The sequence below is a fragment of the Pandoraea cepalis genome (assembly GCF_902459665.1).
Classification (GTDB): Bacteria; Pseudomonadota; Gammaproteobacteria; order Burkholderiales; family Burkholderiaceae; genus Pandoraea; species Pandoraea cepalis.
In genome coordinates, this window is sequence record NZ_CABPSL010000018.1 from 1 (window position 1) to 114,917 (window position 114,917).

The following is a 114,917-nucleotide window of genomic DNA, read 5'->3' on the forward strand; positions in this document are numbered from 1 at the left end:
GGCGATGGTTGTCCTGGGGCAATGGATTGGCGGAGATTGCCGGTGCCCTGACGGAGCGACTTTCAAGTGGAGCGCAGTCGGGGTGCCGGTGATCTCCGCTGCCCGGAGGCAGGTGAGGGTGGGGGCGGAATTCAAGGGTGGGGTGTTGCAGTGTTGCGTTCACGTCGCGGTAAAGTTAAAGCAACCGCCGAATCCACTCAAGGACGTTTCACGTGAAACATCGAGTGAAGATCTGGCGATGGTTGTCGTGGGGCAATGGATTGGCGGAGATTGCCGGTGCCCTGACGGAGCGACTTTCAAGTGGAGCGCAGTCGGGGTGCCGGCGATCTCCGCTGCCCGGAGGCAGGTGAGGGTGGGGGCGGAATTCAAGGGTGGGGTGTTGCAGTGGTGCCTTCACGTCGCGGTAAAGTTAAAGCAACCGCCGAATCCGCTCAACGACGTTTCACGTGAAACATCGAGTGAAGATCTGGCGATGGTTGTCCTGGGGCAATGGATTGGCGGAGATTGCCGGTGCCCTGACGGAGCGACTTTCAAGTGGAGCGCAGTCGGGGTGCCGGTGATCTCCGCTGCCCGGAGGCGGGTGAGGGTGAAGGCGGAATTCAAGGGTGGGGTGTTGCAGTGGTGCCTTCACGTCGCGGTAAAGCCAGAGCATCCGTCGAATCCATCCAACCACGTTTCACGTGAAACCGTCCCCAATGCCGTCGTTTTGCCAACGTTCCACGTGAAACACCTCAGCCGTTACAAATGATGCACCGCAATACCGCTATAATTCCGCCATTACCGAATCCAGAGAGTTTGCCGTCCGCGGCAAGATGACGATGCTTTATCCGACCGAGTTCGACGTGATCGTAGTGGGTGGCGGCCATGCCGGCACAGAGGCTGCGCTCGCCTCAGCCCGCATGGGCTGTAAGACGCTTCTGCTCACCCACAACATCGAGACCCTCGGTCAGATGAGCTGCAATCCCTCCATCGGCGGGATCGGCAAAGGCCATCTCGTCAAAGAGGTCGATGCACTGGGCGGGGCCATGGCCGCCGCGACCGACGAGAGCGGTATCCAGTTTCGCATCCTGAATTCGTCCAAAGGGCCGGCCGTGCGCGCCACCCGTGCCCAAGCCGACCGAATTCTCTACAAGCAGGCTATCCGCCATCGCCTCGAGAATCAGCCTAACCTTTGGCTCTTCCAGCAAGCCGTCGAAGACCTCATCGTCGAAGGCGAACGTGTCGTAGGCGCCATCACCCAAGTGGGGCTGCGTTTCCGCGCCCGCGCCGTGGTTCTCACCGCCGGCACCTTCCTCGACGGCAAAATCCACGTCGGGCTGAACAACTACGTTGGCGGGCGCGCCGGAGACCCGGCCGCCATCAGCCTGTCCGCTCGCCTCAAAGAGTTGAAACTACCGCAAGGTCGGTTGAAAACCGGTACGCCGCCGCGCATCGACGGCCGTTCCATCGACTTCTCCGTTCTCGAAGAACAGCCCGGTGACCTCGATCCCGTTCCCGTGTTCTCGTTTCTCGGCCGCCCCGAACAGCATCCGCGCCAAGTGCCGTGCTGGGTCACCCACACCAACGAGCACACCCACGATATCATCCGCGGCGGACTCGATCGGTCGCCCATGTACACCGGCGTCATCGAAGGCGTCGGCCCGCGCTATTGTCCGTCCATCGAAGACAAGATTCACCGCTTCGCCGACAAGACGTCGCACCAGATCTACCTCGAACCCGAAGGCCTCACGACCAACGAGTTCTACCCCAACGGCATCTCCACCAGCCTGCCGTTCGACGTACAACTCGAACTCGTCCGCTCGATGAAGGGCATGGAGAATGCCTACATCCTGCGCCCAGGCTATGCCATCGAATACGACTACTTCGATCCCCGTGGGCTGCGCAGCTCGCTCGAAACCCGCGTCATCTCCGGGCTCTTCTTCGCGGGGCAGATCAACGGAACGACGGGCTACGAAGAGGCCGCCGCCCAAGGGCTGCTCGCCGGCATCAACGCCGCGTTGCAAGTACAAGGCCGCGATGCCTGGTGCCCGCGCCGCGATCAGGCGTACCTTGGGGTGCTCGTCGACGACCTGATTACGCGTGGCGTCTCCGAACCCTATCGCATGTTCACCAGCCGCGCCGAGTATCGCCTGTCGCTGCGTGAAGACAATGCCGACATGCGTCTGACCGAAGTCGGCCGCGAACTCGGTGTCGTCGACGATACGCGCTGGGAATCGTTCTGCCGCAAACGCGACGCTGTTTCACGTGAAACAGAACGTCTCAAATCGACGTGGGTGACACCGAAAACCTTCCCGGCCGAAGATGCCGTGCCGCTGCTCGGCAAAGCCATCGACCATGAATACTCGCTGGCCGATTTGCTGCGTCGCCCGGAAGTTGGCTACGACGCCCTCATGGCCGTGCAAGGTGGTCGTCTTGCCGCCGAAACACCGCTCTCCGACGATACGCTGCAAGCGAACCAGATTCGTGAGCAGATCGAGATCGCCGTGAAGTATCAGGGCTACATCGACCGTCAGGCCGACGAGATCGTGCGCAAGGAAGCCAACGAAAACACCGTGCTGCCGGCCAACATCGACTACAACGAGGTGCGCGGGCTATCGATCGAAGTGCGCCAGAAGCTGGGGGCGCAGCGGCCTGAGACATTGGGCCAGGCATCGCGTATCTCCGGCGTGACGCCCGCCGCCATCTCGCTGCTGATGATCCATCTCAAGAAAGGGCTCGGACGCCGTCGCGCGTCAGGGGAAGCGACCGCTGCCGCCGATGACGGCGACGCACACGCAGCCTGACGCGGAGCCCTTATGACCGATCCGCGACGTTCCGCCGCCAACGGCGGCTATGACCTGGCTGTGCTCCTGGCCGACGGCATCCGGCAACTCGGCCTGTCCATCAGCGAAGAACAACAGCGGTGCCTGCTCGACTATCAGGCGTTGCTGGCGAAATGGAATGCCTCGTTGCAGATGACCTCCATCCGCGAACCCCGCCAAATGGTCGTCAAGCACCTGCTCGATTCGCTCTCCATTCTGCCGCGCCTTGACCGTGAGCCGATTTCACGTGTGCTTGACGTGGGCTCAGGCGGTGGGTTGCCCGGCGTGGTGCTCGCGATTGTGCGTCCCGACTGGCAAGTGACGGTCAACGACATCGTGCACAAAAAAACAGCATTTCTCACCCAGGCCCGCGCGACATTCAAGTTGGCCAATCTGACGGTCGTGACCGGCCGGGTCGAGTCACTCGCTGTTGGCAAAGAAGTGAGCGCACCTTTCGACGCCATCGTGTCGCGCGCCTTTGCCGAGCTGACCGATTTCGTCACCCTCGCGGGAGCCTTGCTGGCTCCCGATGGCAGCTTCTGGGCCATGAAAGGCGTGGCGTCAGAAAGCGAACTCGCGCTGCCCACCGGCTACACACTAGTTGAGCGCCTGGCGCTGAACGTCCCATTTCTCGACGCCGAGCGTCATTTGCTTCGCGTGAAGGTAACAGCATGAATAAGATGACCCGCTGGGCAGGGGCCGTCATGGTCAGTTTTTCGGTGGTTGCCGCGGTCGCCTGGGGGCAATCCGGACAAGAATCGCTGACGACACGCGTGCGGCCGGTACAGAAGATCGACAAAGCGCGCTACGTCGGCACCTGGTACGAAATAGCACGCTATCCGAATTTCTTCGAGCGAAAATGTGTGTCGGACGTGACGGCGCAGTATGCCGCGCGACCGGACGGACGGATCGAAGTCACCAACCGATGCCGCAAGGACGATGGTACGTGGGTTAGCGATACCGGTCTGGCACGCACCGATGGGCAGGGCACCGGCACGGCCCGCTTCAAGGTGACGTTCGCGCCGCAATGGTTGCACTGGATTCCCTGGCTTTGGGCGAACTACTGGGTTATCGTGCTCGACGACGACTATCAGTTTGCCGCTGTCGGAGAGCCCAGTCGCGAGTACCTCTGGGTCCTCTCGCGAACGCCGACGATGGACGACAACGCACTGAATCAAATGCGTGCCCAGTTGCGCAAGCAGGGCTACGACACTGACAAACTGGTGTTGACGCCCCAAAAGGCGAGCGCCCCAGCAGTACCGCCCGCCGGCGCGTCTGACGCCGGTCAGCGAAAGTAATAACTGAGCTTTACTCAGGTAATCGAATTTGCGGGACGGAGCGAATCGCGCACGCCGGGCCTCAGCCAGTCGGCGGTCGCTGGCGGTGCGGCGCGTTGGCCCCGGTTTCATCCCGGCATGATCTGCACCCATCGCATCAACACGGCAGCATTCGGAGGACTACATCGGCATGGCGAAAATTTTCTGCGTGGCCAATCAGAAGGGCGGCGTCGGCAAGACGACCACCACGGTGAACCTCGCTGCCGGACTGGCGTCGCACGGGCAGCGTGTCCTGTTGGTCGACCTCGATCCGCAGGGCAATGCGACGATGGGCAGCGGCATCGACAAAGCCGCTCTCGAATCAAGCGTGTACGAAGTGCTGGTGGACGGTGCCGATGTGGTCGCGAGTTGCCAGCGCTCGGAGTCGGGGAGTTACGATGTGCTGCCTGCGAACCGTGAACTCGCGGGTGCGGACGTGGAACTCGTCTCGCTCGAAAATCGCGACACCCGATTGAAGCTGGCGCTCGCCAAAGTCGACGACGCGTACGATTTCGTCCTCATCGACTGCCCGCCCACGCTCTCGCTGCTTACCCTCAACGGGTTGTGCGCGGCGCACGGCGTGATCATTCCGATGCAGTGCGAATATTTCGCGCTCGAAGGGTTGTCGGATCTCGTCAATACGATCAAGCAAGTGCACGCGAATCTGAACCGCGACCTGCAGGTGATCGGCCTGCTGCGCGTGATGTTCGATCCGCGCATCACGCTGCAGCAACAAGTCTCGGACCAGCTCAAGGAGCACTTCGGAGACAAGGTATTCAACGCGATCATTCCGCGCAATGTGCGACTCGCTGAAGCGCCGAGCTACGGCATGCCAGGCGTCGTTTTCGATCCTGCATCGCGTGGCGCGAAGGCGTATCTGCAATTCGGCGCGGAAATGATCGCGCGTATTCAAACTATGTAAGGCGCATTCGCGCAGGAACGCATTCACATGGCGACCAAGACCACCGCACTGAAGAAAAAGGGCCTGGGCCGCGGCCTCGAAGCCCTGCTCGGCGCCCACGCCGATAATCACAACGGCGCGACCGACGCGCGCGCCGACGGCGCACCGTCGGTCATGGCGCTCGAGCGCCTTCAGGCCGGCAAGTATCAGCCTCGCACTCGCATGGATGAGGGCGCACTGCAGGAACTTGCCGCGAGCATTCGCGCGCAGGGCCTGATGCAGCCGATTCTGGTGCGTCCCGTCGATGGTGAGAAGTACGAAATTATTGCGGGCGAGCGACGTTTTCGTGCCGCACGTATCGCCGGACTGGCCGAAGTGCCGGTGCTCGTGCGCGACGTGCCCGACGAAGCCGCCGCCGCGATGGCGCTCATCGAGAATATTCAGCGCGAAGACTTGAATCCGCTTGAAGAAGCGCAAGGCATTCAGCGGCTGCTCGGTGAGTTCAACTACACGCACGAGCAAGCCGCCGAATCGCTTGGCCGCTCGCGCAGCGCGGTGTCGAACCTGTTGCGCCTGCTCAATCTCGCGCATCCCGTGCAGACGATGCTGCTCGCGGGCGATCTCGACATGGGGCACGCGCGTGCGCTGCTCTCCGTCGACGCCGCCACGCAGATCACGCTCGCCAATCAAGTGGTGAACAAGCGTCTTTCGGTGCGCGACACGGAGCGCATCGTCAATGCGTCGCTCAAGCCGCAGGGAGACGGGATTCGTCGTCGCTCGGCGGAAGAGGGCGGTCGCGACGTGACGCGTCTCGAAGAAGAGTTGTCGGATTTGCTCGCGTCGAACGTCAAGATCAAGGTCGGCCGCAAAGGCGCCGGACAACTCACGATTGAATTCGGCAGCCTCGACGCGCTCGACGGCATTCTCGCGCGCATTCGTGCCGAATGACGTCGGTGTGTTGAGCGTCCTCTCGTGAGCGATCCCGCAGGCAAGTCCGTGGAGCCGACGAAGGCGAGCCCGTCGCAGACGTCGGCCGTGCCAGCTTCATCGTCATCGGCAGCGCCATCGTCACAGCACGGCACCGCAGCGACGCGTGCATTGCGCGCCCTGCGCGCAACCTACGAGCGCGTGCGCGGCGATCGCGTGCTGGTCATCCTTCTCGTGGGATTCGTCGCCTTGCAGATAGCCAGGCCGGCGAGCCTTGGGGACCTGTTCGCACGCATCGATCAGCACACGATTCTCACGCTCGCCGGATTGCTGATGCTCACGCGCGCGATCGATCAGAGCGGCTTCCTCGATTGGCTTGCCCAGCGCTTGCTGCGGGCGTTTCGCACCGAGCGACGCCTCGCGCTGTTGATGGTGGCGTTCGCTGCCGCCCTCTCCACGCTGCTCACCAACGACGTCGCCCTCTTTGCCGTCGTGCCGCTCGCGCAGTCGCTCGCACGCATTGCGCCGGTGCGGATTGAACGGCTGATCATCTTCCTCGCGTTGGCGGTCAATGCCGGCTCGAGCCTCACGCCGCTCGGCAATCCGCAGAATCTCTTCCTGTGGCAACACAGTGGCATGGGCTTCGGGGCTTACGTCGTCATGATGACGCCTCTGACGTTGGCGCTCATGGCCGTGTTGCTCGTGACGTGTGCGATGGCGTTCGATTCCCGTGTGCTGCATTTTCAGCGGCGAGGCCCCGCGCATGACGTGCGCTGGCCGTTGCTGTGGGTCGCCCTGGCGCTGTTCGTGGCGTTCGTCGTGCTGGCGGATCACGGCGCTGCCACCTGGGCCTGCGCGGGGGTGGCGGCGGTCCTGCTGGTCGCGCGGCGCAATGCGGTGTTCGGTATCGACTGGTTGCTGCTCGCCATCTTCGTGCTGATGTTCGTGGTGCTGCGCGGTGTGGCCGGGTTACCCGAGGTGCACGCGACCCTCGGTCAGGTGGATTTGTCCGGATCCGGCATGGCCTATTTGGGGGCCGCGGTGCTGTCGCAGGTCATCAGCAACGTTCCCGCCGCGATCCTGCTCGCGGAGTACAGCCACAACTGGCCGGCGCTTGCGCATGGTGCGGCGGTCGGTGGCTTCGGCCTTGCAATCGGTTCGTTAGCCAACCTGATCGCATTGCGCATGGCGAAATCGGACAAGATCTGGTGGCGCTTTCATTGGCTCTCCCTCCCGTTTTATCTGGTGGCACTGTGTGTCGGATATGTTGCCCTCAAATGGGGATAATCGCGCATCGAATGACGTCAAGTCGCAGCGATTGCGCAGCGTTTGGGGCATTTGCCGCGTTGCACCATGAGGAAAATCGGGCTCCTTGAGAGTTGGCGCCAAATCGGAGCATGCACTGCACAATTTCGGCGAATTTGTTGTGTGTTTCGATTGACTGGGGTTCGTAATTTCCCGTAAAATCTCGCGGATTTATCTGCTTGAAGAGCCCATTCGTTTTGCACGAGTCGGGCGGGGAGGCTACGAGATGACCGACGAAAAACGGTCGAACTTGGAACCGAAACCGCAAGCGCCGGCACGTGCAGCATCAGAGGTCTGGGACGACGAGCAGGCGCAAGAAACCATCGTTCCGCTCACACGTGCGCAGGCTGAGCGCCTGTTCGGTCCCGATGTGGGGCGCGTGTCCCGTGTGACTCCATTCAGGGTGGTGGGAGCCCAGGTACTGCTGTCGCTGGTAGCGGCGCTGGCCTGGTGGTTACTCTCGGCATCGCCACGAGACGCGGCGGTGTCCGCATGGCTGGGTGGAATGGTCGGTTGGTTGCCGGGCGCATTGTTTGCGCTGCGGCTAAGAATGTCAGGTGATCGCCTCTCCGTCGGTTCGTTGATGGTGGGAGAGGCGGTCAAGGTAGCAACGACGATTGCGTTGTTTGTGGCCATAGCCTTCGGCTACCCAGGCGTGCACTGGATAGCGTTGCTGGTCACCTTCGTGCTCACGCTCAAAGTCTATTGGCTTGCGATGGCATTGAAGTAGCGGTGAAAACCCGCTCGCGCGTCGACACGCTACCGTGTGCGGATTTTCATAATTGGGTGTTTGATCGCTATGTCATTAGAAGCCGGCCACGCTCCGAGCCCGTCGGAGTACATTTCGCACCACCTGCAAAACCTTGCGAGTTCGACGCAAACCAAGATCGTCGATTTCTCGATCATCAACTGGGACACGATGTTCTGGTCGATCGCAATGGGCGTTCTGGGCTGTTTCGTGCTTTGGTTGGCTGCCCGTAAAGCGTCCTCGGGCGTACCGAGCCGTTTCCAGGGGGCGGTTGAAATGCTCGTCGAAATGGTGGAAGACCAGTCGAAGAGCATCGTGCACGGCAATCGTGCGTTCATCGCACCGCTGGCGTTGACCGTGTTCGTCTGGGTCGCCCTCATGAACTCGCTGGACTTGCTGCCCGTCGATCTGCCGTCAAAGGTGATCGGGTGGGTCGGCCTGGGCGACATCATTACCCATCACCGCATCGTGCCGACGGCCGATCTGAACGGTACGCTGGGTATTTCCGTCGGCGTGCTGATCCTGATGCTGTACTACAGCTTCAAGATCAAGGGCGCGGGTGGTTTCATGCACGAGTTGTTCACGGCACCGTTCGGTAACCACTTCCTGCTGTGGATCCCGAACCTGCTGCTCAACCTCATCGAATTCTGTGCCAAGACCGTGTCGCTCGGTATGCGACTGTTCGGCAATATGTACGCCGGCGAACTGTTGTTCCTGCTGATCGCTCTGTTGGGCGGCATCTGGAGCTTTGGCGCGGATGCGTCGGTGCTGGGTTTTGTCGGTCACATCATTGCCGGCACCGCATGGGCGATTTTCCACATCCTGATCGTGTTGCTCCAGGCGTTCATCATGATGATGCTCACGCTGGTGTATATCGGCCAGGCGCACGACCATCATTGATGGGTCGTTGCAGGCAGTGACGTGTTTCCCGGTTTCACAGTTTTTCAAATTTAAAGTTTCAAGTCTCTAACCAAAAGGAGTAATCATGCAAGCTTTCATCGCCAACATCCAGGGTCTGACCGCCATCGCTATCGGCATTATCATCGGTCTGGGTGCTATCGGCGCCTGCCTGGGTATCGCGCTGATGGGCGGTAAGTACATCGAAGCGTGCGCCCGTCAGCCCGAGCTGATGAACCCGCTGCAAACGAAGATGTTCCTGCTGGCCGGCCTGATCGATGCGGCATTCCTGATCGGCGTGGGCGTTGCCATGCTGTTCGCGTTCGCGAACCCGCTGCTGTCGAAGCTCGCTTAAGTTTCTTTCGGCCGGTCGCGCAATGATCCGCGCGGCCAACTGGACATGAACGGCGCGCCCAAGCCAGCTGGCACCATGGGGCGCGCTGTTTTGCCAATCGACTCGCATCACCGAAAGGAAACACCGTGAACATAAACGCAACTCTGTTCGCGCAAACCGTCGTGTTTCTGATCCTGGCATGGTTCACGATGAAGTTCGTGTGGCCGCCGCTGATCAAGGCTATCGACGAACGCGCGAAGAAAATCGCTGACGGTCTGGCTGCCGCCGACAAGGGCAAGGCCGAACTGGACGCCGCCAACAAGCGCTCCACGCAAGCCCTCGCGGAAGCCCGCGACGAAGGCGCGAAGCGTATTGCCGACGCCGAGAAGCGTGCTCAGGCCGTGGCCGACGAAATCAAGGCCCAGGCGCAAGCCGAAGCCGCCCGAATCATCGCCAACGCCAAGGCCGAAGCCGAGAATCAGGCCGTCAAGGTCCGTGAATCGCTGCGCGAAGACGTTGCCGGTCTGGCTGTCAAGGGCGCCGAGCAGATCCTGAAGCGTGAAGTTGACGCCAAGGCCCATGCCGACCTGCTGAACCAACTCAAGGCAGAGCTCTGATCATGGCCGAACTCGCAACCATCGCTCGTCCCTACGCCGAAGCGCTGTTCCGCGTGGCCAAGACCGGCGACCTGAATCGCTGGTCGGGGCTGGTGCGCGAACTGGCGCAAGTGGCAGCGCTGTCCGAAGTGGCCAATCTGGCCGACGATCCGAAAATCACGCCGGCGCAAGTGGTCGATGTGCTGACCGCGGCCGTGAAATCGACCGACGCCGAAGTGCGCAACTTCGTCGCCGCTGTGGTCGAGAACGGCCGTCTGGCCGCCATGCCGGAGATCGCCGAACAGTTTGAAGCGTTGAAGAACGCTGCCTCCGGTTCGGCGGATGCCACGATCGAAAGCGCCTTCCCGCTCGAAGGCGAGCAACTGACCTCTCTGGTCAAGGGCCTCGAGCACAAGTTCGGCTGCAAGCTCAACGCGAGCGTGACGGTAGACCCGTCGCTCATCGGTGGCGTGCGTGTGGTGGTTGGCGACGAGGTGCTGGACACTTCGGTGCGCGCCCGCCTGGCAGCTATGCGGACGTCGCTGACGGCCTGAGGCCGGCGCGATACGACTGCGACGGCAAGAATTGAATATCAGGAGCACATATGCAACTCAATCCCTCTGAAATCAGCGAACTGATCAAGAGCCGGATTCAAGGTCTCGAGAGCGGCGCCGAAGTCCGTAACGAAGGCACCGTGATCTCGGTGACTGACGGTATCTGCCGCATCCATGGCCTGTCGGACGTGATGCAGGGCGAAATGCTGGAATTCCCGGGCAATACGTTCGGTCTGGCACTGAACCTCGAGCGCGACTCCGTCGGCGCCGTGATTTTGGGCGAATACGAGCACATCTCGGAAGGCGACACCGTCAAGTGCACGGGCCGCATTCTGGAAGTGCCGGTCGGCCCGGAACTGAAGGGCCGCGTCGTTGACGCACTGGGCCAGCCGATCGACGGCAAGGGTCCGATCAACGCCAAGCTCACCGACGCCATTGAAAAAATCGCCCCGGGCGTGATCTGGCGTAAGTCGGTGTCGCAACCGGTGCAGACCGGTATCAAGGCAATCGACGCCATGGTGCCGATCGGCCGCGGCCAGCGTGAGCTGATCATTGGTGACCGTCAGACGGGTAAGACCGCTGTGGCCATCGACGCGATCATCTCGCAGAAGGGCAAGGGCATGACCTGCGTGTACGTCGCCATCGGTCAGAAGGCCTCGTCGATCATGAACGTGGTGCGCAAGCTCGAAGAGCACGGCGCGATGGAATACACGATCATCGTGACGGCAACGGCGTCGGACTCGGCTGCCATGCAGTTCATCGCACCGTACGCCGGCTGCACGATGGGCGAGTACTTCCGCGATCGCGGCGAAGACGCGCTGATCATTTATGACGACTTGACCAAGCAAGCCTGGGCCTATCGTCAGATTTCGCTGCTGCTGCGCCGTCCGCCGGGCCGTGAAGCCTACCCGGGCGACGTGTTCTATCTCCACTCGCGTCTGCTCGAGCGTGCGGCGCGTGTCTCGGAAGAGTACGTCGAGAAGTTCACCAACGGCCAAATCAAGGGCCAGAGCGGTTCGCTGACCGCCCTGCCGGTGATTGAAACGCAAGCCGGCGACGTGACCGCCTTCGTTCCGACGAACGTGATTTCGATTACCGACGGCCAGATCTTCCTGGAAACCGACCTCTTCAACGCGGGTATCCGTCCGGCAATCAACGCCGGTATCTCGGTGTCGCGTGTGGGTGGTGCGGCGCAGACCAAGGTCATCAAGAAGCTGTCGGGCGGTATCCGTACCGACCTCGCACAGTACCGTGAGCTGGCTGCGTTCGCGCAGTTCGCCTCCGACCTGGACGAAGCGACCCGCAAGCAGCTCGAGCGCGGCCGCCGCGTGACGGAACTGCTCAAGCAGCCGCAGTACCAGCCGCTGCAGGTCTGGGAACTGGCCACGTCGCTGTTTGCCGCCAACAACGGCTATCTGGACGACCTCGAAGTCTCCCAGGTCCTGTCGTTCGAAAAGGGTCTGCGCGAAGTTCTGAAGACCAGCCACGGCGCGCTCATCGGCCGTATCGAAGAGACCAAAGATCTCTCGAAGGACGACGAAGCCGCCCTGCACGCTGCGATCAAGGACTTCAAGCAGACCGGCGCTTACTAATCCGGTTGAATCGGTAACTATTCAACGGACCCGGGAAGGCGCGATGTTCAGCCAACAGCGAACGTCGCGCCGAGACAAGGAGTAAGCAATGGCTGGAATGAAGGAAATTCGCGGCAAGATCAAGAGCGTGCAAAACACGCGCAAGATCACCAAGGCCATGGAAATGGTGGCCGCGTCGAAGATGCGCCGCGCGCAGGAACGCATGCGTCATGCCCGGCCGTACGCTGACAAGGTGCGCCAGATCGCCGCGCATATGGGCCAGGCGAATCCGGAATACCACCACCCGTTCATGGTGAAGCATGCCGACGCGAAAGCGGCCGGCTTCATCGTGGTGACGACGGACAAGGGTCTGTGCGGCGGCTTGAACACCAACGTGCTGCGTGCCGTGGTGGCCAAGATGAAGGACATCGAAGCGCAAGGCCTGAAGATCGAGGCCACTGCCATCGGCAGCAAGGGCTTCGGTTTCCTGAACCGTATCGGCGCGAAGGTGGTATCGCATGTCGTGCAACTGGGCGACACGCCGCATCTGGACAAGTTGATCGGCGCAGTGAAGCTGCAGCTCGATGCGTACGCCGAAGGCAAGCTCGACGCCGTGTATCTGGCCTACAACCGCTTCGTCAACACGATGAAGCAGGAAGCCGTGGTCGAACAACTGCTGCCGCTGCCCGAGAAGTTCGAGGGTGCGTCGGACGACGCGAGCGCAGTGCCGGCACAGCATTCGTGGGACTACATCTACGAACCGGATGCGAAGACGGTCGTCGATGCCCTGTTGGTGCGTTACGTCGAAGCTGTCGTGTACCAGGCTGTCGCAGAGAACATGGCGTCGGAACAGTCCGCCCGTATGGTGGCCATGAAGGCCGCATCGGACAACGCGAAGACCGTGATCGGTGAATTGCAGATGATCTACAACAAGGGTCGTCAAGCCGCGATTACGAAGGAACTGTCCGAAATCGTGGGTGGCGCCGCCGCAGTCTAAGCGGTGGCACGGGCCGATGCGCCGCAAGGCGAAATGAATTTGAGTATCTAAAGGAAAAGCGATGAGTACTGCTTTGATTGAAGGCAAAATCGTACAGTGCATCGGCGCCGTTATCGACGTGGAATTCCCGCGCGAAAGCATGCCGAAGATCTACGACGCGCTCACCATGGAAGGGTCGGAACTGACGCTCGAAGTCCAGCAACAGCTGGGCGACGGCGTGGTTCGTACCATCTGTCTGGGTTCCTCCGAAGGCCTGCGCCGCGGCATGACGGTGCAAAACACCGGTCTGCCGATCACGGTGCCGGTCGGCAAGCCGACGCTGGGTCGCATCATGGACGTGCTGGGCCGTCCGATCGACGAAGCCGGTCCGATCGCCAAGGAACATACCCGTTCGATTCACCAGAAGGCACCGGCGTTCGACGAACTGTCGCCGTCGACCGAACTGCTCGAAACCGGCATCAAGGTGATCGACCTGATCTGCCCGTTCGCCAAGGGCGGCAAGGTGGGTCTGTTCGGTGGCGCCGGTGTGGGCAAGACCGTGAACATGATGGAACTCATCAATAACATCGCCAAGGAACACGGCGGTTATTCGGTGTTTGCCGGCGTGGGCGAGCGTACCCGTGAAGGGAACGACTTCTATCACGAAATGAAGGACTCGAACGTTCTGGACAAGGTCGCACTGGTGTACGGCCAGATGAACGAGCCGCCGGGCAACCGTCTGCGCGTGGCGCTGACCGGTCTGACGATGGCCGAGCACTTCCGTGACGAAGGTCGCGACGTGCTGTTCTTCGTGGACAACATCTACCGTTTCACGCTGGCCGGTACCGAAGTCTCGGCACTGCTCGGTCGTATGCCGTCCGCCGTGGGCTATCAGCCGACGCTGGCGGAAGAAATGGGTAAGCTGCAAGAGCGTATTACGTCGACCAAGACCGGCTCGATCACGTCGGTGCAAGCCGTGTACGTGCCTGCCGATGACTTGACCGACCCGTCGCCGGCCACCACCTTCGGTCACTTGGACGCCACCGTCGTTCTGTCGCGTGACATCGCCTCGCTGGGTATCTACCCGGCCGTCGATCCGCTCGACTCGACCTCGCGTCAGATCGACCCGAACGTGATTGGCGAAGAGCACTACACGGTGACCCGTCGCGTGCAATCGACGCTGCAGCGTTACAAGGAACTGCGCGACATTATCGCGATTCTGGGCATGGACGAACTGTCGCCGGACGACAAGCTCGCCGTGGCCCGTGCGCGTAAGATCCAGCGTTTCCTGTCGCAGCCGTTCCACGTGGCCGAAGTGTTCACGGGTTCGCCGGGCAAGTACGTTCCGCTCAAGGAAACGATCCGCGGCTTCAAGATGATCGTCGATGGCGAGTGCGACCACCTGCCGGAACAGGCGTTCTACATGGTTGGCACGATCGACGAAGCGTTCGAAAAAGCCAAGAAGATGCAGTAAACGGTTGAGTGCCGGGCGACGGCGGGGTCTCGCGAGAGACGCCACCGCACGCCGGCAGGTGACTGTTGCGGGGCGGGGTAGCGAAGCGAGGACGGCAATGTTCGGACTGGCGCGCCTGCCGCTTCATCACACTCAACGGGAGCGATTATGGCAACCATTCAAGTAGACGTCGTCAGCGCCGAAGCGCAGATCTTCTCCGGTCCGGCGCGCTTTGTGGCGCTGCCTGGCGAAGCCGGCGAACTGGGCATTTTGCCCGGCCACACGCCGCTGATCACGCGCATCAAGCCGGGCGCGGTGCGTATCGAGGACGAGGCAGGGAACGAGGACTTCGTCTTCGTGGCCGGCGGCATTCTCGAAGTGCAACCGGGTACGGTGACCGTGCTCGCGGATACCGCAATTCGCGGCAAGGATTTGGACGAGGCCAAGGCTGCCGAAGCCAAGCGCCGTGCCGAAGAAGCGCTGTCGAACAAGGATTCGAACATCGAGTATGCGACTGCCCAAGCCGAACTGGCCGAAGCCATCGCCCAACTCGCTGCGATCCAGAAGTTCCGCAAGGTGAAGTAACGCCGCATGGCTGCGGCGACGGCCTCATGGTCGGCGCTGTACGCCATGCTCGCCGTAGTGCAACGAAGGTCATCTTTGCAACGACCATCGCCACGCCGCGGCCAAAAGCCCCATGCATGCAAGTGCGTGGGGCTTTTGTTTTGTCCGCGCATGTCCGCCGCCCGGGGGCACCGCGTGCCCACCGCCCCGCGTATTCTTCGCCCAACTCAGGGCCATCCCCACTCGTGCCGTTGCCAGAATTCCGTTAACGTAAACGTCAAGTCAGCATCGCGCGCTATTGTTATGACTAGCGCCCCCGTCGCTCGATGAGACGACAACAGGCGGGCCATTCACGCGGGCGAGCGCCGGACATCAGCATTTCACCCCTTCAGCATTGCTTCAGGAGACAAGCGCATGGAAAGCCGGGAAGATTCGGGCGTTGTACCTCGTAATGGACTGTCGTATGTGAAGGGTGACACCACCATTCCGCTATCGACGTTGACGGTGTTCGGTCTGCTCGCCGAGACGGCGGCGAAGTATCCGGAGCGGCAGGCCGTCGTGTTCCGCGAGCAGGGCGTGGATTGGACGTGGCGGGAATTCATCGCGCATGTGGATACGTTTGCCTCCGGGCTGATGTCGTTGGGCCTGAAGCAGGGCGATCGCGTGGGCATCTGGTCGCCGAACCGTGTGGAGTGGCTGGTCACGCAGTTCGCCACGGCACGGATCGGTTTGATTCTGGTGAACATCAATCCGGCGTACCGGCTGGCCGAACTCGAATACGCGATCAACAAGGTCGGATGTAAAGCGCTCATCGCGGCGGAGTCCTTCAAGACGTCGCGGTACCTCGACATGCTCAACACGCTCGCGCCCGAGCTGGCAGAGAGTTCTCCCGGTCAACTGCACTCGGCGAAGCTGCCGACGCTGCGCACCGTCATTCGCATGGGCTCGGGCGTGACGCCGGGCATGATGAATTACAGCGACGTGGTCACGCTCGGTGCGGATGCCGATCTCGACGCGCTGCGCGAGATCACCGATGGGCTCGATTGCTTCGACGCCATCAATATCCAGTTCACGAGCGGTACCACCGGCAACCCGAAGGGCGCCACGCTCACGCATCACAACATCGTCAACAACGGCCGTTACATCGCCATGGCGATGCGCTTCTCGGAGCATGACAGCCTGTGCATTCCGGTGCCGTTCTACCATTGTTTCGGCATGGTGCTGGCAGTGCTCGCCTGCGTGTCGACCGGGGCGACGATGGTGTTCCCGGGCGAGGCGTTCGACCCGAAGGCGACGATGGCCGCGGTGTCGGAAGAGCGCTGCACCGCGTTGCACGGCGTGCCGACAATGTTCATCGCCCAGCTCGATCATCCGGACTTCGACATCTACCGGTTCGATACCTTGCGCACGGGCATCATGGCTGGCTCGCCGTGCCCGATCGAGACGATGAAGCGCGTGATCAGCCAAATGCACATGCACGAAGTTACGATTGCCTACGGCATGACGGAAACGAGTCCCGTGTCGTTCCAGACCACGACCACCGATCCGCTCGAGAAGCGCGTGACGACCGTCGGGCGCGTGCAGCCGCACCTCGAAGTGAAACTCGTGGATGCTGCCGGGGAGATCGTGCCGGTGGGCGAAAAGGGCGAACTTTGCACGAAGGGCTACTCGGTGATGCAGGGCTACTGGGACGACGAGCCGCGCACGCGTGAGGCGATCCGCGACGGCTGGATGCACACGGGCGATCTGGCCACGATCGATAAGGAAGGCTATTGCAATATCGTCGGCCGCGTAAAGGACATGCTCATTCGCGGGGGCGAGAACATCTACCCGCGCGAGATCGAGGAGTTCCTGTTCCGTCACCCGAAGGTGCAGGCGGTGCAGGTGTTCGGCGTGCCGGATGCGAAGTATGGCGAGGAAGTGTGCGCCTGGATCATTCTCAAACCGGGACAGAGTGCGACGGAAGACGATATCCGCGCTTTCTGCCAGGATCAGATTGCGCACTACAAGATTCCGCGCTACATCCGCTTCGTCGCCGAGATGCCGATGACGATCACGGGCAAGGTGCAGAAGTTCGTCATGCGCGAGCAGATGGTCGAATCGCTGGGACTGTCGGAAGCGAAGACAGCCTGACCGCCGCCGGGTCGGGGCCCGCGTGAACGGCGGGCCCTTGCTTATTTCTTGAGCGCGCCCGGGGGCAATGCCGTATGATTCGGGATTACCCTAGGTTTCGCGCCATGCCTGCCCACACCTTCCGCACGGTTTTCGTTCTCGGCATTCTGTCGGCCATCGGCTCGCTGTCGATCGACATGTATCTGCCCGCGCTGCCGAGCATTGCACGCGAATTGAATACGACGGACGCGGCAGCGCAATTCTCGCTGGCGTCGTTCTTCGTCGGTCTCGGGCTGGGGCAATTGCTGCACGGACCGCTGGCCGACCGGTACGGGCGCAAGCGGCCGCTCTACGCCGGTCTGGCGCTCTATACGATCGCCTCGGCCGGCTGTGCGCTCGCCACGAATATCGAGACGCTGATTGTCTGCCGCTTCATTCAGGCGGTGGGCGGCTGCGCGTGCTTCGTGATCGCCCGCGCGATGGCGCGCGACCTGTTTGACACGAGCACCGTGGCGCGTGTGCTGTCGCGCATGACGCTCATCATGGGCGCGGCGCCGATCCTCGCACCGCTGATCGGCGGGCAAGTGCTGCTGGTCGTCGGCTGGCGCTGGATCTTCTGGGGCCTGACGGTGTTCGGCGCGCTGTGTTTCGCGATGTCCGTCCATTGGCTGCCGGAGACGCGCGCGGCCGCAAAACAGGCTCGCCATTGGCTCGCTACGGCGTGGCACAACTACGGCGCACTCGTGCGCGACCGCGAATTCATGGGCAATGCGCTTGCGGGGGGCATCTCCCAGGCGGGGATGTTCGCCTACATCACCGGCTCGCCTTTCGTGTTCATCAATCTGTACGGCGTCGACCCGGCGCACTACGGCTGGCTTTTCGGGCTGAACGCGTGCGGCATCATTGCCGGCTCGCAAGTCAACGCCCACCTGTTGCGCAAGCGCCGTCCGGCCGACGTGCTGCGTCGAACCAACAATCTGGTCGCCGTGCTGGGATTGTTGATGCTGGCGGTGGCGGCGCTCAAGCTCGGTGGACTGGTCGGGTTGATGGTGCCGCTGTTCGCCTATGTCACGAGCCTGGGCTTTTCCCAGCCGAATGCGGTGGCCGAAGCGCTGAACCGGCAGCATCAACGCGCCGGGGCCGCATCGGCCCTGCTGGGCGCGCTGCAATTCCTCGCCGCCGCGAGCGCGGGGGCCGCGGTCGGTCTGATGCACGCCCGCTCGGCGGTGCCGATGGCGGCCGTCATGGCCGTGTGTGGTGTGCTGTCGTGGTGTTTCCACACGGGACTGATCCGTCGCGCGGCGCGGGCGTCGCCTCCCGCCGCAGGACCGGTTTGATCCGGCGCTACGTCGGCGAAAGTCATGAACGCAGCCGCACCCGGCATCATCGAGTGTTGGTATCCCGCCACACTGGGAAGGGCGCGAAACACACTCGAGCGCCAATGCCGAAGATTTTCGGGGAACCGATGCACGAAATTGTCTTCCAATCCTGACATTCGATACGCGTCATGCCCACCTGTAACAGTTTGTAATTGGACTGTTCGTACGCTGGCGCGATAGGCAAAGTGCGATGCATAGCCCTCCTGCAAAGCCCCCGGAAATTTTTTGCAAGAATGGCTAAAGTTCGGCACCCGCTTGCCGAAATACAGTCGAGTAGTAAAGCGCAGCTTCATGACGCCTTCGTGACGCTGACATGATTTCGCCACGATCGCTATCCCCAAGCGTATCGAAGGGGCCGCTTGCGCCCCGTCTGTAGGAAAAATTCCTACAAAAAACTTCCGCTTTTCTCGCCGCCCCGCGTAGTTTTTCTCCGATTTCTTTATCTTTCGCCCTTGTCCACAATGCGAGGGACTAGGCAGTCGTACGCCAGATCCATCCATTGCGCCGGGGGGCCGCATGCGAAACAGCGAAACACTCAATGAGATTCGTGAATTGAATCTCTCTTATCTCGTCCTGGCTCAGCGCCTGATCCGTGAGGATCGTGCCGCGGCAATGTTCCGCATGGGGATCAGCGACCAACTGGCCGACGTGCTCGGCCGTCTCACATTGGCTCAACTCGTCAAATTCGCGGGGTCGAACCAGCTTCTGTGTCGATTTCGCTTCGACGACCACGTAATGCTGTCGAGTCTTACGCACAGTGCGAAAGACGTGGGTATGCAGCAGTCGCACGCTTCGATTCTGTTGGCGGGGCAACCCGTCGAGCAGATCGGCTAAGCACGCCACGCACGCTACGCCGCCCGGTGGGTGGCGCTTCGCGTGACTTGCCAGGAAGTTTGCCCATGCGTACCAAAAGCGTCGTTCTCGAGGCCCGTGAAATTCAGTTGGCCATCGAGCTGATTGAACTCGGCGCCCGCCTCCAGTTGCTGGAAGCTGAAACGAGCCTGAGCCGTGACCGGCTCATCAAACTCTACAAAGAACTCAAGGGGGCATCGCCGCCCAAGGGCATGCTGCCGTTCTCGACCGATTGGTTCGTGACGTGGTTGCCGAACATCCATTCGTCGCTTTTCCACAATATCTATCGCCACCTCGTGCAGCACGGCGGGTGCCAGGGCATCGAAGCCATCGTCAAGGCGTACCGCCTGTACATGGAGCACGTGGAGATGCATGACTGGGAAGCGGTGCTCGGGTTTACACGCGCGTGGACGCTCGTTCGCTTCTTCGACAGCAAGATGTTGCAAACGACGCCGTGCACGCGCTGCGGCGGACATTTCGTCACGCACGCCCATGAGCCGCATGGCCAGTACGTTTGCGGACTTTGCCAGCCCCCGTCGCGCGCCGGCAAGACCCGCAAGGCGAAGCACGCGCCCGCGGCCGATCTGGCGCCGGTCACCGAAATTTCTCCATTGGCCGCCTAGCCAAGCCTACGTCACGAGGTCGCACCCCCTACAGTTTCCCTGCGTGTCTGCCGTTAAGCCCTCTGAACAGGACGGACAATTTTCCGTAGACGTATTTTTGCGAGAGGTATCCGGCAGTGCTTGTCGTCATTGGTTACATCATCGTTCTGGCATCGGTCTTTGGCGGTTTCGTCATGGGCGGAGGCCACTTGGGCGCGCTGTTTCAGCCGACCGAGCTGCTGATCATCGGTGGCGCGGGCATCGGCTCGTTCGTGGTGGGCAACAACAGCAAGGCGATCAAGGCGACGATGAAGGCGTTGCCGATGCTGTTCAAGGGCTCGAAATACACCAAGGATCTGTACATGGAGCTGATGGCGCTCCTGTACGTGCTGCTCGCGAAAGCGCGCAAGGACGGCATGCTCGCCATCGAAGGCGACGTGGAAGACCCGGCATCGAGCCCGGTGTTCTCGCAGTATCCGCGCATTCTCGGCGAGCCGCGCATCATGGAATTCCTCACCGACTACCTGCGCCTGATGGTCAGCGGCAACATGAACGCGTTCGAGATCGAGAACCTGATGGATCACGAAATCGAAACGTACCGTCATGAAGGCGAAGTCCCCGCGCACTGTCTGCAGAAGACGGGCGACGCCATGCCCGCTTTCGGTATCGTGGCGGCCGTGATGGGCGTGGTGCACACGATGGCGTCGGCCGACCAGCCGCCGGCGGTGTTGGGCGCGCTGATCGCCCAGGCCCTCGTGGGCACGTTCCTCGGCATTTTGCTCGCCTACGGCTTCATCTCGCCGCTGGCGCAGCTCATCGAACACCGCATCAACGAATCCGTGAAGCTCTACGAGTGCATCAAGGTCACGCTGCTCGCCAGCCTGAACGGTTACGCGCCGGCACTCTCGGTCGAGTTCGGCCGCAAGGTGCTGTATTCCACCGTCCGTCCGTCGTTCGCCGAGCTCGAAGAGCACGTGCGACAGGTCAAGGCACGCTGACGGGCCGCAGCAATGAGCGAGAAAGAAGAGCGGCCCATCATCGTCAAGCGCCGCGCGCGCAGCGCGCACGGCCATCACGGCGGCGCGTGGAAGATTGCGTACGCCGACTTCATGACGGCGATGATGGCGTTCTTCTTGCTCATGTGGCTGCTCAGTTCCGCGACGAGCAAGGAGCTGACGGGGATTGCCGAATACTTCCGCACGCCGCTCATGGTCGCGCTCTCCGGCGGACATAACGCGGCCGACAATAGCGGAGTCATTCCCGGTGGTGGCCCCGACACGACCCGCACCGACGGCCAGAAATCGCGCGGCGATCAAGCCAGATCGCGACAGGCGATGTCGGCCGAGCTGGCCGAGCGGGCCGAAGCGCAGCGTTTGCGCGAACTCAAGGCGCGCATCGAGAAGGCAATCGAGAACAATCCTACGCTCAAGCAGTTCCGCAAGCAGTTGCTCATCGACGTGACGACCGAGGGCTTGCGCATCCAGATCGTGGACGACCAGAACCGGCCGATGTTCGCCAACGCGAGCGCGCAGGTGCAGCCGTATATGCGCGACATCCTGCGCGAGATCGGCAAGTCGCTCAACGACATGCCGAACCGCATCAGCCTGTCGGGCCACACCGATGCCACCGCCTACGCACAGGGCGACAAGAGCTACAGCAACTGGGAGCTGTCGGCCGATCGCGCGAACGCGTCGCGTCGCGAACTGATTGCCGGCGGTCTCGATGGCGAAAAGGTGCTGCGCGTGGTGGGCCTGGCGTCCACCGTGCCGCTCGATCGCGACAACGCGTACAACCCGATCAATCGCCGCATCAGCATCATCGTGCTCAATCGACGCGCAGAGCAGTCGGTCAAGCGCGAGGCCGACCAACCGACGATCGACGCAGCGAACGCCCGCGGCGCCGGCAGCGATGCCGTGAACGCCCTCATCAACGGCGAGCTGCCGGCACCGCCTGCTCCCCCGGCGGCACCCGACGCCGCTCTGCGATAACGGACAAGAGGAGACGCATGCAGGCCCTTCGCAACACGATTCTCGCCGTCGACGATTCTGCGTCGATGCGTCAGATACTGGCGGCCACGCTTGACGAGGCCGGCTACGCCGTGACGACTGCCCGCGACGGGCAGGAGGCCCTGGCGCTGGCGTCGAACGCGGCGTTCGATCTGGTGCTGACCGACCAGCACATGCCTGGCATGGACGGCCTGTCGCTCATTCGCGCGCTGCGCGAACTCGACACGTTTGCCCAAACGCCGATTCTGGTGCTTACCACCGAAGTCGACGGCGCGTACAAAGCCGCGGCGCGCGAAGCGGGCGCCAGCGGCTGGCTGATCAAACCGGTCGACCCCGAGGCATTGGTCGACGTAGTGGGCTCGCTCGTCGGCGAAGGCGCATGACGATGTCGTCGATGGCACAACCAAGTTAGGACGAGGAAATCGGTGGATATCACCCAGTTCTACCAGACCTTTTTCGATGAAGCGGAAGAGTTGCTCGCCGAGATGGAGCATCTCCTGCTCGCGCTCGATATCAATGCACCCGATAACGAGCAGCTCAATGCGATCTTCCGTGCGGCCCACTCGATCAAGGGCGGCGCCGCAACGTTCGGCTTCACCGCGCTCACCGAGACCACTCACCTGCTGGAAAACCTGCTGGACCGCGCGCGCCGCGGCGAATTGCAGTTGCGCACCGAGATGGTCGACACCTTCCTGGAAACCAAAGACGTGTTGCATCAACAGTTGAATGCCTACCGCGCCTCCAGTGAGCCCGATGCCGAGGCGATGAAGCGCATCTGCGCAGTGCTCCAGCAGCTCGCCGCGGAGGAAAGCGGCGCGCCTGCCCCTGCGGCCGCACCGGCTGCGCCGGTAGCCTCCGCAGCGCCAGCCGCGCCAGCCGCCCCCGAAGCCGCTGCCGGGCCGGCGACGGACGCGAGCGGCGCGCCCGCAAGCGCTGTCCCGCCGGGCCAGACGCGTCTGAAGGTCACGCTCACCGGCGTGGGCGAGAAGGACCAGACGTTGCTCGCGGAAGAACTGGGCAACCTGGGCGACGTGGCTGGCCGCCAGTCGAGCGGCGACACGCTGCACCTGTGGCTCGATACCACGTGCGGCGCCGACGATATTCTCGCGGTGTGCTGCTTCGTGATCGAGCCGTCGCAGATCGACGTGCAGGACGCGGCGACGGCGGCCGCGGCGATGGCCGCCGCAGCACCGGTCGAGCCGACGGTGGCCGCCCCGGTGCAGACCTCGGAAATCTTTGCTCCGGCGCCGGTCGCCGCGACACCGATCGAAGTGCCGGTCGCCGCCCCGGTGGCGGCGGCTGCCCAGGAGGCACCGGTGCCGCCGCCTGCGGCCGAGCCGATCATCGTGCCGCCCGAGGCGCCCGCCGCGCATGCCGGCGCTGGCGGTGGCAGTGGTGGCAATGGGGCGCATCCGCCGGCAGAGAAGCGTGTGGCCGCACCGGCGGGCGGCGCGGCCGGACACGAGAACAGTTCGATTCGCGTGGGCGTGGAGAAGGTCGATCAGCTCATCAACCTGGTGGGCGAGCTGGTGATTACGCAGGCGATGCTCGCGCAAACGGCGAGCAGCCTCGATCCGATGCTTCACGATCGCCTGTTCAACGGCATGGGCCAGCTCGAGCGCAATGCGCGCGACCTGCAAGAGGCCGTGATGTCCATCCGCATGATGCCGATGGATTACGTGTTCTCGCGCTTCCCGCGCCTGGTGCGCGACCTCGCGACCAAGCTGGGCAAGCAGATCGAACTCGTCACGTTCGGTCAGGCGACCGAACTCGACAAGAGCCTGATCGAGCGCATTATCGATCCGCTCACGCACCTCGTGCGCAACAGCCTCGATCACGGCATCGAGACGACGGAGCTGCGCCTGGCCTCGGGCAAGGACCCGGTCGGTCAGCTCGTGCTGTCCGCGGCGCATCAGGGCGGCAACATCGTGATCGAAGTGAGCGACGACGGCGCGGGCCTGCGTCGCGAAAAGATCCTTGCCAAGGCCCAGCAGCAGGGGCTGCCGGTCTCGGACTCGATGTCCGACGAAGACGTGTGGCAACTGATCTTCATGCCGGGCTTCTCCACCGCCGAGGCGATCACCGATGTGTCGGGCCGCGGCGTGGGCATGGACGTCGTCAAGCGCAATATTCAGCAGATGGGCGGGCACGTGGAGATTCTGTCCACGCGCGGCAAGGGCACCACGATCCGCATCGTGCTGCCGCTCACGCTCGCGATTCTCGACGGCATGTCCGTCAAGGTCGGACCGGAAATCTTCATTCTGCCGCTGAACTTCGTGATGGAGTCGCTGCAGCCGCGTCGCGACGACATTCGCGCCGTGACCGGCGAAGGTCAGGTCGTGCTGGTGCGCGGCGAGTACCTGCCGCTCGTCGAGCTGTACCGCGCGTTCGACGTGCCGGAGGCGCGCGCCGATCCTACGCAGGGCATCATCGTGATCCTTCAGGCCGAAGGCCGCCGCTTTGCGCTGCTCGTCGACGAACTGGTCGGTCAGCAGCAAGTCGTGGTGAAGAATCTCGAAACCAATTACCGCCGTATTCACGGTATTTCCGCCGCCACCATCATGGGTGACGGCAGTGTGGCATTGATCGTCGACGTGGCGGCGCTTCAGCGCGGCCAGCGCTCGGCGGCCGCCACCATCTTCAACTGAAGTCGGAGACGCGTCAGATGGACAACCTTTCGCAAGAACATGCCGTGTCGCGCCAGGGCGGCGCCATGCAGACCGATGGCGACGGTCAGGAGTTTCTGGTCTTCACGCTCGGTGACGAGGAATACGGCATCGACATTCTGAAGGTGCAGGAGATTCGCGGCTACGACGCGGTCACGCGCATCGCCAATGCGCCGGACTTCATCAAGGGCGTGATCAATCTGCGCGGCATCATCGTGCCGATCGTGGACATGCGGATCAAATTCCGTCTGGGCCGCGTCGAGTACAACACGCAAACGGTCGTGATCATTCTGAACGTGGCGGGCCGCGTGGTCGGCATGGTAGTCGACGGGGTCTCCGACGTGCTCACGCTCGCCCGTGGCGAAATCAAGCCGGCGCCGGAATTCGGCGCGCAACTGGCCACCGAGTACATCACCGGACTGGGCACCGTCGAAGGCCGCATGCTGATCCTGATGGACATCGAGAAGCTCATGACCAGCAGCGACATGGCGCTCATCGAGCGCCTGGCGAGCTGAGACCCGGCGCGCCACCCGACACGCCTGACACACCCGAGCCCCCCCGACCTGTCATTCACGGAGACCGAGCACGTGCGCAATAACCAGCCCGTCACCCAAAACGAATTCGTCATCGGCGAGCATCAGTACCTGATCTCACGGACGGATCTGAAGGGGCGGATCACGTATGCCAATCCCGCCTTCGTGGAGGTGAGCGGCTATTCGCGTGAAGAACTGCTGGGCGCACCGCACAACATCGTTCGCCATCCGGACATGCCGCCGGAAGCTTTCGGCGATCTGTGGGAGACGGTCAAGCGCGGCGATACGTGGACCGGGCTGGTCAAGAACCGCCGCAAGAACGGCGATTTCTACTGGGTGCTCGCAACGGTAACGCCGACGCTGGAAAACGGTGCCGTGGTGGGCTTCACGTCGGTGCGTGTGCGTCCGGCGGCAGGCACGACGGCGCAGGCCGAGACGGTCTACGCGCGCTTTCGCAGCGGGCAGGCCGGCAACTTGCGCATTCGCGGCGGTCAGGTCGAGCGCGGCGGATTCGCGGCAGTGGCGCGCAAGATCCGTCTGGACACGCTGCGCGCGCGGCTGACCGGCATCATCGTGCTCGGTGCGACGCTGTTGGCCGTGGTCGGCGGTCTGGGCCTCTGGGGGATGTCGAGCAGCAACGGAAAACTGCTGCGCGTCTATCAGCACGGCATGGTGCCGGTAAGTACGCTGGCCGTCATCGGCCAGAAGCTCGACCGCGACGTCTTGCTCGTGGCCGAAGCGGTGGGCAGCCCCAACCTCGACGCGATGAAACGCGCGGGCGATGAGATCACGAGCAGCCTCGACGACATCAATCGCGAGTGGACCGAATACATGGCGTCGGTCGACCCGGACACGCGCGCACAAGCCGAGCGCTTCAACACGATTCGCCAGCGCTTTACGACCGACGGCCTGCAACAGACGGTCGAGATGCTGAAGGCCGGTTCGGCCGAAGGCGCCCAGCAGACGTATCTCGAAAAGGTGAAGCCGGCCTATGGCCCGATGCGTGACGAGCTCAATGTGCTCACGCGCCTTGAACTCACCCAGGCGACCGACCTGTATCAGCAATCGCAGAAAGCCCACACCTTCGTGCGTGCGGCCACCGTGATCGCGGTGATCGGCGGCATCATCCTCTTGTTCGTTCTCGGCAGCGTGCTGCGTCGCGCGATCAATCACCCATTGCGCGTGGCGCTCTCGATGTCGAAGCAGATCGCGGCGGGCGACTTGACCGTCAAGGCGGAAGGCACGGGGCGCGACGAGATCGGCCAGTTGCTTTTCGGCCTCACCGTCATGAAGAACAGCCTGCTGTCCATCGTTTCGGACGTGCGCGAAGGCATCGAATCGATCAACGTGGCCTCGCACGAAATCGCGGCGGGCAACACCGATCTGTCGGCGCGCACGGAGCAGCAGGCGGCCTCGCTGGAAGAGACGGCGTCGTCGATGGAGCAGCTCACGGCCACGGTCAAACAGAACGCCGACAACGCCAAGCAGGCGAGCGTGCTGGCCGTGAACGCCTCTGAGATTGCCGCCCGCGGCGGCCGCGTGGTCGGCAACGTGGTCGACACGATGCACGGGATTTCGTCGAGTTCGCACAAGATTGTCGACATCATCAGCGTGATCGAAGGCATCGCGTTCCAGACCAACATCCTTGCGTTGAACGCGGCGGTGGAAGCGGCACGCGCGGGCGAACAGGGCCGCGGCTTTGCCGTGGTGGCCGGCGAAGTGCGCACGCTGGCGCAGCGCAGCGCGGCGGCGGCCAAGGAAATCAAGGTGCTGATCGAAGACTCGGTCGGGCGCGTGGAGAGCGGCTCGACGCTGGTGGCGCAGGCCGGTCAGACGATGGAGGAAATCGTGCAGGCGGTGCAGCGCGTGACCGACATCATGGGCGAGATCTCGGCGGCATCGAGCGAACAGTCGAGCGGTATCGAGCAGGTCAATCGCGCCGTGACGCAGATGGACGAAGTCACGCAGCAGAACGCGGCGCTCGTGGAAGAAGCGGCGGCGGCCGCCGGCTCGCTCGAAGATCAGGCGGGTCGCTTGCGCGACGCCGTGGCTGTCTTCCGTGTCGGCGACGCCTTCAAGGCGGCAGCGGCGCACAGTACCACCGTGCATCACAGCGCCTCCCCGCAAGGCCAGCCGGAGGCCGCTACGACGGTGGCCCCGGCAGTCTCGGCGGCCCGCGCTGCACCGGCACGGGCCAGCGCAGGCGGTGCTACGCGCACCGTCACGCGACGCCCGCAGTCACCGGCGCCGACGGCGCCCGCCGCCGCCGGCACGCCGGAGGACGCGCAGGTGCTGCAAATGGCCGCGCGTCGAGGCAAGGCGCCGGCGGGCGGATCGACCGGATCGACGTCGAGCGCAAACGCGAGCGATTCGGGCGAGTGGGAAGAATTCTGACGGGTCGGTAATTCGGATAGTTGAGATGGATACGCCGGCCGCAGGCCGGTCTTCACGAGGTAGAGATCGTTATGTTTAAGAATGTCACCATCCGGGCACGGCTGACGCTGGCGCTGGGACTCTTCATGGTGCTGCTGGTCGTCGGCGCCGCGGCGGGTCTCCTCTCGCTGCAACAAAGCAATGCGTCGCTGCGCGATATCTACAGGAACGACATGGCGTCGTCGCGCTCCCTCGCACAGACGACGATTTCCACCCTGTCGGCTCGCGTGACGCTCTCGCGCATCGAGTTCATTGCCGATCCGACCGAGATCAAGACGGCAATCGAGCGCGTCCGTCAGAACCTCAAGGCGGCAGACGACGCGTGGGGCGCTTACGCGGCGAAGCCCATGTCCGACAGCGAAAAGCCGTTGGCCGATGCAGTGATCTCCGCCCGTGGCAAGGTGGTCAACGAGGGCATCGTGCCCGCACTCAAGGCCATTGAGTCGGGCGATATCCCGGACTTCCACGCCAAGACGGTCATGGACGTGCCGCGCCTCTTCTCCGATTACACCAAGGCGATGGTGGCGTTGGCCGACTTGCAGAACAAGACTGCCGAGAACCGCTACCTGGCCGCCCAGGCGCGCTACACGCTGGTGATGTGGCTGGTCGGCATCGGCCTGGTCATCGGCCTGCTCGTGGGCATCATCACGCAGATCACGCTCACGCGCGCCGTCGTCGGCCCCATCGACGACGCCATCAAGCATTTCGAGAGGATCGCGGGCGGCGACCTGACGCAGCGCATCGAAGTGTGGAACGACACCGAAACCGGGCGCCTGTTCAAGGGCGTGAAGCATATGCAGGACAGCCTCGTGCGCACGGTGACGGAGGTCCGCTCGGGCACCGAGTCGATCACCTCGGCCGCGCAGCAGATTGCCGCGGGCAACACCGATCTGTCGGCACGCACCGAACAGCAGGCCGCGTCGCTCGAAGAGACGGCGTCGTCGATGGAGCAGCTCACCGCCACCGTCAAGCAGAACGCGGACAACGCGCGCCAGGCGAGCCAGCTTGCCGTGAACGCGTCGGACATCGCCGCACGCGGCGGCGAAGTGGTGGGCCGCGTGGTCGGCACGATGCAGGGCATCTCGACCAGCTCGAGCAAGATCGTCGACATCATCAGCGTAATCGACGGGATTGCCTTTCAGACCAACATTCTGGCGCTGAATGCGGCGGTGGAAGCCGCGCGCGCCGGTGAACAGGGCCGTGGTTTCGCGGTGGTGGCGGGCGAAGTGCGCACGCTGGCGCAGCGCAGTGCGGCGGCGGCCAAGGAAATCAAGGAACTGATCGAAGACTCCTCCCACAAGGTCCAGGACGGCTCCTCGCTCGTCGAACAAGCCGGTCAGACGATGGAAGAGATCGTGCAGGCGGTCAAGCGCGTGACCGACATCATGGGCGAGATCTCGGCGGCATCGAGCGAGCAATCGGGCGGCATCGAACAGGTCAATCGCGCCGTCACGCAGATGGACGAAGTCACGCAGCAGAACGCGGCGCTCGTGGAAGAAGCCGCGGCCGCGGCCGGCTCGCTCGAAGAGCAGGCCAATCGTTTGAAGACGGTCGTCTCGGTGTTCCGTCTGGACGCCAGTCAGGCGGCGTCCAGCCACACGGCGCCGACGCTCGCGGCCGCACCGGTGGCGCGTCCCGTTGCGAAGAAGGTGAAGGCGACGGCGCCCGCTGCGTCCGCACCGACGTCAGCGGTGGCCCCGAAGGCCGCGCCCGCCGCGCCGCGCAGACCGGCGGCGGCGGCTGCCCCTGCGGCAAGCGCGCGCACCGGCACGGATGACGCCAGCGGCGACTGGGAGACCTTCTGATCGCGCGCCGCGCGCGCTCTGGCAGCAATCGGCAAGACGAAAACCGTCGCGCGCATCGCGCACGTGACGTGCAGGTAGTGGAGGGTCACATCATGAAGCAATTGAGTCTCAAGGCAAAACTCTGGTCCGCGCTTGCGCTGATGTGGCTGGGTCTTTTGATTTTCGGCGGCTGGGCCGCCTGGCATGAGCGCAGCACGATGGTGTCGGAGCGGCGTGCGGCGGTGCAAAGCGTCGTCACGAGTGCCGACGGTATCGTGCGCGACTACGCGGCACAAGCGGCGGCGGGCAAGATCAGCGTCGACGAAGCGAAGCAACAGGCCATGGCTCGCCTGAAGACGATGCGCTATGGCGACAGCGGCTACCTGGTCGTGTTCGACTCGAAGCCGGTCGTGCTCATGCACCCGACGCTGGCCGATCTAGTGAACAAGGACGTCTCGAACTATAAGGATTCGAACGGCAAGCTGCTGTTCGTCGAGATGGCTCGCGTCGCCAAGGAGAAGGGCTCGGGCTTCGTCGAATACCACGGTCGTGTCGCGGGCAGCGACAAGCGCCTGGAAAAGCTCTCGTTCGTGAAGTACTTCGCGCCGTGGGACTGGAGTGTGATGAGCGGCATGTACATGCAGGACGTCGACGAAGCGTTCTACAGTGCGTTGATTCGCTACGGCATTGCCCTCTTGCTCATCGGCGCCATCGTAACGGCCGCCATGATCGCGATCATTCGCAACGTGCAGCGCAGCCTCGGCGGCGAGCCCGAATACGCGGCCGACATCGCCCATCGCATCGCGAGTGGCGATCTGCAAAGCCACGTGATGCTGGCGCCGGGCGATAACAGCAGCCTGCTCTATGCGATGCAATGCATGCAGCGCACGCTGGCCGAGACCATCGGGCAGATCCGCGAGGGCACCGAATCGATCACGACGGCGGCGCAGGAAATTGCGGCGGGCAACACCGATCTGTCGGCACGCACCGAACAGCAGGCCGCGTCGCTAGAAGAAACGGCGTCGTCGATGGAGCAACTCACCGCCACCGTCAAGCAGAACGCCGACAACGCGCGCCAGGCGAGCCAGCTTGCCGTGAACGCGTCGGAGATCGCGACCCGTGGCGGTCAGGTCTCCGGAAAGGTGGGCGAGACGATGGACGGCATCTCGACCAGCTCGAGCAAGATCGTCGACATCATCGGTGTGATCGACGGGATCGCGTTCCAGACCAACATTCTGGCGCTGAACGCCGCCGTGGAAGCCGCCCGTGCGGGCGAGCAGGGCCGTGGCTTTGCCGTGGTGGCGGGCGAAGTGCGCACGCTGGCGCAGCGCAGTGCGGCAGCGGCGAAGGAAATCAAGGCGCTGATCGAAGAGTCGGCGCGCCGCGTGCAGGACGGTACGGCGCTCGTCGCTCAGCAGCGGCAGACCATGGGTGAGATCGTGCAGGCGGTCAAGCGCGTGACGGACATCATGGGGGAGATCTCGGCGGCATCGAACGAGCAGTCGAGCGGTATCGAGCAGGTCAACCGCGCCGTGACGCAGATGGACGAGGTGACGCAGCAGAACGCGGCGCTCGTGGAAGAAGCGGCCGCCGCCGCGGGATCGCTTGAATCGCAGGCGCACGATCTGCGCGCGGCGGTGGCGGTGTTCCAGACGAGCGGTGTCGGCGGGGCCGTTCACGCGATGGGCGCGCCGCGTCGCGGGCCGGCGCCGCAACCCCTGGCTCGCGCGGCATAGCGCGAACAATTGCCGCGGTGGCAAAGTGAGACGATATGACTGATTCGCGCACGACATCACCTACGACACGTCGAGGCGCCGCGGGCATCGACGGCGACGTCGGCTCGCGCAGCGCGGATTTCGCGCGCGCCAGCGGTGCTGCCCTCTCCGGCGAGCGCGACTTCACCTTCTCGCTGACCGATTTCGGCCGCATCCGTCATCTGATCTATCAGCGCGCCGGGATCGCCCTGGCGGAGCACAAGCGCGAAATGGTGTACAGCCGCATCGCGCGGCGTCTGCGCGCGCTCGGGATGACGAGCTTCACCGAATACCTCGACATGCTCGAGGCTGACACCGGCGAGACCGAATGGGAGTCGTTCACCAACGCGTTGACGACCAACCTGACGTCATTCTTCCGCGAGTCGCATCATTTCCCGCTGCTCGCCGACTTCGTGCGTCAGCGGGCCAAACCGATCTCGATCTGGTGCTGCGCGGCGTCGACCGGCGAAGAGCCGTATTCGATCGCGATGACGCTCGTCGACACGCTCGGCACGCGGCCCAGCGCGAGCGTGCTCGCCACCGATCTCGACACGCAGGTGCTCGCGCGGGCATCGAGCGCGGTCTACAGCGGCGAGCAGACCGGCAAGCTCTCGCAAGAGCAGTTGCGCCGCCACTTCCTGCGGGGCACGGGCGCCAACGAGGGCAAGATCAAGGTGCGCCCGGAGCTGCAGCAGCTCGTGACGTTCGCGCCGCTCAACCTGCTCGCGCCGTCGTGGCAGATCGGCGGTCCGTTCGACGTCATTTTCTGCCGCAATGTGATGATCTATTTCGACAAGGCCACGCAAGCGCGCATTCTCGAGCGCTTCGTGCCCTTGCTCAAGCCGGATGGTTTGCTTTTCGCCGGGCACTCCGAGAACTTCACCTACGTGAGCCAAGCGTTCCGGCTGCGCGGGCAGACGGTGTACGAGCTGGCCGGCTCGACCGCGCGAGGGGCCTGACATGACGCAGCCACTGGCCGAGGCGCTTGCCACCAACCACTACTTCGACAATGCGTTCGACACGCAGGCGGTGAAGCTGCTGCCGTCCGAGTACTACGTCACGACCGACGACATCATGCTCGTGACGGTGCTCGGGTCGTGCGTGGCCGCGTGTGTGCGCGATACCGTCACGGGTATCGGCGGCATGAATCATTTCATGCTGCCCGACGATGGCGAGAGCGAGCGCAACCGTATACTCTCGGCGTCGATGCGCTACGGCGCTTACGCCATGGAAATGCTTATCAACGAGCTGATCAAGCTCGGCGCACGGCGCGAACGGCTCGAGGCGAAGGTCTTCGGCGGCGGCGCGGTGCTCGCGGGCATGACCACCCTGAACATCGGCGATCGCAATGCGAACTTCGTGTTGCGCTATCTGGAAATGGAGCAGATTCGCGTCACGGCGCAGGATCTTCTCGGACCGCATCCGCGCAAGGTATGCTTTTTGCCGCGCACCGGGCGGGTGATGGTCAGAAAGCTGGGCGACCGGGGCGACCCGGCCATTGCCCAGCGCGAACAGGCGTACGCGCAGCGACTGCGTGCACGCGAAGTCCGGGGTTCCGTAGAACTCTTTGCGCCACCGGCCAGAAACGCCAAGCCTCGGCCGGGGCCTGACAACCGACAAATGGAGGAGGCTTGAGCGAACCTATCAAAGTCCTGTGCGTGGACGATTCCGCACTCGTGCGCAGCCTGATGACCGAGATCATCAATGCGCAACCGGACATGACCGTTGTGGCGACCGCCCCCGATCCGCTCGTGGCGCGCGACCTGATCAAGCAGCACAACCCGGACGTGCTCACGCTCGACGTCGAAATGCCGCGCATGGACGGGCTCGACTTCCTTGAGAAGCTCATGCGTTTGCGTCCGATGCCGGTGCTCATGGTGTCGTCGCTGACCGAGCGCGGCTCGGAAGTCACGCTGCGCGCGCTCGAACTCGGCGCCGTGGACTTCGTGACCAAGCCGCGCCTGGGCATTCGCGACGGCATGCTCGAGTACGGCGAGATGATTGCCGACAAGATTCGTGGCGCCGCGCGCGCCCGGGTGCGCAGCGCCCCGCCCAAGAGCGCGACGCCCGTGCCGGTCGAAGCGGCGCCGCTGCTGCGTAACCCGCTGGTGTCGACGGAGAAGCTGATCATCATCGGCGCGTCGACCGGCGGCACGGAGGCGATCCGTGAGGTGCTCGTGCCGATGCCGCCGGACGCCCCGGCGATTCTGATTACCCAGCATATGCCGGCGGGCTTCACCAAGTCGTTCGCGCAGCGCTTGAACGGCCTGTGCCGCATTACGGTGAAGGAAGCCGAGCATGGCGAGCGGGTGCTGCCGGGCCACGCGTACATCGCGCCGGGCGGCGACACCCACCTGCAGCTCTCGCGCAGCGGCGCGAACTATGTGGCCTTGCTCGATGCGGCACCGCCGGTGAATCGACATCGTCCGTCGGTCGATGTATTGTTCCGCTCCGCGGCGGTTCACGCCGGACGCAATGCGATCGGCGTGATTCTCACGGGCATGGGCCGCGACGGCGCGGCTGGACTCGTGGAAATGCGCCGGGCCGGCGCGCACACCTTCGCGCAGGACGAGGCGAGTTGCATCGTGTTCGGCATGCCGCGCGAGGCCATTGCGATGGGCGGGGCGGAAGAAGTGGTGCCGTTGCACGAAATGGCCCGCAAAGTGCTGCATCAGGTTGCGAAATTTGGCGATCGCACCCAGCGGGTATAGTAGGGCGCTTTTTTGGCGTTTTTTCGCCGTATGCGTCGCGTCGATTTGCGGACACACTTGGGGCACCAAGTGGTGGCGAAATCTGCCCATGAATATCGCCGGCCCCCGCGGGGCGCCGGCTGAATTGGAGTAATGATGGTAGACAAGAACTTGAAATTCCTGGTCGTCGACGATTTTCCGACGATGCGCCGGATTGTGAGAAACCTGCTCAAGGAGCTGGGCTTCTCCAATGTCGACGAGGCGGAAGACGGTGCGGCGGCGCTGGCCAAGCTGCGTGGCGGCAACTTTGAATTCGTGGTCTCGGATTGGAACATGCCGAACATGGATGGCCTGACGATGCTTCAGCAGATCCGAGCCGATCCGAACCTCGCAAAGCTGCCGGTGCTCATGGTCACGGCCGAAGCGAAGAAGGAAAACATTATCGCGGCTGCCCAGGCCGGGGCGAGCGGGTATGTGGTCAAGCCGTTTACGGCCGCGACGCTCGATGAAAAGCTGGGCAAGATCTTCGAGAAAATGGTTAAGACAGGGGCGTGAGCGTGACCCACGAGGCGAGCACTGAATGGCCGGGTGAGCCCAACGGCGCTTACGTGACCGGCGAAGCGGACCCGTCCGCGCGCATGCTCATGCGCGTTGGGCAGCTGACGCGCATGCTGCGTGACAACCTGCGCGAACTCGGGCTGGACAAGCAACTCGAGCAGGCGGCCGAAGCGATTCCCGACGCGCGCGACCGCCTGAACTATGTCGCCACCCTGACCGAGCAGGCGGCGGTGCGGGCGCTCACGGCCATCGAACTGGCCAAGCCCCTTCAGGATCGTCTCGAAGCGGACGCCAACGCACTCGACGAACGCTGGGCCAAGTGGTTCGACGAGCCGCTCGAACTCGACGATGCCCGCAAGCTGGTCGTGGAGACGCGCACGTATCTGCGCCGCGTGCCGGACGACACGCGCGCGACCAACCACCATCTGATGGAAATCATGATGGCGCAGGACTTCCAGGATCTGACCGGACAGGTCATCAAGAAGATCATGGATGTCGTGCAGGAGATCGAGAAGCACCTGTTGCAGACGCTGCTCGAAAACATGCCGCCCGAGAAGCGCAAGGAAGCCGAAGATTCGCTGCTCAACGGGCCGCAGGTCAAGACCGATGGCCGCACCGACATCGTGTCCGATCAAGGGCAGGTCGACGACCTGCTCGCCAGCCTCGGCTTCTGAGGATTCGCCCCGCCGGCCCGTCGACGGGCTGCCGGGGCGTCGCTTTTTGACGGCGTTTCCGACCTTTGCCGCACGCCGGCGCGAAATACCGCCCAATCCCGCCTCTATTCCCCCCTTTGTGACTTGACGGTTACGGCCATAATCGGTCGCGATAGGGTGGCTTCGTCCGCCCGCAGTGGATAAGGCATGGCTGAGGATAGCGATCTCGAAAAGACGGAACCTGCGTCTCCCCGGCGCCTTGAAAAGGCGCGCGAGGAAGGACAGGTTGCGCGTTCGCGGGAACTGTCCACGTTCGCCTTGCTGGCGGCCGGAGTGGCCGGCTTGTGGATGACGGCTGACCGCATTTCGCAAGGCTTCGCCCAACTGATGCGCCACGGGATGCAGTTCGAGCCGGGCACCGCCCTCGACACCCACCGCATGCTCTCCTATGCCGCACGCTCGGGCGCCGACGCGCTCATCGCCATTGCCCCGCTGCTCGGTGTGCTGGTGCTCGCGGCGATTGTCGCCCCGATGGCGCTGGGCGGTTGGCTCTTCACCACCCAGTCGCTCGCGCCCAACTTCGGCCGCCTGAACCCACTCAAGGGGTTGGGCCGCATGTTTTCCGTGCAGGGGCTGGTCGAACTCGTCAAGGCGGTGGCCAAGACGCTGCTCGTCGGCGCCGTGGCCTACTGGGCGATTGCGCGCGACCGCGACGCGGTCATGGGGCTGATGACGCAGTCGCCCCGCGCGGCCTTGCCGTATGTGGGCGAGTTGATCGCGGTGTGCTGTGCGTTCATCGTGGCATCGCTGATGCTGGTGGCGGCCATCGACGTTCCCTTCCAGCTCTGGCAGCACTATAAGAAGCTGCGCATGACCAAAGAGGAAGTGCGGCAGGAAAACAAGGAAAGCGAAGGCGATCCGCACCTCAAGGCGCACATCCGCCAGTTGCAGCGCCAGACGGCGCGCCGTCGCATGATGCAGGACGTACCCAAGGCCGACGTGATCGTGACCAACCCGACGCACTTTGCCGTTGCGCTCGAGTACAAGGAAAACATGACGGCACCGCGCGTGCTGGCCAAGGGCACGGATCTCGTCGCGCTGCGCATCCGCGAGATGGGCGCCGAGCACCACATTCCGATTCTCGAAGCTCCGCCGCTGGCACGGGCACTGCACGCGCACGTGGACATCGGTCACGAAATTCCGGCCACGCTCTACACGGCCGTGGCCGAAGTGCTGGCGTGGGTCTTCCAGCTTCGCCGCTGGCGCACCGAGGGGGGCGCCGCGCCCGTTACCCCGTCGGATCTGCCGGTGCCGGCCGAACTCGACGCGCCGCGGCGCGCCGGGTCGAAACGAGTGTAACGAATGAACCTCAACCCTCGCGCGAACCAGCTACTGCGCTCGTCGCAACTGCTCCTCGGCGGCAATCTGAAGTCGCTCGCCGCGCCGGTGCTGATCATCATGATTCTGGGCATGATGATCCTGCCGTTGCCGCCGTTCATCCTGGATCTGCTCTTCACCTTCAACATCGCATTGGCGGTGATGGTGCTGCTCGTGAGCATGTACACGCAAAAGCCGCTCGACTTTGCGGCGTTCCCGAGCGTGCTCCTGTTCTCCACATTGCTGCGTCTGTCGCTGAACGTGGCGTCCACCCGCGTCGTGCTGCTCGAAGGCCATACCGGGCCGGACGCCGCCGGCAAAGTGATCGAGGCGTTCGGCCACTTCCTGGTGGGGGGCAACTACGCCGTCGGTATCGTGGTGTTCATCATCCTCGTGGTCATCAACTTCATGGTGATCACGAAGGGCGCCGGGCGCATCGCCGAAGTCGGCGCGCGCTTCACCCTCGACGCGATGCCGGGCAAGCAAATGGCCATCGACGCCGACCTGAACGCCGGACTGATCGGCGAAGAGGAGGCGCGCAAGCGTCGCTCGGTGATCGCCCAGGAAGCCGACTTCTACGGCTCGATGGACGGCGCATCGAAGTTCGTGCGCGGCGATGCGGTCGCCGGTCTGCTCATCATGATCATCAACATCGTCGGCGGGCTGATCGTCGGCGTGGCCCAGCACGGCCTGGATATCGGCATGGCGGCGAAGAACTACACGCTGCTGACCATTGGCGACGGTCTCGTCGCGCAGATCCCCGCGCTGGTGATCTCCACGGCCGCCGGTGTGGTCGTCTCGCGCGTGGCGACCGATGAAGACATCGGCCAGCAGGTCGTCTCGCAACTGTTCAGCAATCCGCGCGTGCTGGGGATCACGGCGGCGATTCTCGGTCTGATGGGCTTGATTCCGGGCATGCCGCACTTCGCCTTTCTGCTGCTCGCCTTGGGGCTGGGGGCGCTCGCTCGCTATCAGTTCCGCCGCGCCGAGGCCGAGAAGCAACAGGCCGCGCGCCCGACCCCCGTGGCGTCCAGCGCGCCGGCCGAAGTGGCCGAAGCGTCGTGGGACGACGTGGCGCTCGTCGACCCGCTCGGACTGGAGGTCGGCTATCGGCTGATTCCGCTCGTCGACCGCAATCAGGACGGCGAATTGCTCAAGCGCATCAAGGGCATCCGCAAGAAATTCGCCCAGGAAATCGGTTTTCTCGCACCGGTGGTGCACATTCGCGACAACCTGGAGCTGCGTCCGAACCAGTACCGCATCACGCTCAAGGGCGTGGTCATCGGCGAAGGCGAAGCGTATCCGGGGCAACTGCTCGCCATCGATCCGGGGCAGGTCAGCGCACCGCTGCAGGGCACGCCCACGCGCGATCCGGCCTTCGGCTTGCCGGCGACGTGGATCGATGTCGGTCAGCGCGATCAGGCGCAGGCGTATGGCTACACGGTGGTCGATGCCGGGACGGTGGTCGCCACCCATCTGAACCACCTGATCAACGCCCACGCGCACGAGTTGCTGGGCCGTCAGGAAGTGCAGCAGCTCATCGAGCGCATCGGCAAGGACGCGCCCAAGCTCATCGAAGATCTGGTGCCGAAGACGATCGCGCTCACCACGTTGCAGAAAGTCTTGCAGAACCTGCTCGAGGAGCAGGTGCCGATTCGCGACATGCGCACGATCATCGATACGCTCGCCGAACACGGTGCGCGCGTACAGGACGCCCACGACCTCACGGCGCTGGTGCGCCTGGCGCTCGGCCGCGCGATCACGCAAAGCGTGTTCCCGGGAAGTGGCGATCTCGAGGTGGTGGGGCTCGACGCCAATCTCGAACGAATTCTCACGCAGGCGTTGTCGGCAGGCGGTGGCACGGGGCTGGAGCCGGGTCTCGCGGACACGCTGCTGCGGGAGACGCAGGCCGCCGTGGCGCGTCAGGAGCGTCAGGGCTTGCCGTCGGTACTGCTGGTCCAACATCCGCTGCGTTCGCTGCTCTCGCGCTTCTTGCGTCGCAGCTTGCCGCAGCTCAAGGTTTTGTCGTATGCGGAAGTGCCTGACACACGGAATGTGAAAATGACGGCACTCATCGGAGGTCAAGGGTGAAGATTCGGAAATTCTTTGCGGGCACGTGCCGCGATGCACTGCGCCAGATTCGCGAGGAAATCGGACCCGATGCGGTCGTGTTGTCCAATCGCTCGGTCGCCAATGGCGTGGAAATCGTCGCATTGGCGGAAGAGGATCTTGACGCGCTCGCGGGCGGCGACATGCCGACCCACCGGCCGCGTCCACGCCCGGCGGTGCCTGTCGCCCCGGTCGCTGCCGTCACTGGCGCGCCGATCGCGGCGGCCCATGATGCCGGGGCAACGAGCGCGTTTGCCCAAACCATGATGGATGAACTTCAGAGCATGCGCGGCTTGCTCGAAGAGCAGGTCGCCGGGCTGGTCTGGAACGACAAGCAACGTCGTTCCCCGGCGCAGGGCGAGATTCTGCGCACGCTGCTCGCCGCAGGGTTCTCGGCGCAACTGGGTCGGGCGCTGCTCGAACATCTGCCGGAGGGCGGCGATCTGGAGAGTGGGTTGGCATGGGTGAAGCGCGCGCTGACGCGCAATCTGCCCGTCATGCCGAACGAAGACGAACTGATGGACCGCGGCGGCGTGTATGCGCTGATGGGGCCGACCGGGGTGGGCAAGACCACCACGACGGCCAAGCTCGCGGCGCGCTGCGTGATGCGGCACGGCGCGGAGAAGCTCGCGCTGCTCACGACCGACAGCTATCGTATCGGCGGGCACGAGCAACTGCGCATTTACGGCAAGATTCTCGGCGTGACGGTGCATGCGGTAAAAGATGCCACGGACCTGCGTCTGGCGCTGACCGAATTGCGCAACAAGCACATGGTGCTGATCGACACGGTGGGCATGAGCCAGCGAGACCGTACGGTGCCGGAGCAGGTGGCGATGTTGTGCGGCGCCGAGACGCCGGTGCAGCGTCTGTTGCTGCTCAACGCCACGAGTCATGGCGATACGCTCAACGAGGTGGTACACGCCTACCGCAGCGCGAGCGCGCAAGGCGGCGGCGATCTGGCGGGGTGCATTCTCACGAAACTCGATGAATCGACCAATCTCGGGTCGGTGCTCGATACGGTGATTCGTCACCGCTTGCCGGTGCATTATGTGTCCACGGGACAGCGTGTGCCGGAGAACCTGCACGTGGCCGACAAGCCATTCCTGATCGACACCGCACTTTCCGCGCCGGTCACGGGCTCGCCATTCGTGCCGGCCGAGGAAGACCTGCCGGCTGTGGTGCGCGGCGTCGACCCCCAATACAGCGGGCTGTTCGCGCCCGCACAACCCTCAGGCGAGGCTTGCTTTGGTTAAGCTCGTACTCGATCAAGCGGAAGGTTTGCGCCGGCTCGTGGCGCGTCACACCACGCGAATCGTCGCGGTGGTAGGGAGTGCGCCTGAAGCGGGTCAGACGAGTACCGCGCTGAATCTGGCCAGCGCCCTGGCGCATCACGGTCAGGATGTCGTGCTGGCCGACGAGAGCGGCCATGCGGCACCTGCGCTCGGTTTGCCGCTGCGCGGCGACATTCACGACGTGCTGGCCGGACGCGTGTCGCCCGAGGCGATTCGCGTGCACACGCGCGACAACGTGGTGGTGGTGCCCGTGGCGCATCGGCATCCCGAACGCATTGACCCGTTGCGCGCGCTGCCGCTGTTGACGACCAGCGAGCCCGACGTCGTGGTGATCGATTGCACGCACGCGGGGGCGGTGCTCAGCCCGCTCGCGGCGCACGCGCACGACGTGCTGGTGGTGCTGGGGTGTGAGCCGGCGTCGATCACGGGGGCGTATTCGTGGATCAAGCAGGCGCATTTCGAGTATGCGTTGGCGCAGTTCCGGGTGTTGGTGAATCGGGCGGAGGATGTGGAAGCGCGCGTGGTGTGCCGCAATCTGGCCACGACGGCGAGCCGTTATCTGGCGGTGTCGCTGGAGCTGGCGGGCCATGTGCCGATGGATCGGCAGGTTGTGCGCGCGAGGCAATTGACGCGCACCGTGGTCGATGCGTTCCCGATGGCGCCGGCGGCGGTGGCGTATCGGCAACTGGCGGCGCAGGTGATGCATTGGCCATTGGCCGTGCGAGAGACGGGGCTGGCCGCGTTGGGCGCCGGGGCGGGTGACTTCGGCGGCGAGCGCGGCAACGACATAACGCTTGGCGTGGGCGCGGTGAGCGCGCACACGGCTTGAGCGACACGGCACGCGTCGAGAGGAAGCGGAGGGAAACATGTATACCGCGAGCGGGAAGGTCGACACGAACGACACGCTGACGCAATACGCGCCGTTGGTGCGTCGTCTGGCGCTGCAACTGATGGCGAAGCTGCCGGCGAGCGTGGAATTGGAAGATCTGATTCAGGCGGGCATGCTCGGGCTGCTCGATGCGGCGAACCGGTATCAGGAGACGCAGGGCGCGCAGTTCGAAACGTATGCGAGCCAGCGCATTCGCGGCGCGATGCTCGACGAGTTGCGCGAGCTGGATTGGGCGTCGCGCGGTATTCGCAAGACGGCACGTCAGATCGAGAAGGCGGTGCAGCGACTGGAGCAACGGTTGGGCCGGGGGCCGTCGGAGAGCGAGATCGCGGGCGAGCTGTCGATCGGTCTGGCCGAATATCAGCAGATGCTGCAGGACGTGCATGGCTGCCAACTGGTCTATTACGAGGATTTCGATTCGGCGGACGAAGAACCGTTTATTGACCGGATCTGTGCGAATCCGGGCGCCGATCCGCTGACGATGTTGCTTGACGAAGGCCTGCGCGGCGGCGTGATCGATGCGATCGATCGGCTGCCGGAGCGCGAGAAGTTGCTCATGAGCCTGTATTACGACCAGGGCCTGAATCTGCGCGAGATCGGCGCGGTGCTGGAAGTGAGCGAATCGCGCGTCTGCCAGTTGCATAGCCAGGCGATCTCGCGCCTGCGCACAACGTTGCGTGAGAAGGCTTGGACCTCGGCGAGTTAAGGTGTCCGAGCGGGTGACTGATGGACGGAAGGGGTGCGCTCGACGGACTCGGCTGTGGCTCAATGGCTTCTCGCTTAGCTATTGCGGTGGGCTCGAAGGGCTCGTCGGCGTGCTTTCAATGACTTGAGCAAGCCATAAAGGCTGATCGAGACCCAGAAGGCCTCGATGAGCAGCGAGGCCGGATTCGGGTTATACGCGAGCGAGTAGACGATCATCGCCGATCCGCACAGATTCAAGACGGAATAGCGATAATCGTTGGTGGTGAGCGTTCCGCGAAGATTCAGGAAATAGGCGACGACGACGAGGAGCGCGCCTGCGACCCCGACCACATCCGCCATGGCTGCTGTCGTCATGTCAGGCGCGCATGGCGATAGGCTTTCCGTCAAATTTGTGGCCTGGGTTCATGGAGTCCCCCTGTCGGATGTGATGCGTTGCCAAGACAGGGAAGTGTGACCCGATGAGTCGCGATATTTGGGGAGGTGACGATGGCATCTTCTGCACGGAACAGCGAGAAAGCGTTCGGCGTGCGACCTTTTCTCGCCGTTTGACGAGGCGGGGCGACTCACCGTCTTTCGGATAAGGCCCAGGCAATCTGGCCGTTGTGTGCGACGGCGCGGACCTCGGAGCGTTAAGTCACACCCATTGAGCCAAGCCCTCGGACGTTCGTCTCCGAGGGCTTTTTGCATCTGGGTGCGGCAATCCCCCAACTTTTCGGACAAATCGGCCTTGAACAAATGGCGCCACTATTGGCACCATTTCGGCATGCCGTCTTCCCCAAAATCGCACGCTAGGATAGCTCTCGAACCGGATCTGGAATGCCATTTGAAAATTCGAGGGCCGAGAGCATGAACATTGATCATTACATCTACCGTCTGACCTGGTCGCCGGAAGATGGCGAGCACGTCGGGCTTTGTGCCGAATTCCCATCGCTGTCCTGGCTGGATGTGACGCCGGAAGGAGCGTTGGACGGTATTCGGAAGGTGGTGACGGACGTGGTCGCCGATATGCAGGCGAACGGGGAAACGGTGCCTGAACCGCTGGCCGAGCATCGTTACAGCGGTGAATTTCGCGTGCGGATTCCCCCAACGCTACATCGCGCGTTGGTCATCGAAGCGGCGGAACTGGGAGTCAGTCTGAATCGACTGGCGAGCCTCAAGCTTGCGGCGAACTAAGCCGCGTCAAGCCGTAATGCTGCCGCCGCTCGATCGCGGGGCGGTGCGGCCGTCGGGGCCGTAGAGCGGGGCGTTCTGTTGCGGACCGTACAACACGTTCAGCGCCTGCTGCGTGTAGGTCAGACGCGTGCGAATCAGTACGCCATTCGTCTCATTGGCACGCTTGGCTTCGATCGCCGCGTCCAGCAGCGCCTTCCACGCGGCGTCGATGCCGGTGTCGGCAGCGGCGGCCGCCGTGGCACCCGACTCGTCCGGACGATAGCCCAGGGCTTCCAGTCGGGTATCGCGTTCGCGCCCAAGGGCTGCGAGGTCGGTCACGGCTTGCGTCTTGCGCTCGGTCAGCTCCGGCAACGCGTCGAGCATGCCATTGACCAACGCCTGCTGTTCCTCGAGAAGCAGCGCCGAAAACGCGCGAATGGCGTTCGTTTCGGCGGCGAGAGTTTTCAGCAGGGCGTCAGTGGTCATGACTTCGATTGCGTGGAGAGCAGATCGCGCGCGGTCGCAATGAGACCGTCCGCAATCTTGCTGGGATCAATGACGAGCTTTCCTTCGGAGATGGCCTGCTTGATCGCGGCCACCTTGGCTACGTCAATATCGGCAGATCCCGTCTTCGCCAGCGCTGCCTGCAAGGCGCGCATCTCCGACGACAGCGCGCTCGCGCTCACGTTCGCGCCGCTGCCCGTGCTGGCGACAGACGCGTTCGTGCCTTCGGTGCTCGCCGTGGCGGCAGTCGTCCGGTCGGTCGGCGCCTTGCCCGGACCGACACCAGTCAACGGATTGGCGGGTGGTTCGATTTTCATATGCTTTCCCCTGAAACCTGCCTGTGTAACGGCATCGTCGGGCGCAACTTTAGGTAAGTTACATCCTGTTACCCGATCCCGCGACCGACCGATTTCAGTGAATTCTAACCCGTAGTGAGTGTTTGCTTACAGGGCAACTTCCACTTCAACGCTCCCATTCTTACCGGTCTTGACGGTCCCACTGACGAGCTGACCGGCGCGGGTGCGCACCTGAACGGGATCGCCGGCGCTGGCACGCGACAGCACCTGTCCTTCGGTACTCACCTCGAAGCCCGAGCCGCGCGAGACGACGCGCACGGTTTGTCCCTGCTGGACGGCAATCGCGCTGCGCAGCAGATCGGAACGGATCGGCAGGCCAGACGTGATCCGGTTCACCGCCACCGTGCCGATGATCTGACCGGCATCGGTCGCCACCGTGCGCGGCAGCAAGGTGAGATCGCCCTGGCGCGGTGACAGATCGTTCGGCCCGATGGCTTCGCCCGGGTTGATCTGACGCGCGGCAACGAAATACGTGGCGGTGATGCTCACACGGGCCTGAAGGTAGAGCGTCCAGGGACGCTCGCCCGCGCAGCGCACGCCGACGGTCGTCGACCCCCACAGGCGCGCGCCCGGCGGCAGAAAGGGTTCGAGGGCGGCGCAGGCCGGCATCCGATCGGAGACCGCGTCGCCCACCGTCAAGCTCACACGTCCCGGCAACCCGGTCGTCTGCTCGCGCAGGAAACGTTCGGCCGTCTGACGGATGACTTCGGTGTTCTGGAACTGGGATTGAACGGCGGCGCCGGCGGCCTGGGGGGATTGCACCGCGGCCGCCACCCCGACATTCGAATTGGCATTCGCCGTTGTGACCGTCGCTGCCACATTCCGGGCCGCGTTCGACACGTTCGAGGCGATACCGCCGGCTGCGGCATTGTTGCCGGGAATGACAACGGCGCCGGGGCCGAGCGTGCTTCCCAGATGCTGGGCGGCCGGGTCGGTGGCAACACCCGCGGCAGGCGAGGCGGCCCGCGCAAGACCCGGTAAAGCGAGACTCGTCAGGCTCAGGATGACGGCAAGCAGACTGGATCGCACGCATGTGCGAACGCCCTGCCGCAGCGCGCTGCGCGCGCGGGGGGCACTGGCGAGACCGCCGCCGAATTTGCCTGCCATGCTCACTCTCCTTCGTACACGGCACCCGAGCGGTGTGCCGGGTGGCTGGCGCACGCCCTGCGCCGCGCCGTGAAGCCGACGGCACCGGGCAGCGTTCCGATGCCTGGGGGGCGAACCCCGCCCGATGCCGTCAGGAAGCCATTCTAGAGATGTCGCCAACCGGGGCATGGCCCGAAATGGCGGTCAATCTCGTGCCTATTCCCCCGATTGAATCCCGAGGGGTACGCATACGATGCAAAGCATGCCAAAAGGTCCGTACTTTTCCCGGGCCCTGGCAGGACATGCCGTCTGCGTGCCGCTGTGAGACCCGCCCTCAGTGCTGAGCGGACGTCCCCGGTGCCGAGACGGCCAGGCTTCTTGTGCACTACCCGCATCAAGGCAAGCATCGGGCGAGACGAGATCATGGACAAACTGGACGCGGCATTGCGATTTTCTCAGCAGGCGCTGGCCATGCGCGCCTACCGCCAGGAGGTGATCTCGTCGAACATCGCCAACGCGGATACGCCGGGATACAAGGCACGTGATGTCGATTTCAACAATGCGTTGAGCCAGGCGGTCGAGCGCGGCGCGCAGCAACAGCTTGCTACCGAATCGAGTGTTTCGCTCTCGCGCACCTCGTCGCGCCACATCGCCGGGCGCGGCGTGAGCATGGCCCCGCCGATGGGCAGTCCCGAGCTGCTGTATCGCGTGCCGTACCAACAAAGTATCGACGGCAACACCGTCGAACTCGATGCCGAGCGTGTGAACTTCGCCGACAACGCCGTGCATTACCAAACGGGCCTCACGGTCCTGTCCAGCCAGATCAAGACGATGCTGGCCGCCATTACAAGTCAAGGGTAACCGCCATGCCGCTGATGAGCATCTTCGATGTCGCCGGATCGGCCATGACTGCGCAGTCGCAGCGCATGAACGTGACGGCGAGCAATCTCGCCAACGCCGAGTCGGTGACGGGACCGGACGGTCAGCCGTATCGCGCCAAGCAGGTCGTGTTCCAGGTCAACCCGGTCGAGGGCAGCAACGTCGGCGGCGTGAAGGTGGCCGGCGTGGTCGAGGATTCGTCGCCGCTCAAGACGGTGTACGACCCGAAGAACCCGGCCGCCAATGCCCAGGGCTACGTCACCATGCCCAACGTGAATCCGGTGGAGGAGATGGTCAACATGATCTCCGCTTCCCGCTCTTATCAGGCCAACGTCGAGGCGCTCAACACCGCCAAGACGCTGATGCTCAAAACCCTCACGGTCGGCCAGTAAGGGGCCGCGCGGAGACCAGAAGATGGCAAGTATCAATACGTCGAACGCCGCGAACTTATCCCAGACGTTCCTCGACTCGGTCAATGGCACCGCCAGCAGCAGCTCCAGTTCGTCTGCTGGCAGCGCAAACGACCTGCAAGGCAGTTTCCTGAAGCTGCTCGTCGCGCAGATGAACAATCAGGATCCGCTCAATCCGATGGACAACTCGCAGGTGACCTCGCAGCTCGCGCAGATCAGCACGGTCTCGGGCATCACCCAGTTGAACACGACGCTCTCGTCGGTGACCTCGCAGCTCAATTCGACGCAAAGCCTGCAAGCCTCGGCGCTCGTGGGCAAGGGCGTGCTGATTCCGGGCAGCAGCGTCGGGGTAGGCAGCACCACGGCCACGGACGGCACGGTCACGAAGACCGCCACCCCGTTCGGCTTCGAACTGCCGAGCGACGCCGACACGGTGACGATCCAGATCAAGGACAGCACGGGCAAGGTCGTACGCACGGTCAACGCGGGCGCGCTCGACGCTGGCGTGCAGGCCCTTACGTGGGATGCCAAGGATGACGCGGGCACCGCCGTGGCCGATGGCAAGTACACGGTCGCGGTGACTGCCGCGGCTAACGGCAAGGCCGTGACGCCGACGCTGCTCTCGTACGCGCAGGTGCAAAGCGTGGTGGCCAGCACGACCGGCGCGCCGCTGCTCAATGTGGGGACTGGCTCGAACGTCAAGCTCTCCGATGTGCGCGAAATCCTGTAACCGGCCCCATCGACCCCGCACGGCGTAAGCCCTTAACCCTTTCCATTGCGACAGACGTCGTCGACCACCGAATTTCAGGAGTATCCACATGGCCTTTTCGACCGGACTGAGCGGCCTGAACGCCGCCTCCAAAGACCTGGACGTCATCGGCAACAACGTTGCCAACGCGGCCACCGTCGGTTTCAAGCAAGGTGAGGCACAGTTTGCCGACATCTATGCCAACTCGCTGTACGGCGCGGGCAACAACACGGTGGGCATCGGCACGCGTGTGGCGGGCATTGCCCAGCAGTTCACGCAGGGCGACATCACCGTCACGAATCGTCAGCTCGATCTGGCCGTGTCGGGTAACGGCTTCTTCCGCATGTCGAACAACGGCGCCATTGCCTACACGCGCAACGGTCAGTTTTCGCTCGACAAGAACGGCTACATCGTCGACACCAACGGCGACCGCTTGACCGGCTATCTGGCGGGCCCGACCGGCATCATCAACAGCGTCTCGCCGGTCGATCTGCGCATCCCGACGGGCGACCTGTCGCCGACGGCCACATCCAAGATCACCGCTCAGTTCAACCTCGACTCGCGCAGCGCGGTCAATACGACAGCTTTCTCGATTACCGATCCGAACTCGTACACGAACGCCACGTCGCTCAAGGTCTACGACTCGCTGGGCAATTCGCACGACGTGAACCTGTACTTCGTGAAGTCGAGCGTCAACGCCGTGACCAACAACGCCACCTGGTCGGTGTACGCCTCGACCGACGGCACGACCCAGGTGGGCGCCGGTCCGATCGGCACGCTGACGTTCAACTCGGCCGGCAGCCTCGTGTCGCAGACCGACTCGACCGGCGCCCCCGTGACGGGCCCGATTACGCTGCCGACGATCAACTACGGTAACGGTGCGTCGAGCGCGAGCTTGACGCTCGACATGTCGGGCACCACGCAATACGGAAACACCTACTCGCCGAACAACCTGACGCAGAACGGCTACACGTCGGGCCGACTGACCGGGTTCACGTTCAGTGCCGACGGCACGATCGTCGGCACGTACTCGAATACCCAATCGATGGCGCTGGGCCAGGTGGCGTTGGCGAATTTCAACAACGTGCAGGGCCTGATCCCGCAGGGCAACAACCTCTGGCAAGAGTCGGCCGCGTCGGGCATTCCGATCGTCGGCGTGCCGGGCGGCACGAACCTCGGTAAGCTGCAGTCGGGCGCCGTCGAAGCCTCGAACGTCGACCTGACGGCGGAACTGGTTCACATGATCACCGCGCAGCGCAACTACCAGGCCAGCGCGCAGACGATCAAGACGGAAGACCAGTTGATGCAGACCATGGTCAACCTGTAAGGCGGATCCGAGGACATGCATAACTTGCACGGGGGCCGTCGATGGATCGTCTGATCTATATCGCCATGACTGGCGCGAAGCAGGCGATGGAGCAGCAGTCGACCACCGCCAACAATCTCGCGAACGTCTCGACGCCGGGCTTTCGCGCCCAGCTCGCGGCGTTCCGTCAGGCGCCGGTGCGCGCGCCAGACGGCACGACCGGCACGCGGACCTTTGTCGCCACGTCCACGCCGGGTACCGACTTCACCCCCGGCGCGATGCAGCAGACGGGCCGCCCGCTCGACGTGGCCATCCAGGGTCAGGGCTGGCTTGCCGTGCGCGATGCGCAGGGCCGCGAAGCCTACACGCGCGGCGGCAACCTCGAGATGACGGCCGACGGGCAACTCACGCTGCACGGGCTGCCGGTCATGACCGATGCCGGGCCGGCCGCCGTGCCGCCGGGCGCGGCGGTGAGCATCGGCACCGACGGCACGATCTCGGCGCTGGGGCAGGGCGATCCGCCCAACTCCATTGCCGTGATGGGCCAACTGAAGTTGGTCAATCCGCCCGAGACCAATCTGGTGCGAGGCGACGACGGACTGTTCCGCACGGCGAACAATGCGCCGGCGCAGGTCGATCCGAATGTCGTCGTCGTGGCGGGGGCGATCGAGAACAGCAACGTCAATCCGGTCACTGGCCTGGTGAACATGATCTCGCAGTCGCGGGCGTTCGAGATGCAGATGAAGATGCTGCAGACGGCCGACACCAACGAACAATCCGCCAACCAGTTGCTGAACTTCAGCTAACGGGCGTGTGGCGCGTCGGATCCGAGGGGACCCGCGCGCCGCGACCGTACACGGGGAGAAACACCACATGATCCGTTCGCTCTACATCGCTGCTACCGGCATGAACGCCCAGCAGACGAACATGGACGTGATTTCGAACAACCTCGCCAACACCAGCACGAACGGCTTCAAGAAGGGCCGTGCGGTGTTCGAGGATCTGCTGTACCAGACGCTGCGCCAGCCCGGCGCCCAGTCGTCGCAGCAGACGTTGCTGCCTTCGGGCCTGCAATTGGGCACGGGTGTGCGCCCGGCGGCGACCGAGCGCATCTTCACTCAGGGCAACCTGACGCAGACGAGCAACGCCAAGGATGTGGCCATCAACGGCGACGGTTTCTTCCAGGTGCTCATGCCGGACGGCACGACCGCATACACGCGCGACGGCTCGTTCCAGGTCGACAACAACGGCCAGCTCGTGACGGCGTCGGGCTATCCGGTCCAGCCGGCCATCACAATTCCGGCGAACGCGCTCTCGCTGACCATCGCGCGCGACGGTACGGTCTCGGTCACGCAGCCGGGCAACACGGCCAACGTGCAAATCGGTACGTTCCAGCTCGCCACGTTCATCAACAACGCCGGTTTGCAAAGCCTGGGCGAGAACCTGTACGCCGAGACGGCCGCCTCGGGCGCGCCGAACGTCGCACAGCCGGGTACCAACGGCGCGGGCGTGCTCAACCAGAACTACGTCGAAACGTCGAACGTGAATGTGGTCGAAGAGCTGGTGAACATGATTCAGGCGCAGCGCGCCTACGAAATCAATTCGAAGGCGGTCACGGCATCCGACCAGATGCTGCAGCGCCTGACGCAGATGTAAGCGGTGCGCCGCGGAAAGCCCCAAAGAATGAACGTCGAAATGTCAGCTCAAACGACCGTTAAGCATCGCGGCGCAGGCCTCGCGCGGTTCCTGGCGCTGGCGGCCGTCGCCGCGTTGAGCGGTCTGGCGGGCTGCGCTTACATCCCACAGGAACCGGTGGTGAACGGGCCGACGACCACGCGCCCGCCGCCCCCGCCGATGTCGGCCGATCCGGAAGGCTCGATCTACCGCCCGCTTTACTCGAACCGTCCGCTGTTCGAAGACCGCCGTCCGCGCAACGTTGGCGACATTCTCACGATCGTCATCAACGAAAACACGGCGGCGAGCAAGAACTCGGCGGCCAACACCACGCGTGCGGGCAGCGGCACGCTGACGCTGAACCAGACCCCGGGCGTGATCGGCGGCGTGCTCAACAATCAGGGCCTGGACGTGAGCGGCGGCAACAAGTTCGACGCCAAGGGCGCGGCGAATGCGAACAACGTGTTCTCGGGCCAGATCACCGTGACCGTGATGGAAGTGCTCTCGAACGGCAACCTGGCGGTGGCCGGCGAGAAGCAGATCGCGATCAACCAGGGCACGGAATACATCAAGTTCTCGGGCGTGGTCAGCCCACAGACGATCTCGGGCGCGAATACCGTGCCTTCGACGCAGGTGGCCGATGCGCGCATCGAATACCGTGGCAAGGGCTATATCAACGAAGCCGAAACCATGGGCTGGCTGCAGCGCTTCTTCCTTAATATTTCGCCATTCTGATGTCGATCATGCCGTCCCCGTCGCGCCGTGCGCCGTCCTTGCATCACCTTCGCCAGGGCCTTCGCCGCTTTGTCACCACGCTGGCCGTGGCGGGCGCGGCCGCGATGCTGTTGTGTCCAGGCGTGGCTCGCGCCGAACGTCTCAAGGAGCTGGCCTCGATTCAGGGCGTGCGCGACAACCAGCTGATCGGCTACGGCCTGGTGGCGGGCCTCGACAACTCGGGCGACCAGACCACGCAAACCCCGTTTACCGTGCAGAGCATGACCAACATGCTCTCGCAGCTGGGCATTACCGTCGCGCCGGGCACCAACATGCAGTTGAAGAACGTGGCCGCTGTGATGGTGACGGCCACGCTGCCCGCGTTCACGCGTCCCGGACAGGCCATCGACGTGGTGGTCTCCTCGATGGGCAATGCCAAGAGCCTGCGGGGCGGCACGTTGCTCATGACCCCGCTCAAGGGGCCGGACGGGCAGGTCTACGCGCTGGCGCAGGGCAACCTGCTCGTGGGCGGCGCGGGCGCGTCGGCCAATGGGTCGAGCGTGACCGTCAACCAGTTGGCCTCGGGGCGGATTCCGAGCGGCGCCATCGTCGAGCGCGCCGTGCCGACCGCGATGGGCGGTCAACCGGGCACGGTGCAGATGGAACTGAACGTGACCGATTTCTCGACCGCGCAGCGTGTGGTCGATGCCGTGAACCGCCGCTTTGGCTACGGCACCGCGCAGGCGCTGGACGGCCGCGTGATCCTGTTGCGCACGCCGAGCGATCCGTCGGGCCGTGTGCAGTTCCTCGCCCAGCTCGAAAGTGTGGACGTGCACCCCGACAACACGGCCGCGCGCGTGATCATCAACGCGCGCACCGGTTCCGTCGTGATGAACCAGAACGTGACGATCCAGCAGTGCGCGGTCGCCCACGGCAATCTGTCGGTCGTCATCGACACGCAAAACAACGTGAGCCAGCCCGCGCCATTCTCGGGCGGTCAGACGGTGGTGGCGCCGAATTCGCAAATCTCCGTTCAACAGGAGAACAACGCGCTCAGGATGATCAAGGCGGGCGCGAACCTGGCCGACGTCGTCAAGGCACTTAACTCGCTCGGTGCCAGCCCGGCCGATCTGATGTCGATTCTGCAGGCCATGAAGGCCTCGGGCGCGCTGCGCGCCGATCTGGAGATCATCTGATATGGCCGACGGCTCCCGACTGAGCGGTGCGGGCAAGTCCCTGCCCGACCTGACGCAACGCGCTACCTACGACATGCAGGGCCTCACAGCCTTGCGCGCGGCGGCCCACCAGCAATCGCCGCAGGCCACGCAGCAGGCGGCCAAGCAGTTCGAGGCCGTTTTCACGCAGATGATGATGAAGAGCATGCGCGACGCCACGATGTCCGGCGGCCTGCTCGGCAGCGATCAGGAAAAGATGTTCAACGGCATGCTCGACGACCAGCTCGCACAGCAGCTCGCGTCGCACAAGGGCATCGGTCTGGCCGACATGATGCTCAAGCAGCTCGCCCAGACCGGCACCACCCTGCCGCCTGCGGCGTTGGGGCGCCAGCAACCGTTGCAGGGTCGCGCCTACAACGCGGCGGATGCCATCGGTGTTGCCGAAGGGGCTCCGGCTGCCGCCGGCGACTTCGTCGAGCGCATGGCCACGGCCGCCCAGAACGCCAGCGCCAGCAGCGGCATTCCGGCACGCTTCATGCTCAGTCAGGCGGCGCTTGAATCCGGCTGGGGCAAGCACGAAATCCGTCGGCGCGATGGCAGCACGAGCTTCAACGTCTTCGGCATCAAGGCGGGCAAGCACTGGACCGGTCCGACGGTGGAGGTCGCCACGACCGAGTACGTGAACGGCCAGCCGCACAAGGTGATGGCCAAGTTCCGCGCCTATCGCTCGTATGACGAGGCGTTCGCCGACTATGCGAACCTGATTTCGAGCAATCCGCGCTACGCGTCGGTCGTGGCGAGCGCCAACGACGCCGCGAGCTTCGCCACCAATCTTCAGCGCGCCGGGTATGCGACCGATCCGCAGTACGCCAGCAAGCTGATGAAGATCATGAAGCACTTCGCCTGACCGGCACGGGCGTCGACAGGACATCCTCGGGCGCGTCGGCCTCAATTTTGCCGGCGGGCTGCCGTAAACACATGGGTAACGGTGCGCGAACGGGCTTTCCGCCGTGGGGCGCACCCCTCATTCAAGCCGCGAGATCATGAGCCTAATCAATATTGGCATGAGCGGGCTGAACGCCTCCCAGTTCGCCCTGAACACCACCGGCAACAACATCTCCAACTCGGGGACGGCCGGATACAACCGCCAGGTTGTCGACTACACCCAGGCGGACAGCCAGTTCGCCGGTGTGGGCTACGTCGGCCAGGGCGTGCTGGTGAGCGATGTGTCGCGCGTGTACGACCAGTTCCTGTCGAACCAGGTCAACCAGGCGCAGACACAGTACAGCCAGCTCAACACCTACTACCAGCAGATCTCGCAGATCAACAATGCGCTGGGTAGCTCCACGACCGGCCTGTCGGCCTCGATGTCCACGTTCTTCACGAACCTGCAGACGATCGTGACCGCGCCGAACAACTCGGCCACGCGGGCGACGGTGATTTCGTCGGCGCAGACCCTCACGAGCATGTTCCAGTCGCTCTCGGGCACGCTGTCGTCGCTGCGCACCAGCGTGAACGGCAACATTACCCAGGCGACCACGCAGATCAACACGTACGCGAAGCAGATCGCCAGCCTTAACGACGCGATTCTGCAGGCGCAGGGCAACGGCACCCATACCATGCCGAACGACCTGCTCGACCAGCGCGATCAGGCCGTCGCAAGCCTGAACGCCATCGTACAGACGAACATCGTCAAGGACACTAACGGGTCGTACAACGTCTTCGTCGGCAATGGCCAGTCGCTGGTATCGGGCAACTCGGCCTATCAGATGACGACGGTGCCTTCGACCAGCGATCCGTCGCAAATGACCGTGGCCTACGTCACCGGCAACGGCACGAAGGTCGCGATCCCGGAGTCGTCGATCACCGGCGGCTCGCTCGCCGGCCTGTTGTCGTTCCGCAGCGGCGCGCTCACGCAGGCGCAGAACTCGCTCGGCCAGATCGCCATGTCGCTGGCCGGCACGTTCAACGCGCAGAACCAGTTGGGGATGGACCTCTACGGTCAGATGGGCGGCAACTTCTTTACGGTGCCCAATCCGACGATCATCGCGAATACCGGCAATTCGAACGCGGCCACGCTCAACGCCAGCATCACCGACGCCTCGAAGGTGACCGCAAGCGACTACTCGGTGAGCTTCGACGGAACCACCTACACACTCACGCGCCAGAGCGACGGCGCCAAGTGGACGGCGGGGGCGCCCGCCACGCCGAGCACCCCGCTGAACTTCCAGGACACCAGCGGCGCGGCATTCGGCGACGGCTTCTCGGTGACCACCACCGGCATGGTCGCCGGCGACAGCTTCGCGATCCAGCCCACGCGCAACGCCGCGCAGAACATCGGTGTGGCCATCACCGATCCGGGCAAGATCGCCCTGGCCGCGCCGATCCTCGCCTCGACCCCCAGCACCAATAGCGGCTCGCTCAAAGTCGATCAGGGCAGCGTGGACGCCAACTATCTGTCGAACGTACTGAGCGCACCGGTCAACTTCACGTTCACCAAGGACCCTGTGACCGGCGCATTGACGCTCGTCGCCCCGTCGCCGATGACGGTCTCGGTCAATGGCGTGACGACCTCGTATGCCGCCGGCGCCACCGTGCCGTATAACGCCGCAACGGGGGCGAAGATCACGATGAGCGGCATGACGGTCAACCTGAGCGGCACGCCGTCCAATGGCGACACGTTCACCATTTCGCCGAATACGTCTGGCGCGGTGACCGACAACCGGAACGGTCTGGCGCTGTCGGCCCTGCAGAACGACACGACCAAGGTCGGGGGCGCGCAGAGCTATGCGACCGCCTACGCGAGCCTGGTCTCGTTTGTCGGCTCGACCACGAATACGTACAAGTCGACCAGCGCGGCGCAGCAGACCCTGTTGCAACAGACGCAGACGGCACAGCAGTCCAACTCTGGCGTGAACCTCGACGAAGAAGCGGCGAACCTGATCAAGTACCAACAGCTGTATCAGGCCAACTCGAAGGTGATTCAGACCGCGTCGACGTTGTTCAGCACCATCCTCCAGATCGTCAATTAAGCGCAGGGGCATCGCGATGCGGATCAGCACCAACATGATTTACGATCAGGGGATGCGCTCGATGAGCCAGAACACCTCCGATCTGCTCAACGTTCAGGCGCAACTCTCGTCGGGCAAGCGCGTGACCACGCCGAGCGACGACCCGATTGCGTCAGCCCAGGCGGTGGCCGTGTCGCAGGACAACGCCATGAACACGCAGTACGCGGCGAACCGGCAGTCCGCGACCACCCAGTTGCAGCTCGAGGACTCGACCTTCGGCAGCGTCATCAACGCGTTGCAGCACGTGATGTCGCAAGTCGTGTCGGCGGGCGACGCCTCGCTCAACGACAAGGACCGATCGACCATCGCGAGCGACCTGCAATCGAGCTTTCAGCAATTGCTTTCGCTGGCGAACACCACCGATGCCAACGGCCAGTATCTGTTCTCGGGCTTCAAGGGCAATACCGCAGCGTACATGACATCGGCCACGGGGGCGTCATACACGGGCGACTCGGGCGTGCGTTACGTGCAAGTGAGTCCGAATCGTCAGATCGCAATCAACGACGTTGGATCGAGCGTCTTCGAAAGCGTGCAGAGCGGCACGTCGGGCACGCTGATCAGCGGAAACGCCGCGAATCAGGGCACCGCCACGTATTCCACTGTCTCCACGACCAACGTGGCGGCGGCGGGCGCGAACCATCAGTACCAGCTCAGCTTCGCGATCGACAACACGACCACGCCGCCCACGACCAACTACACGGTCAAGGATCAGACGGATACGACCGTGCCGGACGTGACGGGCGTCTACACCGCCGGCCAGCCGATCTCGTTCGGCGGCAAGGCGGTCACGTTCTCCGGCGCGCCGGCCACGGGCGACACCTACACCGTGCAACCGGCCACCATGGGCAGCACGAACATGTTCGACAACCTGCAGGCGCTGATCAACACGCTCAAGACGCCGGTCAGCAGCACGAACGGCACGGGCCAGGCCAACCTGGACAACGCGCTGACCACGTTCGGCCAGATGTTCAGCAACACCTACGACAACGTCACGACGATTCGCACGACCACGGGCTCCCGCATGAACGAACTCTCGGCGCTCAACAACATCGGCGACACCAATTCGCTGAATTATCAGTCGCAGTTGGGCGATCTGCTCGACGTGGACTGGAACTCGTCGGTGACCAAGTTCTCGCAGTTGCAGGCCGCGTTGCAGGCATCGCAGCAGAGCTTCCTGCAGACGCAGAAGCTGTCGCTGTTCAGTCTGCTCTGACCGGTTGCGCGGGACATTGCCCGCGCCGGACAAGGCGGGACCGCAGCAAAGACATTGGGCCGCCCGGGATTGCAGGGCGGCCCAATGTCATTTGTGGGGCATTGCGACATCGCTCGCGCCCGGTGTTCAGGGTTTTGGGACGAAGGCCGCGGTCGTGCGGATCATCATGTCGATGCCGATCGCGATGAAGTGGTCCATCACCGGCGCAATACGCGGCATCATCAGCTCGATCACCACCAGCCCCACGCCCAGCGTGAGCGGAAAGCCGACGGCGAAGATGTTGAGTTGCGGCGCCGCGCGATTCAGAATGCCCAGCGCCAGGTTGCAGATGAGCAGCGCGGCTACGAGCGGCAGCGACAGCATGAGCGCTAGCATGAAGAGCTGGCCGCCCAGCATGGCAAGATAGTGCCAGCCCACGCTGGAGAGCGGTACGGCGGAGACCGGCAATACCGTGAAGCTCTGCACCAGCGTGGCGAACATCACCAGATGTCCATTGGTGGCGAGGAACACGAGCATGGCCACGACATTGAGCAGCATGCCGAGCACGGCGGTGCTGCCGTCGCTGTTCGGCGTGAGCAGCGTGGCGAACGACAGCCCCATCTGCAAGCCGACGAAGTCGCCCGCCATGCTGATGGCGGAGAACACGATCTGCATGCACCACCCCAGCGCCGCGCCGATCATCACCTGCTGCACGAGAATCCAGAGTCCCTCCCACGAAAACGGCGACGCGGCGGGCATGGGGCCGAGCACCGGGGCGAGCGCCAGCGCGACAATGCCCGCGAGGCCGATCTTGACCGTGCCGGGCACGGCGGCGTCGCCAAACAGGGGGGCGCTCATCGAGAGCGCCAGCAGGCGCACGAATGGAAACAGGAACGCCGCAATGACGCCCGAGAGTTGTTCGTAAGTGAAGCTGATCAACGCGGGCGCGGCTTACCCGACGAGGCCGGGAATGCCGGTGAGCAACTGGCGCATGTAGTCGACCATCAGGTTGAGCATCCAGGGGCCGGCGATCACCAGGGTGGCGAACACGGCCAGCAGCTTCGGGATGAACGACAGCGTCATTTCATTGATCTGCGTGGCGGCCTGAAACAGGCTCACGAGCAGACCCGAGACGAGCGCGACGAGCAGCAGCGGCGCGGCGAGCAGCAGGGTGACCTGCATTGCCTGATGGGCCAGCGCCATGACGGTTTCCGGAGTCATCTCGCGTTCCTGCGCTACATGGTGAAGCTCTGGGCGAGCGAGCCCAGCAGCAGTTGCCAGCCATCGACCACCACGAACAGCATCAGCTTGAACGGCAGCGATACCGTGGAGGGCGACACCATCATCATGCCCATCGACATCAACACGCTCGCAACCACCAGGTCGATGATCAGGAACGGAATGAAGATCGTGAAACCGATCTGAAAGGCCGTCTTCAGTTCGCTTGTGGCGAAGGCGGGCACGAGAATGCGCATCGGCACGTCTTCGGGGCCGTTCATCGGCGGGGTCTTGGCGAGCTTGGCGAAGAGTGCCAGGTCGGCTTCACGCGTCTGCTTGAGCATGAACGCGTGGAACGGCTTGGCGCCGGTGTCGATGGCCTGCTCGAAACTGATCTTGTTCGCGGCGAACGGCTGGTAGGCGTCGGTGTAAGCCTTGTCGAACACCGGCGACATGACGAAGAAGGTCAGGAACAGCGCCAGGCCGATCAGAATCTGGTTCGGCGGCGACGTGGTGACGCCGATGGCATGGCGCAGCAGCGAGAGCACGATGATGATGCGCGTGAAGGCGGTCATCATCAGCAGCATCGCGGGCAGGAAGCCCAGCGATGTGAGCAGCAACATCGTCTGCACGGACAGCGAGTAGGTCTGTCCGCCGCCGGGCGCTGGGGTCGTGGTGAACGCGGGCAGCGTGGCCTGCGCCAGGGCGGTGCCCGGCAGGGCGAGGCAGGCGAGCGCCAGTCCCAGCGTGATACCGAGTGCCCAACCCGCTTGGCGAGGCGATGGCCCGGTCAACCGCAAACCGCGCGCCATCAGGAATCCTTTTTCATCGTTTCGCGCAATTTTTGCGCAAACGCTTGTGCGGCGCGGTTGGCCTGCGCGCCCGGATGGGCAACGGTGGGCGCGGCGGGCATATCTGCGACACGCTCCGCATCGATCACATGCAGGCTGCGCACCTGACCGGGCGCAACCCCCAGCACGATCCAGTCGCCCGCGACCTCGACCACGACCACGCGTTCACGCTGGCCCACGGCGGCGCTGCCGACCACGCGCACGTTGCCGCCCCCCAACGGGCGTTGCAGCCCGAAACGCTTGGCCAGCCACGCCAACCCGAAGAGCAGCGCCAGCACCAGCACGAGGCCCAGCCCCGTCTGCACGATGCCCGCGCCGCCAAGGCTCGGTACGGCCGCAGCCTGCGAGGCCGTGCCCTGGGCGTGCGCGGTGGCGATCGTCAGGCAGGCCAACAGGGCGGCCGCTGCCGCGGCACGCCCCACGGGGGCGCCGCGGACTTTTGTTGCATTCATCGGTTGAGCTTTCGGATGCGTTCGGATGGCGTGATGATATCAGTCAGGCGAATGCCGAACTTGTCGTTCACAACCACGACTTCGCCCTGGGCGATGAGGCAACCGTTGACCAGCACGTCCATCGGCTCACCGGCCATGCCGTCGAGTTCCACTACGGAGCCCTGCGCCAGTTGCAGCAGGTTCTTGATGGCGATCTTCGTGCGGCCCAGCTCCACGGTCATCTGGACCGGGATGTCGAGAATCAGGTCGATGTCGTTGTGCGTCGCGTTCGGCGGATTGCCGGCCGTGGCCGCCAGGGGCTGAAACACGGGGGCGGCGGCCGGTGGCGCCGCGGCTTCGGTCGCCGTCTGCTCCGCCATGGCACTGGCCCACTCGTCCGCCATGGCCTGGGCGTCGTCACCAAGCGTTTGAGGGGTATCGCTCATCACTCGTTGTCCTTCGTGTAATCGCTGTGCGAATGGTTGATCATCTGGTTCACGCGCAGCGCATATTGACCGTTGAACACGCCGTAATTGCATTGCATCACGGGCACGCCGTCGACCTTGGCCTCGAGCACCTCGGGCACGTCGAGCGGAATCACGTCGCCCACGCGCATGTTGAGCAACTGCGAGAGCGTCATGTCGAACTGCGCGAGGTTGGTCACGATTTCGACGTCGGCCGCTTGCACCTGTTGCGAGAGCAGACGCACCCAGCGCTTGTCCACTTCGAGCGTCTCGCCTTGCAGGGGGCTCGAGAGCTGGTCGCGCATCGGCTCGATCATCGAGTACGGCATGCAGATATGGAATTCACCGCCGACCGAGCCGAACTCGATGTCGAACGTGGTCGTGACCACCACCTCGTTAGGCGTGGCGACGTTGGCGAACTGGGTGTGCATTTCGGCGCGCACGTACTCGAACTCGACCGGATACACCGGTTTCCACGACGCCCCGTAGTTCTCGAACACCAGATCGAGCAGGCGCGCGATGATGCGCTGCTCGGTCTGCGTGAAGTCGCGCCCTTCGACGCGCGTGTGGAACCGGCCGTCGCCGCCGAACAGGTTGTCCACCACGAGGAACACGAGGTTCGGGTCGAACACGAACAGCGCCGTGCCGCGCAGCGGCTTGATGTGGACCAGATTGAGGTTGGTCGGGACAGGCAGGTTGCGAATGAACTCGCTGTACTTCTGCACGCGTACCGGGCTGACCGAGATTTCGGCGCTGCGGCGCATGAAATTGAACAGGGCAATGCGGAACAAGCGCGAGAAGCGATCGTTGATGATCTCGAGTGTAGGCATGCGCCCACGCACGATACGCTCTTGCGTCGCGATGTTGTATGGCCGGATGCCGGAATGCTCTTCCGACTCCGACCGGTCATCCTGTTCGCCGGTGACACCCTTCAGAAGGGCATCGACCTCTTCCTGCGACAGGAACTCCTCATGCGCCATGTATCACTCACTGAATTACAAACGCGGTGAACAGCACTTCGCCCACGGCCTGCTGCGGCATGTTGGCCGCGAACGGCTGCGCGACCAGTGTGCGGATCTCGCTCGCCAGACGGCGCTTGCCGTCGATCGTGGCGAGATCCTGCGGCTGCTTGGACGACAACAGCAGCAACACACGGCTGCGCACTTCGGGCATGTGCTGCGTGATGCGGGCTTGCGTCTCGGCGTCTGCCACCTTGAGCGAGAGGCCGATATGCAGATAGCGCTCGCCGTCTTCGCCCGTCAGGTTCACCGTGAACGGGTCCATGCTGACGAACACGGGGGGCGGCGGGGGCGGTGGCGCCTTCGCGGCTTCCTGGCGTCCGGTCAGCAAATACACGGCCGTTGCCGCGCCGGCAGCGGCCATAAGGGCTACCGCAACGATCAACAGAATCCATTTGCGCATGCTCCCTCCGGAGGGAGCCGCGGCTTGCGTCGATGCGGGATTTGCCATGTGTTCGCCTGCTATTGGGTAATGATTGTCGGCCAACCCGCCAACGGGTGATCGGCCGAAAAGAAGGGACAATCGCGTCTAACTCGCGTCTTTGTCTTAACGGCAGAAAAACCGGCTGGCTTTAGGGCGGTGCGACGCCCGGTCGCGCCGCTCGCGCGGATCCCGGGAGGAGATCAGGCGAACGTGTCGACGAGACCGTTGCTCACGCGTACCGGAACGCTCACGGTCGTGGCGAGCGTCGCGTCGTCGCCCTGGCCAAAGCCCGGGGTGCCGCGTGCGTTGCCGTTGCCGCTTCCATTACCGCTTCCGTTGCCATTCGCCCCTTGCTGGGCAAAGGCCTGTTGCTGCGAACTGTCGCTGCTCACGGTAGCGTTACCCAGCGCAATGCCATTGTTGGCAAGGCTTTCGCGCAGTTGCGGCAAGGCCGCCTGCACGGCGTCGCGCACGGCGGCGTGTTGCGAGACGAACATCGCCTGCGCCGAGTCGTTCGCCACGTTCAGCACCACGTGCAACGGACCGAGATCGGGCGGATTCAGGCTCAATTGCGCCGTTTGTGCATGGGCGGACGAGAGCCAGACCACTTGCTGCGAGAGCTGGTTGTTCCAGTCCTGCGTCCCCACGCGCGCGTTCAGGGCGAGCGCGGCGGGCAGATTGGCCTGGACCGGCAACTGCGGTTGGGCGTCCAGCGCTGGCGTGGCCGTTTGCGCGATCTGTGCGGCCGCCTGCGTGGCGGTGGCTGTCGCCGCTTGCGCGGCGGTGTCGCGATGTCCCTGCGCTTGCGCCAGCGCGTCGGCCATGCGTTGGGCCTGGGCGTCCGCACTGACCGGTGTCGCTGCGGTCTTGGCATCCGCCGCCGCTGGTTGTGCGGACGTATTGGTCTGCGTTGTCGTACCGTTCCTGGCCAGGGCGTCGAGCGGGAGGCCGCCAGTCTTGTCGGCGTTCGATGCCGCTGCGCCATTGACCGGTGCGCCCGCGTTGGTGGTCGTGGTCGCGGCCTTGGCGTCGGCCGGCGCCTGGCCGGTCAGTTGCGCGGCGCCGGTGGCCTGCAGCGCGCCGTTCACTGCGGCGGCGATGGCTGCGCCGGTGCCGGACTTTGCGTCGGCCGAACCCGCGTCGGCCGGGGCAGGGGTCTGGGGCGGCAGCGGCGCGTTGTTCATGGCGGCAAGGGCGACCGCAAGAGCGGCTGCCGGATCGCCGGGCGCCGCTGTGGCCGCCGCGTCGTCGGCGGTAGCGTCATTCTTGTCGCTGTCGGCCGTCGTCGATTTCGAGGATTTCGTCGAAGCGTTCGTTTGGCTTGCCTGGCCCGCCTGCCCGGTCTGGTTCGCCTGATCGGCTCGCGAGCTGTTGTCGGCGGTGTTCTGCGTCGGCGTTGCGCTGCCGCCCGAGGCGTTCCCGGACGACGCATTCGTCTGACTCGCTTGCGCGGCCGTATTGTTCGCGCTGCTCGCGGCGGGCTGAACCGTCTGGCGGGTCTGCTGCGAGAGCACGGCGGAGAAGGGCAGCGCGTTGCTGTCGTCGGTGTTCGACGATCCGGCGCGGTGGCCCGTCACGGCTTGCAGGGCCGCGCCTGCGGAATCGGTCAGGAAGCTAAGAATCGACATAGTGGGCGCCTTGGGTCCTTCAGATCGGGGAGTCGGCACGACGGCGCAGGCTGCGCGCGGCGTACTCGTCGTTTTCCTTCTGCTCGCGGCGCGCGACACGCAGCGCCGTGCGGGCTTGCTCACGCGAAGCGAGCGTGCCGAAGGAGTTCAGGCGGCGCTGCTGTGCCTGCCATTCGCGGCGCGCGGCCGCGAGACGCTCGTCGGCTTGCTCGAGCAGCATGGCTTGCTGTCCGATGGCCGTGTCGAGCGTATCGATGAATTGCTGGAAGTTGCGCCAGTCGCAGCCTGCCATGCCCTGAATCGTCGCCGTCTGCATGCGCGTGCGGTATTCGTGGCGATACTGGCGCAGTGCTTCGAGCTGACGCTCGACCTCGGCGCGCTGCGTCTGGCGTTCGCCGAGCAGGCGCGCGGCTTCGTCCACGTCCTTCTGGGCGAGTTCGATGAGCAGCTTGAGGGGCAGGGTGGAATTCATGGCCGCCGCCGGTTAGTGGAACAGACCGTGCATCTGGTGCACGGCGTCCGGATAACTGGCCCGCTCGCGCATCCCCTGTTGCAGGAAGTTTTCGAGTCGGGGATACAGCTCGATCGCCTGATCGAGCATCGGATCGCTGCCCGGCGCGTACGCGCCCACATTGATGAGGTCGCGGTTGCGCTGATAGCGCGAGAGCATCTGCTTGAAGCGCCGTACCTTGTCGAACTGCCCATCGTCGATGAGCGCGGTCATCGCACGGCTGATCGACTGTTCGATGTCGATCGCCGGATAGTGCCCCGACTCCGCCAATTGACGCGAGAGCACGATGTGGCCGTCGAGAATGGCGCGGGCCGAATCGGCGATCGGATCCTGCTGGTCGTCGCCCTCGGTGAGCACGGTATAGAACGCGGTGATCGAGCCGCCACCGTCCGGACCGTTACCGGCACGCTCGACCAGCGCCGGAAGCTTGGCGAACACGGAAGGCGGATAGCCCTTCGTGGCCGGCGGCTCGCCGATCGCCAGTGCGATTTCGCGCTGGGCCATGGCGTACCGGGTGAGCGAGTCCATGATCAGCAGCACATCCTTGCCCTGATCGCGGAAGTACTCGGCCAGCGTGGTGGCGTACGCCGCGCCTTGCAGGCGCAGCAGCGGCGAGACGTCGGCGGGTGCCGCCACGACGACGGAGCGCGCCAGGCCGTCCGGCCCGAGAATGTTTTCGATGAAGTCCTTCACTTCGCGGCCGCGCTCGCCGATCAGGCCCACGACGATGACTTCGGCCTGCGTGAAGCGGGCCATCATCCCCAGCAGCACGCTCTTGCCGACGCCCGACCCGGCGAAGAGGCCCATGCGTTGGCCGCGCCCGACGGTGAGCAACGCATTGATGGCGCGCACCCCCACGTCGAGCACCGAGTCGATGGGCGCGCGACCCAGCGGATTGACCGGCACCGACGCGAGCGAGGCACTGTCGGTCATGCCCAGCGGGCCGAAATCGTCGAGCGGACGGCCGGCGGCGTCGACCACCCGGCCGAGCAGCGCTTCGCCCACGGGCAGACGCTTGCCGTTGTGACGTTGATTCGGCAGCGGACCGTCGGCGGCGGGCTCCATCGGGTACACGCGAGCGCCCGGCAGCAGGCCGGCGACCTCCGTCTGCGGCATGAGAAACAGACGGTCGCCACCGAAGCCGACGACTTCCGCTTCGGCCGTGGCCGGCTCGCGCGAGGCGTCGTGCACCGGCAGCTCGATCAGGCAGCCCGCGCCAACCGGCAGGCGCAGACCGACGGCTTCGAGCACGAGACCGGCGGCGCGGGTGAGGCGGCCGCAGCGGCGCGTCGGTTCGACGGCGTGAACGTGCGCGATGCGCTCGCGCAGCGTGTTCTGCCAGCGGCGAAGATGCGAGTCGCGGGCGATCTCGCGAGCGTCCAGGACGTGTGTGGCGGCTTTCGGCGCGGCGGATTCGATGGCAGCGCTCGGATCGGGACTGCCGGGTTCGGCGTCGGCGCTTGGCGATTGAGCCGGACGGTCGCTGTGATCGGCGTGGTCGGCGTGATCGTTTGGGTCGTCGGGTTGCAGCGCGCCGGCCTGCGCGGTCGGTGGGGTCGTATCGAAGCCCGAGCCGACGCCCGTATCGATTTCATCCCATAGGCGCACCGAGGGCTTCGTGCCGTCGTTCGCCGGGGCGGGCGTGGAGGGCGTGGAGGGCGTGGCGGCATCGTGCGTGTTCTCGGTGCTGGGCAGCACCGGCGCATGCGCGGTAAGTGGGGTGAGGTCGGCGTTCACCACGGCAGATCCTTGCCCAGCGCGGCCATCACACGCTGCCAGCGCGTGGCGACGGTGGCATCGACTTCGCCACTCGCGGCCTCGGCCTTGCAGCCGCCGCGTTCGATGGTGGGATCGGCGCGCACGGTCCAGCCCGCAGCGCGCAGTTCCGCGCCCACATGCGCGTCGACGAGCGCGACGTCTTCCGGATGCAGGAGCAGACGCGGCGAGCCGGTCAGCGGATCGTTGGAGAGCAGGTCGCGCACGAGCGGCAGCAGCGTTTCGGGGTGAATCGTGAGGGTCTGGCCCAGTGCCTGGCGTGCGATGTCGAGCGCCAGTCCGAGCAGCGGCTCGGCCACTTCGCGATCGATGGCGTTCACCGCGTTGCCGAACCCATGCGCGATATCGGCGAGTTGTGCGGCACGCGTGTCGACTTCCTGTTGTCCGGCAGCCTGCCCGGCGGCGTAGCCCTCGGCGTGACCGTTGGCGTAGCCTTGCGCATGGCCCTCGGCGCGCGCCGCCTCACGCCACGCAGCGATCTGTTCCGCGAGCGCGGGATCGTCGAGCGGGTTGGGCGGCAACGGTTGCGGCGGGGACGGCGGCGGCGGCGGGTCGAACGACGCCATCTCCCAGCGCTACCAGGCGGAAAGGCGTTCTTTCGGAATGATGGTCGACATGCGCGCGCGGTCCCTGGTCGGTTACACGTAAGCGTCTTCGCCGCGGCCGCCCACCATGATGGCGCCCTGATCGGCGAGGCGCCGCACCACTTGCAGCACCTTCTTCTGTTCGGCTTCGACTTCGGAAACGCGCACCGGACCGCGAGATTCGAGATCTTCGCGCAGCAGCTCGGCCGCGCGCGCGGACATGTTCTTGAAGAACTTTTCGCGCAGCTCGACCGGCGCGCCCTTGAGCGCGATGATGAGCGACTCCGACTCGATCTCCTTGAGCAGCACCTGGATGCTGCGGTCTTCCACGTCGAGCAGGTTCTCGAACACGAACATCTCTTCGACGATCTTCGCCGCGAGGTCCGAGTCGTAGTTGCGCACGGCTTCGATGACCGACTCTTCGTGCACCCCGCCCAGGTAATTGAGAATTTCCGCTGCGGTGCGCACACCGCCCATTGGGCTGCGCTTGATGTTCTCGCTGCCCGAAAGCAGTTTCGTCAACACGTCGTTCAGCTCACGTAGCGCGGCAGGCTGAATGCCGTCGAGCGTGGCAATGCGCAAGACGACGTCGTTGCGCAGACGCTCCGTGAACAGCGCGAGCACTTCCGAGGCCTGGTCGCGGTCGAGGTGTACGAGGATCGTGGCGATGATCTGCGGATGCTCGTGGCGGATCAGCTCGGCGACGGCCGTCGAGTCCATCCACTTCAAACCCTCGATGCCGCTGGTGTCGCCGCCTTGCAGAATGCGCTCGATCAGGCCCGCGGCCTTGTCGTTGCCCAGCGCCTTGTTGAGCACCGAGCGGATGTATTCGGAAGAATCGAGCGAAAGCGCCGAGTGCTGTTCGGCTTCGAGCACGAAGTCCTGCAACACGTCGGCGATCTGGTCGCGCGTGACCTGCCGCAGCGAGGCCATGGCCGCGCCGAGCTTTTGCACTTCGCGCGGCGCGAGGTACTTGAAGACCTCCGCCGCTTCGTCTTCACCCAGCGACATCAGGAGGATGGCACTGCGTTCGAGTCCCTCAGCCGCGCTCATCGCCACCACCCACCCATGATTTGACTACCGTTGCCACGATCTTCGGATCCTGTCGCGCGACTTGGCGCGCGTACTGCAAGTTGCGCTCGTAGGCGCTGACTTCGGCCCGCTTGCCGGCCTCGCCGTCGGCATTCTCGCCCTCGACGCCTTCTCCCCCGGCGGCACCGGCCGCACCCGCCAGCGTGGGCTCGGCCGGCGGCGGCGGGGTCAGATGCTTGCGAATGGCCGGGCGAATGACGCCGAACCACAGATAGAGGCCGACCAGGCCGATCAAGACCCACTTGCCGACTTGCTTGGCCAATTCGATGTTCTGGCGCTGACGCCACCACGGCAGGTTGGCTTCCGGATCGGCCTCGACCGTGAACGGGCTGTTGACGATGTTGAGCGTGTCGCCGCGCTGGGTCGAGTAGCCGATGGCTTCCTTCGCCAGGTTCTGAATCTGGTCGAGCTGCGCTTGCGTGAGCGCCACCATCGCGGCCTTGCCCTTCGCGTCGGTGCCCGGGCGATAGTTCACCACCACGGCGGCCGACAGACGCTTCAGACCGCCCGTCGCTTGCTGAACATGGCGAATCGTGCGGTCGACTTCGTAGTTGACCGTGGCGTCCTTGCGGTCGCTGCGCGGGCCCTGCGGCGCGCTGGCGGCGCTTGCCGCGTTTGCGGCGTTTTGCTGGGCGAACTGCTGCTGCGTTTGCGTGATGGGCGCGGTGGCTTGACCCGGCGGCTGGTTCGACAACGCGCCGGGCACCCCGCCGGCGGGCGTGATGCCGATTTGCGAGGCTTCGCTGTTCTGCTGACTGCGCACCGCCTGCTCGCCTGAATTCGGCTTGTAATTCTCCGACGTCTGCTCGACCTGGTTGAAGTCGACGTCCGCCGTCACCTGAGCGTGCACGTTGCCCGGTCCGACGATCGGGTTCAGGATGGCCTCGATGCGGCGCGCATACGATTGTTCGAGTTCGCGAACGTACTTGAGCTGGCTGGCGTCCAGACCCAGCGCATTGGCGCTCTGTGCGGAGAGCAGATTGCCGTTCTGATCGAGCACCGTCACGTTCTTGACCGGCAGCTCGGGCACACCCGATGCGACCATGTGGACAATGGCGCTGACCTGGCCGTCGTCGAGCACGCGGCCCGGATACAGCGTGACGAGCACCGAGGCGCTGGGCTTTTGCTGTTCACGCACGAAGACCGACGGTTTGGGGATCGCGAGATGCACGCGCGCGGCCTGCACCGCCGACAGCGATTCGATCGAGCGGGCGAGTTCGCCTTCGAGGGCGCGCTGGTAATTGACCTGCTCGGCAAACTGGCTGATGCCGAACTTCTGGTTGTCCATCAATTCGAAGCCGACCAGACCGCCCTTGGGCAGCCCTTGCGAGGCCAGACGCAGCCGCACCTCGTGCACCTGCTCGGCCGGCACCAGAATGGCACCGCCGCCCTCGGCGAACTTGTACGGCACGTTCATCTGCTGCAGCGAGGTGATGATGGCGCCCCCGTCGCGATCGCCCAGGTTGCTGTACAACACCTTGTAGTCGGGGGCACGGCTCCACAGGAAAACGGCGATCAGCAAGGCGATGAGGGCCGCGCCACCGATGAGCAGCGGCAGGCGCTCGCGCGAGCGCAACTGCGCCAGCAGGGGCGACTTGGCGGCGGCGTCCGCCGACTGGGTGGCGGCGTTCATGCGCGGCTCCACGCCAGCGGCGTTAACACGACGTTCTTCGCGGTGGAAGTGCTCACTAACATGCGACAGAATTCTCCGGGGGTACGCTTGGCATCGCGCTCACGTGCGACGGGCGCTAAGGATTGTAAAGGTCCGTTACCCGGTGCGCACGATGCCGATGGTCCTGATTATTCGTTGCCGAATATGGAATCGTTTTAAGGATTAGGCGGGTGTTTTGCCGCCAATTAGGGTCTTGGGGGCTTGCCAGGCGGTGGTAAGCTCCGACGTAACTGATAAAAGGCAAACCGGTGAGCGCGACGCGGTGTCGCGGCGCTGCCGGTGCCAATCGAAGACAAGCGAGGACGAGCATCATGGCCATTCCGGGGATCGAGTCGGTATTGCAGAAGCTGGGCAGTGTGGCGTCGCAGGCGGCGGGCTCGATCCTGGGCACCTCGACCGCTGGCACCGGCGCGGCCTCGGCGACGGGTGGTTTCGCGTCCGAACTGGAAAACTCGCTCAAGCGCGTCTCGTCGGCGCAGAACGGCGCGGAGTCGCAGGCCCGCGCGTTCGAAATGGGGCAGCCGGGCGTGGCGCTCAACGACGTCATGGTCGATCTGCAGAAAGCCAACATCGGCTTCCAGATGAGCTTGCAAGTGCGCAACAAACTCGTGTCGGCCTATACGACCGTGATGAACATGCAGGTGTAATGCCCACGTAGGGCATGGGAGGGCGCGCCGAAGCACGTCGTCCGCACCGAAAAGGCCTCGTCGACCTTGGACGGGGCTTTTTTATTGTCGGCGGGTGCGTGCTCGTGAGAGTGGCGATGCGCTGCCGGCCGATGACGTGCCCGGGCCGGCAGGCCGCGCACCGGTCATGCCGCACCCGCGCATGCGAGTTGCGGCGGCATGATGCGCTTCAGAAATGCGTGAAAGCGCGGCACGGTGAATGCCGCATCGTCCAGCGGGGTGCTGTAGAGCATGCCCTTGTTGACGAGTGCCTGTCGAACCGGTTCAAGCGCTTCGGCAGGTTTGCCGAATTCTGCGGCGACGGTGTGCAGATCGTGCGGACCTTCTCCCAACTCTGCCATCGCCCGCAGGTAGCGCTTTTCCGTCGGGGTCAGCTGCTCGAAGCGGAGGCGGTAAAAGTTGTTATCCAGCGCATCGATGGCCGCCCTCGACGCAAGTCTGACGTGTTCCGAAGTGATGGGACTTTCGTGCGCCACCTTCCAGACGAGCTTCCCCCATTGTTGGAGAAAATACGGGTAGGCGCCCGTGCGCTCGACGATCTCGTCAAGCGCATCCGGCGTGATGGCGACGCCGGCTTGTGCGGCGGGGACGGCGATCGCATCGCGTGCCCCGGCATTCGAGAGCGGTCCGATCGTGGCGATTTCGAACATTCGCTCCGCATAGGACTTGGCGTCACCCACCTGCCGGATCAGTGGCGGCAAGCCTGCGCCGATCAGAATGACGGGCAGCCGGTATTGCGCGCATCGGTGAAGGGCGTAAAGCAACGCGGACAACTCCCGCCTCGGCATGCCCTGAAGCTCGTCGATAAAAATGGCGAGCACGGTTTGCGCCGATCGGGCCGCGCGCCCCACCTCAACAAGCAGTGCACAAAGATCCAGGTCGAGAATGCCGCAATCCGCCAGACCTGGCTCGGGCGCGTAATCCAGACCGACTTCGATGCCGTCATAGGTGACTTTCAATCCGGAGACGAAGCCGGCGAGCGCGCGCAATCCTCGAACGACGGTGTCCTTCGCCGACTGTGTTCGACTCATGCGCAATAACGCGACACGCAACGCCGGGGCGATCGAGGCCGGCAGCGACTTCACTTCCGGGGCTTCGAGATGCACGGTGATCGCGCCTTGCTGTTCGGTATCGTAAAGGAGGCGTTCGAGCAGCACCGTCTTGCCGACACCACGCAGGCCGATCAGCAGTTGACCATTGGCGTGGCGTCCGATGCGAAGGCGTTCGATGCAGACGCGCACTTCCTCGCGAATATCATCGCGTCCGGACAAGGCGGGCGGCGGTGTTCCCGCGCCGGGATTGAAAGGATTCTGAATGGCTTCCATGGCAGACACGCAAGGTTGGGTTGGCGAGCGAATGCTCATGCCCGGCACGCGGTGCCGCGACATACGGAGAGAATCCTAGTGAGATCGCTTGTGCTGCGCGGATGGCGAAACGTCTACCCGTCGCGCGGAAGGCGGGGAGGCCATTGCCCGCAGCGGTGCGCCGCTCGTCAGCGGTTACGGGGCAGGGCAGGAATTCAGACACTTCACCGCACGCTCGCCCGATGTGCGAACGGCATGACTTAGCGCGTGCGGTGGTCGGCGGACGGATTGTCGAATGCGTTGGACGGTGACGTGGCTGCGGCGGCCGGCAAGTCGGCCGAGGACGCCGGGGCGGCGACGCCCGGCGGCAGCGGCGGCGGGTGGCCACCCCGTCCCGCTTCGAGCTTGTAGAGCCACGCCAGCAACTCCGCGACCGCCTGATAGAGCTGCGCCGGAATCCGCTGATCGAGGTCGACCTGCATGAGCAGGCTTACCAGCTCCGGCGATTCATGCACATACAGGCCATGCTCGTGCGCGGTGCGCACGATCGTTTCGGCGAGCAGGCCGTAGCCCTTCGCCACCACGCGAGGTGCCGTGTCGTTCGCCCCGTAGGCGAGCGCGATCGCCGTGCGACGTTCCGGTGGCAGCGTCATGCCGCACCTCCGGTCTCTGCGTCTGGCGGCACATCGCCCGCCGATGGCCCTCGCTGCCCGGTGGCATTGGTCGGGGCGGCAGCGTGCACTGGGCGCGCAGGGTCGGCCGGGTTGGCACCTGCCGATGACCCGCCGACGCTTGTCCCCGCGTCCGTCAGCGCGCCGAACGACAATTGGCTCGCGATGAGTCCGACGGCCGCGAGTCGCTGGCGCAATACCTCACCCTCTTGCGACAGTACATCGGCCGACACGGACGAATCGGTCAGCAGGCGCGCCTGTAACTGCTGCCCGGACAACCCGAGCGTGACGTCGACCGTGCCCAGCAACGGCAGCGTGAGACGCAGATGGGTATGCCACGTCGAGGGCGTGGCCGCCTCGCCGGGCATCGGTTGCCCGGCCCGTTCCTCGACCTGCCATGCCATCGGCGCTCCCGGCCACGCCATGCCGTTCCATTGGAATTGCGGATTCACCAGCATGTCCAGCTGCTGACGCACCAGCGTGACACTTTCCGCGGGCGCATTCGCCACGGCGGCCATCGCCCCGGCCGGGCCGTGCGGCGCAGCATTGGGCGGTGAGCCGTTGCTCAGCGCAGCGAGGGTGGCGTCGGCCCCCTGCGCGCCTGGCAATACGCTGCTCGTTGTGTGCGCCACACTTGCGGCATGCGCCAACGCGTTGGCCGTGTTGGGCAGATTGGCGCTCGCATGCAGACCGCTATCGGCTGCCTCGCCCGTTGCCGGTGGCGCAACGACGCCGGGCGACGCGGCACCGGAGGCGGCCGCCACGGGCAGGGTCGACGGGCTGAGCGTCGGCCAACCGGTGGCCAGCACGGCGTCGGCGCCCGCAGGGCCGAGCAACCGGGTGAGGGGGCCGGGACCGGGCAGCGTGGCGTCGGCACCGGCCGCGCGCAACTGCGCGGCCAGATTCGCCGACGCGGGCCAGCGCAATTGCGGCTCGGCCTGTAGTTGCTCGAACGAGCGGCTGCCCGAGGCCCACTGCGACAGATGCGATTCGTAAAAGAGCCCGCTCGCGGACAACGCCTCTTTCAACGCCGCCGCGAGCAGTGGCGCGAGCGCGGGCGCGCCGGTGCCGGGCGCGGCCGGCCATACGGGCGTGCTCGCCTGCACGGGGCCGGGCGAGTCGGGTGCCAGCCGCAGAATCGTGTCGATGGTGCGCGCGGCGGCCGAGAGCGTCGCCTGTTGAACGGGAGAGGGAAGCCGGGCACCGGTTTGCGGCGGCGCGTTACCGAGTCCGACGGCCGTCGTCGACGGGCGGGTGGCGAGGTCGACGAGGGCGGACGTGGCGTCGCCGGTGGGCTGCAGGCCCGATACGGCACCGGGCGCAGTCGTCGAGGCCGCGCCTTGCCCGACACCCAGCAATGTGTCGAGCCGTCGTGCGAGCGTTGTGGCCAGCACCGAATCGAGACCGGCCATACCTGACTGACTCCAAAGAATGGGCGACGCGACGCGCTGGCGCGTCAGGCGCCCAGGTTCAGGCCGTAGACTTCGTGCAGGGCACGTTGACGGCGTGTGCTGTTGATCATGGCATCCAGATGCGCCAAACGCGGTACCACGAGATCGCGGATCGCGGCGTCGTCGGCCAGAATGCGACGGATGACGGCGTGCTTTCGCGCCCGCTCGTCCTCGCTGAGCGGTAGCGACGCGTCGAGCTGTTTGATCGAATCGACCTGTGCACGATACTGCATCTCGAGGTCGATGAGGGCATCCCAATCGCCATCGCGCGCTACGCCGAGCATGCGCTCCGTGAGGCCGGCAATGCTCTCGTAGCAGTTCAGCAACGTCTTGGCTTCATTCATAGCGCACTCCGGTGCCCGCCTGTGCGGCGGGGGCCCCCGTGCCGGCCGCCGGCGTGATCGCTCGCCAGGCCGATGCAATCGTATCGAGCAGGGTGTCGACCTCCTGCACCTTGACCACGTCGTTCTCGAGATTCGCTTCGAGCAGGCGTTGGCCCATGTAGTCGTAAAGATCGCGCAGGTTGCGAGACAGTTCTCCGCCGGCGTCCATGTCCAGTCCGTCGCGCAGACCGCCAATGATGCCGATGGCTTTCGAGAGCGCGAGTCCGCGATCGGCGATGCGGCCGTCTTCGAAATGGACGCGGGCCTTCGTGAGGGCTGCCTTGGCGCCGTCGAACAGCATCATGATGAGCTGGTGCGGACTCGCGGCGATGACGCCCGTCTCGAGTCCGACTTTGCGATAAGCGTTGGCGGCGTTTTGACCGTACATGACTTTCTCCGAAGCGCGCGGCGTGAGTGCGTCGCGCGCTTACTTCGAGGACGACGACGAAGACGACGACCCGCCAAGCACCTGCTTGAGGTAGTCGCTCGTGTTCTGCAACTTGGCCATCGTCGCGTCCAGCGCCGTGAACTGGGCGAGGTAGCGGTTCTGCATCTGCGTCATCTGGTCCTGCCAGGCTGATTCCTGCTGCTGAACCTGCTTGATCGTTGCGTTCAAGCTATTTGTGGCCGACGAAATCGCTCCCGAGGTGCTCAGGAAGTCCGTAACCTGGTTGTTCAGAAGTGACGCATAGCCCTGCGAGAAATTGATAGTTCCTCGATCCCCGGTCGTCGCGCCGGTTACGGTGATCTTCAGTCCGCTGGTGGGGGCGCCTGCAATGCCCGTTAACGTTTGGCCGCTCCCCGACGCCTGATATCCGCCGATGGTACCGGCGATGTCAATGCCCGTCGTGTTGGTCGTTGTTCCAAAGAGCGTTGCCCCGGCGACGTCCCCTACCGAGACCTTCGAAGCAGAACCATAGCGAGTCGAAGTCATGGTCAGACTGCCATTCTTCTGCGTGACCGCAATCGCTGAACCCGCATCCTTGAACGTGCTATTCCCGTTCACCGCCGATTGGATCGCGGCGGCGAGCGTATCGGGTGTGTACGTGCCAGGGGGGATAACGACGCTCGCCGACTTTCCGTCGAGTTGAACGGCCAATTGATTGTTGGTCTGATCGATGGTGACCTGTGAGACTGTACCGCCTTTGGTCAGATCAATAGATCCGACAGATGCACCTTGTGTTGCCACCTGCGAAATATTAATCGCGTATCCACCGGCTTGCGTATTACTCGTCGAACCCGTGTACGAGACCAAACTGTCCGATGTAATGCCGTTGGTCGCAAGTAGCGAGGCGAGTTGGGAAAACCCACCTGAGCTAATCGCCTTGTTCAACGCACCTTGATCGACCGATAGCGTGCCGTCCGCCTGAGAGGTCACGCCGATCTGCGCGAGCGACGACAAGGCATTGGTTCCGACGCCCGGAAGCTTGGAATTGAGAATCTGCTGGATGCGATTCTGTACGAGCTGTACCGTTGAATCACCGATGAGCGGGCCATTATTGGCACCACCTCCAGCCTTATCGAAGGCCGTCAGGCTCGTTATCGTGCTTTGGATGGTGTTATATGCGTTTGCGAAATTCGAAACGGCAGTGGTAACGGCGTTCGTATTGTTGGTGGTTGTCACCGTCGTATTGCCGACCTTCAGGGCATTGATTGTCAACCCTTGAACGGCTCCGGTGATGTTGTTCGTTGCACTGGTGATGTTCAGGCCGTTAACGGTCAGATTCGCATTTTGCGCTGCAGCAGTTTGCGTCAGATTTTGCGCGGCCGTCGAATCGTACGAGAGCAGATTTGTGATTTGCGCGTCGCCACCGGCTGCGGCAGTGATCTGCATGCTCATATTTTGACCGGTCGTCTTTGACGTCAGGACGAGGCGGTAGGGGGTGGAACTTCCATCGTTGACGATCGTCGCCGATACGTTGGCTCCCGACGCGTTGATGGCGTCACGAATGCCTTGCAACGAATTGTTGGAACTGTCGATCGTGATTGTGACCGGCGACTGGGCGGCATTCGCGGCAAACGTCGTGCCGCTGCCGTAGACACCGTTCGTGGCCGTCCCCGTGATCGTGCCAAACGAAATCGTCAATTTTGTCGCGGCATTGGTAGACCCCAGCGAAGCCGTCTGACTGGTCACGCCTATCGTCGACAAACTCTGCGCCTGCGCGAGTTGGCTGATATTGACCGAAAATGAACCCGCAGCGGCCGAGGTGTCAGCAGTGGCTGAAAGCATCGTCGTGTCGGCCGTCGTTGCGGACATTTGCAGGTACTGTGACGCACTGGACAGCGTGGTCAGGGAATTCTGAAATGCGCTCATTGCAGACTGCAATGTCCCGATCGCGGAAAGCTTGGTCTGGTAACTCGCTTCCTGGTTCTTCAGCAGCGTGAGCTTGTTGTTCGCCGGCTGCATCAGACTCGTTACAAGAGCATTGACGTCCAGCCCGGAACCGATGCCGGGGGAAGAAATGCTACCTGTCGCACTCGTCGAAGTTGCCATTTTTACTTTCGCTCCGTTGAACTGATTTTACTGTCAGGCCGCGGCGTTTCTACCCGGGACTGCAAAGCTTGCGGCGGCGGCACCGCAACGCAGTGACGCCGCCGACCCTACCGTCGTGCGCGTGAGCGCACATTGGCAGCTCTGCTACGGTCTACTCCGAACTTACTGGAGAAGCTTGAGCACCTGCTGGGGCAACTGGTTGGCCTGCGACAGCATCGAGATACCAGCTTGTTGCAGGATCTGCGAGCGGGTCAGGTTGGCCGTTTCCGCGGCGTAGTCCGTGTCCTGAACGCCCGAACGCGCCGAGGTCAGGTTTTGCGTCGACGTCGACAGGCTGCCGATGGCCGACTGGAATCGGTTTTGAACTGCACCCAGCGTTGCGTTAAGCGTGTCTACCGTGCTGATTGCCGAGTCGATCTGAGCAATCATCTTCGTGGCGTTGTCGATGCTCGTAACGTTGGCTGACGACAGAGTCGAGTTGGCGTTGACGGCCTGGACACCGCCGTTCGCGGCCGCCGCTGCCGTCAGGCCAGTGGCGGTGAGACCGCCCGCCGAGCCTGCGATGGTGAATGCCGAGTGCGAGAGCAGATTCAGCTTGCCAGTCGAGTCGATATATCCAGTTACGCCGGTATTCGTCGCACTGATTGCGTTGGCCAGGTCCGTCGGGGTGTTGAACGTGCCCGTTATCTGGGTGGCTGTACCGTTGGCGCCAGTGATCGTCAGATCGCCGGCGGCCAAGGTGATAGCTCCTGTCAGCGTGTTGGCGACCTTCGTCGAGGTCGATGCGACCGTGGCCGAGGTCGAGCTGGTGATGCCCAAGTTGTTGGCAGTACCGGCGGTGGCGATGACGGTTGAGTTCGTTCCGTCGCCAGCAATCGAAAGCTCGCCTGTGGCGGTAACGGTTGCCACGGTGATTGCAGACCCATTCGAGGTCGTCGCGGCGGCATTGATAGCTGCTGCGAGTTGAGCTGCCGTGCTGTAGGTGCCTGCAGCGACCTTTACGGCGCCGCCGGTGCCGCCGCCGGCGGTCACGCTGATCGTGTTGGTCGTGGCGTCTGCGACGAACGGTGCGCCCTTCGTCAAGGCAGCGGTCGACGAGGCGCTGGCCACGGAGCCAATGCTGTTGATGCCCATGCTCTGTGACAGGTTGACCGAAATGGTCTGACCGGCGTTGGCGCCCACCTGGAAGTTGGCTGTGCCCATCGAACCGTTCAGCACCGACAGACCGTTGAACTGGGTCTGCTGAGCGGTACGGTTGATTTCAGCCAGACGCTGCTGAACTTCCTGATCCAGTGCTGCGCGATCCGAATCCGAGTTCGTCGTATTGGTCGCTTGCACGGCCAGCGTACGGATACGCTGCAGATTGTCGGTGATCGACGACAGAGCACCAGCAGCGGTCTGCACCAGTGAGATACCGTCGTTGGCGTTGCGCTGCGCTTGCGTCAGACCGTTGATCTGCGACGACATGCGATCGGTAATAGCCAGACCGGCGGCATCGTCGGCGGCGCTGTTGATGCGCAGACCGGACGACAGACGCGTGATCGACGTCTGAAGGCTCGACTGCGACGTGCTCAGGTTACGTTGTGCAACCAGCGAGAAGATATTGGTATTGATGACAGATGACATTTAGCCACTCCTTTCCCAAAATTTTTGGCTCCGGCTTAAGCGCCGTAACTTCGGCTCTACAGCCATTCGCCGAAAGCCGCCGTTGTAGGGGATATCGGACGGCCATTGGGAAAATTTAGGGTGATTTCACAAAATGATGTGTCACCCCCCATCGACGGGCCCTGTCGATGTAGGAAAAACGCTAGCGGACCAGTCTACAAAATTCTTCCCCGATCGATCCCGCAAGGAAAGGGGCAATCTGCCGCTTATTCAATCCCTGTAAGGCTTGGAGAGGCGCAGGCGACTGCCTGGCCCCTGTCGCGCGACCGCCAATTCTCGGCAGGTGGCAACGCTTTGAAGGCGCACGAGAAAATTTCTCGCCCGGGTGAGAAAGCGTTGCCGGACGTAACGCTGTCGACGACCGAGGTCGGTTCGGCGGTCCGAAATGCACGTGGCCCGCGTTCGCGGGCCACGTAGTGATCGCTTACTTCTGATGGGGTGGTGCCAGAACGCTCAGGCGCAGAGCGGTCCCATCTCGGCGCTGACCAGGCCGTGTTGCATCACGTAATAGGTGAGTTCGGCGTTGTTGTTCAGGCGCATCTTTTCCAGCAGGCGCGTGCGATACACGCTCACCGTCTTGACCGAGAGCGAAAGCGCATTGGCGATGTCGGTCAGGCGCTTGCCCGAGCCGATCATGCAAAGCGTTTGATATTCCCGGTCGGACAGGCGCTCGTGCGGCGGTTGGTCGGCGTCCGGGCCGAGGTAGTCGGCGAGCGTCTCGGCGACCATCGGGCTGACATACTTGCGGCCCGCGGCGACCTGCCGCACGGCCGAGACCAACTGCTGGGCGTTCGAGCGCTTGCTCAGATAACCGGCCGCGCCGGCCTTGAGGGCCCGAAGCGCGAACTGGCCTTCACCGTACATGCTGAAGATCATGATCGGCAGACGCGGATGTTTGCGTCGCAGGGTCTTGAGGATTTCGAGACCGTTCGTGTCGGGCAGCGAAATGTCGAGCAGGACGATGTCCCACTGGGCGGCGTCGGTCATCTCCAGCGCTTCCGCGCCGCAGTCGGCTTCGCCGACGACCGAGATGCTCCCGCTGTCGGAGAGCAACTGTCGCACGCCCTGACGCACGATGGCGTGGTCGTCGACGATGAGCACTCTGAGCGTCATGATGCGTATCCGTGAAGAGCAAGCGATTCCGGGGCATGATGGCCGGTCGCGGGTGCCGCGGCCGGGGACGACAGAATCTGGTGCCAGGGAAGACGCGCGCTCACGAGCGTCCCCGATCCTTGCGCACTGCCAATACGTATCGTGCCGCCAAGCGCCGTGCAGCGCTCGCGCATCCCAACCAATCCGAAATGTCCCTGCTTGCGACGCGCGCCGCGGACCAAGCCGCAACCGTCGTCGGAAATCGTGAGTTTGAGTGAACGATGACCGCTGTCGAGCGCCACCACTACGCGAGAGGCGTGTGCGTGTCGGGCAACGTTGGTCAACGCTTCCTGCGCAATTCGATATAACGCCAGCACCGCGTCGGGCGTGAGCCTGGCGACGCGCTCGCGCGTCACGTCGTCGCAGCGCCAAATGCAGGTGAGACCGCTTTGTTCGCCAAAGCGACGCAGCCAGGCGCGCAACGACGCGACGAGACCGGCGTCGAGCGCGGGGGGGCGTTGGCGGCAGACGAGGTCATCCGCCGCGTCTTGCGCCGCGTTTGCTGCCTGCTGAATCTGGGTGCAGAGGGACTGCCACTCGGCGGCGTCGGCCGGGGCGCGCGTGGCAAGACGCGCTACCACCAGCTGCAATGCCGTGAGGTGCGCCCCAAGTCCGTCGTGTATCTCCCTGGCCAGGCGCGTGCGCTCGGCTTCGCGAGCGGCGTCTATCGCGTGTGCCTCGGACTGCGCCGGCGCGCGCGAGGCGGACTCGGCGGGCAACGCTGTGTCGCAAGCGGCCGCCGGACCCGATGTCGGCGTCACGGCGCGCGTGTGCAACGCGTCGTCGAGTGACACGCGACGTCTCGCAGCCTGTGCGGCACGATCGACGAGAAACGGCATGGAGGCAAATTCCTGAGAGAAAAAGTCCCGTGCCGCAACTTGCGCGCCGAGACCCCACCGAATTTAACAAACTTTACATTTCGTCACAATTACACGTGGCAAACAAGCACGTGACGGACGTCGAAGCATAACTCTTTGATTTGGATCAAAAAGTATTGGCTTGCTTAAGGGGAATTCTGCGAAGACCCCAAAATATATCAGGGTTTGTCCTAGCGCATGGAGTCGAGCCAGTGTTTCAAACGATTTTTTCAATCTAACCAACGGTAAAGCCTGAGTTTTTCTTGCGAATTCATACGGCTGCGAGTTTCTATCAGGCGGCGGTGCAGGCTTGCGGTGTGCGGTATCGGAGACGTGACGCCGGCAACGTCTTCTAAAGGGCGTTGCGTTCAGCCTCTATCGCGAGCGGTAGCGTCACGGTCACCATCAGACCGCGACCGTCGTCGCCCGACGCCAGCGTCACGGTGCCGTAACTGGCCGCCACGATTTCCTTGACGATGGCCAGCCCCAGCCCGGTGCCGGGCTGACCCGGCGGCGCATTGCGATAGAAGCGCTCGAACACACGCTGCCGCGCCTCGGCCTGGATGCCCGGCCCATCGTCGATCACGCGCAGGCGGGCCATGTCCTGAGGACTGTCGATGGCGACGGTCACGCGACCACCCTCGTGGATATAGCGGATCGCATTGTCGACAAGATTCATGACCATGGCGTGAAACAGCTCGCCATTGCCCTCGACCCACACGTGCGCTTCGGTCGTCTCCAATCCCAGATCGATATGGCGTCGTTGCGCAAGGGCGACGAGTTCCTCGAGCACGGCGGCCGCCACGGCCACCAGATCGACACGCGAGCGCGAGAACGCCGGCGTGTCGGCCGCCTCCGCCTGCGAGAGCAGCAACAGCTTGTTGGTGAGATCGGCCAGCCCTCGACTGCTCGTCTGCATGGCGGCTAGTACGTCGGCCAGCGCCGCGCGATCATCGAGCTGCGCGGCGAACTGCAACTGGGTATCGAGCAGCGTCAGCGGGGTGCGTAGCTGGTGCGCGGCGTCGGCCACGAAGCGCCGCTGCTGCTGCGCCTGTGCCGAGAGCCGCTGGATGCATAGGTTGATGGCGTCGACGATAGGTCGCAGTTCGGTTTGGAGTTGTCCGGCGCGAATGGGCACCAGTTCCTGCGGCGCGCGCCCGGCGACCTCGTCCTTGAGGCGAATGAGCGGATGCAGTTCGACCGTCAGGCCGATGAGCACCAGCAAGGCGGCCAGCGCGGCCATGGCGATCTGGCGGTGCAGCGACGGTTCCCACAACTGCGAGAGCATCGCGTCGTGCGCGTGCATCGTTTCGGCCACCACGACCGCGACCTGATAGGGTGTGCCGGCGTTGTACATCGTGCGCACATAATTGACGGCCCGAAGCGGCTCGCCATTCACGGTGACGCTGAAGTACGCCGGGGTCGTGCCGGAAAAGAGCGGCGGGCGCGGGAAATCCGGCGGGCCGGCGAGCAATTGACCGTCTTCGGTGACGACCTGATAAAACACCCGATCGCGCGCCGGCGACGCGAACAGTTCGAGTGCGGAGGGCGGCACGCTCGCGCGCAGGGCCCCATCGACCCAGGTGAGTTCCCCGGCGATCACTTGCGCCGACGTGAGCAAGGCCCGGTCCTGCACGAGCGCGGCGGTGTCGCGCGCACTGCGATAGGCCTGCCATCCACTCGCGCCGATGTAGAGCGTGAGAGGCAGCATCAGCCACATCAGCAGCCGTACGCGAAGGCTAAGCATCTTTGGCGCGCAGCAGATAGCCCAGGCCGCGCAGCGTCATGATGGCCGCGTGGCTCGTCTCGAGTTTCTTGCGCAGACGATGGATATAGATCTCGATGGCATCGGCGCTCGGTTCGTCGTCGAGACCGAAGACGCCGTCGACGAGGGCGCTTTTGGCAACGGTCTTTCCCTGCTTGCGCATGAGGATTTCGAGCACGGCATGCTCGCGCGACGGCAGCGCGAGCGGCGCACCCGCGATCGTGAACTGTCGCGTGCCCGCGTGATAGGCCAGATCGGCACACACCAGATCCGCGCTCTGTTCGGGCGCATGCCGGCGGGCGAGCGCCTTGACGCGCGCGATCAGCTCGCGCACTTCGAAGGGTTTGACCAGATAGTCGTCGGCCCCCGCACCGAGACAGTCGACCTTTTCGTCGACGGAACCGCTGGCCGTGAGAATGATCACCGGCACATTATTGCGACGCTCACGCAGCCGTCGCAGCACATGCTTGCCGCCGAGCTTGGGCAGCATGAGATCGAGCAGCACCACGTCGTATGTCTCGGTTTGCAGCAGACGGTCGGCGGCGTCGCCGTCGCGCGCGGCGTCGACCGTGAAGTTGTCGTCGCGCAGCATGCGGGCGAGCCAGTGGGCGAGGGTGTCGTTGTCTTCGATCAGCAGCAGTTTCATGACGGCAAAGGCGTAGGGCGACGCAGGCAGCGACGCAGACAGCGACGGCGAGTGTGCCCGCCGAACCGGCGCAAGCCAACAGCGGGTAAACACCCATCGGTTGCGCAAGAAAACCTGCATGGGACGAAAGCTCGATGAAAGCTTCGGTTTTCTACAATTCGCATCAAGGCAAAGGAAACGATTCAGAGGACCGCTGCCTGGGCCCTGTGGCAAACCACAGCGGTCGGCCGGCGCCGCAACGCGACGCTTGAGCCATTATCCCTAAAAACGATGGAGACACCATAATGCGAGCAAGCCATGGCGTGCGTACGCCGAAAGCCTTCGTGAAACCCGTTCTGGCCGCCGTGTTCGGCGCATCGCTGGCGCTGGCCGCCGTGCCGAGTTTCGCCGCCGACAGCGGCAAGATCACGATCATGGTGGGCGGCATCACCAAGATGATTTACCTGCCGGCCAAACTCGCCGAGCAACTCGGATACTTCAAGGACGAAGGGCTGAACGTCGAGCTGCTCTCGCAGCCGGCCGGTGTCGATGCCGAAAACGAATTGCTCGCCGGTGCCGTGCAGGCCGTGGTTGGCTTCTACGATCACTCGATCGACCTGCAAAGCAAGGGCAAGGAAATCGAGGCCATCACGGTCTTCGGTCAGGTGCCCGGCGAAGTCGAGCTGGTCAATGCCAAGAGCCGCGACACCATCAAGAGCATGGCCGACGTCAAGGGCAAGACCCTGGGTGTGACCGGCCTGGGTGCGTCGACCAACTTCCTCACGCAGTACCTCGCGGCCAAGCACGGCATCACCTCGTCGCAATTCTCGGTGCTGCCCGTCGGCGCGGACAACACGTTCATCGCCGCCATCAAGCAGAACCGGATCGACGCCGGCATGACGACCGAGCCGACCGCCTCGCGTCTGATCAACACGGGCGACGCGGCAGTGCTCGTCGACATGCGCACGATGAAGGGCACGGTCGACGCGTTGGGCGGCGCTTACCCGGCGTCGAGCCTGTACGTGCAGCGCGCGTGGGCCGACACGCACAAGGAAGAGGCGACCAAGCTGGCCCGCGCGTTCGTGAAGACGCTCAAGTACATCAACACCCACTCGGCCGCAGAGATCACAGAGAAGATGCCGAAGGACTACTACGCCAACAACAAGGCGCTGTACCTGCAGGCGCTGCAGAACTCGCTGCCGATGTACTCGCCGGACGGCCGCATGCCGAAGGATGGTCCGGAGACGGTGCTCAAGGTGCTCGCCGCGTTCAACCCGAACGTCAAGGGCAAGCACATCGACCTTTCGAAGACCTACACCAACGCGTTTGTCGACGCCGCGAACGTGCCGAAGTAAGCGTTCGATCTCGCGTCACCCTTTGATCCTGTAGTTCCGGCGCGCGCGTCGCTCGACGCGCCGCCACCCGAGCCGCCCGCACCCGACGACCGTCCGGTGTGTGGGCAGACTCACCCCTGAAAAACCGCAACGACACCGTTTGCCCTTCGACGTCACTGAGGAACCGGGCATGACCCAGACCATCACCCCCACTGCGCCGGCGCGCGCTGCGAGCCCTGTCTCGCGCGATACCCCGGCCATCGAATTCGACAACGTGTCGTGCCGCTTCATCTCGGCGGACGGCCACGCCACCATCGCGCTGCGCAACTTCAGCATGTCGGTCGCCCGCGGCGAGTTCGTCGCCATTGTCGGGCCGACCGGCTGCGGCAAATCGACCACGCTGTCGATGATCACCGGCCTGCTGCGCCCGACCGCCGGCAGCGTGCGCGTGATGGGGCAGCCGGTCAACGGCATCGACCCGCGCATTGGCTTCGTGTTCCAGAACGATGCGGTATTCCCGTGGCGCAGCGTGCGCGAGAACGTGGCCGCCGGCCCGCTGTTTCGCGGTCAGTCCAAAGACGCCGCTTACGCGCTGGCCGACCAATGGATCAAGCGTGTGGGCCTGGACAAGTTCGGCGACCACTACCCGCACCAGCTCTCGGGCGGCATGCGCAAGCGCGTGGCGCTGGCACAGACCTTCATCAACAACCCCGAAATCCTGTTGATGGACGAGCCGTTCTCCGCGCTGGACATGCAAACGCGCACGCTCATGCAGGACGAGTTGCTGCAACTGTGGTCGTCAACCTCCGGCTCGGTGGTGTTCGTCACCCACGATCTGGAAGAGGCGATTGCGCTGGCCGATCGCGTGTTCGTGCTCACGGCGCGTCCGGCCACGCTGAAGAATGTGTACACGATCGATCTGCCGCGTCCGCGCGTGATGTCCGAAGTGCGTTACGAGCAGCGCTTCATCGACATTTCGCGCGAGATCTGGGCGGATCTGCGTGACGAAGTGAAGATCGGTTGAAGACGACGCCCCCGCCGGGGCATCGACAATGCATTTGCGGGCCGCGCATCGATGCGCGTGCCCACGCCGTCTGGAGGAGGGCATGAACATGAGTGAACAGGCCATGGTGGCAGGATTCAGTGACGCCGATCTCGCGCGCGAGGAAGCCAGCGCGCAGCGTCGCATCAAACAACGTCGCGCGCTGGTGATTTTTCTGCGCGTGGCCATTCTGGTGATCGGGTTGGGCGGCTGGGAAGTGGGCGCGCGCGTGGGGTGGATCGACCCGTTCTTCTTCTCGCAACCGACTCAAATCGTTGCGCAGATCTATGAATGGTGTGTGGAAGGCACCTCGCAGGGCCCGCTCTGGACGCAGGTGTTCGTCACGCTCGAAGAGACCGTGCTGGGCTTTCTGATCGGCGGCGTGGCGGGTGTGATCTGCGGCATCGTGCTCGGCCGCAACAAGCTGCTCTCGGATGTCTTCAGTCTCTACATTCAGATCGCCAACTCGATTCCGCGCGTGGTGCTCGGGTCGATCTTCGTGATCTCGCTGGGTCTGGGCATGGCCTCGAAGGTGGCGCTTGCCGTGGTGATGGTGTTCTTCGTCGTGTTCGCCAATGCCTTCCAGGGCGTGCGTGAAGCCGACCGCTACATGATCGCGAATGCGCAGATCCTGGGCGCGTCGCGCCGTCAGGTGACGATGTCGGTGGTGATTCCGTCGGCGTTGTCGTGGATTCTCGCCAGCCTGCACGTCAGCTTCGGCTTTGCCCTGGTGGGTGCGGTGGTCGGTGAGTTCCTCGGCTCGAAGCAGGGCATCGGCCTGCTCATCTCGACCGCGCAGGGCGCGTTCAATGCGAGTGGCGTGTTTGCCGCGATGATCGTGCTTGCCGTGGTGGCGCTGGCGGCGGATTACCTGCTGACGTCGCTCGAGAAACGTTTGCTGAAGTGGCGTCCGGCGGCGTTCAGCACCGAGTAATGCCGACGGTCATCGTCTGCGCATAAAACAACGGCGCCATCCATTGCGGATGGCGCCGTTGTCGTTTGGCGTGGGACGCGAGGTCGTCAGATTCCTGAATGCCTCGCGGTGTCCGGGCGTCGTCAGATGTTGAGCTTGCTGACCTTTGTGCCTTCGACGTTCAGGTTGGCCATGAGACCGGCGTTGGTCATCACGATCACTTCGACCGGCGAAGTCGCGGTGTTCAGATCGACCGCGCCGTTCGCGCCGATCTTGACCAGGGCCACGGAGGCGTCGGCCCCCGCCGTCCAGCCGTCGGTGCGCTGGAATTTGTCCAGGGCGTCCTGCGTCATGAACAGGAAGATAATGGCCTTCGACTGCGCACCGATCTGCAGACCGAACGACGCCGTCACCGTGTTGTAGTAGCCCTTCGTGGCGCCGCCCACGCGCAGCGCGCCTTCGCCGTATTGGCCGCCCACGACGAAACCGGCTTGCAGCACCGACGGGAACACGAGCATGCCGCGCGACTTGTTCACCAGTTCGCGCGAGCCCGGTACGGACGCATACATCTTGTCGAGCGCGCCATTCACGGAAGCATCGATCTCACGGCGCTTGTTCGCGTTGGCGCCGGGTGAGCTGTCGCTCTTGCTGGCCTGCGACGGGGTGGTCGTGGTGCAGCCCGACAGCGCGAATGCAGCGGCGGCAACAGCGACGGAAGTCTTCATCAGGAATTCGCGTTTTTGCATTTTCTCCCTCCAGGTAGCGTGTGCCGCTTGCTGAGCAAGGCGGCATGGATCCGGATAAAACGTCGGGCCGATAACGCATTCCACGCGGCGCGCGTCGTGTCGGCCATGAAGCGGATGATGAGAACGATAATTCGGCATCCGACGGATGTGCCTGCGTGAAATCGTGGCAGACAACCCGTCGGCGTGACGACGATTATGCGGCCTCTGACGTTATTGTCAAGAAAATAGGGCAACAAGTTCCGTCAACTTGCAGACATCTCTCGTCAACTTGTAGGTGTTCGCCTACGTGCACTTGCGCATGTATTCTTCCTTGAGCGCTTTGCGCGGGCGGGTGCGTGTAGGAATGTCGACGCGATCGCCGGCGGGCGACTCGACCCGGCGTCCGCGCTGGTAGACCGGCTTGTCCGGCGTGTTGGCGATCTTGTCGGCGAGCGCGCGACACTCGTCGCGCAGTGAGGGCGATCCCGCGCCGGAAGCGCTGGCCTGCGACGCGGCCTGATCGCGCGCGGCTTGCGAGCATTGCTCCGGCGGCAGCGCGCGGCCGACGCTATCGAAACACACGGGCGTCTGTGCCAACGCGCCGCCGCTCACACCAAGCAGTGCGATGACAGTGGAAGCTTGCAGAAAACGTTTGATCGGCGAGTAAGACCGCGCAAGCTCGGCAATGCCAAGCATCGGCGCTGCGACGCCGTTGGGCGTGAATGAAGCGGATGACGCGGATGAGGCGAAGGTTGTGAGGGCCGTGGACATCGGGGACAGCGTAGCGGCGCGGCGTGGCATCGTCGATCTCCTCAAGGGAACCGCGCTGCGGCGCGGGTGCGCCTATTCTGGCATCGCCCCGGCGGGATTGTCGATACCCGCGACGCCATGCCGCGCGGCGCCCATGCCAGGGCGGTCCGTGCGCAATTCCAGCCGATAGCCGACGCCATAGATCGAGCGCACGATTTCCTCGTCGGGCCGGATCGCCTGCAACTTGCGACGCAGGTTCTTGATATGGCTATCGACCGTCCGGTCGGCGACCACGCGGTGATCGTCGTACATGCGATCGAGCAGGTGGGCACGAGGGAAGGTCTTGTCGGGATGGCTGGCGAGCGTCGCCAGCAACCGCAACTCCACCGGCGTGAGTGGCAGTTCGTGCCCGTCAAGCCGTGCGTGATGACGCATTGCGTCGATGACGAGCGCGCGCGGCGGTGCCGCATTCGCAAGACTGCCGGTTCCCTGGGGGCCGGAGGCGGTACCGGCGCCTCTCACTCGGCGCAGAATCGCCTTGACGCGTGCCACGACTTCGCGCGGGCTGAAGGGCTTGCAGATGTAGTCGTCGGCGCCGAGTTCGAGGCCCAGCAGCCGGTCCGTCTCTGCCGCGCGCGCCGTCAGCATGACGACCGGCACCTCGGAGAACTCGCGCACGGCGCGGCAGACTTCGAGGCCGTCCATGCCCGGGAGCATAAGATCTAGCAGCACCAGGCGCGGTTGTGTCGCGCGCACGGCCGGAACCACGTCGCGGCCGTCCGAGAGAATGCGGCAAGGCATGCCGGCCACCCGTAGGTATTCCGCGAGCAACGCGGCGAGCTTGGGCTCGTCTTCGACGATCAGAATCGGGGCGGTGTCGGAGAGGGTCATCGCGTCGGTCGGTGAACTTGGGGCGGAAAGCGGCGTAGGGGTCAATGCGTGCGAAGCGCCCGCCGACGGGGTCGGCGAGGTCGAAGGCATGGGCGAAGGCATGGGCGAAGGGTTCATCACGAGCTCGCAAGGGCGGGGTCATCGAGCCGCGCGGGCCCGAGTCGGCTCGTCGCGCTGGGTGACCAGGCGCATCCGCCGCCGCACGCCCCCCCTGCGGCCGCAGGCGCAGGGCGGTGACGCGGCAGAGCGACCGCGAGTGCGAGACCGCCCAGTGGGGAGTGTCGCGCGGTGATCTGGCCGCCATGCGCTTCGACGATATGTTTGCACAGCGTCAGCCCCAGACCAGCGCCACCGCTTCGCCGGCTGCGCGATGCTTCCACGCGGAACAGGCGCTCGAACAGACGCGGCAGCGCATCGTCCGGCACGCCCGGCGCAGAATCCTCGATCTCCAGACGCAATTGCGTGGCCGTGGCCGACAGATACACGCGCACGGCGCCGCCGCCGTCGGTGTACCGCAGCGAGTTTTCGAGCAGATTGCCCAGCAGTTGCGTCACGCGGTGGAGATCGCCGTTGATGATGAGCGTGTCGTCGGGCAGGTGCACGTTCAGCGCGATGCCCTTGGCGTCGAACCAGTCGCCGAACGCGGCCACGGACGTGGCGACGCGCTCGGTCATGTCGACGGGGGCGAACGCATAGGTCAGTGCGCCGACGTCCGAGAGCGAGAGTTCGTACAGATCGTCGATCAGTTTGGAGAGCTGCGAGATTTCGACGCGCAGCGAGGCGAGGGCGTCTTGCGTGAGTGGGCGTACGCCGTCTTCCATCGCTTCGATTTCCCCGCGCAGGATCGACAGCGGCGTGCGCAGCTCGTGGGAAATGTCCGCGAGCAGGTCGCGGCGCGAGCGGTCGTTGCGGGCGAGCGTGTCGGCCAGGCGGTTCAGATCGACGGCGAGACGGGCGAGCTCGTCGGCACCGGCTGTCGGCGCGCGTACGCTGTAGTCGCCCATCGCCATGCGGTGGGTGGCCTCGAGCAGCGGGGTGACGGGCACGAGCAGACGCCGGGCGAGGTGCAGCGCCACCACACCGAGCAGCGCGACGCCGAGGACCGTCAGATACATCAGGTTGTCGCCGCACAGCCAGCGATGCCCGCCGAGCGCGGCGCGCACGGCGAGTGCCGTGGCCGTCATGGTGATCAGGCCCGTCGCGAAGAGTGCGAGGAAAAGCTTGCGGGTGATGCCGGAGTTCATGCGCTGCGTGGTTGGGCGAACGGTGATGGCGGGAAAGCGCGCCTGACGGGGCGAACCCATGGAGCTCTGCCGACGTTGGCGCGCCATTTTCTCAGCATCGGTGTGGCGCGCGGCGGGCCTCCACAAATTTTCCTCTATTTGTGCTTAGTGCCTGCACCTGCACTCCTTACTATTCCTCTCGACGCTGGCCGCCGTGTCGGCTGCGCCATCGATCAACCGTTCACACTATTCCAAGACGACCGGATCCGGCATCCGGGATCGGCGCGGGGGCGCCTCACCATGTCGAAGCTGTCGATGCTACCGCGCGTTGCGGCGCGCGGTGTTCTCCGGACGCTTGCGCTGCTGGCCGCCACGGGCGCCATGTTGGGGGCCTGCTCCAGCTCGGCGCCGGCGCCCACGCCGATGGGCATGATGCCCATGCCGCGCGTGGCGAACGTGCAGACGGGCGGATCCATCTACCAATCGACCACCGCCACGAACTGGTTCGAGACACCGGTCGCGCATCGCATCGGTGATCTGCTTACGATTGCGGTGTCCGAAAACTCGTCCGGTGGAAACAAGTCGCAGAGCGACATCTCGCGCAACGCGAGCGTGACGGCCAAGAGCGCCAAGGCCAATGGGGCCGATTCCGTGCTGGAGCGCTGGTTCAACATCGGTCAATCGGCCAGTGCCTTCAAGGGCAACGGCAACAACAGTTCGAGCACGGCGCTGGCCGGCACGATTGCGGTGGCGATCGTGGACGTATTGCCGAACGGCGCTTATGTCGTGGGCGGGGAAAAGCAGGTCCTGCAAGGGCGCAATATGGAGACGTTCCGCTTTACCGGCGTCGTCAACAAATTCGACATCTCACCGGGCAATGTGGTCGCGTCGAGCAAGGTGGGGCAGGCCAAGGTGGCGCGCGTGGAGGAGGGGCAGGTCGCCGACGGGAGCAGTGGTGGCTGGCTGCAGGGCATTCTGCTCGGCGTGTCGCCGTTCTGATGAAACGACTGGCGATCGTGCTGATGCTGGCGGCGGCCGCCAGCGCCACCCTGGGCGGGTGCCTCTTCACGACACCGGTGCCGGTGCTCGCTGCGCAGGTGGCCTCCAGCATGGTGTCGACGGGCGTGATGCTGTCGGATCAACTGCCGTCCATCGTGCCGCCGACGACGCCTGCCGCACCGGAGCTGCTCTCGCACAATGTGTGTATCGAGCTGGCGCCCGACGGCATTTCCGATCTGCTGCCGGCGATACAGGGTCGCCTGCGCGCTTATGGCATCGTGAGCACGATCTACAGCCCGGGCACCTGGCCGACGGGCTGCGTGGTGCTCAATTACTCGGTGCGCCGCGCCTGGCGCGATGCTCTGTGGGGCAACACGCCGAGCGAATACCTGGCCTATGCAACGCTGACGCTCAGCCGCAACGGGTCAGTGATCAATACGGTGTACTTCGACGGTCGATCGCGTACGGTCGAATCGTGGTCGGCGTCAAACTCGCGCATCGCGCAGCTGGTTGACCGGCTGGTGGTGTTTTGAGCGATCAAGGGGCGGCGACAAGCGTCATCCGCGCAAGGGCGTTCAGAACCGGTAACTCACCTTCAGACTCCCCGCCTGCGACGATGCGCGTGCCGTATTGACGAGCGCATCGTAAGCGAGCGAGATATCCAGGTGCTTGGCCAGTGTCACGCCGACGCTGGCGCCGAGCGTCAGGAAGCCGCGCGGCAAATCCGCACCCGATGCGACGAAGGCCGTACCGTCCTGCGAGGCCACGGTGATCACCCGGGCGACATCGAGCAGTTCGTGCGCGTACGCCACGCGGAACTGGACGTTCACGGGGCGCGTTGCGTCGCCGAACGCCTTGTCGAGCGTCACACCGACAAACGGTTGCAGGCTCCGCGTGTTGTCCGTGCCAACGCGCAGATTCTGTCCGCCCGCACCGCTTTCGTCGAAGCCGTTCGCGTGGAAGTAGGCGTAGCGCAGGCCGGCTCGAGGCGTCACGACAATGCCCGCGATCGCCATCGGTGCACTCGCCTGCGCCGCCGCCGTCAATTCCTGCCCGATATGATCGCCCTCGGCCGTGCCGATGCCCGCGAACGGACGTTTCTGCGACAGGAAGTGAAGGCCGTAACCGACAGTGGCGGCAACATCGACCGCGCCCATCTCACGGCTTGCATACGCGGCAAGGCGCAGCGTGTCCCGTGTGCCTGAGCTCGCCGTGCCCTGTTCCGAAAGATCGGCATGGGAATAGCCGCCCGCCAGCCCAAACATGACGCGTTCTTCGTGCCGTTCCGCGCCAGCAAGGAAGCCGTATTGATTCTCCTGAAAGCCAGACTGAGCGCCCGAGCCGTTCACACGTGCGTGCAATCCGGTGGCCGTGGCCCAGACGGGCGAGGTACGCGGCGCCGCGTCGCCGGTGGCAAGCCCTGTATCCACGGCGCGTCGCGTGGCTTGATCGAGAAGCGCCGCGGCCGTCGACTGCGCATTCGCCAGCGCCGCCGTGCCCAGCGCGGTGTAGACGCTCGTGTTTTTCGGCGCAATCACGATTGCGCCCGAGCTCCCGGGATCGCTGACGGACGGATCGACCAGCGACAGGATGACATCGTTCGCACCATAGGCGACCGACGATTGCAGGCTGCCAAGATTGGCGCCTGCCGCCTGCGCGCCGGTGACCGAAGAGAAGCGACCGTTGACGCCATTCGCCGCGGTCACCACCGTATAGCGTGTTGCCTGGTACGTGCCGGGATCGTACGTAATCGCCAGCACCCCGTTCAGCGTCGCGCTTCCCGATACCTTGAGCTGCGACGCCGCCGTCGGACTCACCTCGATCGCCAACGTTGCATTGGACGCCTGTGTGTAGTTTCCACTGATGCGCAACGTGCCGATGGAGCCTCCCGGCGCCACGATGCCGCCGTTGGTCACGCTGCCGATAATCGTGCCGTGCCCCGCGCAACGTCCCTTGTGCGCCGACGGCCACGTCGCCGCCCAGTGAGGCGGTATCGTGGTTGGCGTCGCCGACTTCGAGCGTGCCCGCCGCAACGCTCGTCGTCCCCGTGAAGGCCGTGCTCGCGCCATTGAGAACGAGCATGCCGCTGCCGAGCTTGGTGAAGGTCCCGCTGCCCGCAAGGTCGCCGGCATACGTACTGTTGCCTGAGGTGTCGACGCTCAGCGAATTCGCCCCCATGAGCAGACGCGTGCCCGCCACGCCGCTTAATCCCGAGACCGCTTGCGTACCCGCAGCAGACATATCGAACGTCGCGCCGCTGCCCAGCATCGCAAGGCTCGTCACCGAAGACAATTGGCCGGCGCCTGTCAATGCCAGTGTGCCTCCATTGATCGTGGTCGCGCCGGTGTAGACGTTTGCGGCCGAGAGCGTCTGGGTGCCGCCATTCAATGTCAGTCCACCGGAGCCGCCGATGCTGCCGGAGAAGACGCCCGAGGCGTTCGTGAGCGTAAGGGTGCGGGCCCCGAGCGCGACCGACCCACTGCCGGCGATGCCCGTGAGCGACGCGCCGTTTGTCGTTGCAGAAATGTCGAGCGCGCCGTTATTGGTCACGCCACTCGATGCTGCGACACTGCCGCCGCCGCTGAGCTTGAGCGTGGCACCGCTGTCGACCACGGTCGCGCCGGTGTAGGTGCTGGTGCCTGTCAGCGTCTGGGTGCCGGCGGCCAGGCGAACGCCGCCCGTGCCGTCGATGATGCCGTCGAACGTGCCGGTCGCGTTGGTGAGCGACAGTGACTGTGCGCCAAGCCGCACCGTACCCGCGCCTGAAAGCGCCTTGATAGACGTCCCCGACGTGACGGCGGATATATCGAGCACCGAATTCAGCACGACGCCGGACGACGCCGCGATGCTGCCGCTTCCCGCCAGGGCGAGTGTGCCATTGCTGATCGTGGTCGCCCCCGTATACGTGTTGGTGCCCGAAATCGTCAACGTGTTGCCGCCCACGACACTGAGCGAGCCAGCCCCGGAAATCACGCCCGACATCGTCAAGCCGGTCGACGCCGTGGAGACGGTCGCGCGCGACGCCGCGTCGCTCAGAATGACATCGTTGTTCAGTGTCAGCCCTGTGTTGCTTGCGGCAATGGTGGCCGTCGCCCCCGCGTCGAAGAGCAGCGTTCCGAGGATCGAGGAGCCTGTCAGCAGATTCAGCGAATTGTCCGTGCCGCCAAACTCGATCGCCGCGGCTCGGGTCCCACCTGGGCCGGTCAGCGCACCCATGATGAGACCTGCGTTCGTGATCGAATCCATGCCACGCGTCACCACGCCGACACCGCCCCCGATGCCCATACCGCCCGAGATCGTTCCGGTATTGGCGAGGGAATTGCGGGTTTGGGCAAGATCGACGCCAGTGCCCCCGGCGCCGCCTGCGGCGGACCCCGAGGCGCCCGCGCCCGCGGCCCCGCCTGCGCCGCCCGTGATCGTGCCGGTGTTGACGATGGACGCGCTGCCGCCGAGCGAGAGCAGGCCGTCGCCGCCAGCGCCGCCGCCGCCGCTGAACCCACCGGAACCCCCGGTGCCGCCAACGCCCCCGGTAATCGTCCCGTTGTTGGTGATCGTTGCTGCGACCCCGGCCGAGGTGAGTCCGCTACCCCCGCCGCCACCGCCCCCGCCGTTGCCGTTCACGCCGTTGGTGGTGTTTCCCCCGTTGCCCCCGGCCCCTCCCGTGATCGCTGCCGCTACTGCAACGGTGATGTTGCTGCCAAGGTAATAAAGGCCGGTGTTGCCGCCGTTCCCACCGCTTCCGAAGTTGGTTCCGTCCGGTCCCGTGTTGCCGGCGTCGCCCGTCATGGGGGCGTTGATGACGATGTTGCTGGAGGCGATCACTTGCGCGGGACCGTTGGCTGTCGCGGCAGCGACGTCTCCGGTTGCGCCCGCGCCGCCGGTACCGAGGGCCCCCCAGCTTCCCGGGTCCTGTACGGTCACGGTGCTGGCGTCGAGGTGGCTGGAGCCGCCGCCCTGGCCATTTCCGGTACCGCCCGCGCCGCTTCGACCGGGGAAACCGTCGCCACCCGGTGCACCGCAGCCGCTGGTGTCGCTGGGGGTGCAGGCGGCGGCCCAGACAGGGGCTGCAGCCCCGGCGAGGGCCAGCGCAATGGCCGTGCTCCCGACCGTTCGAATGAACCCCTTACCCGTCGGTCCTCGGGCTGGACCTCGCGCCGGCACAAAGCCGAAATCGGAAGCCGAAGACGTCAGCGACGTCGTAGTGGCGAGCTGCGCCTGACGGGCTGCGCGCCCGAGTTTGCCTTGGACCACGAATAATCTCTCGCATCGCGCCGTGCATGGCGACCGGTGACCGAGAAGCTACGGCCTTTCCCCCGCACTACGGCAGACATGGGACGCCAATGCTCAGGAAGACCGCGCCTATTTCGATGGATGAGCATCGGTGCGTGCGCTATTTGAGTGCGCATAGGACACCGAATGTAATACAAAGTAAGGTAACTCGCTATAAGGGTGACGTATCCCTGCGACGGTGTCCCGCGGTGAAGTGGGCGGTGAGGCTTCAGGCGGCCAGGTGGCGGTTCGCACCTATTTTGGCCATCATTGTTTGAACATGAAGCTTCCAATGCCTTCCATTCTGATGCCGGACGGCATTTCTGATCGGTTGCCGGCGATACAGGGACGCTTGGGCGCCTATGGCATCGCGAGACGGGTCTACCGCCCGGGCACTTGGCCGACGGGCCGCATGGCGCTCAATGACTCGGTGCCACGCGCCTGGCGCAACGGGTAGACCGGCGGGTGGTGTTTTGAATGCGGTGGGGCGAAGGCCGACAGTTCCTAGCAGAAACCCTGATCAGCAAGTGGCTTGACAGCGAAAATTTGTTCATCGATGGTATACAGAATACTGAAACGGCTTTTCCATCATGACGAATCCAACAGTCGAATGCCCGGACGACCAGACCGCATCACGACACTCGCCCGGCGCTCCCCAATGGCATTGGGTAACGGCGACAGCGGTGCAGGAGGCATTGCGGCGTCGCGAGGTCACGTCGGAGGCGCTCGTCGCCGCGTGTGAAGCGGCCGTGCGCCGTTCGAATCCGACGCTCAACGCGGTGGTGGTCAGCGACTTCGAGCGAGCGTACGCGGTCGCAAGTCAGCGGGATAAGGAGTTGAGCGCTGGTCTGGTCCGGGGGCCTTTGCACGGCGTCCCGTTCACGATCAAGGAGTCGTTTGACGTCAAGGGGTGGCCGACCACTGTCGGCGATCCGGCATTCACGAATAATATTGCGGCGCAACATGCGAGCGTCGTTCAACGGCTGACGGATGCCGGTGCGATCTTGCTGGGCAAGACCAATGTGCCGATCTTCCTGCGCGACTGGCAGAGCTACAACGACGTCTACGGTACCACGCGCAATCCTCACGATTTACGACGCACGCCGGGCGGTTCGTCGGGCGGCAGCGCCGCCGCGGTCTCCACGGGCATGTCTTTCTTCGATGTCGGCTCCGACATCGGCTCGTCGATTCGCAACCCTGCCCACTACTGCGGCATCTTCTCGCACAAGAGCACGCACGGTCTCGTGCCCCTCGACGGGCATGGCTTGCCGGGTGGTGTGGCGTTCCCGGATATTAACGTGGCAGGCCCGCTGGCACGTAGCGCGGACGACCTTGAAGTGGTGCTGTCAGCCATCGCCGGGCCGCCGGCAGAGGCGGCCTGCGCCGTACGCTTCGAACTGCCCCGCTGTCACGCCACCGACCTGCGCCAGATTCGCTTCGGTGTTCTGCCGAATCACCCGATTGCCGACGTCGACGCCGAGGTGGAGCAGGCCATTGTGCGCCTCGGACAAGATCTTGAGCACCGTGGCGCGCAGGTGCTGTGGAATGCCCGCCCATCGCTGGATGCGGCCGAACTGATGCGTGTGTATACATTGATGCTGCGGGCATCGACGTGCGGCTATCTGGGCGACGAGGCATTCGAAGCCGCCGTGACGGCGGCCGGTCAGGCTCCGGCGGACGACATGGGTTATGCGTCTCTTCAGTACGTGGGGGCGGCCATGCGGCATCGCGACTGGCTCAGATTGCAGCCGCTACGAGAGCGTTTCGCGGCCGCGTGGCGCGAATTGTTCGAGCGTGTGGACGTGCTGCTGTGCCCCGTGGCGGCCACGCCCGCGTTCGTGCTGAACGAGGAGGGCGCGCCTTGGCAACGCACGCTGGACGTCAACGGGCGCGCGCAGCCGCTCACGACGCAACTTTTCTGGGCCGGGCATTCCGGCTTGTGCGGCTTGCCTTCGACCGTGGCGCCCGCAGGGCGCACGGCACAAGGGCTGCCTGTGGGCGTACAGATCGTGGCGCCGCTGTATCACGACCTGCGCTCGATCCATGTAGCCAGATTGCTTGAGGCCGCCGGCTACGCCTTCGTACCACCTGCCTGACCTTCCCTACGAAACCCACGACCCTCCAAGGAGGACACCTTCATGTCCTGGCTCAGTTCACTATCGAGAAACGAGAAGCGCGCCCTTGCGGGCACGTTCATCGGCCATACGGTCGATGTCTACGACTTCATGATCTATTCCTTCCTCATCCCCGTGCTGCTCACAACGTGGGGCATGAGCAAGGCAACGGCAGGCGGCATCGTCACCTATACGTTGATCGCCTCGCTCGTGGGCGCAATCGGTGCGGGCCTACTGGCGGATCGCTATGGTCGCGTGCGTATCCTGCGCTGGACCATCGCGATTTTCGCGCTGGCGTGCTTTGGCTGCGGTCTGACCCACTCGCCCACGCAACTGACCATCATGCGCGTCGTCCAGGGCCTGGGTTTCGGCGGCGAATCGTCGCTGTGCATGGTGCTGGTCATGGAGACGATCCGCAATCCGGCCCATCGCGGCAAGTTCTCGGGCTTCACGGCGAGCAGCTATTCGTTCGGCTGGGCCTTGGCGGCACTCGCTTACAGCGCGATCTTCAACTGGCTCCCGCCAGAGACCGCCTGGCGTGTGTGCCTGTTCATCGGCGTGGCACCGGCCGTGATGGTGTTTTGGCTGCGCCGGAATCTGGAAGAGCCGGAGGCCTTTACCCGCTCGATGGCCGAGCGCCGTCAGACCAGCCCGCTCAAGACGATCCGCGGCGTGTTCAGCGGCGGCCTTGCGGCCCGCACGCTCTGGTGCAGTCTGCTCTCGGGCGGCATGCTCGGCTCGTACTACGCGATCGCCACCTGGATGCCGACCTGGCTCAAGACTGAACGCGGACTGTCGGTGACGGGCACGGGCCTGTGGCTGGCCATCACCATCGGCGGCTCCATCGTGGGCTATGCCGTGGGCGCCTGGGCGACCGACAGGCTGGGGCGTCGCCCGACCTACATCCTGTTCGCCGTCGGTGCGTTCGTGATGAGCATCGCTTACATGCTGATTCCGGCGCCGGTGCCCGTGATGATGGTGCTGGGCTTCCTGATGGGCGTGTTGATGCAAGGAACGTTCGCCGGGGTAGCGGCAACGATCTCGGAGACATATCCCCATGAGATTCGCGCCACCGGCTATGGCGTGGCATACAACGCAGGGCGCGTCATCGGCTCGGTATTCCCGTTCATCGCCGGTTGGCTCGCCAGCGGTCACACGACGCTCACGCTCGCCATCCCCATTGTGGCCGCTGTCGGCTATGGACTCGTCATCATTGCGGCCATCATGCTGCCCGAGACCAACGGTATCAAGCTCGACGCCATCGAACCGGTGAACGCAAGCAACGACGATTCGCGCACCATTCACACCGCCGTATCGGGCGCCATCGGCCGCGCAGCCGACTGACCGCTTTCCTGTTTCTGCGGTCGTCCCGCACATGCAATTTGTTGTATTGGCATTTCCGTCAAAACGGTATACAGTGTACCGAAATTACAAATCACCCTCGCTTCTTCCCATCACAAAATCGGGGGGCGAGGGATCCACCTGGAACCAAGGAGTCAGACATGGCCGAACTGATGGACCGCGAAACCTTCCGCGCGGCACTCGAAGAAGCAATCAAGGGCAAGAGCGCGAACAAGGCACCGTTCAGCATCGCGTGGGCAAGCGGCAAACTATCGCGGGCGCACCTTGCTCGCTGGGCGGAGAACCACTATCACTATGTCGGGCCGTTCGCCGATTACCTCGGCTATCTGTACGCCCGTACGCCAGACCACATGACCGAGGCGAAGGACTTCCTGCTCGCGAACATGTACGAAGAGGAGATTGGCGGTGATCGCCACACCGACCTGTTGATCCGCTTCGCCGAAGCGTGCGGCACGACGCGCGAGCGCGTCGTCGACCCGGACAACATGTCGCCGACGACGCGCGGACTGCAAAGCTGGTGTTACGCGGTCGCCATGCGTGAAGATCCGGTGGTGGCGGTGGCCGGGCTGGTCGTCGGTCTGGAATCACAAGTGCCGTCGATCTATCGCAAACAGACGCCCACGCTGCGCGATACATACAAGTTCACGGACGAGGAAGTCGAGTTCTTCGATTTGCACATCGTCTCCGACGAGATTCATGGCGAGCGTGGTTACCAGATCGTGCTGGAGAACGCGAACACGCCCGAATTGCAGCGGCGCTGCCTGAAGATCTGCGAGATCGGTGCGCAGATGCGCCTGCTGTATACGACCGCGCTGTACTACGACTACGTCGAGAAGGAAGTGTCGCTGCCTGAGCTGGGATTGGCCGCCTGAACGACGTTCTGCCGCGCCGCCGCCCTCGACAGCAAGTCGCCAAACGGATCTTGCGGTGGCGCGGGTGTTGAAGACCTCTTGCAGGACGCAGCTTTCATGACGACCGTTCCGACTTTTCTGAACTATATCGACGGCGAATGGTGCGCGAGCCGCTCGGGCGCCACGTTCCAGAACCTGAACCCGGCCGACACGCGCGACGTCGTCGGCCATTTCCAGGCGTCGGGCGAAGCCGATGCGCAAGCCGCCGTGCGCGCCGCCGCCTCGGCATTCCCTTCCTGGAAGCGTCTGTCGGCGGGCGCTCGCGCCAGGATACTGCTCGACGCCGCCGGCTATCTCGAACGCCACGCCGAGCGCTTCGGCGAAGAACTCACGCGCGAGGAGGGCAAGCAGAAGGCGCTTGCCAAGGACGAGTTCCTGCGCGCGGCGCAGACGCTGCGCTACTACGCCATCGAGGCGCAATCCTACGGCGGCGAAACGTTTCCAAACGACGACAATGACATGACGGTATACACGGTGCGCGAACCGCTGGGTGTCGTTACTGTGATCTCGCCCTGGAATTTCCCTGTCTCGATCCCCGCACGAAAGATCGCCCCGGCGCTGGTGTGCGGCAACACGGTGGTGTTCAAGCCGGCATCCGATGCACCGTTAAGCGGATTGCGTCTGGCCGAAGCGTTTGTGGAAGCCGGCATCCCGAAGGGCGTGTTGAATTTCGTGACGGGCAGCGCTTCGGCCGTCGGTCCGACGCTGGTCGGCGCGCGCGAAGTACGAGCCATTTCCTTCACCGGCTCGACATCGGCCGGCGAGCAGATTCACCGAGCCGCGTCGCTGTCCACCCGCACCCAGATGGAGCTTGGGGGGAAGAACCCGCTGATCGTGCTCGACGTCGGCGATATCGATCGTGCCGTCGATCTGACCATCAAGGGCGGCTTCTCCCTCACGGGGCAAGCATGTACCGGCACCAGCCGGGTACTCGTCGCCCGCGCGATTCGCGCGATGTTCGTCGAGCGGCTCGCCGCCAGGACGGCGACACTCAAGATTGGCAACGGCATGCAACCGGGCATCGATATCGGACCGCTTGCCACAAAGAAGCAGTTGAGCACGGTGCTCGACTACATTGCGATCGGCAAACAGGAGGCCACGCTGGTGTGCGGCGGCGAGCCACTCACGCACGACGCCTATGCCCACGGATATTTCATCACCCCGGCGATCTTCGCAGACGTGCCGCGCGACGCGCGAATTGCACGAGAAGAGATCTTCGGTCCGGTCATTGCGGTGATCGACGTCGATGGTTATGAAGACGCCATCGCTGTGGCCAACGACAGCGACTACGGATTGGCTGCGTCGCTCGTGACGCAGAACGCCCGACTGATGCATCGGTTCGCCAGCGACATCGAAGCCGGCACCGTCAAGATCAACCGCACGACCACGGGCAATCTCATCAACGCGCCGTTCGGCGGTCTCAAGCAGTCGAGCACCGCGACGTTCCGGGAGTCCGGGCGCGATGGCCTCGAGTTCTATCTCCAGATCAAGACCGTGTATCGCGGTGCTTAATGCAAGCCGCGCACGTGTTCTCGTCAACTTATTCCCTCTAACATGAAACCCTTCTTCAAACTTGAACTTGCCGAAGCCCGCCACATGATCGCCGCGGCCATCGGGCGCTCGCAGGAAATCGGTGTCCTCGAATCCGTCTGCGTGGTCGACGAAGGCGGCTTCCCGCTCGCGCTCGAACGCATGGACGGCGGGCGCATCACCGGACCGCAAATTGCCTGGAACAAAGCATTCACGGCTGCCGGGCACAAGCGCTCAACGCATCTGTTCACCACGCCGCCGAATGGCCCGGCACTGCCTGGCAATGAAGCTTTCGGTATTCAGTGGAGCTTCGAGGGGCGCTTCGCGGCGTTTGTCGGGGGCTTTCCCATCGTGGTCGACAAGCAAGTGGTCGGTGGCATCGGCTTGTCGGGCGGCAACGGCGAACAAGATACGCAGGCCGGGCTGGCCGGGCTCGCGGCACTGCAGGCGCTGCTGCGCGAGAGCGGCAGAGAAGTGCTCGTGCAACCCGACATCAAGCTTTGACGGAGACGCGCGCCGTGAGCTATCGAATCACATGGATAGAGGCTCAGTGCAGCTTCGAGGCGACATCCGACGAAACTGTCCTCGAGGCAGCCCGGCGCGCGGGTGTCGTGCTGCCGTCCGAGTGTGAGTTCGGGGGGTGCGGGACCTGCCGGGTCAAGCTCGCGCAGGGGCAGGTGGAATATGACGAGATGCCGGACGCCCTTTCGCAGGACGAGGCCGACGCGGGCTACGCACTGCTGTGTCAGGCCCGCGCGTGCGCCGATCTGACGATCAGCACCGAGAGATTGCTCGATGCGCCCGCACCGGCGCAGCGACGTCAGGTGAGCGTTGTGCGCACGGAGCCGCTCGGGCCGGACGTTACGCGGCTGGTGCTGGCGTCGCGCGAGAGGGCGCCTTGGGTGTTCCGTCCCGGTCAGTATCTGAACGTGTTGCTCGGCGACACAGGGCCGCGCAGCTTCTCCATGGCGTGTGCGCCCCAAGCGGGTGACAGGCCAGGGGAAGTCGAGTTCCACATCCGCAGCATCGAGGGCGGATATTTCACCCAGACGCGTTTGAGCAAACTCCGTCCCGGCGACACGCTCGACGTGGAAGTGCCGTTAGGCGGGTTCGGTTATCACGAAGACGACTATCGGCCCATCGTGATGGTCGCCACGGGTACGGGCATCGCGCCGCTGCGCAGCATGCTGGCACAGATGCTCGCAAGTGGTGCGCCACCCATCGACCTGTATTGGGGCGGACGTACGCAAGCGGCGCTCTACCTCCACGACGAGCTGACCGCGCTCGCGAATCAGCACGACGACTTCCGCTACGTCCCGGTGTTGTCGCGTGCGGATGATAACTGGGCGGGGGCACGAGGTTATGTGCAGGACGCCGTGCTCGCCGATCATCCCGACCTTTCCGAGCACTCGGTGTATCTGTGCGGCTCACCGGTGATGATTGCCGAGGCGAAAACGACGTTCGTTGCCAACGGGGCCAGCGTACGTTACGTGTATGCAGACAGCTTCACGTTCCAGCATCCCGCGCGGGAAGACGCGGCCGCCTGAGTCGACTGAAGCGATTGCAGAGGGCGCGACGGGGCGGGGGGGCCGTCTGCCCTCTTGTCATTTGATGCGTCAGGCGCCGCGCTCGATGAATGTCTTGTAGGCGAGGGCAGCGAGTGCCACGTCCTGCAAACCGAAGCCAACGGCCTTGTAGACGACGATCTCGTCATCACGTTGGCGTCCAGGCGTCAGGCCTTCAAGAACATCACCCAGCTCGGCCACCCCGTTCCAGTCCACCAGTCCCGGAGCAGCCAGCATCAGGTCACCGGCTTCTTCTCGCGCCTGTTCTCGCAGTTCCACAACGATTCGGGCTGCGCGGGCGAGCGTGTTGTCATCGGTCTCGCGCGTGTGCGGCAGACTCGAACCGATGGCGGCGACGAACGCACCGGGGCAGAGCGCGTGGCCGTCGAAGAGCGGTGTGCTCGAGCGGGTGGCCGTGATGACGACGTCGGCACCGTCGAGCGCTTCGTCGGTCGTCACGGCGCTGGCCGTCACACCTTGCGCACCATAGGTCGCATCAAGCGATGCCGCAAGCGCCGCATCGCCCTCGATCCCGACGATGCGTAACGTCTTGATATCGGTGAACTGTGCCAATGCGTGCGCGTGTGCCGCGCCCTGAACGCCGGTCCCGAAAATGGCCGCGGTGTGTGCACCGCGACGCGCCAGCGCGCGTACGGCGAGCATCGTGGTCGCGGCGGTGCGCAGTCGGGTGATGGCATTGGCGTCCAGCGTGGCAAGACACGCGCCGTCAGAGGCGCGGAACAATACGATCACGAAATTGAACTGCCCGCGAAGGGTGGTGTAGACCTTGGCCCCGGCAACGTCGGCGCCGGGAAGCACCGCGCCGAGTGTGGAGAGTTTGGTGCCACGGGCTTCGGTGCGCACACGGCGTTGCACTGCCGCGGCCCCGCGAGCCAGCTCACGAAAAGCGCTCTCCAGTGCGGGAATGGCTTGTGCGAAGCCGATCAGCTTGTCGATCTGTGCGTCGGTCAAATGGATCATCAGGCGAGGTCCAGAGTGTTGATAAACATTTACGGTATACGGTATACTATTTATAAGGAGTGCTCAAACATCTTCGCCGATCATTCCGTGGAAGCCGCCAATCTACGATCGGCCGACAACATCGGGATTGGTTTTATTTTGATGTCGGTATACAGTATCCATTAATGCGCCGCACGACGGTGAATCCCGCCGGTACAAGGTGCGCGGCAGGGGGGGAGGAGGATGCATGCCAGTCGTCGTATTTCGTAGGAACGGGCAGACGTACCAGGACGAGGTAAAAGCCAATACCAACTTGGTGGTCCGGGCGGGCATCAAGCAGTTCCCGTTCCCCCATTTGCGTTATGAGTGCGGTATGGGCAAGTGCGCGCGCTGCGCCTGCCGGGTGCTGTCGGGCAGCGAACATTTGCCTGCACCGAACTGGAAAGAGAAGAAGCAACTGGGCAATCGGCTCGACGAGGGCTTCCGTCTCGCCTGTCAGTTGTGGATAGCGCAGGACATCGAACTGGCGCAGGACGACGAGCTGCCGGCGGCGCTCTGATCGCCGCGCATTGCCAAGCAGCGCGTAACGAGGAAAGCGAATGTACATCGTACTTACCAGCCGTCCGGGCCAATACCGCAGCGAGCCGACCCCCGGCATCACGCCGGTCGAGACTCACGACTACTTCTATGGTGCACGGCACGTCGCGGCATTTGTCATCGCCAGACTTGACGGACAGTCGCGCGTGAAGATCGTTGACGAGATGGACTCGAGCGGCACAAACCTGGTGCCCACGAAGTTCTTCGAGAAGTACGAGAGCGCACACGAGGCGGTAGCTTCACTCGAATCGCTGGTCCGGCACGATCACGCTAAGTCGCGGCTCAGCCGCCGAGATCCAGAGACACCGGCAAACGATAGGGTTCAGATCACGTTCATCACGAATGGCGGGAAGACAGTCGAGGCGCCGCCCAACAGCAATTTGCTGCGTGTCTCGCTTCGGGAAAAGGGCGGGATTCCGTTCAAATGCGGCGGTGGCCTGTGCGGCACATGCCGTTGTCGTGTGGAGGCGGGGCGTGAGCATACCGATGACGTCAAGCAAAAGGAGCGGCGGCATTTGAGTCCCGAGGAGCTTGCCAACGGTTACCGCATGGCCTGTCAGACGTTCATCAACGGCAACGTGAGCGTCTCATGGTAATCGCGCTCAACCACGCCGATCCCATGATCGAGCCCTTCTCCGCCCTGCCGGCCGGGCAGCGGCGGCTAATGCTCGATCTCGGTCCACGCTGGAACGATGACATCGTGGCGCATCGACAGGCGGTGATCGACTGCTACACGCCGATTCTGGCCACGGCGCCCAAGAGTCCGCACGTCGAGCGGAACGTGGCGTACGGCGAGCATTCGCGTCAGGTGATGGACATTTTTGCGCCCGTGGCGGCGCCCGGGGAAAGCGGGTCGGCGCTGCGTGAGGCGGTGCTGTTCATTCATGGTGGCGCCTTCGTGCGGGGCAACAAGAGCGTGAATGGCGAGGTGTACGACAATGTCTGCCATTGGTTCGCCCGGCAGGGCAAGGTCGCGATCAACGTCGAGTACCGGCTGGCCGACGAGGCGCCTTGGCCGGGCGGCGCGCAGGATGTCGCGCAAGCCATCGCTTGGGTGCATGCCAAAGCGGCGCAGTTGAGAATCGATCCGTCGCGCATCTTCCTGATCGGTCACTCGGCGGGTGGCACGCATGCCGCAAGTTGCCTTTTCGATCCGGCACTGACCGGATCGACCCCCGGGCTGAACGAGAAGGTCGCGGGGCTGGTATTGGTCAGCGCGCGACTGTTCGCTGATGCCAACCCGCGCAATCCGAACGCGGGTCCCGTGCGGGCGTACTTCGGCGCCGATGAAAGCCTTTATGCCGAACGGTCACCGCTGACTCACGGTGCGCGCCATACCGTACCGACGATGATTGCCATCGCCGAATACGAAAACAGGTTTCTCGACGACTACGGCGCGGCGTTTTTCCAGACACTGCTGCGTGCGCGAGGCGTGGCACCGCGATTCGTTCAGATGCGCTGCCACAATCACACATCGATCGTCGCGCATTTCAACTCGGGCGAGGACTGGCTCGGGCGCGAGATACTCGCGTTCATCGCATCTGTGCCCAATGCGCCGCATAGCGCTTGAGCGGGGCAGGCCGTTGACCCTGCGCAACGATAACGTCTCCGGGTTCGTGTACAGTCTACAAAAAGCCGTCGCTGCTATAGAATGCGGCGGTCATTGAGGCGTCGTGGAACGGGGAAATGCTTGTCCACTGGCGCGGAACGGTCGCTTAGTGGAGATTGGAATTATGGTGCGGGGAGCCACAGGGGCAAACGGTCGCGAGCCGATCATGCACCAGCAGTTGTCGGATCTGGTGATTGCCCGTTTGCGCGAGTCCATCACTTCGGGCGCCTACAGGCCCGGCGACCGCCTCGTCGAAGGCCGGATCGCACAGGAGCTCGATGTGTCGCGGGTACCGGTACGCGAAGCGCTGCGGGCGCTGGCGGTTGAGGGACTGGTGGAAGTTCGCCCTCGTCACGGTGCTGTCGTCGCATCGTTCGATCCGGCTGCGGCGCGCGAACTGGTACAGATTCGGGCCACGCTCGAAGGGCTGAATGCGCGTCTTGCGGCGGAGCACTGTACGCCCGAGCTCGTCAAGCGCATCGAGAAAGTGCTTCAGGCGGGCAACGCCAAGGTTGCCGCTGGCGAAACATCAGGCTTGCTCGAACTGAACGCGCAATTCCATGACTTGCTATATTCCGCGGGTGCCAACGCCATGCTCGCCGAGTTGATGCGCTCGATGCGCGACCGCTCGCGCATGCTGTTCGTGAATGCCAGTGACGAAGAAGTGCGCGTCACATGGGAAGAGCACGCCGCCATTCTGCGCGCCGTGCAGGCCGGCGATGCGGCATTTGCCGCGCTGCTCGCCGAGCGTCACGTCACACGCGCGGCTCAGTATTATCTCGATAACATCGCTCGCTGATCTGCGAGCGCGCGCCTGCACCAGTAACGCCGCCTCGCGCTCAGCCTACTGGCAACGTCGGCAATCACCCGGGCGCATTGTTCAGTTTGGCGATGTCCACTCTGCACATGCGCAGAATCCGGCGCCGTGTGGAGCGTCGTCGGAAAACGCTCGTATGTGCGTGTGCTTATTGGCGCGCCCGACTGGAATCGAACCAGTGACCCTCGGCTTCGGAGGCCGATACTCTATCCCCTGAGCTACGGGCGCTATGCTGACCACCGGGGGAGAAGGCGCGAACGCGCGACCGGTAGGCAAAGAGGTAGAAGCATAGCGGTTTTGCCGCGCGCCGTCCATGCCCCGTGCATCGTCTCGCCACACAATGCGGCAATTCGTTGCCAAGCGCCGCGTGCGCGCGGATTTACTGTGCATGCAATGCCTCCGCACTTCGCGCACGAAGCACGCGGAACACCGCTTTGGCTTTCGCGTAAGCTAGGGAAAACACGGGACTTTTGCGGCGTCTGCGCACCGCCTTGGCGTGTCATCGGTCAAGGGTTTGTTGCTACAATGGCTCGATATTTTGACCGGATGGCGCCAGCCGCCCGGGGTGATGCACTCGGTTTCCACAAAAATACTATTGAGAGATCCCGCATGAGTGAAGCACATAACGAGCATGAGTCTCTGATCAAAACACCCAAGCAGCTCATCGCCGCCGTCGTTGCGGGTTTCCTGGTTCCGATCGTCATCATCGTCCTGCTGGTCAATTACGTCGGCAATAACGCCCTGACCGGCGCCGGCAGTTCCGCCATGACCGAACAGGCCATCGCCGAGCGCATCGCGCCTGTCGCCAAGGTCGATATCAAGGACGCCAACGCACCACGCGTCTATCAGACTGGCGAACAACTCTACAAAGCCGTCTGCGCCGCCTGCCACGCCTCGGGTGCGGCTGGGGCGCCGAAGGTCGGCACCGCCGACTGGGCACCGCGCATTGCGCAAGGCTACGACGGCATGCTCAAGATCGCCCTCGCCGGCAAGGGCGCCATGCCGGCGCGCGGCGGCACCAGCCCCGACGACGTGACGGACTACGAAATCGGCCGGGCGATCGTCTACATGGCCAACGCCTCCGGCGGCAAGCTGCAGGAACCGGCGGCCCCGGCACAGCCCGCGTCGGGCGCCGCAGCTGCCCCGGCATCGGGCGCTCCCGCCGCGGCCTCGGGGGCCGACGCCAGTGCCGCCGCCGCCGCTGCTGCAGCGATGGCCTCGCTCAAGACCGCCGCCCCGGCCGCTGCCAGCGCGGGCAGCAATCTCGAAGCCGGCAAAAAGCTCTACAACACGGTTTGCATGGCCTGCCACGCGAGCGGCGTGATGAACGCCCCGAAGTTCGGCGACAAGGCCGCATGGGCCCCGCGCATCGCCACCGGCATCGATACGCTGCACAACGCGGCCCTCCATGGCCTGAACGCCATGCCGCCGAAGGGCGGCGCCGCCAACGCGTCGGACGACGACGTCAAGGCCGCCGTTGATTACATGGTGAGCGCGGCCAAGTAAATCGCCAAGTCAGCGGTCAGGTAAGCGCTCAAGCGCCAAGTCTGGCGTGAATCGCTCGGCACCCACAAGAATCCCCGCTTCGGCGGGGATTCTTGTTTCTGGCGTCCAACGAGCAGCGTCCAACTACCAATGGCGAGGGAGGCTGGATTACACCCGCACCGTCAGCGTCGGATCGAACGCCGTGTTCTCGACGCGTCCCTCGAAGCAATAGCCGCGCGGATTGCACAGCACCCGGGTCGCGCCGACGCGGTAGTCAAACGAATCGTGCGTATGGCCGTGAATCCACAACGCCGCATCGGAGGCTTCGACGAATGAGGTCAAATCCGAAATAAACGCCGGATTGACGAGCGACCCTGCGAAACGGGGATGGATACTCTGCGGCGTTGGTGCATGATGTGTGACCACGACGGTCGGGCCGTCGTGCGGTGCGGCGAGCACGCGCGCAAGCCAGGCGACGTTTTCGCGGCACAGCGCCGCGCAGTCGTCCGGCGAGAAGAACGGCAGATCCGCCCACGGCACCGCCGGATCGCCCACGCGAATGCGTGTGAAGTCGCGTACGAATTTGCGTGACTCCTCCACGACGTCGTCGTGCTTGCCGTCGGCATCGTACAGCGCGAAGTCCGTCCATAAGGTCGTGCCGACAAAGCGCACGCCGCCAATCACCTCCAATCGTCGCTCAAGCAGATGCACGTTCGTGCCCGCGCTCAGGTGCCGCAAGTCGGCCAGCGTGCCCGCCAGTGTCGCGCCGTAGAACTCGTGATTTCCGGGAACGTAGATGACGGGGCGCCCCAACGCTTTCGCCCACTCGATGGCTTGCGCCGGTCGGCCGATGTCGCCGGCGAGAATCGTGACGTCGGCGTCCACCTCGGGAATGGCCAACGGCGCCACGGACAAATGCAGGTCGGACAGGATATGCAGTTTCACGCACCAGCTCCACAAAGTCTTGGGATCGGTGCCGCACACGCGCCGCCGCCGTGTGCGCCGAGCGCATCACGTGAGCGCGGGCGGTGTGGGCATTGGGTCGAAATCAAGGCAATTCACGTTTTGTTTCGCCCGTTTTCTACCGACTATCGCCCGCGTCACGCCGATGGTCAAGATGTCTTTGTCATCGGCAGGATGCGCTTCTATAGTGAAACTTCACCTGACGAGTGGAGGCGAGCCTATGCGGAAACTGTTGGTTGCTGTTCTGCTTTGTTTGACCGGTCTGGTCGGGATGGTCGTGGCGTCGAGCCCGGCAGCCGCTTGCGATCAGACGTCTTCGGGTAGTGGCAAATAGCAGCAAGCATTGACTTTACGGTACGCCGTGCCGCCGCCGACAGCCCCGGTACGATGTCGCCGTTCCTCAAGCCAGCCCCCGCTCGCGGGGGCTATTCATAGGTAGGACGTGGTCGGCGCGCGTCGAGTCAGGCGCCCGAGGACGGGGTCTTGTTCGCCCCGCCCGCGAGCATGGCCTTGAGGCTGGCGAGCCGGTCCTTCGGCGACATGGGTGCGTCTTCGGGAGGCGGGGGCGGCGCTTCGTCGAGTTGCATCTCGGGCACGAAGCGCGAGACCTCGCACGAATAGGTTTCGCGTGCCCGCTTGCGCTTCTTGCACCACGACAGTTGCAGCGAGCGCTGCGCACGCGTGATGCCGACATACATCAACCGGCGCTCTTCCTCGATCTTTTCGGCGGTAACTTCTTCGTCCTCGCGAAGGTGCGGCAGGATACCCTCTTCCACGCCGACGAGAAACACGTGGGGATACTCCAGCCCCTTCGAGGCGTGCAGCGTCGACAGGCGCACGGCGTCGGGATCGTCGCCGTCGCGGCCTTCGAGCATCGACATCAGCGCAATGGTCTGCGTGAGTTCCATCAGGCTCTTGCCGTCGTCGTCGAGGCCGTCGGCCTTGTCGAAGCCGGTGGGCTGCGCCTCGTCGCCACGCGTGCCCTTGCGCTTCATCCATTCGAGGAATTCGAGCACGGTGGTCCAGCGCGATTGCGCCTGACGCTCGTCGAATGTGTCGTACAGATAGGCCTCGTAGTGAATCCCTTCCATCAGATCGTCGATGACTTCATTGGCCGGGTCGCGCGCCGCGCGCGCTGCAATGCGCTGGATGAAGTCGCAAAACGCACGCAGCGGTTCGAGCTGGCGCGGCGGCAGCCGCGCCTCGACCGCCCCCATGTAGACGGCCTCGAACAGCGACACCTTGGCCTGTCCCGCGAAGCTGCCGAGCACTTCGAGCGTGGTGCTGCCGACCCCCCGGCGCGGCGTGGTCACGGCGCGAATGAAGGCGGGATCGTCGTCGGGGTTCGCCAACAGCCGCAGGTACGCGCACAGATCCTTGATTTCCGCCTTGTCGAAAAACGACTGGCCGCCGGAGAGCACGTACGGAATGCGTTCGCGCCGCAGCACTTGCTCGAAGATGCGCGCCTGATGGTTGCCGCGATAGAGAATGGCATAGTCGCGAAACTCGGCGCGCCGCTCGAACTTGTGTGCCGACAAGCGAAATACGACCGACTCGGCTTCATGCTCTTCGTCGTTCATCGCCGTGACCGTGATCGGATCGCCCAGACCGTGCTCACTCCACAGCTTCTTCTCGAAGAGTTTCGGATTCTTCGCGATGACGTTGTTCGCCGCCGTCAGAATGCGCGACGTCGAACGGTAATTCTGTTCCAGCTTGACGACCTTGAGCGTCGGGAAGTCGACCTGCAACTGCTTGAGGTTCTCCAGCGTGGCGCCGCGCCAGCCGTAGATCGCCTGATCGTCGTCGCCCACGGCGGTGAACGCCGCGCGTGGACCCGCGAGCAGCTTGAGCAGCAGGTATTGGCAGGTGTTGGTGTCCTGGTACTCGTCGATGAGCAGGTAGCGCAGCTTGTTCTGCCAACGCTCGCGCACTTCCTCGTCGCGTTCGAAGAGTTGGGCGGGTAAGCGGATCAGGTCGTCGAAGTCGACGGCCTGATAAGCCTGCAACGTCGCCATGTAATTGCGATAGACGAGGGCGGCCTGATGTTCGTCGGCGGTTTCGGCGGCGGCCAGCGCTGTCTCGGGGGTGACCAGTCCGTTCTTCCAGAGCGAGATGGCGGTCTGCACGCCGCGAATCATCGCCTTGTCGGTCGTGCCCAACTGCTCCTGAATCAGCCCGAAGCAGTCGTCGGCGTCGAGAATCGAGAACTGCGGCTTCAACCCGACGTTCGCCGCCTCGCGCCGCAGGATTTGCACGCCCAGCGAGTGGAACGTACAAATGGTGAGTTGGTTGACGGGCACCTTGCGGCCTTCCTTGCCCGGCGTGGTCAGCAGCTTGCCTTCGAGCTGCTTGGCCACGCGCTCCCGCATTTCGGCGGCGGCCTTGTTCGTGAAGGTCACGGCGGCGATGTGCTTCGGCTCGAACCCCTTCGTCTCGATCAGCCAGGCGATCTTTTGCGTGATGACGCGCGTCTTGCCGCTGCCCGCCCCGGCCAGCACGAGACATGGGCCGTCGAAATAGCGCGTGGCTTCGTTCTGAGCGGGATTGAGCGGGAAGGAGGACATGGTGTGACGCGAAGGAGATGAAGACGGCGGCCGGCAAGGGTGCGCGCACGGCGAGGGCTGTGACGGCGATACGTGGCCGCCCGCCGGGGCGATGCATCGGCAAGCGCCGGGCGGTGGGCAAGTCTATCATGCGAGCGCCACGCGGCCGTGCGCGCCCGACAGGCGTTGTGCGAACGCCAACTGTGGGGCGGGCGCGACGCCGGAGGCTGGCGTCGACGCAGACCGGATGCCTATAATGAGCAACGTTGCCATCGTGGTGAGGTCGCCGTGCAATGTCCAACCTGTGGGACGAACAATGCGCCGCGTGCGCGGCGCTGTGCGCAGTGTGGCGCAAGACTCGCGCACGCCGAATCTTCCGGCTGGGTCACCGGCGCGCTCGTGTTCGGCACAGCGGTTTTCGCTGCCATCGCGCTGCTCGGCATCTGGTGGAATCTGCGCGCCCCCTACGTCGACCCGGTGCCCAAGTCATCCGACGCAATGACCGTCACCCCTTTCAACTCCGGTAACGATGCGCCGCCAGCCGTCGCGTCGGCCGCGCTGGCGGCCGCGGGTGCCGACCCTGCGTCAGGCGAGGCATCTGCCGCGCTGGCCCGGGCGCAGGCGTTGGCGGCGGTCGATGCGGCCGCGTCCGGTGCGGCGGCCGACGTCGCTTCGGCCAACCAGCCCGCGCCGCTCACCGCCTCGGCGGCCACCGCAGCGTTGACTGCCGCTGCCACGGCGCAAACATCGCCCCCGACCCGCAACAACGCGCCGGACGACATGATGCAACTGCTCAGCCGCCGCGCAGGGGCAGGTGCGGTCGGTAATACGGCGCGTCCGCCGGCCAATGTCGATCTTCCCGCGCATTTCGACAACAACGACATTGGCTCGATCGCCGCCGAAGCCCAGCCGGGCGCGGCACCGGTGGCATCACCGGCAGTGGCGCCGTCGGCGGCCAGTGCCGTGGCCGCAGCGCTTGCGCAGTGCGACCGCTATCGCTGGTATGAGGTAATACCGAAGCAGCGCTGTGTGTGGGCGGTGTGTAACGGACGCTGGGGCAAGAATGGCTGTCCGGCGGGCACGAATCCCGGCGAGTCACGCTGACCGGCGCACGCGCTCTGCGCGATCAAAAAAGCGCCCATTTCCCCGTGCGCGACGAAGGACTGGGAAAGCCCGTCCGACGGTGTTCAACGCCGATTGGCGCTCAGATAATCCGCGTCAAATTGACAGTCTTCGTCTTTCGCCGTAAAGTGCGCGAGCGTGGTCGGGAGAGCGCACCGGGAAGCACATGCCGGGGCCGCCGAAGGGGTAATACCCACAAACTCTCAGGCATCAAGGACCGTCCGCGCCGAAGGCATCGCCTTCGATCTCTGGAGAGCGGTTGCAGCGTGCGTGGCACGCGGGCAACCCACCGAAGGGGCCGGCACGAGCGGCATGGCGCACAGCGCGCCGCACGCACCGGGCAATCTCTCAGGTACCAAGGACAGAGGGGTCATCTCGCCAACTGGCATTGCGCCGGGCTCGTGCACATGCACGCGCCGGACGCGGAAAGTGCCGGTCGTCGAGATGACCCCTTTTTGCATTGTCGGACGCCATATTCCGACATGCCTGACCCTTGATGCCTTGATGCCCCGATGACCGAACTCAAACGCACTCCGCTCAACGATACGCACCGCGCCGCAGGCGCCCGCATGGTCGATTTCGGCGGCTGGGACATGCCCGTGAACTACGGCTCCCAGATCGAAGAGCACAACGCCGTGCGCACCGATGCCGGCATGTTCGACGTCTCGCACATGTGCGTGGTCGATCTGCATGGCCCGAGCTGCCGCGAATTCCTGCGCTACGCTGTCGCCAACAACGTCGACAAGCTGCAAACCCCGGGCAAGGCGCTCTACACCTGCATGCTCAACCCGAGCGGCGGCGTGATCGACGACCTCATCATCTATTTCATCGCCGAAGACTGGTTCCGCGTGGTGGTCAACGCCGGCACGGCCGACAAGGATCTCGCCTGGATCGGTCAGCTCAACGCGCACGGCGATTACAGCCTGACGATCATTCCGCGCCGCGATCTGTCGATCGTGGCGGTCCAGGGCCCGAACGCCCGCGCCAAGGTGTGGCAGGCGGTGCCGGGCAGTCAGGCCGCGAGCGAAGCGCTCAAGCCGTTCAATGCCGCTTTCGCCAAGGACACGGCGTTCGGCGAGTTGATGATCGCGCGCACTGGTTACACCGGCGAAGACGGCTTCGAAGTGATCGTAAACGCCGATCACGTGGCCGCGCTGTGGAACGCGCTGGTCGCGGCGGGCGTGCGTCCGGCCGGGCTGGGCGCGCGCGACACGTTGCGTCTCGAAGCCGGCATGAACCTGTACGGCCAGGACATGGACGACGACGTGTCGCCGCTGGACGCCGGCCTGGGCTGGACCGTCGAGAAGGAAAGCGATCGCACGTTCGTCGGCAAGGACTCGCTGCTCTCGCGCGGCCAGACGTGGCGCTTCGCGGGCCTCGTGCTCGACGGCAAGGGCGGCGTGCTGCGCGCGCACCAGGTCGTGGTGACCGAGGCGGGCGACGGCGAAATCACCAGCGGCACGTTCAGTCCGAGCCTGCAGCAATCGATCGCGTTCGCCCGTTTGCCGAAGGGCGTGCCGGACGGCGCGACGGTCCAAGTGCAAATTCGTGACAAGCAATTGCCCGCACGTGTGGTCAAATTACCGTTCGTGCGTCACGGCAAGGCCGTGGTGGCCTGAGCAACACGGCGCCACGGTGCGGCGACACGAATTACCGATAACCGAATACCCCAAACACTGAATCCCGGAGCGTCAACATGGCGAATATCCCCGATAACCTGAAGTACACCGAGTCCGACGAATGGGCCCGCCTCGAAGCCGACGGCACCGTGACCGTGGGCATTACCGATTTCGCGCAGGAATCCCTGGGCGACATCGTGTTCGTCGAACTGCCGGACACCGGCCGCACCGTGGCGGCGGACGAAGCCTCGGCCGTGATCGAATCGGTCAAGGCAGCGGCCGACGTGCACTCGCCGGTCAGCGGCGAGATCCTCGAGACCAACACCGAAGTGTCCGGCTCGCCCGATCTGGTCAACACCGACGCTTACGGCAACTGGCTGTTCCGTCTGAAGCCGTCGAACACGGCCGAGCTGGACAAGCTGCTGGGCGCTGAACAATACGCCAAGAAAATCGGCGGCTGATGCCCCGGACGGTGCCGCGAGACCTTCGGTTCGCGCGGCACCGTCCCGGCTGCCGCCCCCGCCGTCACTTGCCGTGATCGAACGAGAGATCTGACCCATGAATGCTTTGACTGACCTGCAAGCGCCGCGCCGCTCGCTCTCCGAGCTGGAGCAGCGCGACAACTTCTCCGCGCGCCACATCGGCCCGGACACCCCCGAACAACAGGCGATGCTCGCCGAGCTGGGCTACGCGTCGCGTGCCGCATTGATCGACGCCGTGGTCCCCGCGTCGATCCGTCGCGACGGCGCGCGCTTCGCCCAGTCGCTCGGCCCGTTCGCCGCCGCGCAAACCGAATCGCAGGCGCTGGCGCAACTGCGCGCGCTGGCCAGCCAGAACCAGGTGTTCAAGTCGTTCATCGGTCAGGGCTACGCCAACACGTTCACGCCGGGCGTGATCCTGCGCAACGTGCTGGAAAATCCGGCCTGGTACACGGCCTATACGCCGTATCAGCCGGAAATCTCGCAAGGCCGTCTCGAAGCGCTGCTCAACTATCAGCAGATGATCATCGACATGACGGGGCTGGCGATCGCCAACGCGTCGATGCTCGACGAAGCGACTGCCGCCGCCGAGGCGATGACGCTGGTCAAGCGTACCGGCAAGTCGAAGTCGAACACGTTCTTCGTGGCCGATGACGTGTTGCCGCAAACCATCGAAGTCGTGCAAACGCGCGCCAAGCCGCTGGGCTTCGAAGTGCAGGTCGGCCCGGTGGCCGCCGCGGCCGATGTCGATGCGTTCGGCGTGCTCGTGCAATACCCGGGCGTGGGCGGCGACGTGCGCGACTATCGCGCGCTGGCCGACGCGATCCACGCCAAGGGCGGCATGCTGATCGCCGCCGCCGATCTGCTCTCGCTCACGCTGCTCACGCCGCCGGGCGAGTGGGGCGCTGACGTCGCCATTGGCAACAGCCAGCGCTTTGGCGTGCCGATGGGCTTTGGTGGCCCGCACGCCGCCTACCTGGCCACGCGCGACGAACTCAAGCGCTCGATGCCGGGCCGTCTGGTCGGCGTGTCGGTCGATTCGCAAGGCAAGCCGGCGCTGCGTCTGGCGCTGCAAACGCGCGAACAACACATCCGCCGCGAGAAGGCGACATCGAATATCTGTACTGCGCAGGCGCTGCTCGCCATCATGGCCAGCATGTACGCCGCGTACCACGGCCCGCAGGGGCTGCGCATCATCGCCGAGCGCACGCATCGTCTGACGGCCGTGCTGGCCGCCGGTCTCACCGCACTGGGCGCCGCGCCGCGCAACGCCACGTTCTTCGACACGCTGACCGTGCCCGTGGCCGGCCGTGCCGATGCCGTGCACACGGTGGCCGCTGCACGCCGCTTCAATCTGCGTCGCGAAGACGCCGACACTGTCGGTATCTCGCTCGACGAGACGAGCACGCGCGACGACGTGATCGCCCTGTGGGAAGTGGCGGCCGAGGGCCTCGGCAAGAGCGCCGTCTCGCTGGACTTCGACGCCATCGAGGCCACCGTCTCGAACGGCTACCCGGTGGCACTGGCGCGCCAAAGCGCGTATCTCACGCACCCGGTGTTCAACCGCTACCACTCCGAACACGAAATGCTGCGCTATCTGCGCAGCCTGTCCGACAAGGATCTGGCGCTCGACCGCACGATGATCCCGCTTGGTTCGTGCACGATGAAGCTCAACGCCACCTCGGAAATGCTGCCGGTGACATGGCCCGAATTTGGTCAGATTCACCCGTTCGCGCCGACGGAACAAACGGTCGGCTACCGTACGATGATCGATCAGCTCGAGCAGATGCTCGTGGCCGCGACCGGCTACGCCGCCGTCTCGCTGCAGCCGAACGCTGGCTCGCAGGGCGAGTACGCCGGTTTGCTCATCATTCAGGCGTATCACGCATCGCGCGGTGAAGCGCATCGCGACATCTGCCTGATTCCCGCGTCGGCGCACGGCACGAACCCGGCGTCGGCCCAGATGGCCGGCATGCAGGTCGTGGTGGTCGCTTGCGACGCCAACGGCAACGTCGATCTGGCCGATCTGCAGGCGAAGGCCGAGCAGCATCGCGACCGTCTTGCCGCGATCATGATGACGTACCCGTCCACGCACGGCGTGTTCGAAGCCGGCGCGCGCCAGATCTGCGAGATCGTGCATGCGAACGGCGGTCAGGTGTATGTCGACGGCGCGAACATGAACGCCATGGTCGGCCTGTGCGCACCGGGCGAATTTGGCGGCGACGTCTCGCACTTGAACCTGCACAAGACGTTCTGCATTCCGCACGGCGGCGGCGGCCCGGGCGTGGGTCCGGTCGCGGTGGGCGCGCATCTGGCGCAGTTTCTGCCGAACCAGCACTCGACGGGCTATTCGCGCGACGCCAACGGCATCGGTGCCGTGTCGGCCGCGCCGTATGGTTCCGCCTCGATTCTGCCGATTTCGTGGATGTACGTTGCCATGATGGGCGCGCAGGGCCTGACGGCCGCCACCGAGACGGCTATCCTGAACGCGAACTACGTCGCGAAGAAGCTCGCGCCGCACTACCCGGTGCTGTACAGCGGCCCGGGCGGGCTGATCGCGCACGAGTGCATTCTGGATCTGCGTCCGCTCAAGGACACCAGCGGCATTACGGTTGACGACGTGGCGAAGCGCCTGATGGACTTCGGCTTCCACGCCCCGACGATGAGCTTCCCGGTGCCGGGCACGCTGATGGTCGAGCCGACGGAATCGGAATCGAAGCACGAACTCGACCGCTTCATCGAGGCGATGATCGCGATTCGCGAGGAAA

Annotated in this window: 107 protein-coding genes, 1 tRNA gene, 1 pseudogene and 2 riboswitches (1 of these 111 running past the window's edge); of the genes and pseudogenes, 71 read left to right on the forward strand and 38 right to left on the reverse strand. The window is 64.3% G+C overall.

Annotation, left to right across the window (positions count from 1 at the left end):
* The 38 genes from PCE31106_RS24180 to PCE31106_RS19170 all read left to right on the forward strand — a co-directional run.
* Positions 1-748: hypothetical protein (locus tag PCE31106_RS24180; RefSeq protein ID WP_217425916.1), on the forward strand; the 748-nt coding region annotated here is incomplete at its 5' end.
* A gap of 70 nt (positions 749-818) precedes the next feature.
* The gene (mnmG, locus tag PCE31106_RS18990; protein ID WP_150564370.1) at positions 819-2,783 is read left to right on the forward strand and encodes a tRNA uridine-5-carboxymethylaminomethyl(34) synthesis enzyme MnmG; all 1,965 of its coding nucleotides are present in this window, start codon (positions 819-821) and stop codon (positions 2,781-2,783) included.
* Positions 2,784-2,795: 12 nt separating this feature from the next.
* Positions 2,796-3,476 carry a 16S rRNA (guanine(527)-N(7))-methyltransferase RsmG gene (gene rsmG, locus PCE31106_RS18995; protein ID WP_150564371.1) on the forward strand — a complete coding sequence of 227 codons (681 nt, stop codon included), beginning with the start codon at positions 2,796-2,798 and terminating at the stop codon, positions 3,474-3,476.
* Positions 3,473-4,099, forward strand: a complete 627-nt coding sequence (locus tag PCE31106_RS19000) for a lipocalin family protein (protein ID WP_150564372.1) — start codon at positions 3,473-3,475, stop codon at positions 4,097-4,099. The genes rsmG and PCE31106_RS19000 overlap by 4 nt, the downstream gene beginning before the upstream one ends.
* Positions 4,100-4,268: 169 nt before the next feature.
* Positions 4,269-5,039 (forward strand): ParA family protein, encoded by a 771-nt coding sequence (locus tag PCE31106_RS19005; RefSeq protein ID WP_150564373.1) that lies wholly within the window; start codon positions 4,269-4,271, stop codon positions 5,037-5,039.
* A gap of 27 nt (positions 5,040-5,066) precedes the next feature.
* Positions 5,067-5,966: a ParB/RepB/Spo0J family partition protein gene (locus PCE31106_RS19010; protein WP_017233824.1), complete on the forward strand. Its 900-nt coding sequence runs from the start codon at positions 5,067-5,069 to the stop codon at positions 5,964-5,966.
* 150 nt (positions 5,967-6,116) lie between these two features.
* Positions 6,117-7,232, forward strand: a complete 1,116-nt coding sequence (locus PCE31106_RS19015) for an SLC13 family permease (protein ID WP_150564430.1) — start codon at positions 6,117-6,119, stop codon at positions 7,230-7,232.
* A gap of 244 nt (positions 7,233-7,476) precedes the next feature.
* Entirely contained in the window at positions 7,477-7,980 is a 504-nt protein-coding gene (locus tag PCE31106_RS19020; protein ID WP_150564374.1) for an ATP synthase subunit I, read from the forward strand.
* A gap of 69 nt (positions 7,981-8,049) precedes the next feature.
* Positions 8,050-8,898 (forward strand): F0F1 ATP synthase subunit A, encoded by an 849-nt coding sequence (gene atpB, locus PCE31106_RS19025; protein ID WP_017233821.1) that lies wholly within the window; start codon positions 8,050-8,052, stop codon positions 8,896-8,898.
* Between the two features lie 85 nt (positions 8,899-8,983).
* Positions 8,984-9,250: a F0F1 ATP synthase subunit C gene (atpE, locus tag PCE31106_RS19030; protein ID WP_017233820.1), complete on the forward strand. Its 267-nt coding sequence runs from the start codon at positions 8,984-8,986 to the stop codon at positions 9,248-9,250.
* Between the two features lie 125 nt (positions 9,251-9,375).
* The gene (locus PCE31106_RS19035) at positions 9,376-9,846 is read left to right on the forward strand and encodes a F0F1 ATP synthase subunit B (RefSeq protein ID WP_017233819.1); all 471 of its coding nucleotides are present in this window, start codon (positions 9,376-9,378) and stop codon (positions 9,844-9,846) included.
* A 2-nt stretch (positions 9,847-9,848) separates the two neighbouring features.
* The gene (locus tag PCE31106_RS19040) at positions 9,849-10,379 is read left to right on the forward strand and encodes a F0F1 ATP synthase subunit delta (RefSeq protein ID WP_017233818.1); all 531 of its coding nucleotides are present in this window, start codon (positions 9,849-9,851) and stop codon (positions 10,377-10,379) included.
* A 50-nt stretch (positions 10,380-10,429) separates the two neighbouring features.
* A complete protein-coding gene (gene atpA / locus PCE31106_RS19045; protein WP_017233817.1) occupies positions 10,430-11,971 on the forward strand; it encodes a F0F1 ATP synthase subunit alpha in 1,542 nt (513 codons plus the stop codon).
* A gap of 88 nt (positions 11,972-12,059) precedes the next feature.
* Positions 12,060-12,947: a F0F1 ATP synthase subunit gamma gene (gene atpG / locus PCE31106_RS19050; protein WP_026131929.1), complete on the forward strand. Its 888-nt coding sequence runs from the start codon at positions 12,060-12,062 to the stop codon at positions 12,945-12,947.
* A 61-nt stretch (positions 12,948-13,008) separates the two neighbouring features.
* On the forward strand, positions 13,009-14,400 hold the full coding sequence (gene atpD / locus PCE31106_RS19055) for a F0F1 ATP synthase subunit beta (RefSeq protein ID WP_017233815.1): 1,392 nt from the start codon (positions 13,009-13,011) through the stop codon (positions 14,398-14,400).
* A 147-nt stretch (positions 14,401-14,547) separates the two neighbouring features.
* Entirely contained in the window at positions 14,548-14,964 is a 417-nt protein-coding gene (locus tag PCE31106_RS19060) for a F0F1 ATP synthase subunit epsilon (RefSeq protein ID WP_017233814.1), read from the forward strand.
* A 393-nt stretch (positions 14,965-15,357) separates the two neighbouring features.
* Entirely contained in the window at positions 15,358-17,076 is a 1,719-nt protein-coding gene (locus PCE31106_RS19065) for an AMP-binding protein (protein ID WP_150564375.1), read from the forward strand.
* 104 nt (positions 17,077-17,180) lie between these two features.
* A complete protein-coding gene (locus PCE31106_RS19070) occupies positions 17,181-18,392 on the forward strand; it encodes a Bcr/CflA family multidrug efflux MFS transporter (RefSeq protein WP_150564376.1) in 1,212 nt (403 codons plus the stop codon).
* Positions 18,393-18,950: 558 nt separating this feature from the next.
* Positions 18,951-19,268: a flagellar transcriptional regulator FlhD gene (gene flhD / locus PCE31106_RS19075; RefSeq protein WP_017233811.1), complete on the forward strand. Its 318-nt coding sequence runs from the start codon at positions 18,951-18,953 to the stop codon at positions 19,266-19,268.
* A 65-nt stretch (positions 19,269-19,333) separates the two neighbouring features.
* Positions 19,334-19,909, forward strand: coding sequence for a flagellar transcriptional regulator FlhC (gene flhC, locus PCE31106_RS19080; protein ID WP_150564377.1), 576 nt, complete (start codon positions 19,334-19,336; stop codon positions 19,907-19,909).
* A 116-nt stretch (positions 19,910-20,025) separates the two neighbouring features.
* Positions 20,026-20,886 (forward strand): flagellar motor stator protein MotA, encoded by an 861-nt coding sequence (gene motA, locus PCE31106_RS19085; protein WP_017233809.1) that lies wholly within the window; start codon positions 20,026-20,028, stop codon positions 20,884-20,886.
* 12 nt (positions 20,887-20,898) lie between these two features.
* The gene (gene motB, locus PCE31106_RS19090; protein WP_017233808.1) at positions 20,899-21,876 is read left to right on the forward strand and encodes a flagellar motor protein MotB; all 978 of its coding nucleotides are present in this window, start codon (positions 20,899-20,901) and stop codon (positions 21,874-21,876) included.
* A 17-nt stretch (positions 21,877-21,893) separates the two neighbouring features.
* Entirely contained in the window at positions 21,894-22,277 is a 384-nt protein-coding gene (locus PCE31106_RS19095; protein WP_017233807.1) for a response regulator, read from the forward strand.
* A gap of 42 nt (positions 22,278-22,319) precedes the next feature.
* Positions 22,320-24,542: a chemotaxis protein CheA gene (gene cheA / locus PCE31106_RS19100; protein ID WP_150564378.1), complete on the forward strand. Its 2,223-nt coding sequence runs from the start codon at positions 22,320-22,322 to the stop codon at positions 24,540-24,542.
* Positions 24,543-24,559: 17 nt separating this feature from the next.
* A complete protein-coding gene (locus tag PCE31106_RS19105) occupies positions 24,560-25,075 on the forward strand; it encodes a chemotaxis protein CheW (protein ID WP_017231684.1) in 516 nt (171 codons plus the stop codon).
* Between the two features lie 72 nt (positions 25,076-25,147).
* Positions 25,148-27,487 carry a methyl-accepting chemotaxis protein gene (locus PCE31106_RS24500; protein ID WP_150564379.1) on the forward strand — a complete coding sequence of 780 codons (2,340 nt, stop codon included), beginning with the start codon at positions 25,148-25,150 and terminating at the stop codon, positions 27,485-27,487.
* Positions 27,488-27,558: 71 nt separating this feature from the next.
* Entirely contained in the window at positions 27,559-29,331 is a 1,773-nt protein-coding gene (locus tag PCE31106_RS19115) for a methyl-accepting chemotaxis protein (protein ID WP_150564380.1), read from the forward strand.
* Between the two features lie 92 nt (positions 29,332-29,423).
* A complete protein-coding gene (locus PCE31106_RS19120) occupies positions 29,424-31,046 on the forward strand; it encodes a methyl-accepting chemotaxis protein (protein ID WP_254441186.1) in 1,623 nt (540 codons plus the stop codon).
* A gap of 35 nt (positions 31,047-31,081) precedes the next feature.
* On the forward strand, positions 31,082-32,023 hold the full coding sequence (locus tag PCE31106_RS19125) for a CheR family methyltransferase (RefSeq protein WP_150564382.1): 942 nt from the start codon (positions 31,082-31,084) through the stop codon (positions 32,021-32,023).
* Position 32,024: 1 nt separating this feature from the next.
* A complete protein-coding gene (gene cheD / locus PCE31106_RS19130) occupies positions 32,025-32,699 on the forward strand; it encodes a chemoreceptor glutamine deamidase CheD (protein ID WP_150564383.1) in 675 nt (224 codons plus the stop codon).
* A complete protein-coding gene (locus PCE31106_RS19135; protein ID WP_017233619.1) occupies positions 32,696-33,775 on the forward strand; it encodes a protein-glutamate methylesterase/protein-glutamine glutaminase in 1,080 nt (359 codons plus the stop codon). The genes cheD and PCE31106_RS19135 overlap by 4 nt, the downstream gene beginning before the upstream one ends.
* Before the next feature lie 135 nt (positions 33,776-33,910).
* Positions 33,911-34,309: a chemotaxis response regulator CheY gene (cheY, locus tag PCE31106_RS19140; RefSeq protein ID WP_150564432.1), complete on the forward strand. Its 399-nt coding sequence runs from the start codon at positions 33,911-33,913 to the stop codon at positions 34,307-34,309.
* An 83-nt stretch (positions 34,310-34,392) separates the two neighbouring features.
* Positions 34,393-34,986, forward strand: a complete 594-nt coding sequence (gene cheZ, locus PCE31106_RS19145) for a protein phosphatase CheZ (RefSeq protein ID WP_051060153.1) — start codon at positions 34,393-34,395, stop codon at positions 34,984-34,986.
* A gap of 186 nt (positions 34,987-35,172) precedes the next feature.
* Positions 35,173-36,324: a flagellar biosynthesis protein FlhB gene (gene flhB / locus PCE31106_RS19150; protein WP_017233622.1), complete on the forward strand. Its 1,152-nt coding sequence runs from the start codon at positions 35,173-35,175 to the stop codon at positions 36,322-36,324.
* Between the two features lie 3 nt (positions 36,325-36,327).
* Positions 36,328-38,433: a flagellar biosynthesis protein FlhA gene (gene flhA / locus PCE31106_RS19155; RefSeq protein ID WP_150564384.1), complete on the forward strand. Its 2,106-nt coding sequence runs from the start codon at positions 36,328-36,330 to the stop codon at positions 38,431-38,433.
* Entirely contained in the window at positions 38,430-39,704 is a 1,275-nt protein-coding gene (flhF, locus tag PCE31106_RS19160; RefSeq protein ID WP_017233624.1) for a flagellar biosynthesis GTPase FlhF, read from the forward strand. The genes flhA and flhF overlap by 4 nt, the downstream gene beginning before the upstream one ends.
* Positions 39,697-40,572: a MinD/ParA family ATP-binding protein gene (locus PCE31106_RS19165; protein WP_150564385.1), complete on the forward strand. Its 876-nt coding sequence runs from the start codon at positions 39,697-39,699 to the stop codon at positions 40,570-40,572. Before flhF ends, PCE31106_RS19165 begins: the two co-directional genes overlap by 8 nt.
* A gap of 37 nt (positions 40,573-40,609) precedes the next feature.
* Positions 40,610-41,338: an RNA polymerase sigma factor FliA gene (locus PCE31106_RS19170; protein ID WP_017233626.1), complete on the forward strand. Its 729-nt coding sequence runs from the start codon at positions 40,610-40,612 to the stop codon at positions 41,336-41,338.
* A gap of 74 nt (positions 41,339-41,412) precedes the next feature.
* Here the strand turns inward: PCE31106_RS19170 and PCE31106_RS19175 are convergent, their stop codons facing one another.
* Positions 41,413-41,676 carry a CBU_0592 family membrane protein gene (locus tag PCE31106_RS19175; protein WP_150564386.1) on the reverse strand — a complete coding sequence of 88 codons (264 nt, stop codon included), beginning with the start codon at positions 41,674-41,676 and terminating at the stop codon, positions 41,413-41,415.
* 507 nt (positions 41,677-42,183) lie between these two features.
* On the opposite strand from PCE31106_RS19175, the gene PCE31106_RS19180 reads away from it, so the two are divergent.
* Positions 42,184-42,510, forward strand: a complete 327-nt coding sequence (locus PCE31106_RS19180; protein WP_150564387.1) for a type II toxin-antitoxin system HicB family antitoxin — start codon at positions 42,184-42,186, stop codon at positions 42,508-42,510.
* Positions 42,511-42,516: 6 nt separating this feature from the next.
* On the opposite strand, the gene PCE31106_RS19185 is transcribed toward PCE31106_RS19180, so the two are convergent.
* From PCE31106_RS19185 to flgA, 3 genes are all read right to left on the reverse strand, one after another.
* Complete coding sequence (locus tag PCE31106_RS19185) at positions 42,517-42,975, reverse strand: flagella synthesis protein FlgN (protein WP_150564388.1); 459 nt, start codon at positions 42,973-42,975, stop codon at positions 42,517-42,519.
* Complete coding sequence (gene flgM / locus PCE31106_RS19190; RefSeq protein WP_150564389.1) at positions 42,972-43,310, reverse strand: flagellar biosynthesis anti-sigma factor FlgM; 339 nt, start codon at positions 43,308-43,310, stop codon at positions 42,972-42,974. Before flgM ends, PCE31106_RS19185 begins: the two co-directional genes overlap by 4 nt.
* A gap of 126 nt (positions 43,311-43,436) precedes the next feature.
* A complete protein-coding gene (gene flgA, locus PCE31106_RS19195; RefSeq protein WP_174975306.1) occupies positions 43,437-44,456 on the reverse strand; it encodes a flagellar basal body P-ring formation chaperone FlgA in 1,020 nt (339 codons plus the stop codon).
* A 399-nt stretch (positions 44,457-44,855) separates the two neighbouring features.
* On the opposite strand from flgA, the gene flgB reads away from it, so the two are divergent.
* The 11 genes from flgB to flgL all read left to right on the forward strand — a co-directional run bounded on the left by flgB (position 44,856) and on the right by flgL (position 55,625).
* The gene (flgB, locus tag PCE31106_RS19200) at positions 44,856-45,296 is read left to right on the forward strand and encodes a flagellar basal body rod protein FlgB (RefSeq protein WP_302476063.1); all 441 of its coding nucleotides are present in this window, start codon (positions 44,856-44,858) and stop codon (positions 45,294-45,296) included.
* 5 nt (positions 45,297-45,301) lie between these two features.
* Positions 45,302-45,706 carry a flagellar basal body rod protein FlgC gene (gene flgC, locus PCE31106_RS19205; RefSeq protein WP_017233633.1) on the forward strand — a complete coding sequence of 135 codons (405 nt, stop codon included), beginning with the start codon at positions 45,302-45,304 and terminating at the stop codon, positions 45,704-45,706.
* Positions 45,707-45,728: 22 nt separating this feature from the next.
* Positions 45,729-46,454, forward strand: coding sequence for a flagellar hook assembly protein FlgD (gene flgD, locus PCE31106_RS19210; protein WP_017233634.1), 726 nt, complete (start codon positions 45,729-45,731; stop codon positions 46,452-46,454).
* A gap of 88 nt (positions 46,455-46,542) precedes the next feature.
* Positions 46,543-47,799, forward strand: a complete 1,257-nt coding sequence (gene flgE, locus PCE31106_RS19215) for a flagellar hook protein FlgE (protein ID WP_150564392.1) — start codon at positions 46,543-46,545, stop codon at positions 47,797-47,799.
* 41 nt (positions 47,800-47,840) lie between these two features.
* On the forward strand, positions 47,841-48,584 hold the full coding sequence (locus PCE31106_RS19220) for a flagellar basal body rod protein FlgF (protein ID WP_017233636.1): 744 nt from the start codon (positions 47,841-47,843) through the stop codon (positions 48,582-48,584).
* A gap of 67 nt (positions 48,585-48,651) precedes the next feature.
* Complete coding sequence (gene flgG, locus PCE31106_RS19225) at positions 48,652-49,434, forward strand: flagellar basal-body rod protein FlgG (protein ID WP_017233637.1); 783 nt, start codon at positions 48,652-48,654, stop codon at positions 49,432-49,434.
* A 39-nt stretch (positions 49,435-49,473) separates the two neighbouring features.
* Positions 49,474-50,187, forward strand: a complete 714-nt coding sequence (locus PCE31106_RS19230; protein WP_150564393.1) for a flagellar basal body L-ring protein FlgH — start codon at positions 49,474-49,476, stop codon at positions 50,185-50,187.
* Between the two features lie 8 nt (positions 50,188-50,195).
* Positions 50,196-51,362, forward strand: coding sequence for a flagellar basal body P-ring protein FlgI (locus tag PCE31106_RS19235; protein WP_437343832.1), 1,167 nt, complete (start codon positions 50,196-50,198; stop codon positions 51,360-51,362).
* Between the two features lies 1 nt (position 51,363).
* Positions 51,364-52,248 carry a flagellar assembly peptidoglycan hydrolase FlgJ gene (gene flgJ, locus PCE31106_RS19240; RefSeq protein WP_150564395.1) on the forward strand — a complete coding sequence of 295 codons (885 nt, stop codon included), beginning with the start codon at positions 51,364-51,366 and terminating at the stop codon, positions 52,246-52,248.
* Positions 52,249-52,384: 136 nt separating this feature from the next.
* Positions 52,385-54,373, forward strand: a complete 1,989-nt coding sequence (flgK, locus tag PCE31106_RS19245; RefSeq protein WP_039830255.1) for a flagellar hook-associated protein FlgK — start codon at positions 52,385-52,387, stop codon at positions 54,371-54,373.
* A gap of 16 nt (positions 54,374-54,389) precedes the next feature.
* On the forward strand, positions 54,390-55,625 hold the full coding sequence (gene flgL, locus PCE31106_RS19250; RefSeq protein WP_150564396.1) for a flagellar hook-associated protein FlgL: 1,236 nt from the start codon (positions 54,390-54,392) through the stop codon (positions 55,623-55,625).
* A 126-nt stretch (positions 55,626-55,751) separates the two neighbouring features.
* On the opposite strand, the gene fliR is transcribed toward flgL, so the two are convergent.
* The 13 genes from fliR to fliF all read right to left on the reverse strand — a co-directional run bounded on the left by fliR (position 55,752) and on the right by fliF (position 67,235).
* Entirely contained in the window at positions 55,752-56,543 is a 792-nt protein-coding gene (gene fliR, locus PCE31106_RS19255) for a flagellar biosynthetic protein FliR (RefSeq protein WP_017233643.1), read from the reverse strand.
* A 12-nt stretch (positions 56,544-56,555) separates the two neighbouring features.
* A complete protein-coding gene (gene fliQ, locus PCE31106_RS19260) occupies positions 56,556-56,825 on the reverse strand; it encodes a flagellar biosynthesis protein FliQ (protein WP_026131892.1) in 270 nt (89 codons plus the stop codon).
* Between the two features lie 14 nt (positions 56,826-56,839).
* On the reverse strand, positions 56,840-57,634 hold the full coding sequence (gene fliP, locus PCE31106_RS19265; protein WP_017233645.1) for a flagellar type III secretion system pore protein FliP: 795 nt from the start codon (positions 57,632-57,634) through the stop codon (positions 56,840-56,842).
* A complete protein-coding gene (fliO, locus tag PCE31106_RS19270) occupies positions 57,634-58,125 on the reverse strand; it encodes a flagellar biosynthetic protein FliO (RefSeq protein WP_150564397.1) in 492 nt (163 codons plus the stop codon). The genes fliP and fliO overlap by 1 nt, the downstream gene beginning before the upstream one ends.
* Positions 58,122-58,550, reverse strand: a complete 429-nt coding sequence (gene fliN, locus PCE31106_RS19275; protein WP_017233646.1) for a flagellar motor switch protein FliN — start codon at positions 58,548-58,550, stop codon at positions 58,122-58,124. Before fliN ends, fliO begins: the two co-directional genes overlap by 4 nt.
* Entirely contained in the window at positions 58,550-59,548 is a 999-nt protein-coding gene (fliM, locus tag PCE31106_RS19280) for a flagellar motor switch protein FliM (protein ID WP_017233647.1), read from the reverse strand. The genes fliN and fliM overlap by 1 nt, the downstream gene beginning before the upstream one ends.
* A gap of 7 nt (positions 59,549-59,555) precedes the next feature.
* Positions 59,556-59,990, reverse strand: a complete 435-nt coding sequence (gene fliL / locus PCE31106_RS19285) for a flagellar basal body-associated protein FliL (protein ID WP_017233648.1) — start codon at positions 59,988-59,990, stop codon at positions 59,556-59,558.
* Positions 59,991-60,211: 221 nt separating this feature from the next.
* Positions 60,212-61,639, reverse strand: coding sequence for a flagellar hook-length control protein FliK (locus tag PCE31106_RS19290; protein WP_150564398.1), 1,428 nt, complete (start codon positions 61,637-61,639; stop codon positions 60,212-60,214).
* A 19-nt stretch (positions 61,640-61,658) separates the two neighbouring features.
* Positions 61,659-62,111 carry a flagellar export protein FliJ gene (gene fliJ, locus PCE31106_RS19295; RefSeq protein WP_017231687.1) on the reverse strand — a complete coding sequence of 151 codons (453 nt, stop codon included), beginning with the start codon at positions 62,109-62,111 and terminating at the stop codon, positions 61,659-61,661.
* Between the two features lie 12 nt (positions 62,112-62,123).
* The gene (fliI, locus tag PCE31106_RS19300) at positions 62,124-63,680 is read right to left on the reverse strand and encodes a flagellar protein export ATPase FliI (RefSeq protein ID WP_150564433.1); all 1,557 of its coding nucleotides are present in this window, start codon (positions 63,678-63,680) and stop codon (positions 62,124-62,126) included.
* Positions 63,681-63,883: 203 nt separating this feature from the next.
* Complete coding sequence (gene fliH / locus PCE31106_RS19305; protein ID WP_254441187.1) at positions 63,884-64,492, reverse strand: flagellar assembly protein FliH; 609 nt, start codon at positions 64,490-64,492, stop codon at positions 63,884-63,886.
* A gap of 72 nt (positions 64,493-64,564) precedes the next feature.
* Positions 64,565-65,563, reverse strand: a complete 999-nt coding sequence (gene fliG, locus PCE31106_RS19310; protein ID WP_130027558.1) for a flagellar motor switch protein FliG — start codon at positions 65,561-65,563, stop codon at positions 64,565-64,567.
* Positions 65,550-67,235: a flagellar basal-body MS-ring/collar protein FliF gene (fliF, locus tag PCE31106_RS19315; RefSeq protein WP_254441188.1), complete on the reverse strand. Its 1,686-nt coding sequence runs from the start codon at positions 67,233-67,235 to the stop codon at positions 65,550-65,552. Before fliF ends, fliG begins: the two co-directional genes overlap by 14 nt.
* A 350-nt stretch (positions 67,236-67,585) precedes the next feature.
* Between fliF and fliE the strand changes: the two genes are divergently transcribed.
* Positions 67,586-67,921, forward strand: coding sequence for a flagellar hook-basal body complex protein FliE (fliE, locus tag PCE31106_RS19320; RefSeq protein ID WP_017235190.1), 336 nt, complete (start codon positions 67,586-67,588; stop codon positions 67,919-67,921).
* A 164-nt stretch (positions 67,922-68,085) separates the two neighbouring features.
* Here fliE and PCE31106_RS19325 read toward each other — a convergent pair whose 3' ends face one another.
* The 11 genes from PCE31106_RS19325 to PCE31106_RS19375 all read right to left on the reverse strand — a co-directional run bounded on the left by PCE31106_RS19325 (position 68,086) and on the right by PCE31106_RS19375 (position 80,348).
* Complete coding sequence (locus PCE31106_RS19325; protein WP_150564400.1) at positions 68,086-69,285, reverse strand: ATP-binding protein; 1,200 nt, start codon at positions 69,283-69,285, stop codon at positions 68,086-68,088.
* 239 nt (positions 69,286-69,524) lie between these two features.
* Positions 69,525-69,917 carry an EscU/YscU/HrcU family type III secretion system export apparatus switch protein gene (locus PCE31106_RS19330; RefSeq protein ID WP_150564401.1) on the reverse strand — a complete coding sequence of 131 codons (393 nt, stop codon included), beginning with the start codon at positions 69,915-69,917 and terminating at the stop codon, positions 69,525-69,527.
* The gene (gene fliK, locus PCE31106_RS19335) at positions 69,914-71,347 is read right to left on the reverse strand and encodes a flagellar hook-length control protein FliK (protein WP_150564402.1); all 1,434 of its coding nucleotides are present in this window, start codon (positions 71,345-71,347) and stop codon (positions 69,914-69,916) included. Before fliK ends, PCE31106_RS19330 begins: the two co-directional genes overlap by 4 nt.
* Before the next feature lie 44 nt (positions 71,348-71,391).
* Positions 71,392-71,730 (reverse strand): flagellar protein FliT, encoded by a 339-nt coding sequence (locus PCE31106_RS19340; RefSeq protein ID WP_150552893.1) that lies wholly within the window; start codon positions 71,728-71,730, stop codon positions 71,392-71,394.
* Positions 71,723-72,157: a flagellar export chaperone FliS gene (gene fliS, locus PCE31106_RS19345; RefSeq protein WP_017231580.1), complete on the reverse strand. Its 435-nt coding sequence runs from the start codon at positions 72,155-72,157 to the stop codon at positions 71,723-71,725. Before fliS ends, PCE31106_RS19340 begins: the two co-directional genes overlap by 8 nt.
* Positions 72,158-72,196: 39 nt before the next feature.
* Entirely contained in the window at positions 72,197-74,263 is a 2,067-nt protein-coding gene (gene fliD / locus PCE31106_RS19350) for a flagellar filament capping protein FliD (RefSeq protein WP_150564403.1), read from the reverse strand.
* 162 nt (positions 74,264-74,425) lie between these two features.
* The gene (locus tag PCE31106_RS19355) at positions 74,426-75,889 is read right to left on the reverse strand and encodes a flagellin N-terminal helical domain-containing protein (protein WP_150564404.1); all 1,464 of its coding nucleotides are present in this window, start codon (positions 75,887-75,889) and stop codon (positions 74,426-74,428) included.
* A 492-nt stretch (positions 75,890-76,381) separates the two neighbouring features.
* A complete protein-coding gene (locus PCE31106_RS19360) occupies positions 76,382-77,041 on the reverse strand; it encodes a response regulator (RefSeq protein ID WP_017231583.1) in 660 nt (219 codons plus the stop codon).
* On the reverse strand, positions 77,038-77,919 hold the full coding sequence (locus tag PCE31106_RS19365) for a sensor histidine kinase (RefSeq protein WP_150564405.1): 882 nt from the start codon (positions 77,917-77,919) through the stop codon (positions 77,038-77,040). Before PCE31106_RS19365 ends, PCE31106_RS19360 begins: the two co-directional genes overlap by 4 nt.
* A 370-nt stretch (positions 77,920-78,289) precedes the next feature.
* Complete coding sequence (locus PCE31106_RS19370; RefSeq protein ID WP_254441190.1) at positions 78,290-79,684, reverse strand: sensor histidine kinase; 1,395 nt, start codon at positions 79,682-79,684, stop codon at positions 78,290-78,292.
* Positions 79,677-80,348, reverse strand: coding sequence for a response regulator (locus tag PCE31106_RS19375; RefSeq protein ID WP_026131524.1), 672 nt, complete (start codon positions 80,346-80,348; stop codon positions 79,677-79,679). The genes PCE31106_RS19370 and PCE31106_RS19375 overlap by 8 nt, the downstream gene beginning before the upstream one ends.
* A 284-nt stretch (positions 80,349-80,632) precedes the next feature.
* Here PCE31106_RS19375 and PCE31106_RS19380 point away from each other — a divergent pair, with 284 nt between their 5' ends.
* The 3 genes from PCE31106_RS19380 (at position 80,633) to PCE31106_RS19390 (ending at position 83,637) form a co-directional block, all read left to right on the forward strand.
* Complete coding sequence (locus tag PCE31106_RS19380) at positions 80,633-81,682, forward strand: ABC transporter substrate-binding protein (protein WP_017231587.1); 1,050 nt, start codon at positions 80,633-80,635, stop codon at positions 81,680-81,682.
* A 169-nt stretch (positions 81,683-81,851) separates the two neighbouring features.
* Entirely contained in the window at positions 81,852-82,685 is an 834-nt protein-coding gene (locus PCE31106_RS19385; RefSeq protein ID WP_150564406.1) for an ABC transporter ATP-binding protein, read from the forward strand.
* An 82-nt stretch (positions 82,686-82,767) separates the two neighbouring features.
* Positions 82,768-83,637: an ABC transporter permease gene (locus PCE31106_RS19390; protein ID WP_017231589.1), complete on the forward strand. Its 870-nt coding sequence runs from the start codon at positions 82,768-82,770 to the stop codon at positions 83,635-83,637.
* A 122-nt stretch (positions 83,638-83,759) separates the two neighbouring features.
* On the opposite strand, the gene PCE31106_RS19395 is transcribed toward PCE31106_RS19390, so the two are convergent.
* From PCE31106_RS19395 to PCE31106_RS19410, 4 genes are all read right to left on the reverse strand, one after another.
* Entirely contained in the window at positions 83,760-84,362 is a 603-nt protein-coding gene (locus PCE31106_RS19395; protein ID WP_017231590.1) for a BPSL1445 family SYLF domain-containing lipoprotein, read from the reverse strand.
* 282 nt (positions 84,363-84,644) lie between these two features.
* Positions 84,645-85,142 (reverse strand): hypothetical protein, encoded by a 498-nt coding sequence (locus PCE31106_RS19400; RefSeq protein ID WP_150564407.1) that lies wholly within the window; start codon positions 85,140-85,142, stop codon positions 84,645-84,647.
* Positions 85,143-85,184: 42 nt separating this feature from the next.
* Positions 85,185-85,982, reverse strand: coding sequence for a response regulator (locus PCE31106_RS19405; protein ID WP_254441192.1), 798 nt, complete (start codon positions 85,980-85,982; stop codon positions 85,185-85,187).
* A gap of 116 nt (positions 85,983-86,098) precedes the next feature.
* A complete protein-coding gene (locus PCE31106_RS19410; RefSeq protein ID WP_150564409.1) occupies positions 86,099-87,286 on the reverse strand; it encodes an ATP-binding protein in 1,188 nt (395 codons plus the stop codon).
* 219 nt (positions 87,287-87,505) lie between these two features.
* On the opposite strand from PCE31106_RS19410, the gene PCE31106_RS19415 reads away from it, so the two are divergent.
* Positions 87,506-88,204, forward strand: coding sequence for a flagellar basal body L-ring protein FlgH (locus tag PCE31106_RS19415; RefSeq protein ID WP_150564410.1), 699 nt, complete (start codon positions 87,506-87,508; stop codon positions 88,202-88,204).
* A complete protein-coding gene (locus PCE31106_RS19420) occupies positions 88,204-88,737 on the forward strand; it encodes a hypothetical protein (RefSeq protein WP_017231595.1) in 534 nt (177 codons plus the stop codon). The genes PCE31106_RS19415 and PCE31106_RS19420 overlap by 1 nt, the downstream gene beginning before the upstream one ends.
* A gap of 42 nt (positions 88,738-88,779) precedes the next feature.
* On the opposite strand, the gene PCE31106_RS19425 is transcribed toward PCE31106_RS19420, so the two are convergent.
* Both PCE31106_RS19425 and PCE31106_RS24575 read right to left on the reverse strand, forming a co-directional pair.
* Entirely contained in the window at positions 88,780-90,336 is a 1,557-nt protein-coding gene (locus PCE31106_RS19425; protein ID WP_150564411.1) for an autotransporter outer membrane beta-barrel domain-containing protein, read from the reverse strand.
* Positions 90,257-91,990: pseudogene (locus tag PCE31106_RS24575) on the reverse strand (beta strand repeat-containing protein); the annotation flags it as partial. The gene PCE31106_RS19425 and the pseudogene PCE31106_RS24575, both read right to left, overlap by 80 nt.
* A gap of 1,073 nt (positions 91,991-93,063) precedes the next feature.
* Between PCE31106_RS24575 and PCE31106_RS19435 the strand changes: the two are divergent.
* From PCE31106_RS19435 to PCE31106_RS19460, 6 genes are all read left to right on the forward strand, one after another.
* On the forward strand, positions 93,064-94,569 hold the full coding sequence (locus PCE31106_RS19435; RefSeq protein ID WP_150564412.1) for an amidase: 1,506 nt from the start codon (positions 93,064-93,066) through the stop codon (positions 94,567-94,569).
* Positions 94,570-94,611: 42 nt separating this feature from the next.
* Positions 94,612-95,931, forward strand: coding sequence for an MFS transporter (locus PCE31106_RS19440; protein ID WP_150564413.1), 1,320 nt, complete (start codon positions 94,612-94,614; stop codon positions 95,929-95,931).
* A gap of 158 nt (positions 95,932-96,089) precedes the next feature.
* Positions 96,090-96,821 carry an iron-containing redox enzyme family protein gene (locus tag PCE31106_RS19445; protein ID WP_150564414.1) on the forward strand — a complete coding sequence of 244 codons (732 nt, stop codon included), beginning with the start codon at positions 96,090-96,092 and terminating at the stop codon, positions 96,819-96,821.
* A 96-nt stretch (positions 96,822-96,917) separates the two neighbouring features.
* Positions 96,918-98,372, forward strand: a complete 1,455-nt coding sequence (locus PCE31106_RS19450) for an aldehyde dehydrogenase family protein (RefSeq protein WP_150564415.1) — start codon at positions 96,918-96,920, stop codon at positions 98,370-98,372.
* A 42-nt stretch (positions 98,373-98,414) separates the two neighbouring features.
* Positions 98,415-98,894, forward strand: coding sequence for a GlcG/HbpS family heme-binding protein (locus PCE31106_RS19455; RefSeq protein WP_150564416.1), 480 nt, complete (start codon positions 98,415-98,417; stop codon positions 98,892-98,894).
* A 14-nt stretch (positions 98,895-98,908) separates the two neighbouring features.
* Entirely contained in the window at positions 98,909-99,937 is a 1,029-nt protein-coding gene (locus tag PCE31106_RS19460) for a 2Fe-2S iron-sulfur cluster-binding protein (RefSeq protein WP_150564417.1), read from the forward strand.
* A 69-nt stretch (positions 99,938-100,006) separates the two neighbouring features.
* Here the strand turns inward: PCE31106_RS19460 and PCE31106_RS19465 are convergent, their stop codons facing one another.
* Positions 100,007-100,936, reverse strand: a complete 930-nt coding sequence (locus tag PCE31106_RS19465) for an ornithine cyclodeaminase family protein (RefSeq protein ID WP_150564418.1) — start codon at positions 100,934-100,936, stop codon at positions 100,007-100,009.
* Positions 100,937-101,162: 226 nt separating this feature from the next.
* Between PCE31106_RS19465 and PCE31106_RS19470 the strand changes: the two genes are divergently transcribed.
* From PCE31106_RS19470 to PCE31106_RS19485, 4 genes are all read left to right on the forward strand, one after another.
* Complete coding sequence (locus PCE31106_RS19470; protein WP_150564419.1) at positions 101,163-101,474, forward strand: 2Fe-2S iron-sulfur cluster-binding protein; 312 nt, start codon at positions 101,163-101,165, stop codon at positions 101,472-101,474.
* A gap of 364 nt (positions 101,475-101,838) precedes the next feature.
* Positions 101,839-102,108, forward strand: coding sequence for a 2Fe-2S iron-sulfur cluster-binding protein (locus PCE31106_RS24395; RefSeq protein ID WP_254441199.1), 270 nt, complete (start codon positions 101,839-101,841; stop codon positions 102,106-102,108).
* Entirely contained in the window at positions 102,102-103,082 is a 981-nt protein-coding gene (locus tag PCE31106_RS19480; protein WP_254441195.1) for an alpha/beta hydrolase, read from the forward strand. The genes PCE31106_RS24395 and PCE31106_RS19480 overlap by 7 nt, the downstream gene beginning before the upstream one ends.
* A gap of 163 nt (positions 103,083-103,245) precedes the next feature.
* On the forward strand, positions 103,246-103,920 hold the full coding sequence (locus PCE31106_RS19485; RefSeq protein WP_150564420.1) for a GntR family transcriptional regulator: 675 nt from the start codon (positions 103,246-103,248) through the stop codon (positions 103,918-103,920).
* A 170-nt stretch (positions 103,921-104,090) separates the two neighbouring features.
* On the opposite strand, the gene PCE31106_RS19490 is transcribed toward PCE31106_RS19485, so the two are convergent.
* Positions 104,091-104,166: transfer RNA gene (locus PCE31106_RS19490), tRNA-Arg, on the reverse strand.
* A 381-nt stretch (positions 104,167-104,547) separates the two neighbouring features.
* On the opposite strand from PCE31106_RS19490, the gene PCE31106_RS19495 reads away from it, so the two are divergent.
* Complete coding sequence (locus PCE31106_RS19495; protein ID WP_174975310.1) at positions 104,548-105,444, forward strand: c-type cytochrome; 897 nt, start codon at positions 104,548-104,550, stop codon at positions 105,442-105,444.
* A gap of 147 nt (positions 105,445-105,591) precedes the next feature.
* Here PCE31106_RS19495 and PCE31106_RS19500 read toward each other — a convergent pair whose 3' ends face one another.
* Positions 105,592-106,368, reverse strand: a complete 777-nt coding sequence (locus PCE31106_RS19500; protein ID WP_150564422.1) for a metallophosphoesterase — start codon at positions 106,366-106,368, stop codon at positions 105,592-105,594.
* A gap of 479 nt (positions 106,369-106,847) precedes the next feature.
* The gene (locus PCE31106_RS19505; protein WP_150564423.1) at positions 106,848-108,950 is read right to left on the reverse strand and encodes a UvrD-helicase domain-containing protein; all 2,103 of its coding nucleotides are present in this window, start codon (positions 108,948-108,950) and stop codon (positions 106,848-106,850) included.
* A gap of 267 nt (positions 108,951-109,217) precedes the next feature.
* Here PCE31106_RS19505 and PCE31106_RS19510 point away from each other — a divergent pair, with 267 nt between their 5' ends.
* The 4 genes from PCE31106_RS19510 to gcvP all read left to right on the forward strand — a co-directional run.
* Positions 109,218-110,033 carry a zinc ribbon domain-containing protein gene (locus tag PCE31106_RS19510; RefSeq protein ID WP_150564424.1) on the forward strand — a complete coding sequence of 272 codons (816 nt, stop codon included), beginning with the start codon at positions 109,218-109,220 and terminating at the stop codon, positions 110,031-110,033.
* Positions 110,034-110,184: 151 nt separating this feature from the next.
* A riboswitch (glycine riboswitch) is annotated at positions 110,185-110,281 on the forward strand.
* 8 nt (positions 110,282-110,289) lie between these two features.
* Positions 110,290-110,426, forward strand: a riboswitch (glycine riboswitch).
* Positions 110,427-110,563: 137 nt separating this feature from the next.
* Complete coding sequence (gene gcvT / locus PCE31106_RS19515; protein WP_017233614.1) at positions 110,564-111,670, forward strand: glycine cleavage system aminomethyltransferase GcvT; 1,107 nt, start codon at positions 110,564-110,566, stop codon at positions 111,668-111,670.
* 77 nt (positions 111,671-111,747) lie between these two features.
* Complete coding sequence (gene gcvH, locus PCE31106_RS19520; protein ID WP_150564425.1) at positions 111,748-112,131, forward strand: glycine cleavage system protein GcvH; 384 nt, start codon at positions 111,748-111,750, stop codon at positions 112,129-112,131.
* Positions 112,132-112,228: 97 nt separating this feature from the next.
* Positions 112,229-114,917 carry the 5' portion of an aminomethyl-transferring glycine dehydrogenase gene (gene gcvP / locus PCE31106_RS19525; RefSeq protein WP_150564426.1) on the forward strand. Its footprint extends 239 nt past the window's final position, so only the first 2,689 of its 2,928 coding nucleotides appear in the window; it begins with the start codon at positions 112,229-112,231; its stop codon lies beyond the right edge, outside the window.

Bases quoted from the DNA above. Each gene is read 5' to 3' on its own strand.
- mnmG (WP_150564370.1), top strand. From the start codon at position 819: ATGCTTTATCCGACCGAGTTCGACGTGATCGTAGTGGGTGGCGGCCAT.
- rsmG (WP_150564371.1), top strand. From the start codon at position 2,796: ATGACCGATCCGCGACGTTCCGCCGCCAACGGCGGCTATGACCTGGCT.
- PCE31106_RS19000 (WP_150564372.1), top strand. From the start codon at position 3,473: ATGAATAAGATGACCCGCTGGGCAGGGGCCGTCATGGTCAGTTTTTCG.
- PCE31106_RS19005 (WP_150564373.1), top strand. From the start codon at position 4,269: ATGGCGAAAATTTTCTGCGTGGCCAATCAGAAGGGCGGCGTCGGCAAG.
- PCE31106_RS19010 (WP_017233824.1), top strand. From the start codon at position 5,067: ATGGCGACCAAGACCACCGCACTGAAGAAAAAGGGCCTGGGCCGCGGC.
- PCE31106_RS19020 (WP_150564374.1), top strand. From the start codon at position 7,477: ATGACCGACGAAAAACGGTCGAACTTGGAACCGAAACCGCAAGCGCCG.
- atpB (WP_017233821.1), top strand. From the start codon at position 8,050: ATGTCATTAGAAGCCGGCCACGCTCCGAGCCCGTCGGAGTACATTTCG.
- atpE (WP_017233820.1), top strand. From the start codon at position 8,984: ATGCAAGCTTTCATCGCCAACATCCAGGGTCTGACCGCCATCGCTATC.
- PCE31106_RS19040 (WP_017233818.1), top strand. From the start codon at position 9,849: ATGGCCGAACTCGCAACCATCGCTCGTCCCTACGCCGAAGCGCTGTTC.
- atpA (WP_017233817.1), top strand. From the start codon at position 10,430: ATGCAACTCAATCCCTCTGAAATCAGCGAACTGATCAAGAGCCGGATT.
- atpG (WP_026131929.1), top strand. From the start codon at position 12,060: ATGGCTGGAATGAAGGAAATTCGCGGCAAGATCAAGAGCGTGCAAAAC.
- atpD (WP_017233815.1), top strand. From the start codon at position 13,009: ATGAGTACTGCTTTGATTGAAGGCAAAATCGTACAGTGCATCGGCGCC.
- PCE31106_RS19060 (WP_017233814.1), top strand. From the start codon at position 14,548: ATGGCAACCATTCAAGTAGACGTCGTCAGCGCCGAAGCGCAGATCTTC.
- PCE31106_RS19065 (WP_150564375.1), top strand. From the start codon at position 15,358: ATGGAAAGCCGGGAAGATTCGGGCGTTGTACCTCGTAATGGACTGTCG.
- PCE31106_RS19070 (WP_150564376.1), top strand. From the start codon at position 17,181: ATGCCTGCCCACACCTTCCGCACGGTTTTCGTTCTCGGCATTCTGTCG.
- flhD (WP_017233811.1), top strand. From the start codon at position 18,951: ATGCGAAACAGCGAAACACTCAATGAGATTCGTGAATTGAATCTCTCT.
- flhC (WP_150564377.1), top strand. From the start codon at position 19,334: ATGCGTACCAAAAGCGTCGTTCTCGAGGCCCGTGAAATTCAGTTGGCC.
- motB (WP_017233808.1), top strand. From the start codon at position 20,899: ATGAGCGAGAAAGAAGAGCGGCCCATCATCGTCAAGCGCCGCGCGCGC.
- PCE31106_RS19095 (WP_017233807.1), top strand. From the start codon at position 21,894: ATGCAGGCCCTTCGCAACACGATTCTCGCCGTCGACGATTCTGCGTCG.
- PCE31106_RS19105 (WP_017231684.1), top strand. From the start codon at position 24,560: ATGGACAACCTTTCGCAAGAACATGCCGTGTCGCGCCAGGGCGGCGCC.
- PCE31106_RS19115 (WP_150564380.1), top strand. From the start codon at position 27,559: ATGTTTAAGAATGTCACCATCCGGGCACGGCTGACGCTGGCGCTGGGA.
- PCE31106_RS19120 (WP_254441186.1), top strand. From the start codon at position 29,424: ATGAAGCAATTGAGTCTCAAGGCAAAACTCTGGTCCGCGCTTGCGCTG.
- PCE31106_RS19125 (WP_150564382.1), top strand. From the start codon at position 31,082: ATGACTGATTCGCGCACGACATCACCTACGACACGTCGAGGCGCCGCG.
- cheD (WP_150564383.1), top strand. From the start codon at position 32,025: ATGACGCAGCCACTGGCCGAGGCGCTTGCCACCAACCACTACTTCGAC.
- cheY (WP_150564432.1), top strand. From the start codon at position 33,911: ATGGTAGACAAGAACTTGAAATTCCTGGTCGTCGACGATTTTCCGACG.
- cheZ (WP_051060153.1), top strand. From the start codon at position 34,393: ATGCTCATGCGCGTTGGGCAGCTGACGCGCATGCTGCGTGACAACCTG.
- flhB (WP_017233622.1), top strand. From the start codon at position 35,173: ATGGCTGAGGATAGCGATCTCGAAAAGACGGAACCTGCGTCTCCCCGG.
- flhA (WP_150564384.1), top strand. From the start codon at position 36,328: ATGAACCTCAACCCTCGCGCGAACCAGCTACTGCGCTCGTCGCAACTG.
- PCE31106_RS19170 (WP_017233626.1), top strand. From the start codon at position 40,610: ATGTATACCGCGAGCGGGAAGGTCGACACGAACGACACGCTGACGCAA.
- PCE31106_RS19175 (WP_150564386.1), bottom strand. From the start codon at position 41,676: ATGGCGGATGTGGTCGGGGTCGCAGGCGCGCTCCTCGTCGTCGTCGCC.
- PCE31106_RS19180 (WP_150564387.1), top strand. From the start codon at position 42,184: ATGAACATTGATCATTACATCTACCGTCTGACCTGGTCGCCGGAAGAT.
- PCE31106_RS19185 (WP_150564388.1), bottom strand. From the start codon at position 42,975: ATGACCACTGACGCCCTGCTGAAAACTCTCGCCGCCGAAACGAACGCC.
- flgM (WP_150564389.1), bottom strand. From the start codon at position 43,310: ATGAAAATCGAACCACCCGCCAATCCGTTGACTGGTGTCGGTCCGGGC.
- flgA (WP_174975306.1), bottom strand. From the start codon at position 44,456: ATGGCAGGCAAATTCGGCGGCGGTCTCGCCAGTGCCCCCCGCGCGCGC.
- flgC (WP_017233633.1), top strand. From the start codon at position 45,302: ATGCCGCTGATGAGCATCTTCGATGTCGCCGGATCGGCCATGACTGCG.
- flgD (WP_017233634.1), top strand. From the start codon at position 45,729: ATGGCAAGTATCAATACGTCGAACGCCGCGAACTTATCCCAGACGTTC.
- flgE (WP_150564392.1), top strand. From the start codon at position 46,543: ATGGCCTTTTCGACCGGACTGAGCGGCCTGAACGCCGCCTCCAAAGAC.
- PCE31106_RS19220 (WP_017233636.1), top strand. From the start codon at position 47,841: ATGGATCGTCTGATCTATATCGCCATGACTGGCGCGAAGCAGGCGATG.
- flgG (WP_017233637.1), top strand. From the start codon at position 48,652: ATGATCCGTTCGCTCTACATCGCTGCTACCGGCATGAACGCCCAGCAG.
- PCE31106_RS19230 (WP_150564393.1), top strand. From the start codon at position 49,474: ATGTCAGCTCAAACGACCGTTAAGCATCGCGGCGCAGGCCTCGCGCGG.
- PCE31106_RS19235 (WP_437343832.1), top strand. From the start codon at position 50,196: ATGCCGTCCCCGTCGCGCCGTGCGCCGTCCTTGCATCACCTTCGCCAG.
- flgJ (WP_150564395.1), top strand. From the start codon at position 51,364: ATGGCCGACGGCTCCCGACTGAGCGGTGCGGGCAAGTCCCTGCCCGAC.
- flgK (WP_039830255.1), top strand. From the start codon at position 52,385: ATGAGCCTAATCAATATTGGCATGAGCGGGCTGAACGCCTCCCAGTTC.
- flgL (WP_150564396.1), top strand. From the start codon at position 54,390: ATGCGGATCAGCACCAACATGATTTACGATCAGGGGATGCGCTCGATG.
- fliQ (WP_026131892.1), bottom strand. From the start codon at position 56,825: ATGACTCCGGAAACCGTCATGGCGCTGGCCCATCAGGCAATGCAGGTC.
- fliP (WP_017233645.1), bottom strand. From the start codon at position 57,634: ATGGCGCGCGGTTTGCGGTTGACCGGGCCATCGCCTCGCCAAGCGGGT.
- fliO (WP_150564397.1), bottom strand. From the start codon at position 58,125: ATGAATGCAACAAAAGTCCGCGGCGCCCCCGTGGGGCGTGCCGCGGCA.
- fliN (WP_017233646.1), bottom strand. From the start codon at position 58,550: ATGAGCGATACCCCTCAAACGCTTGGTGACGACGCCCAGGCCATGGCG.
- fliM (WP_017233647.1), bottom strand. From the start codon at position 59,548: ATGGCGCATGAGGAGTTCCTGTCGCAGGAAGAGGTCGATGCCCTTCTG.
- fliL (WP_017233648.1), bottom strand. From the start codon at position 59,990: ATGCGCAAATGGATTCTGTTGATCGTTGCGGTAGCCCTTATGGCCGCT.
- PCE31106_RS19290 (WP_150564398.1), bottom strand. From the start codon at position 61,639: ATGTCGATTCTTAGCTTCCTGACCGATTCCGCAGGCGCGGCCCTGCAA.
- fliJ (WP_017231687.1), bottom strand. From the start codon at position 62,111: ATGAATTCCACCCTGCCCCTCAAGCTGCTCATCGAACTCGCCCAGAAG.
- fliH (WP_254441187.1), bottom strand. From the start codon at position 64,492: ATGGCGTCGTTCGACCCGCCGCCGCCGCCGTCCCCGCCGCAACCGTTG.
- fliG (WP_130027558.1), bottom strand. From the start codon at position 65,563: ATGAGCGCGGCTGAGGGACTCGAACGCAGTGCCATCCTCCTGATGTCG.
- fliF (WP_254441188.1), bottom strand. From the start codon at position 67,235: ATGAACGCCGCCACCCAGTCGGCGGACGCCGCCGCCAAGTCGCCCCTG.
- fliE (WP_017235190.1), top strand. From the start codon at position 67,586: ATGGCCATTCCGGGGATCGAGTCGGTATTGCAGAAGCTGGGCAGTGTG.
- PCE31106_RS19325 (WP_150564400.1), bottom strand. From the start codon at position 69,285: ATGGAAGCCATTCAGAATCCTTTCAATCCCGGCGCGGGAACACCGCCG.
- PCE31106_RS19330 (WP_150564401.1), bottom strand. From the start codon at position 69,917: ATGACGCTGCCACCGGAACGTCGCACGGCGATCGCGCTCGCCTACGGG.
- fliK (WP_150564402.1), bottom strand. From the start codon at position 71,347: ATGGCCGGTCTCGATTCGGTGCTGGCCACAACGCTCGCACGACGGCTC.
- PCE31106_RS19340 (WP_150552893.1), bottom strand. From the start codon at position 71,730: ATGAATGAAGCCAAGACGTTGCTGAACTGCTACGAGAGCATTGCCGGC.
- fliS (WP_017231580.1), bottom strand. From the start codon at position 72,157: ATGTACGGTCAAAACGCCGCCAACGCTTATCGCAAAGTCGGACTCGAG.
- fliD (WP_150564403.1), bottom strand. From the start codon at position 74,263: ATGGCAACTTCGACGAGTGCGACAGGTAGCATTTCTTCCCCCGGCATC.
- PCE31106_RS19355 (WP_150564404.1), bottom strand. From the start codon at position 75,889: ATGTCATCTGTCATCAATACCAATATCTTCTCGCTGGTTGCACAACGT.
- PCE31106_RS19360 (WP_017231583.1), bottom strand. From the start codon at position 77,041: ATGACGCTCAGAGTGCTCATCGTCGACGACCACGCCATCGTGCGTCAG.
- PCE31106_RS19365 (WP_150564405.1), bottom strand. From the start codon at position 77,919: ATGCCGTTTCTCGTCGATCGTGCCGCACAGGCTGCGAGACGTCGCGTG.
- PCE31106_RS19370 (WP_254441190.1), bottom strand. From the start codon at position 79,684: ATGCTTAGCCTTCGCGTACGGCTGCTGATGTGGCTGATGCTGCCTCTC.
- PCE31106_RS19375 (WP_026131524.1), bottom strand. From the start codon at position 80,348: ATGAAACTGCTGCTGATCGAAGACAACGACACCCTCGCCCACTGGCTC.
- PCE31106_RS19380 (WP_017231587.1), top strand. From the start codon at position 80,633: ATGCGAGCAAGCCATGGCGTGCGTACGCCGAAAGCCTTCGTGAAACCC.
- PCE31106_RS19385 (WP_150564406.1), top strand. From the start codon at position 81,852: ATGACCCAGACCATCACCCCCACTGCGCCGGCGCGCGCTGCGAGCCCT.
- PCE31106_RS19390 (WP_017231589.1), top strand. From the start codon at position 82,768: ATGAACATGAGTGAACAGGCCATGGTGGCAGGATTCAGTGACGCCGAT.
- PCE31106_RS19395 (WP_017231590.1), bottom strand. From the start codon at position 84,362: ATGCAAAAACGCGAATTCCTGATGAAGACTTCCGTCGCTGTTGCCGCC.
- PCE31106_RS19400 (WP_150564407.1), bottom strand. From the start codon at position 85,142: ATGCCACGCCGCGCCGCTACGCTGTCCCCGATGTCCACGGCCCTCACA.
- PCE31106_RS19405 (WP_254441192.1), bottom strand. From the start codon at position 85,982: ATGACCCTCTCCGACACCGCCCCGATTCTGATCGTCGAAGACGAGCCC.
- PCE31106_RS19410 (WP_150564409.1), bottom strand. From the start codon at position 87,286: ATGGGTTCGCCCCGTCAGGCGCGCTTTCCCGCCATCACCGTTCGCCCA.
- PCE31106_RS19415 (WP_150564410.1), top strand. From the start codon at position 87,506: ATGTCGAAGCTGTCGATGCTACCGCGCGTTGCGGCGCGCGGTGTTCTC.
- PCE31106_RS19420 (WP_017231595.1), top strand. From the start codon at position 88,204: ATGAAACGACTGGCGATCGTGCTGATGCTGGCGGCGGCCGCCAGCGCC.
- PCE31106_RS19425 (WP_150564411.1), bottom strand. From the start codon at position 90,336: ATGCCGGCGACCTTGCGGGCAGCGGGACCTTCACCAAGCTCGGCAGCG.
- PCE31106_RS19435 (WP_150564412.1), top strand. From the start codon at position 93,064: ATGACGAATCCAACAGTCGAATGCCCGGACGACCAGACCGCATCACGA.
- PCE31106_RS19440 (WP_150564413.1), top strand. From the start codon at position 94,612: ATGTCCTGGCTCAGTTCACTATCGAGAAACGAGAAGCGCGCCCTTGCG.
- PCE31106_RS19445 (WP_150564414.1), top strand. From the start codon at position 96,090: ATGGCCGAACTGATGGACCGCGAAACCTTCCGCGCGGCACTCGAAGAA.
- PCE31106_RS19450 (WP_150564415.1), top strand. From the start codon at position 96,918: ATGACGACCGTTCCGACTTTTCTGAACTATATCGACGGCGAATGGTGC.
- PCE31106_RS19455 (WP_150564416.1), top strand. From the start codon at position 98,415: ATGAAACCCTTCTTCAAACTTGAACTTGCCGAAGCCCGCCACATGATC.
- PCE31106_RS19465 (WP_150564418.1), bottom strand. From the start codon at position 100,936: ATGATCCATTTGACCGACGCACAGATCGACAAGCTGATCGGCTTCGCA.
- PCE31106_RS19470 (WP_150564419.1), top strand. From the start codon at position 101,163: ATGCCAGTCGTCGTATTTCGTAGGAACGGGCAGACGTACCAGGACGAG.
- PCE31106_RS19480 (WP_254441195.1), top strand. From the start codon at position 102,102: ATGGTAATCGCGCTCAACCACGCCGATCCCATGATCGAGCCCTTCTCC.
- PCE31106_RS19485 (WP_150564420.1), top strand. From the start codon at position 103,246: ATGGTGCGGGGAGCCACAGGGGCAAACGGTCGCGAGCCGATCATGCAC.
- PCE31106_RS19495 (WP_174975310.1), top strand. From the start codon at position 104,548: ATGAGTGAAGCACATAACGAGCATGAGTCTCTGATCAAAACACCCAAG.
- PCE31106_RS19505 (WP_150564423.1), bottom strand. From the start codon at position 108,950: ATGTCCTCCTTCCCGCTCAATCCCGCTCAGAACGAAGCCACGCGCTAT.
- gcvT (WP_017233614.1), top strand. From the start codon at position 110,564: ATGACCGAACTCAAACGCACTCCGCTCAACGATACGCACCGCGCCGCA.
- gcvH (WP_150564425.1), top strand. From the start codon at position 111,748: ATGGCGAATATCCCCGATAACCTGAAGTACACCGAGTCCGACGAATGG.